General features: G+C 63.5%; 83 protein-coding genes and 2 tRNA genes. 33 read left to right on the forward strand and 52 right to left on the reverse strand.

Going from position 1 to position 89,263, the window contains the following annotated elements; genetic code table 11:
- From HWE17_RS16285 to hisC, 5 genes are all read right to left on the reverse strand, one after another.
- A partial coding sequence (locus HWE17_RS16285) for a D-amino acid dehydrogenase (protein WP_176389461.1) occupies nucleotides 1-1,270 on the reverse strand: 1,270 nt, incomplete at its 3' end.
- A 16-nt stretch (nucleotides 1,271-1,286) separates the two neighbouring features.
- On the reverse strand, nucleotides 1,287-2,351 hold the full coding sequence (locus HWE17_RS16290; RefSeq protein ID WP_081922749.1) for a YeiH family protein: 1,065 nt from the start codon (nucleotides 2,349-2,351) through the stop codon (nucleotides 1,287-1,289).
- Between the two features lie 205 nt (nucleotides 2,352-2,556).
- Nucleotides 2,557-3,426, reverse strand: coding sequence for an NAD(P)-dependent oxidoreductase (locus HWE17_RS16295; protein ID WP_176389462.1), 870 nt, complete (start codon nucleotides 3,424-3,426; stop codon nucleotides 2,557-2,559).
- Nucleotides 3,427-3,489: 63 nt separating this feature from the next.
- Complete coding sequence (locus tag HWE17_RS16300; RefSeq protein ID WP_176389463.1) at nucleotides 3,490-3,927, reverse strand: GNAT family N-acetyltransferase; 438 nt, start codon at nucleotides 3,925-3,927, stop codon at nucleotides 3,490-3,492.
- Nucleotides 3,928-3,931: 4 nt separating this feature from the next.
- On the reverse strand, nucleotides 3,932-4,987 hold the full coding sequence (gene hisC / locus HWE17_RS16305; RefSeq protein WP_176389464.1) for a histidinol-phosphate transaminase: 1,056 nt from the start codon (nucleotides 4,985-4,987) through the stop codon (nucleotides 3,932-3,934).
- 191 nt (nucleotides 4,988-5,178) lie between these two features.
- Between hisC and HWE17_RS16310 the strand changes: the two genes are divergently transcribed.
- Nucleotides 5,179-5,355 carry a hypothetical protein gene (locus HWE17_RS16310; protein ID WP_161784216.1) on the forward strand — a complete coding sequence of 59 codons (177 nt, stop codon included), beginning with the start codon at nucleotides 5,179-5,181 and terminating at the stop codon, nucleotides 5,353-5,355.
- A gap of 164 nt (nucleotides 5,356-5,519) precedes the next feature.
- Here HWE17_RS16310 and HWE17_RS16315 read toward each other — a convergent pair.
- The 5 genes from HWE17_RS16315 to HWE17_RS16335 all read right to left on the reverse strand — a co-directional run bounded on the left by HWE17_RS16315 (nucleotide 5,520) and on the right by HWE17_RS16335 (nucleotide 9,452).
- Nucleotides 5,520-5,609, reverse strand: a tRNA-Ser gene (locus HWE17_RS16315).
- A 337-nt stretch (nucleotides 5,610-5,946) separates the two neighbouring features.
- Nucleotides 5,947-6,036, reverse strand: a tRNA-Ser gene (locus HWE17_RS16320).
- 77 nt (nucleotides 6,037-6,113) lie between these two features.
- Nucleotides 6,114-7,403 (reverse strand): serine--tRNA ligase, encoded by a 1,290-nt coding sequence (gene serS, locus HWE17_RS16325; protein ID WP_176389465.1) that lies wholly within the window; start codon nucleotides 7,401-7,403, stop codon nucleotides 6,114-6,116.
- Nucleotides 7,404-7,550: 147 nt separating this feature from the next.
- Complete coding sequence (locus tag HWE17_RS16330; RefSeq protein WP_176389466.1) at nucleotides 7,551-7,754, reverse strand: hypothetical protein; 204 nt, start codon at nucleotides 7,752-7,754, stop codon at nucleotides 7,551-7,553.
- 276 nt (nucleotides 7,755-8,030) lie between these two features.
- Nucleotides 8,031-9,452 carry a PLP-dependent aminotransferase family protein gene (locus HWE17_RS16335; RefSeq protein ID WP_035828921.1) on the reverse strand — a complete coding sequence of 474 codons (1,422 nt, stop codon included), beginning with the start codon at nucleotides 9,450-9,452 and terminating at the stop codon, nucleotides 8,031-8,033.
- Nucleotides 9,453-9,632: 180 nt separating this feature from the next.
- Here HWE17_RS16335 and HWE17_RS16340 point away from each other — a divergent pair, with 180 nt between their 5' ends.
- Complete coding sequence (locus HWE17_RS16340) at nucleotides 9,633-9,923, forward strand: DUF2917 domain-containing protein (protein WP_176389467.1); 291 nt, start codon at nucleotides 9,633-9,635, stop codon at nucleotides 9,921-9,923.
- Nucleotides 9,920-10,657, forward strand: a complete 738-nt coding sequence (locus HWE17_RS16345; protein ID WP_176389468.1) for an NAD(P)-dependent oxidoreductase — start codon at nucleotides 9,920-9,922, stop codon at nucleotides 10,655-10,657. The genes HWE17_RS16340 and HWE17_RS16345 overlap by 4 nt, the downstream gene beginning before the upstream one ends.
- A gap of 2 nt (nucleotides 10,658-10,659) precedes the next feature.
- Here HWE17_RS16345 and HWE17_RS16350 read toward each other — a convergent pair whose 3' ends face one another.
- The 3 genes from HWE17_RS16350 to HWE17_RS16360 all read right to left on the reverse strand — a co-directional run bounded on the left by HWE17_RS16350 (nucleotide 10,660) and on the right by HWE17_RS16360 (nucleotide 15,061).
- The gene (locus tag HWE17_RS16350) at nucleotides 10,660-11,967 is read right to left on the reverse strand and encodes a replication-associated recombination protein A (protein ID WP_070304040.1); all 1,308 of its coding nucleotides are present in this window, start codon (nucleotides 11,965-11,967) and stop codon (nucleotides 10,660-10,662) included.
- Nucleotides 11,968-12,040: 73 nt separating this feature from the next.
- Nucleotides 12,041-12,670: an outer membrane lipoprotein chaperone LolA gene (gene lolA / locus HWE17_RS16355; RefSeq protein ID WP_255206278.1), complete on the reverse strand. Its 630-nt coding sequence runs from the start codon at nucleotides 12,668-12,670 to the stop codon at nucleotides 12,041-12,043.
- Between the two features lie 30 nt (nucleotides 12,671-12,700).
- Complete coding sequence (locus tag HWE17_RS16360; protein WP_176389470.1) at nucleotides 12,701-15,061, reverse strand: DNA translocase FtsK; 2,361 nt, start codon at nucleotides 15,059-15,061, stop codon at nucleotides 12,701-12,703.
- A gap of 215 nt (nucleotides 15,062-15,276) precedes the next feature.
- On the opposite strand from HWE17_RS16360, the gene trxB reads away from it, so the two are divergent.
- The 3 genes from trxB (at nucleotide 15,277) to HWE17_RS16375 (ending at nucleotide 17,677) form a co-directional block, all read left to right on the forward strand.
- Nucleotides 15,277-16,230: a thioredoxin-disulfide reductase gene (trxB, locus tag HWE17_RS16365; protein ID WP_034786153.1), complete on the forward strand. Its 954-nt coding sequence runs from the start codon at nucleotides 15,277-15,279 to the stop codon at nucleotides 16,228-16,230.
- A gap of 7 nt (nucleotides 16,231-16,237) precedes the next feature.
- A complete protein-coding gene (locus tag HWE17_RS16370; RefSeq protein ID WP_176389471.1) occupies nucleotides 16,238-16,912 on the forward strand; it encodes a Smr/MutS family protein in 675 nt (224 codons plus the stop codon).
- Between the two features lie 135 nt (nucleotides 16,913-17,047).
- Nucleotides 17,048-17,677 carry a trimeric intracellular cation channel family protein gene (locus HWE17_RS16375; RefSeq protein WP_099393029.1) on the forward strand — a complete coding sequence of 210 codons (630 nt, stop codon included), beginning with the start codon at nucleotides 17,048-17,050 and terminating at the stop codon, nucleotides 17,675-17,677.
- Nucleotides 17,678-17,818: 141 nt separating this feature from the next.
- On the opposite strand, the gene HWE17_RS16380 is transcribed toward HWE17_RS16375, so the two are convergent.
- Nucleotides 17,819-18,157 (reverse strand): P-II family nitrogen regulator, encoded by a 339-nt coding sequence (locus tag HWE17_RS16380; protein WP_034758685.1) that lies wholly within the window; start codon nucleotides 18,155-18,157, stop codon nucleotides 17,819-17,821.
- 173 nt (nucleotides 18,158-18,330) lie between these two features.
- Nucleotides 18,331-19,947, reverse strand: coding sequence for an NAD+ synthase (locus tag HWE17_RS16385; protein WP_176389472.1), 1,617 nt, complete (start codon nucleotides 19,945-19,947; stop codon nucleotides 18,331-18,333).
- 91 nt (nucleotides 19,948-20,038) lie between these two features.
- Here HWE17_RS16385 and HWE17_RS16390 point away from each other — a divergent pair, with 91 nt between their 5' ends.
- Nucleotides 20,039-21,172 carry a GNAT family N-acetyltransferase gene (locus HWE17_RS16390; protein WP_176389509.1) on the forward strand — a complete coding sequence of 378 codons (1,134 nt, stop codon included), beginning with the start codon at nucleotides 20,039-20,041 and terminating at the stop codon, nucleotides 21,170-21,172.
- 53 nt (nucleotides 21,173-21,225) lie between these two features.
- On the opposite strand, the gene ppa is transcribed toward HWE17_RS16390, so the two are convergent.
- Nucleotides 21,226-21,768, reverse strand: coding sequence for an inorganic diphosphatase (gene ppa / locus HWE17_RS16395; protein WP_035826464.1), 543 nt, complete (start codon nucleotides 21,766-21,768; stop codon nucleotides 21,226-21,228).
- 217 nt (nucleotides 21,769-21,985) lie between these two features.
- Between ppa and HWE17_RS16400 the strand changes: the two genes are divergently transcribed.
- Nucleotides 21,986-22,960: an aromatic ring-hydroxylating dioxygenase subunit alpha gene (locus HWE17_RS16400; protein WP_176389473.1), complete on the forward strand. Its 975-nt coding sequence runs from the start codon at nucleotides 21,986-21,988 to the stop codon at nucleotides 22,958-22,960.
- A 478-nt stretch (nucleotides 22,961-23,438) separates the two neighbouring features.
- Nucleotides 23,439-25,868: a membrane-bound PQQ-dependent dehydrogenase, glucose/quinate/shikimate family gene (locus HWE17_RS16405; RefSeq protein WP_176389474.1), complete on the forward strand. Its 2,430-nt coding sequence runs from the start codon at nucleotides 23,439-23,441 to the stop codon at nucleotides 25,866-25,868.
- A gap of 65 nt (nucleotides 25,869-25,933) precedes the next feature.
- On the opposite strand, the gene HWE17_RS16410 is transcribed toward HWE17_RS16405, so the two are convergent.
- From HWE17_RS16410 to hemC, 4 genes are read right to left on the reverse strand one after another with little or no spacing between them, the layout of a single operon-like run.
- Nucleotides 25,934-27,130 carry a heme biosynthesis protein HemY gene (locus tag HWE17_RS16410; RefSeq protein WP_081922746.1) on the reverse strand — a complete coding sequence of 399 codons (1,197 nt, stop codon included), beginning with the start codon at nucleotides 27,128-27,130 and terminating at the stop codon, nucleotides 25,934-25,936.
- 4 nt (nucleotides 27,131-27,134) lie between these two features.
- Entirely contained in the window at nucleotides 27,135-28,283 is a 1,149-nt protein-coding gene (locus HWE17_RS16415) for a uroporphyrinogen-III C-methyltransferase (protein ID WP_035826462.1), read from the reverse strand.
- Complete coding sequence (locus HWE17_RS16420; protein ID WP_176389475.1) at nucleotides 28,280-29,062, reverse strand: uroporphyrinogen-III synthase; 783 nt, start codon at nucleotides 29,060-29,062, stop codon at nucleotides 28,280-28,282. Before HWE17_RS16420 ends, HWE17_RS16415 begins: the two co-directional genes overlap by 4 nt.
- Complete coding sequence (hemC, locus tag HWE17_RS16425; RefSeq protein WP_176389476.1) at nucleotides 29,055-30,059, reverse strand: hydroxymethylbilane synthase; 1,005 nt, start codon at nucleotides 30,057-30,059, stop codon at nucleotides 29,055-29,057. The genes HWE17_RS16420 and hemC overlap by 8 nt, the downstream gene beginning before the upstream one ends.
- A 243-nt stretch (nucleotides 30,060-30,302) precedes the next feature.
- Here hemC and ppc point away from each other — a divergent pair, with 243 nt between their 5' ends.
- The 3 genes from ppc to HWE17_RS16440 all read left to right on the forward strand — a co-directional run bounded on the left by ppc (nucleotide 30,303) and on the right by HWE17_RS16440 (nucleotide 36,297).
- Nucleotides 30,303-33,143: a phosphoenolpyruvate carboxylase gene (ppc, locus tag HWE17_RS16430; protein ID WP_176389477.1), complete on the forward strand. Its 2,841-nt coding sequence runs from the start codon at nucleotides 30,303-30,305 to the stop codon at nucleotides 33,141-33,143.
- A 175-nt stretch (nucleotides 33,144-33,318) separates the two neighbouring features.
- Complete coding sequence (locus HWE17_RS16435; RefSeq protein ID WP_176389478.1) at nucleotides 33,319-35,115, forward strand: PAS domain S-box protein; 1,797 nt, start codon at nucleotides 33,319-33,321, stop codon at nucleotides 35,113-35,115.
- Between the two features lie 54 nt (nucleotides 35,116-35,169).
- On the forward strand, nucleotides 35,170-36,297 hold the full coding sequence (locus tag HWE17_RS16440) for an HAF repeat-containing protein (protein ID WP_176389479.1): 1,128 nt from the start codon (nucleotides 35,170-35,172) through the stop codon (nucleotides 36,295-36,297).
- A 65-nt stretch (nucleotides 36,298-36,362) separates the two neighbouring features.
- On the opposite strand, the gene rpoD is transcribed toward HWE17_RS16440, so the two are convergent.
- A complete protein-coding gene (gene rpoD / locus HWE17_RS16445; RefSeq protein WP_176389480.1) occupies nucleotides 36,363-38,921 on the reverse strand; it encodes an RNA polymerase sigma factor RpoD in 2,559 nt (852 codons plus the stop codon).
- A 568-nt stretch (nucleotides 38,922-39,489) separates the two neighbouring features.
- On the opposite strand from rpoD, the gene HWE17_RS16450 reads away from it, so the two are divergent.
- Genes HWE17_RS16450 through HWE17_RS16460 form a run of 3 tightly spaced genes read left to right on the forward strand, consistent with a single transcriptional unit; the run spans nucleotide 39,490 to nucleotide 41,104 of the window.
- Nucleotides 39,490-39,999 (forward strand): ProQ/FINO family protein, encoded by a 510-nt coding sequence (locus HWE17_RS16450; protein WP_034758713.1) that lies wholly within the window; start codon nucleotides 39,490-39,492, stop codon nucleotides 39,997-39,999.
- Between the two features lie 9 nt (nucleotides 40,000-40,008).
- A complete protein-coding gene (locus HWE17_RS16455) occupies nucleotides 40,009-40,659 on the forward strand; it encodes a 3'-5' exonuclease (protein WP_176389481.1) in 651 nt (216 codons plus the stop codon).
- 16 nt (nucleotides 40,660-40,675) lie between these two features.
- Nucleotides 40,676-41,104, forward strand: coding sequence for an SMI1/KNR4 family protein (locus HWE17_RS16460; protein WP_051959505.1), 429 nt, complete (start codon nucleotides 40,676-40,678; stop codon nucleotides 41,102-41,104).
- A gap of 6 nt (nucleotides 41,105-41,110) precedes the next feature.
- Here HWE17_RS16460 and HWE17_RS16465 read toward each other — a convergent pair whose 3' ends face one another.
- On the reverse strand, nucleotides 41,111-42,529 hold the full coding sequence (locus HWE17_RS16465) for a PLP-dependent aminotransferase family protein (protein ID WP_176389482.1): 1,419 nt from the start codon (nucleotides 42,527-42,529) through the stop codon (nucleotides 41,111-41,113).
- Between the two features lie 152 nt (nucleotides 42,530-42,681).
- Between HWE17_RS16465 and HWE17_RS16470 the strand changes: the two genes are divergently transcribed.
- The 4 genes from HWE17_RS16470 (at nucleotide 42,682) to HWE17_RS16485 (ending at nucleotide 45,413) form a co-directional block, all read left to right on the forward strand.
- Nucleotides 42,682-43,383, forward strand: coding sequence for a c-type cytochrome (locus HWE17_RS16470; RefSeq protein ID WP_255206276.1), 702 nt, complete (start codon nucleotides 42,682-42,684; stop codon nucleotides 43,381-43,383).
- Nucleotides 43,380-44,654 (forward strand): cytochrome c, encoded by a 1,275-nt coding sequence (locus HWE17_RS16475; protein ID WP_176389484.1) that lies wholly within the window; start codon nucleotides 43,380-43,382, stop codon nucleotides 44,652-44,654. The genes HWE17_RS16470 and HWE17_RS16475 overlap by 4 nt, the downstream gene beginning before the upstream one ends.
- A gap of 64 nt (nucleotides 44,655-44,718) precedes the next feature.
- Nucleotides 44,719-45,000 (forward strand): type II toxin-antitoxin system HigB family toxin, encoded by a 282-nt coding sequence (locus HWE17_RS16480; RefSeq protein WP_176389485.1) that lies wholly within the window; start codon nucleotides 44,719-44,721, stop codon nucleotides 44,998-45,000.
- The gene (locus tag HWE17_RS16485; RefSeq protein ID WP_099402639.1) at nucleotides 44,988-45,413 is read left to right on the forward strand and encodes a type II toxin-antitoxin system HigA family antitoxin; all 426 of its coding nucleotides are present in this window, start codon (nucleotides 44,988-44,990) and stop codon (nucleotides 45,411-45,413) included. Before HWE17_RS16480 ends, HWE17_RS16485 begins: the two co-directional genes overlap by 13 nt.
- 46 nt (nucleotides 45,414-45,459) lie before the next feature.
- Here the strand turns inward: HWE17_RS16485 and HWE17_RS16490 are convergent, their stop codons facing one another.
- Complete coding sequence (locus HWE17_RS16490) at nucleotides 45,460-46,095, reverse strand: SAM-dependent methyltransferase (RefSeq protein ID WP_176389486.1); 636 nt, start codon at nucleotides 46,093-46,095, stop codon at nucleotides 45,460-45,462.
- A 188-nt stretch (nucleotides 46,096-46,283) separates the two neighbouring features.
- Between HWE17_RS16490 and HWE17_RS16495 the strand changes: the two genes are divergently transcribed.
- Nucleotides 46,284-47,078: a head GIN domain-containing protein gene (locus tag HWE17_RS16495; protein WP_176389487.1), complete on the forward strand. Its 795-nt coding sequence runs from the start codon at nucleotides 46,284-46,286 to the stop codon at nucleotides 47,076-47,078.
- 59 nt (nucleotides 47,079-47,137) lie between these two features.
- On the opposite strand, the gene HWE17_RS16500 is transcribed toward HWE17_RS16495, so the two are convergent.
- Nucleotides 47,138-47,680, reverse strand: coding sequence for a YaeQ family protein (locus HWE17_RS16500; protein ID WP_176389488.1), 543 nt, complete (start codon nucleotides 47,678-47,680; stop codon nucleotides 47,138-47,140).
- Nucleotides 47,681-47,719: 39 nt separating this feature from the next.
- Complete coding sequence (purU, locus tag HWE17_RS16505) at nucleotides 47,720-48,601, reverse strand: formyltetrahydrofolate deformylase (protein ID WP_034786194.1); 882 nt, start codon at nucleotides 48,599-48,601, stop codon at nucleotides 47,720-47,722.
- A gap of 345 nt (nucleotides 48,602-48,946) precedes the next feature.
- Between purU and HWE17_RS16510 the strand changes: the two genes are divergently transcribed.
- The 3 genes from HWE17_RS16510 (at nucleotide 48,947) to HWE17_RS16520 (ending at nucleotide 50,496) form a co-directional block, all read left to right on the forward strand.
- Nucleotides 48,947-49,444, forward strand: a complete 498-nt coding sequence (locus HWE17_RS16510; RefSeq protein WP_176389489.1) for a phasin family protein — start codon at nucleotides 48,947-48,949, stop codon at nucleotides 49,442-49,444.
- Between the two features lie 47 nt (nucleotides 49,445-49,491).
- Complete coding sequence (locus tag HWE17_RS16515) at nucleotides 49,492-49,872, forward strand: KGG domain-containing protein (protein ID WP_035826421.1); 381 nt, start codon at nucleotides 49,492-49,494, stop codon at nucleotides 49,870-49,872.
- 111 nt (nucleotides 49,873-49,983) lie between these two features.
- Entirely contained in the window at nucleotides 49,984-50,496 is a 513-nt protein-coding gene (locus tag HWE17_RS16520) for a YgjP-like metallopeptidase domain-containing protein (protein ID WP_099402635.1), read from the forward strand.
- 111 nt (nucleotides 50,497-50,607) lie between these two features.
- Here the strand turns inward: HWE17_RS16520 and HWE17_RS28685 are convergent, their stop codons facing one another.
- The 12 genes from HWE17_RS28685 to HWE17_RS16580 all read right to left on the reverse strand — a co-directional run bounded on the left by HWE17_RS28685 (nucleotide 50,608) and on the right by HWE17_RS16580 (nucleotide 64,560).
- Complete coding sequence (locus tag HWE17_RS28685) at nucleotides 50,608-51,201, reverse strand: PEP-CTERM sorting domain-containing protein (RefSeq protein ID WP_255206279.1); 594 nt, start codon at nucleotides 51,199-51,201, stop codon at nucleotides 50,608-50,610.
- A 312-nt stretch (nucleotides 51,202-51,513) separates the two neighbouring features.
- Nucleotides 51,514-52,059: a TIGR00730 family Rossman fold protein gene (locus HWE17_RS16530; RefSeq protein WP_176389510.1), complete on the reverse strand. Its 546-nt coding sequence runs from the start codon at nucleotides 52,057-52,059 to the stop codon at nucleotides 51,514-51,516.
- 11 nt (nucleotides 52,060-52,070) lie between these two features.
- Entirely contained in the window at nucleotides 52,071-52,844 is a 774-nt protein-coding gene (locus HWE17_RS16535; RefSeq protein ID WP_176389490.1) for a hypothetical protein, read from the reverse strand.
- Between the two features lie 41 nt (nucleotides 52,845-52,885).
- On the reverse strand, nucleotides 52,886-53,557 hold the full coding sequence (locus HWE17_RS16540) for a TetR/AcrR family transcriptional regulator (protein WP_034758777.1): 672 nt from the start codon (nucleotides 53,555-53,557) through the stop codon (nucleotides 52,886-52,888).
- Nucleotides 53,558-53,695: 138 nt separating this feature from the next.
- Entirely contained in the window at nucleotides 53,696-54,301 is a 606-nt protein-coding gene (locus tag HWE17_RS16545; RefSeq protein WP_176389491.1) for a phasin family protein, read from the reverse strand.
- A gap of 150 nt (nucleotides 54,302-54,451) precedes the next feature.
- On the reverse strand, nucleotides 54,452-58,090 hold the full coding sequence (locus HWE17_RS16550; RefSeq protein WP_176389492.1) for an EAL domain-containing protein: 3,639 nt from the start codon (nucleotides 58,088-58,090) through the stop codon (nucleotides 54,452-54,454).
- Nucleotides 58,091-58,419: 329 nt separating this feature from the next.
- On the reverse strand, nucleotides 58,420-59,349 hold the full coding sequence (locus HWE17_RS16555; protein WP_176389493.1) for a triacylglycerol lipase: 930 nt from the start codon (nucleotides 59,347-59,349) through the stop codon (nucleotides 58,420-58,422).
- Nucleotides 59,346-60,980 (reverse strand): GMC family oxidoreductase, encoded by a 1,635-nt coding sequence (locus HWE17_RS16560; RefSeq protein WP_176389494.1) that lies wholly within the window; start codon nucleotides 60,978-60,980, stop codon nucleotides 59,346-59,348. Before HWE17_RS16560 ends, HWE17_RS16555 begins: the two co-directional genes overlap by 4 nt.
- 7 nt (nucleotides 60,981-60,987) lie before the next feature.
- The gene (locus HWE17_RS16565; protein WP_176389495.1) at nucleotides 60,988-61,515 is read right to left on the reverse strand and encodes a hypothetical protein; all 528 of its coding nucleotides are present in this window, start codon (nucleotides 61,513-61,515) and stop codon (nucleotides 60,988-60,990) included.
- Between the two features lie 72 nt (nucleotides 61,516-61,587).
- Nucleotides 61,588-62,793, reverse strand: coding sequence for an MFS transporter (locus HWE17_RS16570; protein ID WP_255206277.1), 1,206 nt, complete (start codon nucleotides 62,791-62,793; stop codon nucleotides 61,588-61,590).
- A gap of 103 nt (nucleotides 62,794-62,896) precedes the next feature.
- Nucleotides 62,897-63,799, reverse strand: coding sequence for a LysR substrate-binding domain-containing protein (locus tag HWE17_RS16575; RefSeq protein WP_176389496.1), 903 nt, complete (start codon nucleotides 63,797-63,799; stop codon nucleotides 62,897-62,899).
- The gene (locus HWE17_RS16580) at nucleotides 63,796-64,560 is read right to left on the reverse strand and encodes an RNA methyltransferase (RefSeq protein WP_035826392.1); all 765 of its coding nucleotides are present in this window, start codon (nucleotides 64,558-64,560) and stop codon (nucleotides 63,796-63,798) included. The genes HWE17_RS16575 and HWE17_RS16580 overlap by 4 nt, the downstream gene beginning before the upstream one ends.
- A 195-nt stretch (nucleotides 64,561-64,755) precedes the next feature.
- On the opposite strand from HWE17_RS16580, the gene HWE17_RS16585 reads away from it, so the two are divergent.
- A complete protein-coding gene (locus HWE17_RS16585) occupies nucleotides 64,756-65,538 on the forward strand; it encodes an inositol monophosphatase family protein (protein ID WP_035826389.1) in 783 nt (260 codons plus the stop codon).
- 76 nt (nucleotides 65,539-65,614) lie between these two features.
- On the opposite strand, the gene HWE17_RS16590 is transcribed toward HWE17_RS16585, so the two are convergent.
- From HWE17_RS16590 to HWE17_RS16635, 10 genes are all read right to left on the reverse strand, one after another.
- Complete coding sequence (locus tag HWE17_RS16590) at nucleotides 65,615-66,544, reverse strand: type II secretion system F family protein (RefSeq protein ID WP_176389512.1); 930 nt, start codon at nucleotides 66,542-66,544, stop codon at nucleotides 65,615-65,617.
- A 27-nt stretch (nucleotides 66,545-66,571) separates the two neighbouring features.
- Nucleotides 66,572-67,540 (reverse strand): type II secretion system F family protein, encoded by a 969-nt coding sequence (locus HWE17_RS16595; protein ID WP_176389497.1) that lies wholly within the window; start codon nucleotides 67,538-67,540, stop codon nucleotides 66,572-66,574.
- 5 nt (nucleotides 67,541-67,545) lie between these two features.
- A complete protein-coding gene (locus HWE17_RS16600; RefSeq protein ID WP_099402623.1) occupies nucleotides 67,546-68,892 on the reverse strand; it encodes a CpaF family protein in 1,347 nt (448 codons plus the stop codon).
- 49 nt (nucleotides 68,893-68,941) lie between these two features.
- A complete protein-coding gene (locus HWE17_RS16605) occupies nucleotides 68,942-70,102 on the reverse strand; it encodes an AAA family ATPase (protein WP_176389499.1) in 1,161 nt (386 codons plus the stop codon).
- Nucleotides 70,103-70,139: 37 nt separating this feature from the next.
- The gene (locus HWE17_RS16610) at nucleotides 70,140-70,412 is read right to left on the reverse strand and encodes a pilus assembly protein (RefSeq protein WP_176389500.1); all 273 of its coding nucleotides are present in this window, start codon (nucleotides 70,410-70,412) and stop codon (nucleotides 70,140-70,142) included.
- Nucleotides 70,413-70,421: 9 nt separating this feature from the next.
- On the reverse strand, nucleotides 70,422-71,927 hold the full coding sequence (locus tag HWE17_RS16615) for a type II and III secretion system protein family protein (RefSeq protein ID WP_176389501.1): 1,506 nt from the start codon (nucleotides 71,925-71,927) through the stop codon (nucleotides 70,422-70,424).
- Nucleotides 71,928-71,958: 31 nt separating this feature from the next.
- Entirely contained in the window at nucleotides 71,959-72,792 is an 834-nt protein-coding gene (gene cpaB / locus HWE17_RS16620) for a Flp pilus assembly protein CpaB (RefSeq protein WP_176389502.1), read from the reverse strand.
- Nucleotides 72,793-72,834: 42 nt separating this feature from the next.
- Nucleotides 72,835-73,395, reverse strand: a complete 561-nt coding sequence (locus HWE17_RS16625) for a prepilin peptidase (RefSeq protein ID WP_099402620.1) — start codon at nucleotides 73,393-73,395, stop codon at nucleotides 72,835-72,837.
- Nucleotides 73,396-73,510: 115 nt separating this feature from the next.
- A complete protein-coding gene (locus tag HWE17_RS16630; RefSeq protein WP_071650303.1) occupies nucleotides 73,511-73,684 on the reverse strand; it encodes a Flp family type IVb pilin in 174 nt (57 codons plus the stop codon).
- A gap of 204 nt (nucleotides 73,685-73,888) precedes the next feature.
- On the reverse strand, nucleotides 73,889-74,578 hold the full coding sequence (locus HWE17_RS16635; RefSeq protein WP_099402619.1) for a response regulator transcription factor: 690 nt from the start codon (nucleotides 74,576-74,578) through the stop codon (nucleotides 73,889-73,891).
- 559 nt (nucleotides 74,579-75,137) lie between these two features.
- Here HWE17_RS16635 and HWE17_RS16640 point away from each other — a divergent pair.
- Genes HWE17_RS16640 through HWE17_RS16650 form a run of 3 tightly spaced genes read left to right on the forward strand, consistent with a single transcriptional unit; the run spans nucleotide 75,138 to nucleotide 77,592 of the window.
- Entirely contained in the window at nucleotides 75,138-75,626 is a 489-nt protein-coding gene (locus tag HWE17_RS16640; protein ID WP_099402618.1) for a TadE/TadG family type IV pilus assembly protein, read from the forward strand.
- Nucleotides 75,626-76,228, forward strand: a complete 603-nt coding sequence (locus HWE17_RS16645; RefSeq protein ID WP_176389503.1) for a TadE/TadG family type IV pilus assembly protein — start codon at nucleotides 75,626-75,628, stop codon at nucleotides 76,226-76,228. The genes HWE17_RS16640 and HWE17_RS16645 overlap by 1 nt, the downstream gene beginning before the upstream one ends.
- Nucleotides 76,228-77,592, forward strand: coding sequence for a VWA domain-containing protein (locus HWE17_RS16650; RefSeq protein WP_176389504.1), 1,365 nt, complete (start codon nucleotides 76,228-76,230; stop codon nucleotides 77,590-77,592). The genes HWE17_RS16645 and HWE17_RS16650 overlap by 1 nt, the downstream gene beginning before the upstream one ends.
- Nucleotides 77,593-77,605: 13 nt before the next feature.
- On the opposite strand, the gene HWE17_RS16655 is transcribed toward HWE17_RS16650, so the two are convergent.
- Together HWE17_RS16655 and HWE17_RS16660 are read right to left on the reverse strand one after the other, a co-directional pair.
- On the reverse strand, nucleotides 77,606-79,456 hold the full coding sequence (locus HWE17_RS16655) for an amidohydrolase (protein ID WP_176389505.1): 1,851 nt from the start codon (nucleotides 79,454-79,456) through the stop codon (nucleotides 77,606-77,608).
- Nucleotides 79,457-79,523: 67 nt separating this feature from the next.
- Nucleotides 79,524-80,177 carry a hydrolase gene (locus tag HWE17_RS16660; protein ID WP_035826352.1) on the reverse strand — a complete coding sequence of 218 codons (654 nt, stop codon included), beginning with the start codon at nucleotides 80,175-80,177 and terminating at the stop codon, nucleotides 79,524-79,526.
- 218 nt (nucleotides 80,178-80,395) lie between these two features.
- Here HWE17_RS16660 and HWE17_RS16665 point away from each other — a divergent pair, with 218 nt between their 5' ends.
- Nucleotides 80,396-80,650 carry a hypothetical protein gene (locus tag HWE17_RS16665; protein ID WP_099402614.1) on the forward strand — a complete coding sequence of 85 codons (255 nt, stop codon included), beginning with the start codon at nucleotides 80,396-80,398 and terminating at the stop codon, nucleotides 80,648-80,650.
- Between the two features lie 7 nt (nucleotides 80,651-80,657).
- On the opposite strand, the gene HWE17_RS16670 is transcribed toward HWE17_RS16665, so the two are convergent.
- The 3 genes from HWE17_RS16670 to HWE17_RS16680 form a co-directional block, all read right to left on the reverse strand.
- Nucleotides 80,658-82,796: a TonB-dependent siderophore receptor gene (locus HWE17_RS16670; RefSeq protein ID WP_035826349.1), complete on the reverse strand. Its 2,139-nt coding sequence runs from the start codon at nucleotides 82,794-82,796 to the stop codon at nucleotides 80,658-80,660.
- A gap of 74 nt (nucleotides 82,797-82,870) precedes the next feature.
- On the reverse strand, nucleotides 82,871-84,298 hold the full coding sequence (locus tag HWE17_RS16675) for a M23/M56 family metallopeptidase (RefSeq protein ID WP_176389506.1): 1,428 nt from the start codon (nucleotides 84,296-84,298) through the stop codon (nucleotides 82,871-82,873).
- A 3-nt stretch (nucleotides 84,299-84,301) separates the two neighbouring features.
- Nucleotides 84,302-84,679 carry a BlaI/MecI/CopY family transcriptional regulator gene (locus HWE17_RS16680; RefSeq protein WP_035826344.1) on the reverse strand — a complete coding sequence of 126 codons (378 nt, stop codon included), beginning with the start codon at nucleotides 84,677-84,679 and terminating at the stop codon, nucleotides 84,302-84,304.
- A 415-nt stretch (nucleotides 84,680-85,094) separates the two neighbouring features.
- On the opposite strand from HWE17_RS16680, the gene HWE17_RS16685 reads away from it, so the two are divergent.
- The 5 genes from HWE17_RS16685 (at nucleotide 85,095) to HWE17_RS16705 (ending at nucleotide 89,259) form a co-directional block, all read left to right on the forward strand.
- Complete coding sequence (locus tag HWE17_RS16685; RefSeq protein ID WP_035826342.1) at nucleotides 85,095-86,465, forward strand: DEAD/DEAH box helicase; 1,371 nt, start codon at nucleotides 85,095-85,097, stop codon at nucleotides 86,463-86,465.
- 131 nt (nucleotides 86,466-86,596) lie between these two features.
- Entirely contained in the window at nucleotides 86,597-87,397 is an 801-nt protein-coding gene (gene otnI, locus HWE17_RS16690; protein WP_035826339.1) for a 2-oxo-tetronate isomerase, read from the forward strand.
- 88 nt (nucleotides 87,398-87,485) lie between these two features.
- Nucleotides 87,486-88,304: a hypothetical protein gene (locus HWE17_RS16695; protein ID WP_176389507.1), complete on the forward strand. Its 819-nt coding sequence runs from the start codon at nucleotides 87,486-87,488 to the stop codon at nucleotides 88,302-88,304.
- On the forward strand, nucleotides 88,289-88,759 hold the full coding sequence (locus HWE17_RS16700; protein WP_176389508.1) for a hypothetical protein: 471 nt from the start codon (nucleotides 88,289-88,291) through the stop codon (nucleotides 88,757-88,759). Before HWE17_RS16695 ends, HWE17_RS16700 begins: the two co-directional genes overlap by 16 nt.
- Before the next feature lie 80 nt (nucleotides 88,760-88,839).
- Entirely contained in the window at nucleotides 88,840-89,259 is a 420-nt protein-coding gene (locus HWE17_RS16705) for a VOC family protein (RefSeq protein WP_035826338.1), read from the forward strand.
- Nucleotides 89,260-89,263: the final 4 nt, after the last annotated feature.

The following is an 89,263-nucleotide window of genomic DNA, read 5'->3' on the forward strand; positions in this document are numbered from 1 at the left end:
GCCTTTTCCCTTGGGTTTCCCCGCAAAACGCAAAATCAACTTCCGGCCGCCGTCCCGACACGAGGTCGGCAATCGCCCTGCCCGCGCCACAGCCCATGGTCCATCCCAGGGTGCCGTGGCCCGTGTTGAGGAAGAGCTGGCGGTAGCGCGTGGCGCCGATGTAGGGCACGTTCGAGGGTGTCAGGGGGCGCAAGCCGGCCCAGTAGACGGGGTCGCTGTAATCACAGGCATCAGGGAACAGCGCTTGCACTCTGCGCGTGATCGCGGCGCAGCGCACGGGGTTCAGTTCGCGCGTGTAGCCGTTCAGCTCGCACGTGCCGGCCACGCGCAGGCGCTCGCCCAAGCGTGAAAACACCAGCTTGTGGCCGTCGTCCGTCAGCGAGACAGTCGGCGCGCTGGCGGGGTCGCGTATCGGATAGGTAGCGGAATACCCTTTGCCCGGATACAGCATCAGCCGGATGCCCAGCGGCTGCAGCAGCGGTGCGGAAAAGCTACCCATGGCCACCACCACGGCGTCCGCGTATTCCAGGCGATGGCGGCCCTGCGCATCGATGCATTCCACGCCCGTGATGCGTGCGCCATCCGCCAGCAGCCGCGTCACCGTCGTGCCGTACTGAAAATCCACGCCGGCCTTGGCGGCGCGGGCGGCCAGCGCCGTGGTAAACAAATGCACGTCGCCCGACTCGTCGCTGGCCGTGAAGTCGCCGCCGACGATGTGCTGGCGCGCATGGGCCAGGGCTGGCTCGATGCGGATGACTTCATCGGCGCTGACGGTGTTGCGCGGGCAGCCCAGTTCGCGCAAGAGCGCGGCGCCCGACTGCGATTTATCGAACTCCTGCTGGTCCGTATAGAAATGCAATATCCCCCGCTCGAGGTGGTCATACGCGATGCCCGTTTCGCGCCGGAGGGCTTGCAGACTCTGGCGGCTGTACTCGGCCAGCGCGACGATCTGGCGCATATTGCGCGACACACGCGATGGCAGGCATTCGCGCAGATAATGCAGCGCCCACTGCCATTGCAGCGTATCGAGGCGGGGACGGAACAGCAACGGCGCATCGTCCTTGCCCAGCCAGCGCACGACCTTGCGCAGGGTGGCGGGATTGGCCCACGGCTCCGCGTGCGAAACGGAAATCTGTCCGCCGTTGCCAAAGCTGGTTTCCTGCGCGGCGCCCGCCTGGCGCTCGAGCACGCGCACGTCGTGGCCCGCCTGGCGCAAATACCAGGCCGATGCCGTGCCGACCACGCCGGCGCCGAGGACAAGGATCTTCATGGCGGGCCCGGCTCGCTTAGCGCGTCAGCAGGACGGCGATGGCGACAAAGGCGGCGATCCACACGGTTTCCATCACCAGCATGATCACGGGGCGCCAGCCCAGCGAGGCCAGCGACTGGAACGATGTTTTCACGCCCAGGGCGGCAATGGCGATGACGAGGCAGGCGCGCGAGGCATTGTTGATCCAGCCATTCACTTCCTGCGGAATCAGGCCCAGGCTGTTGGTAATGACGAGCCAGACAAAGCCGATCAGGAAGAAGGGCACGAGCGGCGGCGCGTCGACTTCGCTCTTGCCGTCCTTGCGCTTGAACATGATCGACAGACCCAGCACGACAGGCACGAGGCAGGCGACGCGCGTCAGTTTCACGAAGGTGGCCACGTCGCCCGTATGGTTGCTGACCAGGTAGCCGGCGCCCACCACTTGCGCCACATCATGAATCGTGCCGCCGATGAACACACCCGCTTCCGTCGGATCAAAGCCCAGCAGCTTGACCAGCAGCGGGTAGACGATCATGGCCAGGGTCGACAGCGACGTCACGCCCACCACCGTCAAGAGGGTGAATTTTTCGTTTTCCTTGGTTTGTGGCAGCACGGCGGAGATGGCCAGCGCGGCCGACGCGCCGCAGATGGCCACGGAGCCGCCCGACAGAATGCCTTCCGTGATGGGACGTTTCAGCCACCTGGCCAGCAGGTAGCCGAAGCCCAAGGTCGCCACCAGGCCGCCGACGACGATCAATAACGGCGTCACACCGACCGAGGCGATCTGATTGAAGGTAATACGCGCGCCCAGCAGGGCCACGCCCGTGCGCAGCAGCACCTTGCTGCAAAACTCGATGCCGGGCTTGCAGGTGGGATCGGACGCGAGGAAGTGGAAGGCCAGGCCGAAGAACAGCGCGTACAGCAGTTGCGGGCCGCCGTAATTGCTGGAAATAAAGGTGGCCGACAGGGCAATCACCAGCGCGATGGCCACGCCGGGCCAGCTGCGCAGCACGGCGCGGGGGCGCCAGATGGCAACGGCGGAAGACAGGTAGGGAATGTTCTTGTCGACAACGCGTGTTATCGCTGAGGAGTTGGTTTTCATGCGGGTCCGCTCATAATGTTTTAAAAATTGGGACATTTCATCTCGTTTTTTAATAATACACGATGAGCTAGCGAAGTCCATGCTTTTCCATGAAAATCGAAACCAGATGTTCCGGAAACTGTCGTTTTTTACTTTTCACTCCCGTAAACGACGAGCGGCGCGACCCTTTGCAGGGACGCGCCGCTCGCTACTGACGAGTTAAACTTTACTTTTTGTTCAAGCGGGTAATCAGGCTGGACGTATCAAAACGGTTGCCGCCCGCCTGCTGCACTTCGCCATAGAACTGGTCCGTCAAGGTCGTCACGGGCAAGTCGCTGCCGTTGCGCTGGGCTTCGGCGAGGCAGATGCCGAGGTCCTTGCGCATCAGGTCGACGGCGAAACCGAAGTCGAACTTGCGCTCGATCATGGTCTTGCCCCGGTTTTCCAGCTGCCACGATTGCGCCGCGCCCTTCGAGATCACGTCGACCACCAGGGCCGCGTCGAGGCCAGCGTTTTCCGCAAAGGCGATGCCTTCGCTCAAGGCTTGCACGAGGCCCGCGATGCAGATCTGGTTGACCATTTTTGTGAGCTGGCCGGAACCGGAGGCGCCCATGTAGGTGACGGCACGCGAGAACAGGGCGATGACGGGCTCGGCGCGCGCATACGCTTCCGCATCGCCACCCACCATCACGGTCAGCTTGCCGTTTTCCGCGCCCGCCTGGCCGCCGGACACGGGCGCGTCGAGGAAGAACACGCCCTTCTCTTTTGCCGCAGCATGGATGGTGCGCGCCGCTTCGGCCGAGGCCGTCGTATGGTCGATCAGGATGCTGCCCGGCGCCATGGCGGACAGCAAGCCGCCCTCTTCCAGGATGACCTGGTACAGATCATTATCGTTGCCAATGCAGGTGAAGACGAACTCGGCGCCGGCAGCGGCGGCGGCCGGCGTGGCGGCGCTGCTGCCCTTGTGCCGCTCGAGCCAGGCGGCCGCGCGGGCCGGGTTGCGGTTGTACACGGTGACGTCGTGTCCGCCCGCCGCCAGGTGACCTGCCATGGGGAAACCCATGACGCCCAAACCGATGAATGCCACTTTTGCCATATTGTCCGTCCTGTCGATGAATGAATCCGATTATTGTTGCACAAACAGTCGCCGCCGGCAGCATCAAGGTTTGGGGGCGCGCCGATAATACAGGTCGAACTCTTCCTCGCCATCGGGCACGAAGCCGTGACGCACATAGAAACGGTTCGCCTCGCTGCCGCGCAAGGCGCCCACGCGCACGCTCTTGCCAGCCGCATCGGCCTCGGCAAACACGCGCGCCAGCACGGCCGCGCCCAGGCCTTGCCGCTGGCATTCTGGCGCCAGGTAGAGGTGGTCGAGCAGTAAATGCTCCGCTTGCGGGCGCAACACATAGAAGCCGGCCAGCGCACCGCCATGGCGCAGCTGCCAGGTGCAGTCGGGGTCGAACGTGGCCAGGAAGCGCTGGCGCGCCCGCTGCGGATCATAGCGGCCGATGCGCTCCAGGCTTTCGCGCATGGCAGCCACGCGCAGGCTGGCCAGCGCCTCGCCATCGGCCAGGCTGGCAGGAACGAAGGTCAGCATGGCGTCACAGCACTTCGCGCAACGCCGCCATCAGGGCGGCACACTCGGCCGGGTTGCCGATGCTGATGCGCAAATACTGGCTGATGCGGGGAGCATTGAAGTGGCGCACGATCACAGAACGGGCGCGCAAGCCGGCCGCCAGTTGCGCCGCGTCATGCTGCGGGTGGCGGGCAAAGACAAAGTTGGCCACCGACGGCAGCACCTCGAAGCCCAGCGCCGCCAGGTCCGCCGTCAGCTGTTCGCGGCTGGCAATGACGGCCTGGCGCGTCTGCTGGAAATACGCTTCGTCGTGCAGCGAGGCCACGGCGCCAGCCAGCGCCAGCCGGTCCAGCGGATACGAATTGAAACTGTTCTTCACTCTTTCCAACGCCTCGACCAAGTCCGGATGTCCGAAGGCGCAGCCGACGCGCAAACCGGCCAGCGAGCGCGATTTCGAGAACGTCTGCACCACCAGCAAGTTTGGATAACGGTCGACCAGGGCCACGGCGCTTTCTCCGCCGAAATCCACATACGCTTCATCGACCACCACCACGGCGTCGGGATGGGCGCGCAGCAGGGTTTCCACGCCGGCCAGCGGCAAGTCGACGCCAGTCGGCGCATTGGGATTGGGGAAGATGATGGCGCCGCACGGCCCTTGGTAGTCTTGCGGGCGGATGCGCATGGCCTCGTCGAGCGCTACCGTGCGGTAATCGATGCCGTACAGCTTGCAATACACGGGATAGAAGCTGTAGCTGATGTCCGGGAACAGCAGCGGCGCATCGTGCTTGAGCAAGGCCATGAAAGCCAGCGCCAGCACTTCGTCGGAACCGTTGCCGACGAACACTTGCGCGCTGTTCAGGCCGTGGTAGTCGGCCAGGGTTTGCTTCAGCTCGCTGGCGGAAGGGTCCGGGTAGAGGCGCAGGCTGTCGTTGGCGGCGTCGCGCAGCGCGGCCAGCACTTGGGGCGATGGGCCGTAGGGGTTTTCGTTGGTGTTGAGTTTGACCAGGTTGGGCAGTTTCGGTTGCTCGCCCGGGATGTAGGGGGTCAGCTCGCTGACGATGTTGCTCCAGAATCGGCTCATTGCTTTTATTGGTGGGGTCGGGATGGGAGGGGGTAGATTACCATAGGCTGAGCGGGGTCAAGGTGGGCGGCAGCGGCGAGGGCAGATATGCAACAGCGCAATAGCCGGACCGTGCACGATACCCTCGGGACACGGTTTGACAGCGCTGAAAAAAGCGCGGAGCATGGAGTGGGCAACGAGGAGATGCGGTCATGAGCGGACGGGGCGACACACAGGAGCGGGATACGGCGGATATGAAAATGGAGCATGCCGATTACGCGACAAAAAGCGATGTGGCTGCGGCCAGATCAGCCATGATTTTATGGTGCGTGGGGACGATGATTGCCATGTCGGTCGTGGCATTTGCGGTGGCGAGGCTGGCGCACTAGCTTGTTTCGTTAGTGGCGGCGCTGACGTTCAATGCCTGAGTGGAGGAAAAAACGCCTTGCGCTGCGCGCTTTGGGCGGTTTTTCTACCTGGACTTTGAGCTGGTGGCTTGCATATGTGGTGGGTATAAAAAAAGCTCCCTTGCGGGAGCTTCTTCTATGTATTCTGGCGGAGAGGGTGGGATTCGAACCCACGGTACGATTTAACGTACGCTTGATTTCGAGTCAAGTACATTCGACCACTCTGCCACCTCTCCGTTTACTGCGGTCTATTCATTCAAACTGGCGTGCCGGTTTGAACGAGGCGCTATTTTAGCATGGGTGTTGTTGGGTTGGGTAGGGGTTTGTTGCTGATCCTGCTTTGGAAAAGCAAAAACCATTTGGGCGATTCGGAGAGGCTCGCGCGCGTGGCGTGGATTCCCGTCTTTGAATTTGCTGCCTTGGCGCACGCGTAAACCATATGGACGATTCGGGGAGCCTCGCGCGCGTACGCGCTCGTCTTCGAATCCCACGCGTACGCCCCGCAGGGGGCGTACTCCTTTCCGCCGCCACAAATAAAAAAAGCTCCCTTGCGGGAGCTTTCTCTATTTGTTCTGGCGGAGAGGGTGGGATTCGAACCCACGGTACGATTTAACGTACGCTTGATTTCGAGTCAAGTACATTCGACCACTCTGCCACCTCTCCATTTGCTGCGGTCTTTCCCCGCATTGCTGCGAGAAGGCAAGATTATAGCAGCCCGCAGCGAAAAGAAAAGGACTATTTTAAGCCGTCAAATGCGTCAGGCCGCCCATGTACGGGCGCAGCACTGGAGGTATCTCGACGCTGCCGTCTGCTTGCTGGTAGTTTTCCAGCACGGCGACCAAGGTACGGCCCACTGCCAGGCCGGAGCCGTTCAGGGTGTGCGCCAGTTCCGGCTTGCCGGCGGCGTTGCGGAAACGCGCCTGCATGCGGCGGGACTGGAAGGCTTCGCAGTTCGACAGGGACGAGATTTCGCGGTAAGTATTTTGCGCCGGCAGCCACACTTCCAGGTCGAAGGTCTTGGTGGCGCCGAAACCCATGTCGCCCGTGCACAGCGACATCACGCGGTATGGCAGGCCCAGGCGTTGCAGGATGGCTTCCGCATGCCCGACCATCTCGTCCAGCACCTGGTACGAGGTGTCCGGATGCACCACTTGCACCATTTCGACTTTATCGAACTGGTGCTGGCGGATCATGCCGCGCGTGTCGCGGCCATAGCTGCCCGCTTCCGAACGGAAGCATGGTGTGTGGGCCGTCATTTTCAGGGGCAATTGATCGAGCGCCAGGATTTCATCGCGCGCGATGTTGGTCAGCGACACTTCCGAGGTAGGGATCAGGTAGAAGGTCTCGCCCTCGCCTTCCGCGCCGCCTTTTTTCACCGAGAACAGATCAGCTTCGAATTTCGGCAGCTGGCCAGTGCCGCGCAGCGAATCGGCGTTGACCATGTACGGCGTATAGCATTCCGTGTAGCCGTGCTCGTCCACGTGGGTGTTGAGCATGAATTGCGCCAGCGCGCGGTGCAGACGGGCAATGCCGCCCTTCATGACGGAGAAGCGCGAACCGGTCAGCTTGGTGGCCACTTCGAAGTCGAGGCCCAGCGGGGCGCCCACGTCGACGTGGTCCTTGACTTCAAAGTCGAACGTGCGTGGCGTGCCGACCTTGCGCACTTCCACATTGCCCGACTCGTCCGTACCCAGGGGCGACGATTCATGCGGCAGGTTCGGCACGGCCATGATGAAATCGCTCAGCTTGGCTTGCACCACGCTCAGGGCCGTTTCATCGGCTTTCAGTTCATCGCCCAGGCCGGCCACTTGCGCCATCACGGCCGAGGTGTCTTCCCCCTTGCCTTTCAGCATGCCGATTTGCTTGGACAGCGCATTGCGCTTGCCCTGCAGCTCTTCGGTGCGCGTCTGGATCGCCTTGCGTTCGGCTTCGAGGGCGGTAAAACCTGCCACGTCGAGCTGGAATTTGCGCGTCGCCAGGCGTTCTGCGACGGTGGCGATGTCTTTACGGAGAAGTTGGATATCTATCATGGGTGGATGGCGGTGCCGATGTATCGAAAGCACTCATTGTACCAAGACCCGTTCAGTTCTTTATGAGTTTTGCACATGGCTGGCCATCGTCATGGCGGCATGGCTGGGCACTCGCGCCCGCTTTGCGGCTGCTGCTTAGTTTAGTGCTTAGATAAAGGCGGCTTTTTCGGCAGCGGTCAGGCGGCGGGCGCTGACGGTAACGACGGGCATCGTGCTGTCGGCAGCCTGGGCGATCACGGTGCTGCTGGCGCTCACTTCCACGGTATTCGCGCCGGCGGTGGCGAAGCTGGCGCCGATGGCGATGATGGCGGCGGCGACAAAGGTAAATTCCATGTTTTTCAGTGCGTTCATGATGTGACTCCTGGTTAGTTTGTTTCGTTGACTGCTGCTGGTATGGTGGTACTTTAGCCAATGGCCACGAACAACGCCACCGGCTTGCGACCAGCAGCGAAAAACAGGGAGCGAACGGTGAAAAACGGGGACTGAAGGGAAAACAAGGGAATGAACAACGCCTGACAAAACCGTAGCGAGCGGCAGTGATTTGTGGCTAAGAAGCGCAACCGTGCTAGAGCACGGTGAGCATCGCAGGCCGCAAAGCGCGCCGCGCAGTAGGTTTTGACAGGCGTTCTACAAGGCGTCCTTGACCAGACGCCCTAACCGGCTGATAGCCTGTTCGATGCGCGGCGTCCATGCATTGCCGCAATTGAGACGCAGATAATTGCCAAACTTGCCCGAGGCCGAGAACAGCTGGCCCGGCATGTATGCCACGCCGTCGGCGATGGCCGGGCCATGCAGGGCCAGCGCATCGACTTGCGGCGGCATCTGCACCCACAGCACGAAACCGCCCTGCGGCTCGGACAGCATGCAGTCCGCCGGAAAGCTGGCCGCCACGGCGTCGGACATGCGGGCGATGCGCTGCACCAGGGTGCGCCGCATCTTGCGCAGTTGCTGGTCATAGCTGCTGCCTTCCAGAAAGTCGGCCAGCACGGCCTGGAAGAAATGGCTGGTGGCGCCGCTCGACACGGTTTTCAGCAAGGCCACTTCCTGCGCGAAACGCCCGGCCAGCACGTAACCGACGCGCGACGCAGGGGTAATCGCCTTGGAAAACGAGGAGCACAGCAACACATTGCCGCTCGTATCGTAGGCTTTCACGGGCCACGGCCGCTGCGGGGCAAAGCACAGGTCGCCATAGACATCGTCTTCCACCAGCGGAATATTGAATTCCGACAGCAGCCCCGCCAGCCGCTTCTTGTTTTCTTCCGGCATGACGCAACCCAAAGGATTATTTGCGTTCGGCACGAACAGGCAGGCCTGCACGAGGCCGGCGCGCAAGGCCAGCTCCAGCGCGTCGAGCGACGGCCCCGTCTTCGGGTCAGTGGGAATTTCCAGCGCCTTCATGCCCAGGCTTTCGATCATCTGCAGCAGCACGAAATACGTGGCCGACTCGATGGCGATGGTGTCGCCCGGCCTGGCGACGGCGCGCAAACACAGACTGATCGCTTCCGTGCAGGAATTCGTCACGACGATCTCGTGCGGATCGAGCTTGCCCCAGTCCAGCGCGCGGCGCGTCACCTGGCGCAAGAAATTGCCTTCGCTGACGTCGTAGCAGCTGACCTTGCTCAATAAAGCGGGCTCACGCCGCGCCACGGCGCTGATGGTGCGCTGCATGCGCTTGATCGGCAGGATCTCGTCGGGCGGCCAGGCCGTGCCCAGCTGCACGATATTCGCCGTCTCGTTGTCCTTCAGCACGCGCATCAACAGATTGTTGATGCCGACAAAGGCCGGCTCCTTCAAGTGCTGCGCGTCCGCGCTGCACGGGCGGCGCGGCGCGCGGTGGCGCACGAAATAGCCGGACTGGGGCCGCGCATCGACTTGCCCCCGGTCTTCCATCAGGCGCAAGGCTTGCATCACGGTGCTGATGGAGATGCGCTTTTGCTGCGCCAGGTGGCGGATCGACGGCAGGCGGTCGCCGGGCGCGAACACGCGCGAGTCGATCAGCGCGCCCAGCTCGTTGGCCAGGTGCTCGTACAGATTCAAATGCGCGCTCATGTTCATCCCTTCAGTATGCGGCTGCCGCGCGGCGCAGGCACAGATACAGTTGCCGAGTTTTTTGACAAGCACAGTGTACGGCAAGGGGTACTGTATGCATCACAATTTCGTTTTCCTGCATCTGTCATGGTTCGTCGCAAGGGCATAAGCTGTTCCTGTCAGCACAACAGGAGCGATGCCATGCATACCGACCATGAATTACGCAGCGAACAGCCCTTGCGTCTGGAAAAGGCGCACGCCAGTGTCATCGAATGCCTGTCCGGCACGGCGTGGATCACGGCCTACGCCCAGTTCGAGGATTGCGTGCTGCGCAGCGGCGAACGCTATACGATACCAAATGACGGCCTGGTGCTCGTCGAAGCCGTGGGCAGCGGACACATCCGCGTGCATGGCACAGCCGCACCCCGGCCCGCCCTGCTGCGCTGGCTGAACCTGGCACTGCCTCACACACTGAATACAAGGAATACATGAGCCAAGAACCACTGCGCGTCCTCGTCACGGGCGCCGCCGGCGTTATCGGCACCGCTTTCTGGAAGCGCCGGCACGGGGAATTCTCCCTGCGCCTGGCCGACCTGCACACAGGCAAGCTGGCCGAAGCGCCCTGCCCATCCATCGAGCTCGACGTCAGCGACTACAGCGCCTGCCTGGCCGCCTGTGCCAATATCGATGTGGTGCTGCACCTGGCCGGCGTGCCGCACGCCAGCGCCGATTTCGATGCACAATTGCTGCAGCCGAATATCGTCGGCACGCACAACATCTTCCGCGCGGCGCAGGCGCAAGGCGTGAAAAGAGTGGTGTTTGCCAGCAGCGCGCAAGCCATCGAAGGCTATCCGCTGGACGTGCAAGTGCAGGAAAACATGCCGGCCCGGCCCGCAAATATGTATGGCGCCAGCAAGGCCTTCGGTGAAGGCGTCGCTTCCGCCTTCGCCCACCAGCATGGCATGACGGCGATCGCCGTGCGCATCGCCAACGTGGCCAACTTTGCGCCAGGCCAGGAGCACAGCGCACGCGACATCGCCGCCTTCATCAGCGAGCGCGACGTGGTGCAGTTGCTGGCCCGCTGCATCGTGGCGGATGTGCCGGCCGGCTACCATGTCGTGCATGGCGTGTCGGACAACCGCTACAAGCGGCTAGCCATCGAAGCGACGCGCCGGCTGGTCGGCTACGCGCCGCAGGATGACGGTTTTAGCTTGCTGGGACTGTAGCCTCAGCCCTTCCCTGCTTTCCTGTCCAGCTCGCGCAGCCAGGCCAATTTATCGGCAATTTTACTTTCCAGGCCGCGCGGCACGGGCTGGTACCAGCCCGGTTCGGCCATGCCGTCCGGGAAGTAGGTTTCGCCAGCCGCATACGCATCGGGCTCGTCGTGCGCGTAGCGGTAGGCGTGACCGTAGCCCAGTTCCTTCATCAGCTTCGTCGGCGCATTGCGCAAATGCACGGGCACTTCCTTGGATTTATCCTTCTTGACAAACGCCATGGCCGTATTGAAGGCGTTATAGCCGGCATTGCTTTTCGCGGCAATCGCCAGGTAGATGACGGCCTGGCCCAGCGCCAGCTCGCCTTCGGGCGAACCGAGCCGCTCATATGTTTCCGCTGCGTCATTGACCATGGTCAATGCACGCGGGTCGGCCAGGCCGATGTCTTCCCAGGCCATGCGCACGATGCGCCGCGACAGATAGCGCGGGTCGGCGCCGCCGTCGATCATGCGGCAAAACCAGTACAGGGCCGCATCGGGATTCGATCCCCGCACGGATTTATGCAGCGCGGAAATCTGGTCATAGAAATTGTCGCCGCCCTTGTCGAAGCGGCGCGAATTCAAGGTGAGCGCATTGTCGACGAAGGCCGCGTCGATTTTGGTCGTGCCCGTCGAGCTGGCGGCCGTCTCGGCCTGTTCCAGCAAATTCAGGAAGCGGCGCGCATCGCCGTCCGCGTAGCCGATCAGGGTATCGGCGGCCGCCTCGTCAAAGGTCAGGTGCGTCAGGGCCGTGGATTGCGCCTTGGCCAGCAACTGCTTCATCTCGTCTTCGTTGAGCGACTTTAATACATACACTTGCGCGCGCGACAGCAGCGCCGAGTTCACTTCGAAACTGGGGTTTTCCGTCGTCGCGCCGATGAAGGTCACCAGGCCCGATTCGACGAAGGGCAGCAAGGCGTCCTGCTGCGATTTATTAAACCTGTGGATCTCGTCGACAAATAATAAAGTGTGCTTGCCGAACTGGTCCAGGCTGTGGCGCGCCTGGTCCATGGCTGCGCGGATATCTTTTACACCCGCAAACACGGCGGACAAGGCGATGAATTCGCTGTCGAACGCGTTCGCCATCAGGCGCGCCAGAGTCGTCTTGCCCACGCCGGGCGGCCCCCACAAGATCATCGAGTGTGCCTTGCCCGCCTCGAACGCGAGGCGCAGCGGCTTGCCCACGCCCAGCAGATGCGTTTGGCCGATGACTTCGTTCAGGGTGGCTGGCCGCAAGGCTTCGGCCAGCGGCTGGCGTGGTGCGGTGGAAAAGAGATCCGCCATAATGAGTTACCTAATAAGAATGCAAAAGCCCCGCATCGCTGCGAGGCCGGCTCATACGCAAGGCGCGACAGTCTTAATTATTAATGACGTCAGCGCCCTTGGGCATGACAAATTTAAAGTGATTAGCCGAAAGCGCCGGATTTTTCTGGAAATTCTTGAACGCCAGCACCGACGTCTGACCGAACGAATCGCGCAATTCCATCGCTTCCGGCACGCCGTTGCGCAGGCCGATGGTGATTTCATCAAACGTTGTGTCCTTGGCTTTCGGCGTCGCTTTCAGCCATTCCAGGCCATCGCGCATGCCCGCTTCAGCCAGGGTGAAATTCTTTTCCAGGTCGTTGCTGCCGAACAAGATGGCCGCTGGCGAGGAACCGAGCGCGTCGCCCAGTTTCTTGACCGTTACCTGGCTCAAGTCCTTGTCATAGATATACAGCTTGTCGCCATCGGCTTGCAGCAGCTGCTCGTACGGTTTCAGATACGTCCAGATGAACTTGCCTGGACGGGCAAACTCGAACGTGCCACTGGCCGGTGTCGACACTTTCGACTTGCCGCTGGCGTCTGCCTTCTTGACCTGGCGCTGCACGAACTCGCCCTTGGCCGACTTGGTGCCAGCCGCAAAGCTCTTGAACTGTTCCAGTGCGCTGGCCGAGGCACTGGCCGCGAACAGCAGGCCGCAGGCAACGCTGGCCGCGCCGATCATCATTTTTGCTGCGAAAGTATTGCTTTTCATTCTTTACCCTTGTTCGGCACTTGCCGCCGGCACCAGGATTTCCCGGTTGCCATTGGATTGCATGGTTGATACCACCCCGCTCTGCTCCATCTGCTCGAGCAGACGGGCGGCGCGGTTGTAGCCGATGCGCAAATGGCGCTGCACCAGCGAAATCGAGGCGCGGCGGTTTTTCAGCACCACCGCCACCGCCTGGTCGTACAGGGCATCGGCCTCGCCGCCGCCCTCGCCCGGCGCGCCGCCTTCGGCGCCGTCGCCTTCCAGGGTGCCGCCTTCGAGGATGCCCTCGATGTAATTCGGTTCGCCCTGCAGCTTCAGATGGCTGACAACGCGGTGGACTTCTTCATCGGACACAAACGCGCCGTGCACGCGCATCGGCAAACCGGTGCCGGGCGGCATGTACAGCATGTCGCCCATGCCCAGCAGGGTTTCCGCGCCCATCTGGTCGAGAATGGTGCGCGAGTCGATCTTCGACGATACCTGGAAAGCGATACGCGTCGGGATGTTCGCCTTGATCAAGCCCGTGATCACGTCTACAGATGGGCGCTGCGTGGCCAGAATCAAGTGCAAGCCGGCGGCGCGCGCCTTTTGCGCGATACGCGCGATCAATTCCTCGACTTTTTTGCCCACTACCATCATCAAATCGGCCAGTTCGTCGATGATGATGACGATGGTCGGCAGTTTTTCCAGCGGCTCCGGCGAGTCCGGTGTCAGGCTGAACGGATTCGGGATGTGTTCTTCGCGCTTTTTCGCGTCGGCAATCTTCGCGTTGTAGCCGGCCAGGTTACGCACGCCCATCTTGCTCATCAGCTTGTAGCGGCGTTCCATCTCGTTCACGGCCCAGTTCAGCGCATGGCCGGCCTGGCGCATGTCGGTCACAACGGGCGCCAGCAAGTGCGGAATGCCTTCATAGACGGACATTTCCAGCATCTTCGGATCGATCAGGATCAAACGCACATCGAGCGGGTCGGATTTGTACAGCAGCGACAGAATCGTCGCATTGATGCCGACTGATTTACCGGAACCGGTGGTACCGGCCACCAGCAAGTGGGGCATCTTGGCCAGATCCGCCACGACGGGCTTGCCGGCGATATCCTTGCCCAGCGCAATCGTCAGGCTCGATACGCCATCGTTGTAGACCTTGGAGCCAAGGATTTCCGTCAGGCGCACGATCTGGCGCTTGCTATTCGGCAATTCCAGCGCCATGTAATTCTTGCCGGGAATGGTTTCCACTACACGGATGGAAGTAAGCGACAGCGAACGGGCCAGATCGCGCGCCAGGCCGACGATCTGGCTGCCCTTGACGCCCGTGGCCGGCTCGATTTCATAGCGCGTCACCACAGGGCCGGGGTAAGCGGCCACTACCTTGGCATCCACGCCAAAGTCGGACAATTTCTTTTCGATCAGGCGGCTCGTGAATTCCAGGGTTTCCACGGAAACCGTTTCCACCACGGGTGGCGCTTCATCGAGCAAGGACAGCGGCGGCAGCTTGCCGTCGCCGGGGGTTTCAAACAGATGCGCCTGGCGTTCCTTCTCCACGCGCTCCGATTTCACCACGGTCACCACCTGCGGCTCGATCTTCACGGGCGGCGCGGCCACATGTTTCTCCACGTGCTTGGCCCGTTCGATGACCACCACCTCGTCGCGGCGCACGGCAGCCACTTCGCCCTGGCGGCGGTCTTCGCGGTCCTGGTAGCGCAGCACGAACCAGTTGAAGGCATCTTCGATGGCGCCGCCAATGCGTTCGGCCACTTGCAGCCACGATACGTGGAAGAACAGGGAAAAGCCCAGGCCGAACAGCAGCAACAGCAGCAAGGTCGCGCCAGTGAAACCAAAGGCCACGTGGGCCGAGTGCCCCACCAGCTGGCCCAGCACGCCACCGGGATCGCGCGGCAGCTGCACGTGCAGGCTCTTCGCCATGCGCAGGTATTCCAGGCCCATGCTGCCGATCAGCATGATGGAGAAGCCGACGATGCGGATCAGCATCTCGACGTGGTGCTCGCGCTCCACCTCTTCCTCTTCCAGCAGGAAGCGGCGGCTCAAGCGCCGGTAGCCATGCCACACCGTGCGCAGCAGCCACACGCACCACCACCAGGCGGAAAAGCCGAAGATATACAGCAACAGATCGGAGAAGGTCGCACCGAGCTTGCCGCCCAGGTTGGCGACCTTGTCGACGTTGGTGGCATGCGACCAGCCCGGGTCGAGCTTGTTGAAGCTGGCCAGTATCAGCACGAAATACAGGGCAAACGCGGCCAGCGCGAACCAGCGCGCCTCGGACAGCAGCCGCACCAGCCGGTTGGGCAGGGGCCGGCGTTCGACCGGTTTTCGGGTGTAGCTATTTTGATTGGCCTGGGCTGGTTTAGTCATTCTGGGAAGCGCTGCAAGGTGAAAAATGTTTCTGAAAGGGAATTTCCCATAATAAGGAAGTATTCTAAGCCATATATGCCCCGGACGGCCCCACGATTCGTCGCTACAGGCGGCTTGGTCTATAATCGTGGATTGTTTGCGCAAGCGCAATACGCCCTTGTTCTTCGCGCGTATGCCCCCAATTCGGATAGACCCCACTCATAGAGAAGCCTCCCATGACCACTACCAAACACGCCCGCGTTTTGATCCTCGGCTCCGGCCCAGCCGGCTACAGCGCCGCCGTCTACGCCGCCCGCGCCAACCTGAACCCGATGCTGGTCACCGGCGTGGAACAAGGCGGTCAATTGATGACCACCACCGACGTGGAAAACTGGCCAGGCGATCCAATGGGCGTGCAAGGTCCGGACCTGATGCAGCGCTTGCTGCAACACGCCGAGCGTTTCAATACGGAAATCGTGTTTGACCACATCCATACCACCTTCCTGAATGAAAAACCGATCCGCCTCAAGGGCGACAGCCACGAATACACGTGCGACACCTTGATCATCGCCACGGGCGCGTCCGCGCAATACCTGGGCCTGCCATCGGAAGCGGAATTCATGGGCAAGGGCGTGTCCGCCTGCGCCACCTGCGATGGCTTCTTCTACCGCAACCAGGAAGTGGCCGTTGTCGGCGGCGGCAACACGGCCGTCGAAGAAGCGCTGTACCTGTCGAACATCGCCAATAAAGTCACGCTGATCCACCGCCGCGACAAGTTCCGCGCGGAAGCGATCCTGATCGACCGCCTGAACGCCAAGGTTGCCGAGGGCAAGATTGTGTTGAAATATAACCACACTCTGGATGAAGTGACGGGCAACGAAGGCGGCGTGACGGGTCTGAACATCAAGTCCACCATCGATGGCAAGGTTGAAGCGCTCTCCGTGCACGGCGTGTTCATCGCCATCGGCCACAAGCCGAACACGGGCATCTTCGAAGGCCAGCTGGAAATGCACAACGGCTACATCAAGACCAAAACGGGCCTGGAAGGCATGGCCACCGCCACCAGCGCACCGGGCGTGTTTGCCGCCGGCGACGTGCAAGACCATATCTACCGCCAGGCCATCACCAGCGCCGGCACGGGTTGCATGGCAGCACTGGACGCCCAGCGCTACCTGGAAGGCCAGGAGTAAGCGTCGCATGGCGTCGATGAAAGACTTTGCCGACCTGAAAGCGGTCAGCAAGCAGCTCAAGGAGCAGGCGGATGCGCGCGCGCAAGCCGCGGCTGAGCGCGCGCAGCAGGTCAAGGTGCAGGCCGTGGAGAGCAATCTGTTCAAGGCCAGCATCGGCGGCGTCAAGCGCCTGCCCGAGTCGGACCGCTACGTGCCCAGCTTGCCCAAGGCGGGCGCCATGGCGGCCCAGCAGCCGGCGCGCAAGTTGTCTCCGGAAGAGGACGATGCGGCCGTGCTGCGCGAATCGCTGTCGGACTTGTTCGAGGTCGACCATTACCTGGAAAACGATCCGGCCCTGAACTACGCCCGCCCCGGCGTGGGACCGGACGTGGTCAAGAAGATGCGCAAGGGCCACTGGCCCATCCAGGATGAGCTGGACTTGCACGGCTTGCGCCGCGACGAGGCACGCGACGGCATCGGCGCCTTTTTGAACCAGGCGACGCGGCGCAAGCTGCGCTGCGTGCGCGTGATCCACGGCAAGGGTTTCGGCTCGAAAGGCCAGGAACCGGTCTTGAAATCGATGGTACACAGCTGGCTCGTGCAAAAGGATGAAGTCATCGCCTTTTGCCAGGCGCGCCGCTCCGAAGGGGGCGATGGCGCGCTGGTCGTATTGCTTTCTTCCGCCCTGCAGCCCATCCGCTGAGCACAGCAGCAAGAAATTACAATTCAGTAACAAGTTAGCCCTCGCACACGGCCCCGTTTGTCACCATTCGGGGCCGTGTCATGTTAACCTGTAACAATTATTTCCTGCTTAGCGTCTCGTGCACGCGCTCCACCCATGATGCCACCCCAATTGCCGCCTGGCTCGCTGATCAAGATCATTGAGGTCATCGCCATCCTGGTGGGCGCGTTTTCCGGCTTCATCGAAGCGCGCCGCAAGCGCATGGACCTGGTCGGCGTGTTCGTCGTGGCCTTCATCACGGCGTTTGGCGGCGGCACCTTGCGTGACATCCTGCTCGACAAGCGGCCCCTGTTCTGGGTTTCGCACCAGGAATACGCGATTCTCATCTTCGTGCTGGCCCTGACGGCCGCGCCCTTGATCCAGCATTTGCGCCAGATCGTCTCGGAACGCCTGATCATCGTGGCCGACGCCATCGGCCTGGGCATGTTCGCCATCGCGGGCGTAGCCGAAGCGACGCGCGCCGGCATGCCGCTCTTCATCGCGTCGATGATGGGAGTGATTACGGGGATTTTTGGCGGCGTGATGCGCGACATCGTCTGCAACGAAGTGCCGATGGTGTTTCGCGACGGCAAACCGTACGCCATCTGCGCGTTTTTCGGCTGCTGGGCTTATCTGCTGCAAATGCACTTCGGCGCCGAGCACGACTTCGCGCTGTGGACCAGCGCCAGCGGCATCACGATTCTGCGCCTGATCTGCTGGAAATTCGACATGCGGCTGGGGCGTTGATACGCCAAGCGGCAACGTTGTTGGCGAGGCATGTCGGCTTACGCGCTGGCGCGCTAAGCCGACCTACGGCCAGATAAGCGATACATCGCGTAGGTCGGATCAGGCTCAAAGAGCCGTAATCCGAAGATTGTTGACCCAGACTTACACCGCGTCAGGGCCGGTTTCGCCCGTGCGGATGCGGATCACCTGCTCCACATCGCGCACGAAGATCTTGCCGTCGCCGATCTTTCCCGTGCGGGCCGCCTTGATGATGGCGTCGACCACCAGTTCCGACACGCTGTCGTCCACCACCACTTCCACTTTGACCTTCGGCAAGAAGTCGACCACGTACTCGGCGCCACGGTACAGCTCGGTATGGCCCTTCTGGCGGCCAAAGCCCTTCACTTCCGTCACGGTCAAGCCCGTCACGTTCACATCGGCCAGGGCCTCGCGTACTTCGTCGAGCTTGAATGGTTTGATGATGGCGGTAATCTGTTTCATGGCTTTCTCCTTATTGGTAATCGTCAGTTCTTCATTAGCTGGCTTAACGGGACCCCGCAAAACCGTAGCGAGCAAGTTCAATACCGGGTTGAGTAGCGGAGCCGTACTTTAGTACGGTGAGCAACGGATGCCCGGTAGTGAGCTGCGCAGTAGGTTTGGCGGGGTTCCCCACGTTATTCGTAAAACTTCGACGTAATGGGGTAGCGCCAGTCGCGGCCGAAGCCACGGTGCGTGACGCGGATGCCCACCGGCGACTGGCGCCGCTTGTATTCATTGATCTTGATCAGGCGCGTGATTTTCGCCACGTCGGCCGGCGGGTAGCCTGCCTCGATAATGTCGGCGATCGGCCGGTTTTCTTCCATATACATCTGCATGATGCCATCGAGTATTTCATACGCTGGCAAGGAATCCTGGTCCAGCTGGTCGGCGCGCAATTCGGCCGACGGTCCGCGCGTCAGGATGCGCTCGGGGATCACGCTTGAGATGCTGTTGCGGTACGCACACAAACGGTACACGAGCGTCTTGGCAATATCCTTGATCACGGCAAAGCCGCCCGCCATATCGCCGTACAGGGTGCAATAACCGACCGCCATCTCGCTCTTGTTGCCCGTCGTCAAGACGATGCTGCCATGCTTGTTCGACAGGGCCATCAGCAAGGTGCCGCGGATGCGCGCCTGGATGTTCTCTTCCGTCGCGTCTTCCGCCAGTCCGGCGAACTCGTCAGCCAGGGTGGCGCGGAAAGCGTCGAAGGTTTGCTTGATCGGAATTTCATCGTAGCGCACATCGAGGCGTTTTACCATGTCGCGCGAATCGATCCACGAGATATCTGCCGTAAATTGCGACGGCATCATCACGGCGCGCACCTTGTCGGCGCCCAGCGCATCGACGGCGATGGCCAGGGTCAGGGCGGAATCGACGCCGCCCGACATGCCGATCAGCACGCCAGGGAAGCCGTTCTTGACTATATAGTCGCGCACGCCCAGCACCAGCGCCTGGTACACCTGCGCTTCGGTGGTCAACGGCGCGGCCAGCGGCTGCGGCACGGGCGTGGCGCCGTCGAAGTCGACCAGTTGCAAGTCTTCCTCGAAATGGCGCAGCTGGGCGCAAATCGTGCCGGCCGCGTCCATGACAAACGAGTCGCCATCGAAAATCAGTTCATCCTGGCCGCCGACCAGGTTGGCGTAGATCAGGGCCATGCCTTGCGCGCTGACATTCTTGCGCATGGTTTCATAGCGCAGATGCTGCTTGTTCATGTGGTACGGCGAGCCGTTCGGCACCAGCAGCACTTGCGCGCCGGCCGCGCGGGCGCGCATCGGTGCGTGCTCGAACCACGTGTCTTCGCAGATATTGATGCCGAAGCGCACACCCTTCACGCCAAAGACGAAAGCCTGGTCCGACGACGTGAAATAACGCTTTTCATCGAATACGGTCGTGTTCGGCAAGTCGTGCTTGCGGTAGGTGCCCAGCACTTCGCCATTCAGCAGCACGGAGGCGGCATTGTGGCGCACGCCCTTCTCGTCTTGCAGGGGCAAGCCCACCACCACGTGCAAATCGGTGAACTGGGCCAGGTCGGCAGCCAGTCCCGCAAACGCTTCCTGCGTTTTTGCGTAGAATGCATTGCGCAGCAATAAGTCCTCGGGTGGATAGCCGACCAGCGACAGTTCCGGCGTGAGCACGATATCGGCGCCCGCCTCGAACGCGCGACGGGAAAGGTCGAAGATCTTGGCACGGTTGCCGGCCAGATCGCCGACCGTACTATTCATTTGAGCAATTGCGACTTTGACTGTCATGATGATGATGGATATTTTCGTTCTATTAAACAAGACAGGGGCGCGCAGGCCGGTGGCGGCGCCCCGAGAGTAATGAATGCACACTACAACAATGAATTATCGCACGGCTATCGTCACTACCCTGGCTGAAATTGGCGAAGCGGCATGGTCTGAACTGCTGGCAAGCCAGGCGGAGGCCACTCCCTTCCTTTCCTACGCCTTTTTGCACGCGCTGCACGAGTCCGGCTGCGCCAGCGCGGACACGGGCTGGCAGCCGAATTACCTGGTGCTGTGGCAAGGCGATGTGCTGGCCGCCGCCCTGCCCCTGTACCTCAAAATGCACTCGTATGGCGAATACGTGTTCGACTGGGCCTGGGCCGACGCGTATCGGCAGCATGGCCTGGAATATTACCCGAAACTATTGTCCGCCATTCCCTTTACGCCCGTGAGCGGCACACGCCTGCTGGCCCGCGATGGCCAGGCGCGCGCCGCCCTGCTGGCCTTCCTTCAGGCGCAGCAGCAAGCGGCCGACGTGTCGTCCTGCCACATCCTGTTCCCGCCGGAAAGCGAGGCGCGCCAGCTGGAGCAAGCTGGCTACCTGATGCGTAGTGGCGTGCAGTTTCACTGGCTCAATCCCGGCTACACGGATTTCGAGCAATTCCTCGCCACCCTGGAACACAAGAAGCGCAAGAATATCCGCGCCGAGCGGCGCAAGGTGATTGACGCGGGCGTCACCCTGCGCCAGGTGCGCGGGACGGAGGCAACGGATGCGGACTGGCAGCTGTTCCACCGCTGCTACAGCAATACCTACGCGGAACACCGCTCGTCGCCGTACTTAAGCCTGGATTTCTTCCGGCGCATCGGTGCCAGCATGCCTGAAAACATCTTGTTGGTGATCGCCGAGCGCGAAGGGCGGGCCATTGCCGCCTCGCTGGTGATCCACACGGCGGACACTTTATATGGCCGCTACTGGGGCGCGCTCGAGCACGTGCCCTGCCTGCATTTCGAGACGGCGTATTACCAGCCGCTGGAGTTTTGCATCGCCAACGGCATCGCCACCTTCGAAGGGGGCGCGCAAGGTGAGCACAAGATGGCGCGCGGCTTCCTGCCGCAAAAGACCTGGTCCGCCCACTGGCTGGCGCACCCGGCCTTCGCCGACGCCGTGCAGCGCTTCCTCGAGCGCGAACGGGGCGGCATCGACGCCTATCTCGATGAATTGAACGAGCACAGCCCGTTTCGCGCATAAAAAAACGCTCCCGGCCATGACTGGCGGGGAGCGTTTTATTTTACTGCGTGTTCTTAGGCTTTGGCGGCATCGGCCTTGAACGCGGCGACGCCGTTCAGGATTTCTTCCTTGGCGATTTCCGGACCATACCAGCCGTCGATCTTGACCCATTTGCCTTTTTCCAGATCTTTGTAGTGCTCAAAGAAATGCTGGATCTGGCGCAAGCGCAGTTCGTTCAAGTCTTCCGGCTTTTGCCAGTGGCTGTAGATCGACAGGACCTTGTCGACTGGCACGGCCAGCACTTTCGCGTCTTCGCCCGACTCGTCGGTCATTTTCAGCACGCCGATAGGACGGCAGCGCACGACCACGCCCGGGATCAGCGGGAACGGGGTGATGACCAGCACGTCAACCGGGTCGCCGTCCGGCGACAGGGTGTTTGGCACGTAGCCGTAGTTGCACGGGTAATGCATGGCGGTACCCATGAAGCGATCGACGAAGATCGCGCCGCTTTCCTTGTCGACTTCGTACTTGATCGGATCGGCATTCATCGGGATTTCGATGACGACGTTGAAATCGTTCGGCAGGTCGCGGCCGGAAGAGACGTTATTCAAACTCATGGGATTCCTCATTAGCGGGTGGTGTTTTAACCGCGTAATTATAGCGAAGTACAGGCCGCTTGTGCGATGCAGCAGCGGCCCGCCGGCGTTTTGCGCGTCAACGCCGCAACAGTGACGCGGCGACACGGGCCGCCAGCTTGCACGCCGTTTGGAGGAATGCTTCAAGAAAAGCGTCTTTCGCTTGCACACCTGGCGGCCCCTGCCGGACAATCGCGCCATGAATCTGCCCCAAGACCAGTGGTACCCCGTCCTCGATAGCGCCGAACTCAAACGTACACCCCTGGGCGCCGAGCGCCTGGGCCGGCGCCTGGTGTTCTGGCGCACGGCCGATGGCGCGCCGCACGCGCACGTGGACCGCTGCCCGCACCTGGGCACAGCCCTGAGCGCGGGCAGCATCGCCGGCGACAGGCTGGTGTGCCCCTTCCACGGCTTCGCCTTCGACGCCGCCGGCCAGTGCGCGCACATTCCAGCCAACGGCTGCGCGCGCAAGGTACCCAAGGCGATGGCCGTGGACGGCTTTCCCCTGGCTGAAGCGCACGGTTTCATCTGGCTGTGGCTGGGACAGCCCCTGGAAAGCTACCCGCCCCTGCCGTTCTTCGCGCAATTGCAGCAAGGCTGGAAGTACCGCACCGAGATCGTCGACTGGCCCGTGCACTACACGCGCGCCATCGAAAACCAGCTCGACGTCGCCCACCTGGCGTTCGTGCATCGCAGCACCATCGGCCGGGGCGGACGCAGCTTTGTCGACGGCCCGTATGTGGAAGCGGGAGCGCAAGGCATCCGCGTCTGGACCAGCAATGCGCTGGATCAGAAGCAGGAGCATCGCAGCCAGGCCGAACTGGCTCAGGCGGCGCAAGGCCGCGAACCCAGCCTGCAACTGCTGTTTCCCGGCACCTGGCTGCTCAACATCACGCCCGGCATGAAGAACTTCATCGCCTTCGTGCCGATTAACGAGCACAGCGTGCGCTACTACCTGCGCTTCTACCACCGCGTGCGCGTGCCTGGCCTGTCGTGGCTGTTTGGCAGGCTGATGGGTTGGAGCAACCGTTTCGTGCTGAACCAGGACCGCCGCGTGGTCGTCACGCAAACGCCGGCCAACAGCCTCGACGCCACCGGCGACCGTTTTATCGAAGCCGACCGCGCCATCATCGCGTATCGAAAACACCTCTCGCGTTTGCTGCAAACAAAATAAGCACGGCATTCCATGCGACGCCCGCTCAATAGAGGAAACATAATATCCGCCAGGCTGATAATAATAAGTACAAATACGTAGACGGCACCCGGCGCATTCCAGCCCATCCCGATTCATATTCTCTTTTAATATCACCATACCATAAACATGGTTATTATTTTTTCTATTGCATTTTTTATAGCCATTAGTGGCAACATTATCTGTTTACACTCTTCCAATATGCGCACGCACCTGCGAATCATCCATCCACACCGCCCCATACGCCGCATGCCAACATAATATTTGCGCTTATTTGAACAAATTATTTTTTGAAAATGGCAATGCCGTGAAAAATGGCGCTACCAGAAGACAATAGTAAATTCTGATAAAATATTACATTCTGGTGTTTCCAAAACTTCGCATACTCTGCAAACAAAGCCTTCGCTAGATTCTATATGGCGCATCCACGCGCCACCGATAAATCCTTGCAAAAAGGAATATGATGATTCCCTCTTTCCGGTCCGGGCCTTTATTAAAGGTCACCGGCGTTATTTTCATTCTGTTTGGCCTCGCCCTGCTGGGCGGCGGCATCTGGCTGGCATCGCTTGGCGGCTCCTGGTACTACTTGCTGGCCGGCATAGGCATGCTGATCGCAGGCGTGCTCGTCTTCAAAGGCAAGCGCAGCGCGCAGCCGTTCATGGCCTTCCTGCTGCTCGCCACCCTGATCTGGTCCCTCATTGAAGTGAAGTTCGACTGGTGGCAATTGCTGCCGCGCCTGGACATCTGGTTTGCCGCCGCCGTCTGGCTGCTGCTGCCCTTCGTCAACCGCCGCCTGGCGCCAGCCGCCGCGGCGAAACAAGGGCAAGCGGGCAAGACGGCGCTCTCCGCCGCCGTGGCCCTGACCGTCATCGCCGGCGTCATCGCCCTGTTCCAGGACTACCATGACCTGCATGGCGAGGTGCCAGCCGAAAACATGGCCGCCACCGCCACCGGCGACCTGGCGCCCGGCGTCGAGCACAACGACTGGTCCGCCTATGGCCGCTCCGGCTATGGCGACCGCTATGCCCCGGCCGCGCAAATCACCCCGGCAAATATTTCCGGCTTGAAAGAAGCCTGGACCTATCATACGGGCGACTTCAAGGGTCCGAACGACCCGGGCGAGATCGCCAACGAAGTCACGCCGCTGAAGGTCAATGACATGCTGTACCTGTGCACGCCGCACAACATCGTCATCGCCCTGAACCCGGACACGGGCAAGGAAATCTGGCGCCACGATCCGAAGATCAACCGCGATGCGGCCAGCTACCAGCACATGATCTGCCGCGGCGTGGCCTACTGGGACGTGAACGCGGGCCGCGCGAAGAACAATCCAGCCCCCGAAGCTGCCAGCATGGAATGCCCGCGCCGCATACTGGCGCCCACCATGGATGGCACCATGATCGCCGTCAATGCCGATACAGGCGAGTCGTGCAAGAGTTTTGGCAACAATGGCGTCGTTAACCTGTACAAGAACATGGCCATGATCAAGCGCGGTTTCCTGATGCCGACCTCGCCGCCAGCCGTGTCGCAGAAAATGGCCGTGATCGCCGCCAGCGTGACGGACAACCATTCGACGGAAGAGCCGTCTGGCGTGATCCGCGGCTACGACCCTGTCACGGGCAAGCTGATGTGGAACTGGGACCCGGCCACGCCGGAAGATACGCAGCCTTTCCCTGAAGGCAAGAACTACACCAACAACTCGCCCAATTCCTGGGGCGTGGCCAGCATCGATGAAAAGCTGGGCATGGTCTACATTCCGATGGGCAATGAAACCCCCGACACCTGGGGCGGCAACCGCAACAAGAACGGCGAGAAATTCAACAGCGCCATCGTCGCGCTGGACCTGGCGACGGGTAAAGTGCGCTGGGTCTACCAGACCGTGCACCACGATATCTGGGACATGGATATCGGCGGCCAGCCATCGCTGGTCGACATCGACACGCCGAAAGGCAAAGTGCCATCCGTGGTGGCCACAACAAAACGGGGTGACATCTATGTGATCGACCGCCGCGACGGCAGCCTGGTCGTGCCGGCGCCGGAAAAACCCGTGCCAACGAGCAATCCTGCCGCTGGCGACACCCTGTCGCCCACGCAGCCGTTCTCGGCCCTGACCTTCTTGCCTGAACGCAATATCAGCGAAGCGGACATGTGGGGCACGACGCCATTCGACCAGCTCGCTTGCCGCATCATCTTCAAGGAACGCCGCTATGAAGGCCCGTTCACGCCGCAAACGGCCGGCAAGGGCGCCGTCATCTCTCCTGGCCCGCTGGGCATCTTCGAATGGGGTGGCGCGGCCATCGATCCCGTGCGCCAGTTGTTGATCGTCAACCCTGACTACATGGGCTTCCTGGAAAAACTCGTGCCGCGCGCAGAAACGACGGCCAAGGGCGGCACGGGCGGCGAAATGGGCTTGCAACCGCAGACGGGCGTCCCGTTCGCCGTGGAAATCAAGGCCTTTTTGTCGCCGCTGGGCTTCCCATGCCAGGCACCGCCGTGGGGCTATGTGGCCGCCGTCGACCTGCGCACCATGAAAAAAGTGTGGATGCACAAGAACGGCACCACGCGCGACAGCGGTCCCGTGCCGATTCCATTGCCACTGGGCGTGCCCAGTCTGGGCGGCATGGTGACCACCGGCGGTGGCGTGACCTTCCTCAGCAGCACGCTCGACTACTACATCCGCGGCTACGACGTCAGCAACGGTAAAGTCATCTGGAAAGCCCGCTTGCCAGCCGGCGGCCAGGCTACGCCGATGAGCTATGTGTCGAACAAGTCGGGACGCCAGTTCGTCGTCGTCATGGCCGGCGGCCACGGTTCGCTGGGCACGAAGATGAGCGACACCCTGGTCGCGTATGCCTTGCCGGAAGGCACTGCCGCAGTACCGAAGAAGTAAAGTAGCAGCGCAAAAAAAGCCGTTCAGTCTGCACTGAACGGCTTTTTTACGTCTGAAGAAACAGCTTACAGGATGGTCGCCAGTGCGCACTGCCGGTAATGGGCGGCAGCCTGTTCCGTCTGCTGCAAGGCGTCGTGCATCTGCGCCAGCTTCAGGTGGGCGTCGCGCACCATTTGCGGCTCGTTCGCGTCGGACAAAGCCTGCTCCAGATGGCGCTGGGCCTTGCCCCACAATTTTTGCTTGAGGCACAAGGTACCGAGGGTCAGCGCCAGTTCCGCGTCCAGCGGACGCTGTTTCATCCATTGCTCGCAATGCTCGATCTGCAGCAGCAGGGCCGGCGTGCCGCTTGGCGCCGCCGCTTCGCGGTAGGCGCGCACGACGCGCTCGTCCCAGTCGGCGGCCAGCGACTCTTCGCACACGAGGCGCGCTTCATCGTGCAGGCCGCGCGCATTCAGGGCCGTGGCGGCACGGCAGGCGATGTACGGCTTGACCCGGTCCGCGCTCGGCACGGTCGACCACACGCGCATCAGCGATTCGGCGTCATGCGACGGGTCGGACAGCAAATGCTCGTAGGCCAATTCGCGCAGGCGCGACGACAGGGCCGGATGCAGGGCGCGGTGCTTGTCGAGCGAACGCACGAGGCGCAGCACTTCCGGCCAGTTCTTTGCCTGCTGCTCGGCTTTCAACGACCATTGCAGCGCGTGGATGTGGCGCGTGCCGCTGGCATTGAGTTCGCGCACGGCGGCCAGGGCCGCTTCCGGCTGGTGGTCGTCGACCAGCAATTCCGTCACCGTCATCAAACGGGCCGTCTTCAGGCTGGCATCGCCTTCGACGCGGGATAACCAGCTGTCGCGGCGTTCGGACTGGCGCATGCGGTGCGCGGCGCGCGCGCCGATCAGCGCGGCCAGGCCGGCGTTTTCTTCCAGTTCGGCGGCGCGCAAGGCGGCCTTCTCGGCATGGCCGAAACGGCCTTCGAACAGGGCTTTCAAGGCTTCGCGCAAGCCCTTGTTGCCGTCGCGCTCACGCTTGCGCTGGCGGTAGGCCGCCACTTGCGCCGGCATGCGCACGGTGGCGCGCACGGCGCGCACCAGCAGGTACAGCAGCACGAACAGCACGACCTGCAGCAGCAGGAAGAAGTTCAGCGACAAGTCGATGCGGTACGGCGGATAGAACAGCACCACGTTGCCGGGATTGAAACGGGCCGTCACGGCGATACCGATCGCCGCGGCCATCAGGGCGAGTAACCAGAGAAATAGACGCATGGGCTCAGGACTTCGCTTTGTAGTTGCGCACAGCCGTCAGGCTGTCGGACAAGGTTGGCATTTCGATGGCCAGGTTGCTGCCCTGCACCTGGCGCAGCAGGGCTTGCGCCGTCTGCGTGCTCTTGGCGCGGGTGTCGAAATACTTGGCCAGCGCATCCTGCGCAGCGATCAAGTCGTTGCGGAAAGCCGTTTCATTGCGCGACAACAAGGCCATGCGGGCATTGAGCAGGCGCAGCTTGACGTTTTCACGCAAGAAATACGACTGCGTCGGCGACAGCATCAGCGCTTCCGGCGTATCGACACGGCGGATGCGGATCAATTGACGCACGTCGGCCCACATGTCGCCGCTCCAGGTATTGAAGCCGTCGCGCACTTTTTGCAGCAGCGGTTCCGGCGCCGGCGGTCCCACCAGCTTGCCGGCGGCGTCGCGCACAGGCTTGGCCTTGCCGGTTTTTTCCGGCGCGGCCGGCAAGGCCGGCGTTTCGTCGGACAGCATCGGCAGGGAATCGACCTGGGCGATCACGGCGTCGAGGCGCAGGGCCACGCCCGTCGAATCGACGCTGGGCAGGGCCTTGAGTTTTTCCATGTCGCGCCCAATGGCGCGGCGGATGGTGATGAATTGCGGCTTGTCGGAACGCGACAGGCTGCGGTCCGCGTTTTGCAGGGCGATCAGTGCGCCGGGCACGTTGCCGGCCAGTTGCAACTGCTGGCTGGCCGTCGACAGCACTTGCTCGATTTCTGTCAGCGCCCACTCGTCGCGGTTTTTCGACAAGTCGTTATACAGTTGTTCCAGGGCCAGCTGCTGGCTTTGCGTTTCGCTCTGGCGGTTTTCCAGCGCACCCACCTTGATTTCCAGCTCTTTCGTGCCTTCTTGCACGTTGCGCGCCAGCACGCCCGTTTCGGCGTTGCTGACGTCGCCCTTTTGCAGGCGCTTGGCCACTTCTTCGCGCAGGTTGCGGATCTGCTTGCTGGTCGACCAGCTTTGCGCAGCCAGCAGCACGGCCAGCACGATGACGGCGATGCTCATGGGCTTTTGCAGCTGTTCCAGCAGGGTCGGCGCGCGGCCGGCAGGTTGGTCGGCCGCCTGCGGCGCCGTCTTCACGGCGCTGCCAGGCGTTGCATTCGGTTCGGAGAGTGTAGGCATTTCGTTCATGGTCGTGATTGTAACGCGGCGAGCACTCCTGCGTCGCCTGATCCTGTCAGGGTGACACGGGCGAAACCCAGGGCCGCCGCCGTTTGTGCAATGCGGGCGTGCGGCACGATCAGATGCTGCTGTTGCATTTTCACAACAGCCGTCTTTTCAGCATCCATTTGGCCCAGCAGCGCCAGCAAACCGCGCAGCGCTTCCGAGCTGGTGATGATCCAGTCATTATTATGCTGCAACAGATTTTCCAGGGTCGCCCGCAAGGCCGGCGTCAGCGTCGGCACCTTGCGGCGGTACGCCGTGATGAACGCGACGTCGGCGCCGGCCGCGCGCAAGCCGTCGGCCAGGTAATCGCGTCCGCCATCGCCGCGCACGATCAACACGCGCTTGCCGCGCAGGGCCGGCAAGTCCAGCGCCAGCAATAAATGTTCGGAATCGCTGCGCGCCGTGTCCAGCGGACTCGTGATGCTGGCATTCGCATCCGTGACGCCATGCGCCGCCAGGGCCATCTTGCTACCCTCGCCCACCACGGCCAGCGGCAAGCCAGCCGGCCAGACGGGCAAATGCGCAAAGACGCAGTCGATGGCGTTGGGCGAGACGAAGGCCACCAGGTCGTAATCGGCCAGGCGCGCCAGCACGGCTTGCAGCTGCGCGCATTCGTCCGCACCGTCAAGCGCGTGGATTTCCAGCAGCGGCAGCAGCTGCACGGGCAAGCCCAGCGCCGCGATCCTGGCGGCCAGCGGCCCCGCTTGTTGCGCGGGCCGCGTGATCACCACGGTGTCAGGCATGCGGCGCCAGGCCTTCATGGTTGTCGGGCGTGACGGCACACGAGGCGAGGATGCCGGCGGCGTCTTGCCCGCGCAGCAGTTCGGCCACCTGCTCGCCCAGCTGTTCCGGCGCGCTGGCCGGGCCTTCGAGCTCGGCGCTGGCCATGCGCGCGCCGTCCGGCGTGGCGACCATGGCGCGCAAACGCATCTGTTCGCCTTCGACGGTGGCGAACGCGGCCAGCGGAATCTGACAGCTGCCGCCGAAAATCTTCGATACCTTGCGCTCGGCCGTGACGGCTTGCGCCGTGTCCGCGTGGTTCAGCGGCGCCAGCAGGCGCACCAGGTCGGCGCCGTCAGCACGGCCGCTGCGGATTTCGATCGCCATGGCGCCCTGGCCTGCCGCCGGCAGGCTGTCTTCCGGCGCCAGCACGGCGCGGATGCGCGACGCCAGGCCCAGGCGTTTCAGGCCGGCGGCGGCCAGGATGATGGCCGCGTAATCGCCACGGTCCAGCTTGCCCAAACGCGTATCGAGGTTGCCGCGCAGGGGCAGTATCGTCAGGTGCGGATAGCGCGCGGCGATCAGCGACTGGCGGCGCAGGCTGCTGGTGCCGACGACGGCGCCGTGCGGCAGCTCGGCCAGGCTGGCGTAGTCGTTCGACACGAACGCGTCGCGCGGGTCTTCACGCTCGAGGATGGCGGCCAGGGCAAAGCCTTGCGGCAACTCCATCGGCACGTCTTTGAGCGAATGCACGGCCAGGTCGGCGCGGCCTTCTTCCATCGCCACTTCCAGCTCCTTGACGAACAGGCCCTTGCCGCCTACCTTGGACAAGGCGCGGTCCAGAATCTGGTCGCCGCGTGTGGTCATGCCGAGAATTTCAACGCTACACTGCGGATACAGGGCGGCCAGACGCGCACGCACGTGTTCAGCTTGCCACATGGCAAGACGGCTCTCGCGCGTGGCGATCACCAGGCGGGCAGGAATATTCAATTCGTTCGGGGTCAATTCGGATGCTTTCAAAACAAGTTCTTTCGCTGTGGCTGTCGTTGTCATTATCGTTGCCAATTCGCCCGTCCGATATCAATTTGTATCGGAATGGCGCCCGGCGTCGCTATAATCGTTATCCCTTGGCCTAAACGGCCAAGTCAGGCTAGCGTCCATGTTGAAGACCACAAATTTTATCATGCGCCCCCTCCCCTCTGCGGCCAAACGCCCGGTGCGATCCACATTCCCTTGCTTTTACACTTACTTTGGTTCTTTATTATGCTCAATGACGCAGTAGCACCAGAAATAGTTCCAGCAGCCGGCTCCGACAAGGACGCGCCGCTGAAAGAAGACATCCGCCTGCTGGGCCGCCTGCTGGGCGACGTGCTGCGCGAACAAGAGGGCGACGCCGTCTTTAATGTGGTGGAAACCATACGCCAGACGTCCGTGCGCTTCCGCCGCGAAGCGGACGCGGGCGCCGCGCTAGAACTCGACGCCATGCTCAAGGAACTGAGCCGCGAACAGACGATTTCCGTCGTGCGCGCCTTTTCCTACTTTTCGCACCTGGCCAACATCGCGGAAGACCAGCACCACATCCGCCGCCGCCGCGCCCACCTGCTGGCAGGATCCAGCGCGCAAAAGGGCAGCGTCAGCTTCGCGCTGAAGAAACTGCGCATGGCCGGCGTGCCGCGCAAGACCGTCGACACCTTTTTCCAGGATGCCCTGATCGCGCCCGTGCTGACGGCCCACCCGACGGAAGTGCAGCGCAAGAGCATCCTCGACGCCGAGCACGACATCGCCCGCCTGCTGGCCGAGCGCGACCTGCCGCAGACGCCGAAAGAACGCCACGCCAACATGCAGCTGCTGCGCTCGCGCGTCGCCACGCTGTGGCAGACGCGCATGCTGCGCTACTCGAAGCTGACGGTGGCCGACGAAATCGAAAACGCCCTGTCCTACTACCGCATCACCTTTTTGCGCGAACTGCCGGGCCTGTACGACGACATCGAGGACGACATCGCGGCCGAGTACCCGAACGGCAATGGCACCATCGAACCGATCAACGCCGCCTACGTGCAGATGGGCAGCTGGATCGGCGGCGACCGCGACGGCAACCCGAACGTCAACGCGGGCACCATGCAGCACGCGCTGGCGCGCCACGCCACCACCATCCTCGACTTTTACCTCGACGAAGCGCACGCGCTGGGTGCGGAATTGTCCGTCTCGACCCTGATGGTGGGCGTGAGCGCCGAACTGCAGGCGCTGGCCGACCAGTCGCCGGACGCTTCGCCGCACCGCAGCGACGAGCCGTACCGCCGCGCCCTGATCGGCATCTATGCGCGCCTGGCCGCCACGGCCCGCGCGCTGGGCGCCACCAACATCCTGCGCAAGGAAGTGGGCGCGGCCGCCGCCTATCCGGACGCGGCCGCCTTTGTGGCCGACCTGCGCACCATCGTCGCCTCGCTCGAATCGCACCACGGCGCCGCCCTCGTGCGCCCGCGCCTGGCCACCCTGGCGCGCGCGGCCGACATCTTCGGTTTTCATCTTGCCTCGCTCGACATGCGCCAGACTTCCGACGTGCACGAAAGAGTGCTGGCCGACCTGTTCGCGCAAAGCGGCGTGGCCGCCGATTACACGGCCCTGTCCGAGGAAGACAAGCAGGCGCTGCTGCTGAATGAACTGGCCCAGCCGCGCCTGCTGTACTCGCCCTACATCAGCTATGCCGCGGAAACGGATTCCGAGCTGGCGATTTTGCGCGCGGCGCGCGACATCCGCCAGCGCTACGGCGCACGGGCGATTCGCAACTACATCATTTCGCACACGGAAACCGTGTCCGACTTGCTGGAAGTGTTGCTGCTGCAAAAGGAAACAGGCTTGCTGCGCACCGACTGGCAAACTGGCGACAGCAGCTGCGAGCTGATGGTCATTCCCCTGTTCGAGACGATACCCGACCTGCAGCGCGCGGCCGGCATCATGAGCCAGGTCATGGCCTTACCCTTGGTCAAGCAATTGATCGCCAAGCAGGGACAGCTGCAGGAAGTCATGCTCGGCTATTCCGATTCGAACAAGGATGGCGGCTTCCTCACGTCAAACTGGGAACTGTACAAGGCGGAACTGGCGCTGGTGTCCGACTTCCAGAAGGCCGGCGTCAAGCTGCGCCTGTTCCATGGCCGCGGCGGCACGGTAGGCCGTGGCGGCGGACCCAGCTACGAAGCCATCCTGGCCCAGCCGCCGGGCACCGTCAACGGCCAGATCCGCCTGACGGAACAGGGCGAGATCATCGCCTCGAAGTTTTCCAATGCGGAAATCGGCCGGCGCAACCTGGAATTGCTGGTCGCCGCCACCCTGGAAGCGAGCCTGGCGCCGCAGGAAGCCAATCCGGCCCGCAACGGCCAGCTGGCGCAGTTCGAAGCCGTGATGGCGGAGCTGTCGGACCTCGCCTATCACGCCTACCGCCACCTCGTGTATGAAACGCCGGGTTTTACGGAGTATTTCTTCTCGGCTACGCCGATTGCGGAAATTGCCGAACTGAACCTCGGTTCGCGCCCCGCCTCGCGCAAGGCCAACCAGCGTATCGAAGACTTGCGCGCCATTCCCTGGGGCTTTTCCTGGGGCCAGTGCCGCTTGCTGCTGCCGGGCTGGTTCGGTTTCGGCAGCGCCATCGAAGCGTGGATCAAGCAAGCCGACGGCGCCGCGCAGGATGACAAGATCGCCACCCTGCGCGCCATGTACGCCGAATGGCCGTTCTTTGCCACCCTGCTGTCGAACATGGACATGGTGCTGGCCAAGACGGACCTGGCGATCGCCTCGCGCTATGCGGAACTGGTGGCGGACCAAGGCTTGCGCGAACGCATCTACAAGCGCATCACGGATGAGCATGGCAACACCTTGCGCTGCCTGGAGCTGATCACCGGCAATACCGAGCGCCTGGCGGGCAATCCGCTGCTGGCCCGCTCGATCCAGAACCGCTTCGCCTACCTCGACCCGCTGAACCACTTGCAGGTGGAATTGATCAAGCGCAACCGCGCCCTGTCCAGCGCCAGCAAAGTCGACGAACGGGTGCACCGCGGCATCCAGCTGTCGATCAATGGCGTGGCGGCCGGCCTGCGCAACACGGGCTGATCGCGTCACTTTGCCATCGGCAAACAGGGCCGGCGCCGCAAGGGCCGGCCCTTTTGCTTGCCCAATGGAAAAATATTCTCAAGAAAACAACAATTGGTATTACACTAGCGGTTGATACTCCCCCTCTTCGGCGCCAGGCGCACCGCAGCGGCCAACCATGACGCCAGGAACGCGGATGAGCAAATGGTCGATTGAAACGCTGAGTTCGGCATGCGCCGCCCTCATCCTGATCATGCTGGGCTGGCTGGCGGGCGCGGCCTGGCAGCAGCTCGACTTCTGGGAACACATCTGGCTGTCGCTGCTGCTGACGGGCGCCGCCGGCACAGCCATGTGGCTGATGCGCAGGCTGCGCAACCACCTGGCCAGCACGCGCCAGCAGCTCGACGCCAGCGCCATGCGCTACCGCGACCTGAGCGAGACGGCGCAGGACGGCATGTGGCAAACGGATGCGCAGGGCACGATCTTGCATCTCAACCAGCGCCTGTGCGACATGCTGGGCATCCCGGCGGAAAAGCTGCTGGGCCACAAGATGAGCGAATTCCATGACGAGGCGACCTTGCTGCGCCTGTGTCCGCTGCGCCAGACAGCCACGGATAGTTGCATGGGGGAATTGCAGTACCGTCACAGCGACGGCTCGGAACGCTGGGCCATGATCAGCGGGCGCTGCCTGTACGACCCGCAAGGCAGCCTGACGGGCGCCCTCGTGCTGGCCAGCGACATCACGGAACACAAGCGGGCCGAACACGCCTTGACCGTCGCCCATGCGGAACTCGAAAGCCGCGTGGCCCTGCGCACGGCCCAGCTGCTCGATGTCAATCTGCAGCTCTCTGCGGAAATCGCCATGCGCGCGCAAACGGAAGCGGCCCTGGCGCGCAGCGAAGAGCGGCTGCAGGACATCATTTCCATGATGCCCCTGTCGCTGTTCCTGAAAGATGCCGATTCGCGCATGCTGCTGATGAACCAGGCTTGCGAGCAGCAATGGGGCGTGCGATTCCAGGATATCGCCGAAGGACGCGACGTGCAGCACTTTCCCTCGGACCAGACGCAGGGATTCCACGCGGCGGACCAGGAAGCGTTTGCCAGCCGCAGGGTCGTCATCCGCGAAGAGCTGGTATGGAATGCGCGGCTGCAGGAAAACCGCCTGCTGCAGACGCATAAAAAGCCCATCTTCGACGCGCAAGGCCGGCCGCAGATGATCATCGCCTTGGGCATCGACATCACGGAAAGCAAGCGCAACGAGGAAAACCTGCAGCGCACCCTGGCCCAGCTGCGCGAACTGAGCGACCACCAGCAAACCATCAAGGAAGAGGAAAGGCGCCGCATCGCGCTCGACATCCATGACGACCTGGGCCAGAACCTGATGGTGCTGCGCATCGACGTGTCGCTGCTGCACGCGCGCACGGCCAGCACCCACCCGCGCCTGCACCGCCACGCCCAGCGCGTGCTCGACACCATCGACGCCACCATCCGTTCGGTGCGCACCATCATCAATGACTTGCATCCCAGCACCCTGGAGCTGGGACTGGGTCCGGCGGCGGAATGGCTGATACGTCAGATGGAAAGCCGCGGCGCCATCCGCTACCGGCTCAAGCTCGACAGCGAGGCGCCCGACCTGGGCCTGGACCAGCGCCAGACGTCGGCCATCTTCCGCGTGCTGCAGGAATCGCTGTCGAACATCGTGCGCCACGCCCAGGCCAGCGAAGTGGAAGTGGCGCTGGCGCAGGATACGGACGCCATCGTGCTGCGCATCAGCGACAACGGCATCGGCATGCAGCCGGACGACCACGGCAAGAAAGCCGCCTTCGGCCTGAAAAGCATACGCGAACGCGTCCACGCCCTGGGCGGCGAGCTGCGCATCGATAGCCAGGCGGGCCAGGGCACGGCGCTGGCCATCCGCTTGCCACAGGCCAGGAAAAGCGCGCCAGCCGGGCATGACGAAATACAAAAATTAGCAAAAACAGTAGCTAATTAAGTATGCATTTGCAGCATAAAAAAGTATAGTAAGTTTTTTCTTGAGGAAACTATCATGCTGCCACGGTTCTCCTGCTTCCCCGCCCCACTGCTCGGCCTGTGCCTGCTGGCCGCCGTCTCCACCGCCAGCGCCACCATCTATGCCGAACGGGGCTTTGGTGAAAAGGATGGCAATGGCAGTATCGCGTCCGACCTGAACCCGGCAGGACTGGTGGCCGGCATCATCATGGAAGAGGAAGGACGGCGCCGCGCCGTGACCTATCAGTATGGCCGCCTCCGCGAACTGGGCACCCTGGGTGGCAATGAAGGTTTCACCAAAGCCATCAATACCCATGGCGTGGTGGTGGGCTCGGCGCAGACGGCCAGCGGCGCCTGGCATGCCTTCCGCTTTGAAGCAGCAGGCGGCATGCGCGACCTGGGCACCCTGGGCGGCAACAGCAGCTATGCCACGGCCATCACGCGCGACGGCATGATCGCCGGCTATGCCGATACCAGCGCCGGCGATTTCCACGCCTTTGTGACGAAAGCCGACCTCAGCCTGCAAGACCTGGGCACCCTGGGCGGCGCCAGCAGCTATGCCAGCGGCCTGAACACACATGGCGTGGTGGTGGGCACGGCCCAGCGCGGCGACGGCTACCGCCGCGCCTTCGTCTACCGCCCCGGCACGGGCATGCAGGAAATCGGCACCCTGCCCGGCGGACGCATCAGTTCAGCCACCGCCATCAATGATGCAGGCCTGATCGTGGGCGCCTCGGAAACGGAGAAACGGCGCTGGCACGCGTTTGCCTGGGACGGCAAGCGCATGCTCGACCTGGGCGCCATGATCGGCCAGGGCGACAGCTACGCCACGGCGGTCAACGCGGCCGGCCACGTCGTCGGCAGCGTCAACATCAATGGCTTTGAACCGATGACCTTTGTCTACAAGGAAGGCGTGATGACGGTGCGCCGCCGCGACGACGGCCTGTACCTGACCAACAAGATCACGGACGCCGGGCTGGTGGTCGGCGCCGTCTACACGGGACATAAATTCCAGGCCTTCGCCGTGCCGTCGCAAGCGGCGCCCGCACCGCAGCGCAGCAATCCATTGGACTGGCTGTTCCTCACCTTCATCCTCGGCGCCAGCGGCGTGGCACTGTACCAGCTACGCGCCGGCCTGCGAGGCCAGCGCACGTATTTCATGTAAGCCAACGCTAGGGATGGACGAAAAAAAAGAGGCTTGCGCCTCTTTTTTGTTTGCTTGCCCTACGCTTAGTTTTGCGTCAGGAAGGTTTTCAGCTTGTCCGAGCGCGAAGGCTGGCGCAGCTTGCTCATGGCTTTCGCTTCGATCTGGCGGATGCGCTCGCGCGTCACGTCGAACTGCTTGCCCACTTCTTCCAGGGTGTGGTCGTTCGACATTTCCACGCCGTAACGCATGCGCAGCACTTTCGCTTCGCGCGGCGTCAGGGAATCGAGTACTTCCTTGATCACGTTGCGCATCGATGCGTGCAGCGCGGCGTCCAGCGGCGCCAAGGTCGTGTTGTCTTCGATGAAGTCGCCCAGTTGCGAATCGCCATCTTCGCCCATCGGCGTTTCCATGGAAATCGGCTCTTTCGCGATCTTCATAATTTCGCGCACCTTGTTTTCCGGCATTTCCATCTTGACGGCCAGGGTCGCCAGATCCGGCTCGCTGCCCGTTTCCTGCATGATCTGGCGCGAGATGCGGTTCATCTTGTTGATCGTTTCGATCATGTGCACCGGCACGCGGATGGTGCGGGCCATGTCGGCGATCGAACGCGTGATGGCCTGGCGGATCCACCAGGTGGCGTAGGTCGAGAACTTGTAGCCGCGGCGGTATTCGAATTTGTCGACGGCCTTCAGCAAGCCGATGTTGCCTTCCTGGATCAGATCGAGGAATTGCAAGCCGCGGTTGATGTATTTCTTGGCGATCGAAATGACCAGGCGCAAGTTGGCGACCGTCATTTCGCGTTTTGCGTGACGCGCGCGCTTTTCGCCAGCAGCCATCTGCTTGTTGATCTTGCGCAAGTCAGCCAGCGGCAGGGCCACGCGCGCCTGCAGGTCAATCATCTTCTTTTGCAGTTCCTTGACGGCAGGCACGTTGCGGCTGAGGATGGCGCTGTACGGATACTTGCAATCGACTTCGCGGTCAACCCATTCCAGATCGCATTCATTGCCCGGGAACACCTTGATGAAGTGGGCGCGCGGCATGCCGCATTTGTTCACGCACAGTTCCAGCACGGCGCGCTCGATGTGGCGCACTTCTTCCATCTGGCCGCGCAGGGTGTCGCACAGCTTTTCCACCACCTTGGCCGTGAAGCGGATGCCCAGCAGTTCCTGCGAAATGGCTTCCTGCGCCTTGATGTAGGCTTTCGAGTTGTAGCCCTCGGGCGCCTTGCGCATCTTGTCGTACTGCGTCGAAATGACGTTGAATTTCTCCAATGCATTCTTTTTCAGCTGCGCCAATTGCTCGCTGGAAAAACCGGCCGCGCCGCCATTGGCGTCGCCGTCTTCCTCTTCGGCTTCTTCTTCCTCTTCCTCGTCGTCACCGCTGGCGGCGGCAGGCGCGGCGGCAGCGGCTGGCGCGGGGGCATTGCTTTCGTTTAAGTCGACAAAGCCGTCGACCACTTCATCGACCTTGATTTCATCGCGCGCGATTTTTTGCGACAGTGCAACGATTTCGCCGATGGTGGTCGGGCAGGCGGAAATGGCCTGAATCATGTCTTTCAGGCCGCCTTCGATGCGCTTGGCGATCTCGATCTCGCCTTCGCGCGTCAGCAGCGCCACGGCGCCCATTTCACGCATGTACATGCGCACGGGGTCGGTGGTGCGGCCGAAGTCGGAGTCGACGGTCGACAGGGCGGTCGCCGCAGCCGCTTCCACTTCATCGTCGCTGGTGACGGTGGCGACGTTGTCAGTCAACAACAGGCTTTCCGCGTCAGGGGCGCGCTCGTAGACGGCGATGCCCATGTCGTTGAAGGTGGCGATGATGCCTTCGATGGCTTCCGGATCGATGATGTTTTCCGGCAATTGGTCATTGATCTCGGCATAGGTGAGGAAACCGCGTTCCTTGCCCATGTTGATCAGGCCCGTGATCTGCTTGCGGCGGCGTTCCAGGTCCGCTGCCGAGGCTTCCGGATCGCCCAGCGCGTCCGCCAGGCCGCCCTTGGCCTTGCGGTCGCGCGCTTTCGACACGGCCTTCAGTTCGGCGCGTTCGACGGCGTTGAGTGCCGCCACTTCATCGTTTTCCGGCGTGAATTCGCTAGGCTTGCGGCCACGGCGGCCTGGAACCTTGACGGTTGGCAGGAAGTAATTCGACGTGTCGATGGCAGCCAGGGCATCGGCGTCCGTGGTCTTGCTGACCACTTGCGCGCCGGTGATGATGGTCACGGGCGCCGCTTCAGGCTTGGCGCGCACGACTTTCGAACGGGCTGCCGTCACCACTTTGTTCGTGGCGGCGCTTTCGCTGACCTTGCGCGGCGCGACCGGAGCCTTGGCGCCGGGGGCGATCTTCACGCTAGGCGTTTTCGCCGGTGCCGCTTCAGCGGCCTCGGTCACGTCGGCAACAGCCTCGGCGGCCGGGGCGCTGACGGCCGCTTCCGCAGCCGTTTCGGCCGCTGGCACGGCAGCCAGGCGCGAGCGGCTTTTCTTCACCACGGTGACGACGGTCGGCGCCGTCGTGACGGTGGCTTCCGGATTCGCTTGCGCATTATCGATGAAGTAAGATAAAGTCGTTTTGGGTACGGCAAGTGGCGCCGCGGCTGGGCGTGGCGCCTTGGCGGACAACGTTAAAGTTTTTGGCGTATTCTTCATGAGATATCTCTTAATGCGAGACCAGATGGTGTCGGCGCGAAGTGAATGATTCCACCTAAGCCTGCGAAACCGGACTCGATGGAGCGTATTGTTGCGGCTGCCGTGTTAACGGCAGCGGCGCCTGTCTATCGGGACGTTCAAAGCCCGCGCATCCGTCATGGGGAGCGGCGGGCCGAAGCCGGGTCAGATAAATAAGCGATGTACATTGCGGAATGAAAAAAAGCCCGTACCAGAACGGGCTTGAATCTATTGTTGTTCAGTGAAGACACAGCGGAGAGCAAGATTATGCACGACGGCCAGTTATCTGGATAATTGATAAACAAAATATCTGATATCAAAAATACTAATAATTGGGGGCCTGCACCGCACTGCTCCTATCCCCTGCACACCTGAGCCAGACCTTTAAAAACAGGGTCCAGTCATCAGCGCAAGCGGACATTATACACATTTCCCGCATTTCGCGCTGTGCCGGCTGTCGCGCGCAGCCGCTTATTGCAGGTCAAGTTGCCAAAAAAGACAATGCACTTGCCTGTGGCGCGTGCTATGCTCCCCTTTTATAGCCCAACCAATGATGTCGATGACCAGCTCCACGCCAGACCAGCAAGCCACCACTCCTGACACGCCAGTCGATGCAGCCCCAGCGGCGGCACCGGCCGCAGCGACCACGCCGGCGCCAGCCGGCCTGACCGCGCGCGCCCTGCTGAAGCAGTTCCAGGAGCAATTCCCGCCATTCCGCGATTGCCTGCCCTTGTCGATCGGTATCGACAAGCAGATCCTGGCGCGCCTGCCGGACCTGGACCGCAAGCTGATGCGCACGGCTCTGGGCATCCACACGGGTTCGCTGCGCTACCTGCGCGTGATGGAAAAAGCCAAGGTACGCTACGACCTCGACGGCACGGCTGGCGCGGAAGTGACGCAAACCCACCGCGACCACGCCACGCAAGTATTGCAGCAGCGCTTCAAGAAGGAAGCCGAGCGCAAGAAAGCCGAACGCGACGCGGCCGCCGCCGAAGAAGCGAACCGTCTGCGCCTGGAAAAACTGAATCAGCTGACCGCGAAATTCTCGCGCAAAGGCTGATCCGGTTTCATGGACACAGCTGCCGCACCGCCACTGCCCCCGTATCAAGGCATCGCCCTCGACCACGTCAAGCTGGTACGCACCAGCGATGATGCACAGGCGGCCATGGCCGCCCTGCTGGCAGCGGACGCCATCGGCTTCGATACGGAATCGAAGCCGACGTTCGTCAAAGGCGAGTCCTCCACGGGACCGCATTTGATCCAGCTGGCCACCGACGACATCGCCTACCTGTTCCAGGTGGGCAGCACGCCGGCGCCGGCCTTGGCGGAACTCAAAGCCATCCTCGAATCGACCACCACCCTGAAAGTGGGTTTTGGCCTGTCCGACGACGTCAAGCGCCTGCGCAACAAGCTGGGCATCGCCCCGGCCCAGGTGCTCGACCTGTCCGTCGCCCTGCGCGGCGGCCAGCGCAACGATCTGGGCGCGAAAACGGCCGTGGCCAAGTTCTTCGGCCTGCACCTGCAGAAATCGAAAAAGATCTCCACCACCAACTGGGCCACCTCGCGCCTGACGGAAAAGCAGATTCTGTACGCGGCCGACGATGCGCAAGTAGCCCTGCGCGTGTACCGCCGCTGGATCGCCGACGGCGGCAAGGTCGCGCCGCAAAAAGCCCCGCGCCCGGCCGCCGCGCCACCGGCGGCGCCCGCCTCCCCGTCCTGATTCCACCGTCCATCGCATGCGCAAGAAAAACAGCACCGGTACCAGCGCCGCCGCCATCGCCGCAGCCGGGCAGGCACTGGGCCGCCCGTTGCCGCCATCGCACGCGGCATGGCTGCTGGACAACAATGGCCGCGCACTGGGGGCCCTGACCTTGTTTCCCGTCTACGACGCGGACAATCCGCGCAAGACCTGGGAATCGATAGACCGCCACTACCGCGAAGGCTGGCAAGCGTGGCTGGACAACTTCGCCGGCAGCGGCATTGATCACGCCAGCCTGCTGCCCTTTGCGCAATTCGGCACGGGCGACTACTATTGTTTCGACTATGCCCAGCCTGGGCCATCGGGCGAGCCGGTGGTCGTGCTGTGGTCGCACGAAACGGGAACCACCAGCACGGTGGCGCCCGACTTTAGCGCCTTTCTCGCCCTGCCCGGCCGTCCCGGCTGACTTCCCCTACGGCGCCAATTGCTGCGCCGCCAGCCGCCCCAGCGCGGCGATGGCCGCCTCCAGCTGCGCGCTCCACGGGTGGCCGTAATTGAGGCGGATGCAGTGGCGAAACGCGCGCGTGGCGGAAAAGATGGGGCCGGGCGCGATGCTGATGCCGGCCGCCAGCGCGCTGCGGTGCAAGGCCAGCGCATCGATACCGGCAGGCATCTCCACCCAGACGAAATAACCGCCCTGCGGCCGCGTCACCCGCGTGCCGGGCGGAAAATGCACGGCAATGGCTTGCAGCATGGTGTTTTGCTGCGCCGCCAGGGTCAGCCGCAGCTGGCGCAAATGCCGGTCATAGCCGCCTTGCGCCAGGTAATCGGCCAGCGCCATCTGCAGCGGTATCGGCGCCGACAGGCTGGTGGTCAGCTTCAGGCGCTCGACCTGGCGCGTGTAGCGGCCCGCCACGGCCCAGCCCAGGCGAAAACCGGGCGCCAGGGTCTTGGAAAACGAACTGCAATGCATGACCAGGCCCGCACCGTCGTGGCTTTTCGTCAGGCCCGGACGCTGCTTGCCAAAGTACAGCTCGCCATACACGTCATCCTCGATCAGCGGCACGCCATGGCGCGCCAGCAATTCGACTAGTGCGCGCTTCTTTTCCGGCGACATCAGGCTGCCCAGGGGATTCTGGAAATTCGTCATCAGCCAGCACGCCTTGGGCTGGTGTCGCTGCAGCAATTCTTCCAGTGCCGCCAGATCGACGCCGTCGCGCGGGCTGGTGGCGATCTCGACTGCCTTGAGTTCCAGCCGCTGCAGCGCCTGCAGGCACGCATAGAAGCTGGGCGACTCGATCAGGACCGTGTCGCCGGGCCGCGTGACGGCTTGCAGGCACAGGTTCAGCGCTTCCAGCGCGCCATTCGTGATGACGATGTCGTCGCTGGAAACGGGCACGCCGTCGAGTTGGTAGCGCAGGGCGATCTGGCGGCGCAGCTCCGCATTGCCCAAGGATAAATCCGTGACGGTGCTCCACGGGTCGAGGCGGCGCATGCTGGCCGACACGGCGCGCGCCAGTTTTTCCATCGGGAACAGGTGCGGACTGGGAAACGCAGAGCCGAACGGCACGATATCGCGCACCCCCACGGCGCCCAGCACCTCGAACACGAGGTCGCTGACGTCGACGGTGGTGCTGGCGTCGAGCGGATGGGAACTATCCGGCTCGGGGGCCAGCGCGGCGCGCTGCGGCGCCACGTAATAGCCGGAGCGGGGACGCGAGACGATCATGCCGCGTGCTTCGAGCAAATAATAGGCCTGGAACACCGTCGACGGACTGACGCCCCTGCGCGCATGCTGCTGGCGCACGGAAGGCAACTTATCACCAGGCAGCAACAGCTGCGTGCTGATCATGGCGGCCACTTCTTCCGCCAATTCCTCATATCGTTTCAACCCTGCTCCTCAAACTGATCCGTAGTTTTATTGCACAACTGATCCTGTCACAGTGACAGCACCCGTTATATGCTAGGGTAACAACATCCGGGCAGCAACACCGGCACGCGACACAGACCGACGAGACAGGTGATCTTTCCATGCGACTTTCCATGCTACTGCATTCTCCCCTCGCGCTGGTGCTGGCCATCGCCGCGCCCACTGCCATCTCCGCCAGCCACGACAGCCTGGAGCAGCGCATCAAGGCGTGCACGTCTTGCCATGCGCAGCAGGAAAAGCACGATGCCTTCTTTCCCCGCATCGCCGGCAAACCTGCAGGCTACCTGTACAACCAGCTGCTGAACTTTCGCGAGGGAAGGCGCCAGTATCCGATGATGAACTATATGGTGGAACACTTGCCTGACGATTATCTGCGCGAAATCGCCGACTATTTTGCGGCGCAGCACCCGGCCCCGCCGCCGGCTCAACCCAGCAGCGCCGGCACGACGGCCCTGGCGCGTGGCAAGCAACTGGTGCTGCACGGCGACGCCGGCAAAAAGATTCCCGCCTGTATCGCCTGCCATGGCCAGCAACTGGCCGGCGTGGCGCCCGCCATCCCCGGCTTGCTGGGCTTGCCCCGCGACTATATCAACGCCCAGCTGGGCGCCTGGAAAAACGGCGTCCGCCGCGCCCACTCTCCCGACTGCATGGCGCAAGTGGCGCAGCGCCTATCGGATGCGGACGTGGGCGCCGTCTCGGCCTGGCTGGGCACGCAAGTGGCCAGCGCCGACGCGCGTCCCGCCAGCAGCATCGCCCTGCCCTTGCCGCTGCATTGCGGCGGCGTACCGGGCTCCAGCGCGCAGGTGGCGCCATGAAAAAATGGATGATCGCGGCGGGCTTGCTGCTGATTGCCGGCGGCAGCGCCATATTCCTGCTGTATCCAGCCGACGACCTGGGACCGCCACCCGTGGCCAGCACCCTGAGCCAGGATCAGCTGGTCGCGCGCGGCGCCTATCTGGCCAAGGCGGGCGACTGCATGGCCTGCCACACGACGCGCGGCGGCGTGCCCTACGCAGGTGGCCGGGCCTTGCAGACGCCGTTTGGCAAGGTGCTCTCGCCCAACATCACGGCCGACAAGGAAACGGGCATCGGCAGCTGGACGGCCGACGATTTCTGGCGCGCCATCCACAACGGCAAGTCGAAGGATGGCCGGCTGCTGTATCCAGCCTTTCCGTACACCAGCTACACCAAGGTGCGGCGCGAAGACAGCGACGCGCTGTACGCGTATTTCCAGAGCGTGCCGCCGCACAGGCAGGCGAACGCGCCGCATGCGCTGCGCTTCCCCTACAACCAGCAGATCGCGCTGGCCGCCTGGCGTGCCCTGTATTTCAAGCCGGGCGTGTACCAGCCGCTCACAAACAAAAGCATGGAATGGAACCGCGGCGCCTACCTGGTGCAGGGTCTGGGCCACTGCAGCGCCTGCCATAGCAGCCGCACCACCCTGGGCGGCAGCGACGACGGCCTGTCCGGCGGCCTGATCCCCGTGCTGGGCTGGTACGCGCCGTCGCTGACGTCGGACGCCGAAGCGGGCCTGGGCGACTGGAACACGGCGCATATCGTGGAATTGCTGCAAACGGGCGTCTCGCCGCGCGCCACCGTCTTCGGCCCCATGGCGGAAGTCGTGCGGCAAAGCCTGCAGCACATGAGCACGGCCGACGTGCAGGCAATGGCTGTCTACCTGAAAAGCCTGCCCGGCCCCGCGCAAGCGGTGAAAAAGGCGCCGCGCGGCACGTCGGAGCAAGCCAGGCAGCAAATGGCGCTGGGCGCAAAACTGTATGAGGCGCAATGCGCGAGCTGCCACCAGGCCGACGGCAAGGGCGTGCCGCCCGGCTACCCGCCGCTGGCCGGCAACCGCGCGCTGACGACGGAGTCGGCCGTGAACGCCATCCGCCTCGTGCTCAACGGCGGTTTCGCGCCCGGCACCCGCGGCAACCCGCGCCCCTACGGCATGCCGCCGTTCGGCCCCGTCATGGATGACGCGGAAGTGGCGGCCGTGGTGACCTATCTGCGCGCGTCGTGGGGCAATGATGCGCCGGCCGTGTCGGCGCTGGAAGTGAATAAATACCGTAGCGTGCCGCTGGAGTAAGATCGTTTGACGATTATCTCAAATTGAGATAATCTGTAAATCATGGCATTACTTCGGCATGCATATGCGCATCGTCGCCAACAAAGCTTTGATGGATTTCGCCAGCAGGCATCCGCTGGCGAGCGAACCCATGCAGGTATGGCGCAAAATCATCGAATCGCGGTCATTTGCCAATTTTGCTGTGATGAAGTCGACATTTAACGCCACCGATCATGTTGGCGATTACTATGTTTTTAATATTGGCGGTAACAAGTACCGGATCATCGCCGCGATTCACTTCAATCGCCAGTTGCTGTTCATCCGGGAAGTGCTGACGCATAAGGAGTACGACGCATGGAAACCTTGATGCATCGTGAAATGATTACAAAAATCACTGTCCACTATCAAGCCTTGTCCAAACTGGTTCCTCTGCAGGCGATTCCTGATGCGGCCGCTTATGAACAAGCTGTCAGCGTATTGCATCAACTATTGGATGCCGGGGCGGCCGATGAAACGCACCCTTTGGCCGGGCTGGTTGACAGTGTCGGCCGCCTGATAGCCGATTACGACCAGGAACATTTTCCACCGCCCCCCGTCTCGCCTGCGGCCACGCTTCGCCTGTTGATGGAACAACAGGCGCTGACACAATCCGACCTGCCGGAAGTGGGAACCCAAGGCGTCGTGTCTGAAGTGCTCAACGGCAAGCGGGATCTCAATGTGCGGCAAATCAAGGCTCTGGCGCAACGTTTCGACGTCCCCACCAGTGTTTTTATTGCATGAGCTCGTAAAAAAACCGGCGCCGGTTTTTCATTTCAAACAGCCGCTTTCAGCGGAACTTGCTTTTGTGCCCCGTCTTCAAATCCAGCGCATAACGCACGCCATTGTCCGTCAGCATGACTTCATCGGGCGGCTCCTCGCCGGCCAGCGCGCCGTCGATCAGGGGCAAGCCTTCGCCCTTGCGCATCAGGTCGTCGCAGCGCTCGTACACATTGGCGCAGCCGGTGGAGGCCATCAGCGATTGCACGATGGCCACTTTCCATGCGTCGGCGCCGCCGGCGTTGAATTCGCAGATCAGATAGCCTTGCACGCCGCCGAACAGCTGCACCACCAGGCCCGGCAAGCCCTCGTCTTCGCCCTTGATCAGGGTCAGCAGCTGGTTTTCGCCCGCCTTCTTGATGGCTGGCAGTTTTTTCTCGATGGCGGCCTTGACTCTGCGCTTGATCAGCGCGTGGTCGACCGGTTCGTCTTCCTTGAAGCTCCAGATGCGCGCGCGGATCTGCGACTTCGAATTGTAGGCGGCGCGGGCGATGAATTGCTTCGACGAGCTTTGCACGATGGCCGTCGAGCCGGGCTTCATTTTTTCCTGCGGCTTGCCTTCGACTTTTTCAATCGCGGACGCGTAAATCCACGATTGGCCCAGCAAGCTCTTTTCCTTGCCCTGTTTGATGGTGATGATCAGCATGTAATTCCAGTAGTGTGAGCGGCGCGTGCCGCTCGTCGTATGTCCAATACCGGCATGATACCTCATGCCATCCTGTCGCATCCTTCTGCATTCCATGCCACCGCTGGCGCAGTCTGTCGCAGGACGGTACGCGGGCGCACCCGGCTGGCATACCATGCAAGTATACCAATTCAAAACAGGGAGCAAGAATGACACAGCCACTTTTCCACCGCCGCCACCGCCGCCACGCCAGCGCCGCGATCGCCCTGCTGCTGGCCGCCTGCGCGCTGGCCATCCCGGCCGCGCCGGCGCTGGCGTCGCCGCTCGACTGGATTTCCGGCAACAGCATCCAGGGCAGCGGCAAGCTGCAAAAGCAGACGCGCGACGTCGGCAATTTTCATGCCGTGGCGCTGAACGTGCCGGGCACGGTTGAGCTGCGCATCGGCAACACGGACAGCGTCACCGTCGAAGCGGACGACAATATCCTGCCGCTGATCGAGACGGCCGTGGAAAACGGCACCCTGCGCATCCGGCCCGCCAAGCGCAACGCCAACTTCCGCCAGAGCAGCCTGACCATCGTCATCCAGGCGCGCCAGGTGGAGCGCGTCAGCGTGGGCGGCTCGGGCAGCATCACGGCAACGGGCTTGCGCGCCGAGAAGCTGCGCTTCGACGTGGGCGGTTCCGGCTCCATCCATGCGCGCGACCTCGACAGCCGCCAGGTCTCCATCGCCATCGGCGGCAGCGGCAGCTTCAAGGCCAGCGGCAAGACGGAGCAGCTGACGGCCTCGATCGGCGGCTCGGGCAATATCGAAGCGGGCCGCCTGGCCGCGCGCGAAGTGCAGGTGAGCATCGGCGGCTCGGGCGAAGCCACCGTGTGGGCCAAGGACGACCTGGCCATCAGCATCGGCGGTTCTGGCGAAGTGAGCTACTACGGCGATCCGCGCATCAGCCGCAGCATGCAGCGCTCCAGCAGCATCCGCCGCCTGGGCAGCGCGCCGAATTAAGCGCCCGCAATGACAAAAGCCCGGAGCGATCCGGGCTTTTTGCGTTTCCAACAGTCAAATCAGCGGGCCGGCTTGACCGGTTCGCGGTCGATCAGAATCGTGTTGACGCTGTCCGTCAGCCAGATCTGGCCATCCTGGATCGTGCACTGCAGTTGCATGTTGCGCTGCGCCAGCTTGCTCATGTCCTGCGCCGCTTCCGATGGCAGGTTGATCACGGTCAGGTTCTTCGCCCGTTCCAGTTTGTTGGCGATCTGTTTCCACCAGATGTGGCTCGTTGCGCCATAGCTGTAGACGATCACCTGCTCCGAACGCCCGCACGCCTTCAGGATGCGCTTTTCGTCGGGCTGGCCCACTTCGATCCACAGCTGGATGGCGCCCGTCAGGTCTTTCTGCCACAGGTCGGGCTCTTCCGTATCGAACAGGCCCTTGGTGAAGGTCAGCGCCTCGTCGGCGTGGATGGCGAACGCCAGCAGGCGCACCATCATGCGCTCGTCCGTCTCGGACGGATGGCGCGCCAGGGTCAGCGCGTGATCCTGGTAGTAATTGCGGTCCATGTCGGCGATCTGCAGATCGGCTTTGAAAATTGTTGCTTTGAGGGCCATCGTGTTTCTGTCTCGGTAAAGTGAAGAGTGAAGTCGGTATCAGCGGAAGACCACGGTCTTGTCGCCATTTTTCAGGATGCGGTGCTCGACGAACCATTTCACGGCGCGCGCCAGCACCACGCACTCGACGTCGCGGCCGATGGCCGTCAGGGTTTCCGCATCCATCGCATGGTCGACGCGCTCGACGTCCTGCTCGATGATCGGGCCTTCGTCCAGGTCGCCCGTGACGAAGTGGGCCGTCGCGCCGATCAGCTTGACGCCGCGGTGATGCGCCTGCGCGTACGGCTTGGCGCCCTTGAAACTGGGCAGGAAGGAATGGTGGATATTGATGGCGCGGCCATCGAGCGCCTGGCACAGGCCCGGCGACAGGATTTGCATGTAGCGCGCCAGCACCACCAGGTCGATCTTGTGCGTGTCCATCAAGTCGATGATCTTCGCTTCCTGCGCCAGCTTGGCCGCTTCCGGCGCGCCGGCCGCCAGCGGCAAGTGGTGGAAGGGAATGTTGTAGCTGGCCGCCAGCTGGTAGAACTCCATGTGGTTCGACACGATGGCGGGAATTTCCACGTTCAGCAAGCCGCTCTTGTAGCGGAACAGCAAATCGTTCAGGCAATGGCCGATCTTCGACACCATCAGCATCACGCGCGGCTTGACGCGCGCATCGTGCAACTGGCCATGGAAGGGACCATTCAACTGCATGGCTTGCGACAGGTCGGCGAAGTCGCTGCGCAACTGGGCGTCGCTGACGGCGCCGTCTTCCAGCGCGAAATGCACGCGCATGAAGAACAGCTGGGATTCCTGGTCGCCGAACTGGGCGGAATCGAGGATGTTGCAGCCGCGTTCGGCCAGGAAGCCGGACACGCGGTGCACGATGCCGCGCTGGTCCAGGCAGGACAGGGTCAGGATGTATTCGGGATGCGTCATGGTCGCGGAAATAGGTCAAAAAGTAAGGCGATGCTCGGCTCAGCCACGCGCGCCGGCCATCGGCTGCGCTGCCGCGAGCCGGCTATTGTCGCACGGCCGGGCCTGTAAACCTGCATTTTCCACACAGCCATCGTGGCGGACGCGACGCGCCATCTCATTAGCGTTCGTTTGATCTGGCGCAAAACCATCGCATTTTTCAAGCAGCCAGGGGCCATTCGCGCCTTAAACGACCACCTGGCGTGGAACCTGGCGCGCCATCCGGCGTCTATCTCTTTGCTCGTTTCAACATACGCCGCACCCGGTGCACCGGGTGTTTTTCGGACCAGATTTTCATTGAGGTAGAACATGTTCCCTAACAGTATTAGCCCCGCGCTGAAGTCCCACCTGGAAGCCCAGCTCAATTTCGCCACCGACCTGTCACGCAAGATGTTCGACACGGCGCAGAAAATGAGCGAGCTGCATGTGCGGCTGGCGCAAGACCTGTTCCAGGAATGGAGCGACACCAATCAGCAACTGCTGTGCGCACGTGACACGGGCGAGTTCCTGTCGACAGCGGCCCAGCTGCAACCAGGCGGCGTGAGGCTGCGCCAGTACCAGCAGCAGCTCGGCAATCTGGTCGCCAATGCCAATGTCGAGATGAACCGCACTGCGGAAACGCATATCCCCGAAGCGAGCCGCACGGCCGTCGCCTTCGCGGACGAAGTGGTGCGCAAAACCGCCGAGGAAACGGAAAAAGCTACGCAGCGCCAGCGTGAAATGATCGAAAAAATGCACGCCGCGGGCCACCGCAATGGCGCCGGCCAGAGCCGCGACACCAGCAGGCAATCCGATCAGGCGCATTGAACACCTGAATTGACCACTAGACCCCACTCGACAGCAAGGAGAGCGACATGGCTAACAATCAAGGTAATGAACAGGGCAAAGGCACTGGCAGCAGCCAGAAAGCCGGCGAATCAGGCAGCGGCAAAGGCACGAGCAAGCGCGGCTTTGCCGCCATGAACGAGGAGCAGCAACGCGAAATCGCCAGCAAGGGCGGCCAGGCAGCCCATCAAAAGGGCACGGCCCATGAATTCGACTCGGAAGAAGCACGCCGGGCCGGGCAGAAAGGGGGCGAAGCCGTCAGCCGCAACCGCGAACACATGGCGGAAATCGGCCGCAAGGGCGGCGAAAGCCGGCAATCGGCCCAGCGCGCCAATGAAAGCCGCAGCACGGCGGCACGCAGCGGCAGTACGGGCCGGCAGGGCAACAAGGACGAGGACGACAAGGGCTGATCCGGGGCTGCTCTGGCGGCCCCATGCAAGGGCTGGGGCAGCGCGTGGCGCGGCGGTATGGTACATTCTCGCCTTACCGACACCTCCGCGCCACGCCCCGCCCTTCCCCGCATGCAGCCATCCCTGAAATACCTGAGCGCCTATTCCGAACAAACGCAAGCGCAAGTGCAGCAACTGATCGCGCAAGACAAGCTGGGCGACGTCCTGTTGAAACGCTATCCGAGCGCGCACGATGTACGCAACGACAAGGCTTTATACCAGTATGTGCAAGACTTGAAGAATGAATTCCTGCGCAATGCCGAGCCCATCAACAAGGTGGCGTTCGACAGCAAGATCCATGTGATCCAGCACGCGCTGGGCTTGCATACCTCGATCTCGCGCGTGCAGGGTGGCAAGCTCAAGGCCAAGCATGAAATCCGCGTGGCCACCATGTTCAAGGAAGTGCCGCTGGAATTCCTGCGCATGATCGCCGTGCACGAACTGGCGCACGTGAAGGAAAAGCAGCACGACAAGGCGTTCTACAAGCTGTGCACGTATATGGAACCGCAATACCACCAGTACGAATTCGACGTGCGCCTGTACCTGACCCAGCTCGACCTGTCAGGCCAGCGCCTGTGGTCCTGAAGTCCTGGCCATAACGGGCCGTTCCTGAAGTCCACGAAACAATGCCGCCCAGGGTATCCACTGGGCGGCATTGTTCGGTATGCGCCGGCGAGGCCGGCAGCAAGTTCAGACTCAGGCGGCGTTCTTGCGGCGGCGCAGGAAGGCCAGCAGGCCCAGTCCGCCCAGCATCATGCCGTAGGTGGCAGGTTCCGGCACGGCGCTCACGCTGGCGGCGATATTGTCGACCTGGAAGGTGTGCAAGGCGCCTTCCTTCCACGATGCCGACAGCAGGTTGTTAAAACCCGTAAACGTGTAATCGCTGAAGGTATGGCTGCCATCGAGGCTGAAGGTCTGGCTCACCGTGCCGCCGCCCACCTGATGGCCGACGAAGGTCACGTCGTAGGCGCCAGGCAAGCTCACGAAGTCAGCCAGACTGATCGAGCTTAGCGAGAAGGCTGCGCCATCGGTACGGCTCAAGGTGGTCGTCGACAGGAGCGTGGCGCCCAGGCCGGCCGAGCCAGCGTAGGCGAAGTTGCTCTGGTGCGCAGAACTCAACAGGCCCAGGAAGCTGCTGTCGAAATCATAACCGCCTTCGGAGTAGGAGTTGAAGACGGAACCGAAAATGCCGGGATGTTCCAGCGCATCGAAGCCGATGGTCGTGGTTTGTGCGTGGGCGCCGCCAGCGGCGAGAATGGCGGCAACAGCGGTCGCGCGCAGGAAGGTCATGGATTTCAAAATAGCATCCTTTCAAGATGATGAAGTAGCGAGGTTGTGGCAACTTGCAATACTTAGGCGTCGTCGCGGGAAACGGGAGGTGCCTCGCCGGGTGTCCGACATGCCTGTCTTTTGAACAAGTGCAGTAGAACACATTCATATACAAAAAGCATCTTCATTTTCAAAAAAACATGCCTGCATAGAAATATTATGGCTATATTTATATTAATTAAGTTGTTGAGCTTGATCAATTTTCCCGTACAGAAATAAAAAAGCCATGCACTTCACAGTGCATGGCTGCGGGTAAGGTTCCGTAAGGAATCTTTACGGCGCACAATCTTTCAGGCGCTGCACCAAGGTCGCAGGGTCGGCATCGGCATTCAGGAAGGCCGCGTGCTGCGGGCGAATAAAACCCTGCTCCTTGCCGTTTTGCACGAAAGCGATCAAGCCGTCATAAAAACGGTCGACATTGAGCAAGCCGATGGGCTTGGCGTGCAAGCCCAGCTGGGCCCATGTGAGCATCTCGAACAGTTCTTCCAGGGTGCCATAGCCGCCTGGCATGGCGATGAAGGCGTCGGACAGGCTGGCCATCATCGCCTTGCGCTCATGCATGTCCTTCACGATGAACTGGCGCGTCAAGCCCGTATGGCCCACTTCGCGCTCGACCAGCTGGGTGGGGATCACGCCCGTCACCTCGCCGCCCAGGCGCAGCACTTCATCGGCGATCACGCCCATCAAACCCACCTTGCCGCCGCCATACACGAGCGAGATATTTTCCGCCACCAGCACGCGCGCCAGTTCGCGCGCCGCCACGGCATAGTCCGGCGAGACGCCCGCATTGGCGCCGCAGTACACACATAAAGCCTTGATCACAGTAATCCCTACCCTTTCAATTCATCGATCGCCGCCTCGACCTCGAGGCGTTCCTTGGCGTCCAGTGCCTCGCACTCGGCCGCCTTTTCATACAGTGCCAGCGCTTCCGCCAGCTTTTTCTTTCCGTCGAGCATGTTCAAGGCGCGCGCGTATTCGCTGTGCGCCAGCGCCGAATATGGCGTCAGGGCCAGCGCCGTCTTGAAGTGCTGATAGCCGTCTTCCTTGTTGGCGCCGTAAGTCAGGCCGCCGATCATGGCGCCGACCTTGTCGATAATTTCCGTATGATAAATCCCAAACGCGATATGCGCTTCCGCATGCATGGGCGCTACAGTCATCGTGCGGTCCAGGCTGTTGCGCACGCGCGCCCCCATGCCCTGTGCCAGGGCCCTGACGACGGACGTGCCCAGCGCATAGCGGCCCAGGCTGTAGGCATGCCAGTAATAGCCGGCCGGATTGCCCGGCTGCTCGCTCTGCTGGCGCTCGCAGCGCTCGGCGACCTCCTCGTACATGTCGAGTTTGCGGCTGTCGTCCACTTCCAGGTGCGTGGCGTAGATGCAGGTCGCCTTGTGCGCCACCGCATAGCCGGGCACGCCGACGGCCAGGCCCAGCTTCACGGCGCGCTCGAAGTCGCCCGCATGGAAGGCCAGCCAGGCTTGCACCAGCGCAGGGTGGGTGGGAAACGGTTCCACGTCGCCCGCATGCAGGCGCGCCCAGGCCGCTTCCAGGGTTTGCGGCGTGTAGACATATGCTTCGTCCGGATAAGGAAATTGTTTCCAAGCCATATATCTCTCCTGTAATGGACGACGGGGCGCCAGCAGCCGCGTCAGTCGTTCTTGAGTTTGGTCACATACTCTTCCGACAGTTTGCGAAACAGCAAATGCGTTTCATTGCGCAAATACGGCCCGATCAGGGACAGTACCTGGTAGCAGCCGCGCGCCAGCGCATCGGACATCGATTGCTGCTCGCTGTACTTGCGCGGATTGCGCACATACTCGTACGACAGCCAGTAGGTGGCAACGACCACCATATTCGTCGCCATCGCGGCCACTTCCATATCCGACGCTTCCAGCGACTGTTCGCTGCGCAAGTCTTCGCACAGCTGCGTGGCCACCTTGATCTTGTGCGCCAGGATCAGTTTGAAGTGCAATTCCAGCTTGCGGTTGCGCGACAACAAATCGTTGAGGTCGCGATAGAAAAAGCGGTAGCGCCAGATCAGTTCGAACATCAGGTGCAAATACAGCCAGACATCCTCGATATTCGAACGGCGCCCGTCGGGCACGGTCAGGATGCGTTCGATTTCCGCCTCGAACTGAACGAAAATCGAGTTGACGATGTCGTCCTTGTTACGGAAGTGGTAATACAGGTTGCCGGGCGAAATGTTCATCTCTTCCGCAATCACGGTCGTCGTGATATTCGGCTCACCAAACTCATTGAACAGGCGCAGCGACAACTCCAGGATGCGTTCGCGGGTACGGCGTGGTGCTTTTTGTAGCATGGCGGGCAATCTCTCTGTGTTCTGCCTCAAGCATACCACCTAAGATAGCTGTAATGAAACACTCCGCCCCCAGGCGCCGGCGAAAAGCACGGGCAAGAAAAAGCCTGCTCGCGCAGGCTGGAGGGATGCGGCGCCGGCTCAGGCGGCCGGCGCTTTTTTCTTCGCCGCCGGTTTGCTCACCGGCTTGCTCGTTGGCCTGGCTGCGGCGCGCAGCGCGGTCCTGGCCGCCGGCTTGGCCGGGGCCTTGGCGACGGCCGCTTTGGGCGCGGTTTTCGGCACGGTTTTTGATGCGGCTTTCGGCGCCGCCTTCACGGCGGGCCTGGCCGCAGCCTTCGGCCTGGGCGCCGACGCGGCCTTGGCCGACAGCGCCGCCACTTGCTGGCTCAAGGCATCGATCTGCGCGTGCAGCGCGGCAAGATCCTGTTGCGTGGGCACGCCGATGGCGGCCAGGGCGCGCGCGACGCGCTCTTCAAACACCTGTTCCAGCTTGTCCCAGGAGCCGCTGGCCTGCTTGCCCACGCCATCGGCCAGCTTGCCGACGCTGTCGCTGACGTCGGCCACCTTGTCTTCGGCGCGCTTCTGGAATTCCGTGCCTTCTTTCACCAGCCGGGAAAACACGCGCCCCCCTTCTTCCTGCGCCTTGGCGAAAGCGCCGAGGCCCGCTTGCCAGATCTGCTGCGCGGACGAGCGCACGGCGTTCGCCAATTCCGCGTCTTCCGCCAGTTCCTTCAATTTCTTCACCATCGCCAGCTCCCGTCATGTGAAAGGCCATGCCACGCATGGATGCGTTTTATTCTAGAGAGCAAAACTAGAGACGGGAGTCTAATTCGATGGAAAACGGCTGCGCAAGGTGCGCCAGCGCACGCGGCGGCCACTTGCCAGTACCGCAAGCACCTACGCCGCCGCTTTCACCTGGCCGTGTAGCAGCTTGTGCAGGCGGAAGCCTTCGCGGATATTCTCGCGCAGCACGGCGCCTTTCCACGGTTTCGTGTAGAAGCGGTCGACGGCGCCGCGGTTGATGGCCGCCATGATGGGCGTCAGGTCGGCAAAGGCGGACAGCATGATGCGGAAGGTGTCGGGGCACAGGTGCTTGACCCGCTCCATGAATTCGGTGCCGCTCATGAGCGGCATGCACTGGTCGCACAGGATCACCTGCACCTTGTGGCGCGCCAGGATGTCGAAGCCCTCGGCGGCCGTCTGCGCCGTCAGGATGCGGTAGCCGTCCTGCGCCAGGAAGTCGCTGAGCACGTCGAGCATGAAGACGTCGTCGTCGACGATCAGCAAGGTTTGCTGTTCTTCGCTGCCCGCATCCTCGGGCGCCTGCAGCAGCTGGCCTTTCATCAGCATCTGCTCGAATTCCTCGTGCGGCACGGGGCGGCTGAAATAATAGCCCTGCATCTCGTCGCAGCCGTGGCGCCGCAGATAGGCCAGCTGGGCATCGTTTTCCACGCCTTCGGCGATCACTTCCAGCTTCATGCTGTGCGCCATGCTGATGATGGCCAGCACGATGGCCGCGTCGTCCGGGTTGCTCGTCACTTCGCGCACGAAGGCGATGTCGATCTTCAGCTTGTCGATGGGGAAGCGCTTCAGGTAAGCCAGGCTGGAATAGCCGGTGCCGAAATCGTCGATGGAAATCTGGATGCCCAGCGCCTTCAGGTTGCGCAGCACGGCGATGGTTTCCTCGGCGTTCGACATGAGCGAGCTTTCCGTCAGCTCCAGCTCCAGCAGTTCGGGCGCGATATCGTATTTGCGGATCGCCTTGAGCACCTCCTCTTCCAGGCCGCCGACGAAAAACTGGATGCCCGACACGTTGACCGACAGGTGCACGGGCCCGATGCTGCTGGCGCCCCACTCGCTGATCTTGCGGCACGCTTCGTCGAGCACCCAGTTACCGACGCGCACGATGAGACCCGTTTCTTCCAGCAGGGGGATGAACAGGGCCGGCGAGACCATGCCGTGGCCGGGGCGGCGCCAGCGTATCAGCGCCTCGGCGCCGCTGATGCGCCCCGAGATGATGTTCACCTTGGGCTGGAAGAACAGCACGAATTCCTCGTTGTCGATGGCGCGCCGCAGGGCATTTTCCATGTCCAGCCGCGCCATCGACTGCGCATTCATTTCCGCCGTGAAGAAGCGGAAGGCGTCGCGGCCCGCTTCCTTGGCGCGGTACATGGCCGTGTCGGCATATTGGATCAGGGTGTCCGCATCGACGCCGTCGTCCGGGTACACGGAAATGCCGATGCTGACGGTCACCGTCACTTCGTGGCCCTGCAAATCGAAGGGCTTGCGCATCGCTTCGCGGATCTTGTCGACCACGCCCACCGCATGCTGGGCGCCGTCGGGCAGCACCAGGATGGTGGCAAATTCATCGCCGCCGAAGCGGCCAATGGTGTCGCGCACGCGCAGGCAATCGACGAGGCGGCTGGAAAACTGACGCAGCAGGTCGTCGCCGATGGTGTGGCCCAGCGTATCGTTGATATTCTTGAAGCGGTCGATATCCATGAACAGCACGGCCACGGCCCATTGGTGCTCGGCCGCCTGCGACAGCGAATGGGTCAGCGAGGCGTAGAACTGGCTGCGGTTCGGCAAACCCGTCAAGGTGTCGAAATGGGCCAGCTTCATCAGGCGCTGCTCGGCATCCTTGCGCTCGGTGATGTCGCGCGCCACGGCCACCAGGATCCAGCTCTGGCCCGAGCGCAGGGTGCGCCGCTGCACTTCCACCGACAGGGGCGAGCCGTCCTTGCGCTGCAGCTGCAATTCCGCCATCGGCCCGCCCTGGTCGCCGGCCAGCAGCTTGTTGTACAGCTCTTCCAGCTGGGATTCTCCCTCGTGCGCGCGGCCCGGCCCCACGCGCAGGAAATCCTCGCGCTCGAAACCGAGCATGCGGCAAGCCGTCTGGTTGACGTCGACGAAGCACATGCCGGCGCGGTCGACGAGGAAAATCGCGTCGGCCGTGGCATCCATCGCCAGACGGAAGCGGCGCAAGTCTTCATCGAGGCGGATGCGCGCCGCCATGTCCAGGGTCAGCTGCTCGTGGTGGCGCTTGATTTCGTCGTACAGCAGCAGGTTGTCATAGGCGACGGCGATCTGCGCCGCCACCGTGGCGGCGACCCGCTCGTCGACTTCGGAAAATTCATTCGCCCCCAGCTTGTCGACCAGGTACAGCCAGCCGTGGCTGCGCTCGCGCGAAGCGATGGCCACGCCCAGGAAGGAATGCACGGGCGGGTGCGTGTCGGGCAGGCCCAGCGCGCCGGGATCACCCTTCAAGCCATTGACCCGGTAGGGCTGGCGCTGTTCCAGCAAGCGGTTCAAAATGCCCGTGCGCGGCGCGCTGGCGATGCGCTCGAGGTTTTTCTCGGCGCCGCACGAGGAAAAATAGCTGAGTTTTTCGGCGCCCTCTTCCAGCACGCCGATGCAGGCGTACCTGGAGACGCAGATATTCTGCGCCACCTTGCAACCCGCCTCGATCAGGGCGCGCGGATCGCGTTCGGCGCCCAGTTCGATGCCCAGCTCGATCAGGGCCGTCAGGCGCAGGCTCACCGCCTGCAGGCTCGACAGCGAGCGCGACAGGCGCTCCGTCATGACACCCAGGTCTTCGGGGATGGCGGCCTGGCCTTCGCGCTGGGTGGCCAGCTGCGAGATCTGCTGGCTGCTCGATTCCAGTTCGTCGAGGTAGCCGCTGACCTGGTGCTCGATGCCGGCCAGCTTGCCTGTGGCGGGAGGGGCCGCACCGCCGCTGGCCTGCGGCGCCGCCGGCACCTGGGCCGCCGCCGGCATCAGCCCCAGCGCCTCGTTGACGGTGCGCACGATGACCTCGGGGTCGGACGGCTTGGGCAGCACCCAGCGCACGCCGCAAGCCTGCGCCAGCAGGATCGCTTCCTGCTCGCGGTAGGTGGCCGTATAAAAGATGATGGGCACGTCGGTCAGCGCGGGATCGGCATGCACGCGCGTGACGAATTCGTAGCCGTCCATGTTCGGCATGAGGATGTCGGAAATGATCAGGTCCGGCCGCTCGGTACGCAATATTTCCAGCGCATCGGCGCCATTCGCCGCCTCCAGCAGGCGGTGGCCGCCGTAGCCCAGCAGGGCGGTCAGAAACTCGCGGTTCAGCACATGATCATCAACGATCAGGATGGTGGCTATGTCGTTTTTAACTGGCGTCGACGGCGCCCCCGGTAAAAAAGACTCCAGCTCCGCGACGAACAGGTCGGGCTCGATCGGCTTGCCGATGTAGCCATTGAAGCCCGCTTCGAGCAGGCGTTCGCGGTCGCCCACCATGGCCAGCGCCGTCACGGCCAGGGCCGGGATGGTGCGCAGCTGCGGGTCTTTCTTCAGCTCCGCCACCACGCCATAGCCATCGAGCTTGGGCAAATGCACGTCGCAAATGATCAAGTCCGGCAGTTCGCTGCGCGCCATGCGCACGCCCTCTTCGCCGTCATAGGCGGCCAGCGGCGTGTACCCGAAGGCACGCAGCAAATACACCATCAATTCCATATTGGTGGCGTTATCTTCGATAATCAGGATACGTGCGGACAATTAGCGCCCCCAATAAAAACTGCATGGACTCATTTTCTGCCTGCGTTCAACTTTCCGTTTGCGCGATCTACATAACAATCCTACAACATCTTGCCATACATCCAGAAAAATATCTGTCCGCAGGATGCCGGCGGAACGGCGCAAGCGGCCCCAGCAAAAAAATTTCGCCGGCTGTCTTCTGACGTTAGCTTAATACAGTACGCCAGTGGAAAACAGCATTTTCTGCCCCGTGCGTTGTTAAACAGGGGCAACAGCAGAGTCAAAACAGACAGTCTTGCCATGCAGACAAAACACAACAGGACTCAGGCAAAATGGGGAGTAGATGGGGGTTAGGCGACTTCGTTCTTGATAGTGATTTCTTCCAGCAGCTGGCGCAGCACGCGCGCATCGCTGGCCAGCGCCACGTGGCCGATGCCGCCGAAGGCGAGATTGCGCGCACCGGGCAGCTGTGCGGACGCTTGCGGCGCGACGATATTGTCGTGATGCGAATACATCGACGTGATCAGCGCGCGCGTCTCTGCCGTCTCGCTGGCGGCCAGTTGCGCCAGCCAGCCGCTCGGCGCGCCATCGATACGGCTCATCTGCCGCGCATTCGTCCCCGCCGCCAGGTTGGCCAGCGCCGTGCCGTGGTGCGGCGTGCCGATGGTGATGATGCGGGCCACGCGGGCCGCGCCATGCCGGCGCAGCCAGGCGCGCGCCACCAGGCCACCCATGCTGTGGGCGACAAGAATCACGCGGTCGCTGCCCGTACGGGCGCACAGCTCGGTGATGGCTTGCTCGACCTGCGGCACGAACGCCTCGATGTCGCCGTTAATCGGTTCCAGATCGATCGCCTTGTACACGATACCGGCCCGTGCCAGTTGCCCGCTCAGCTTTGTCCAGTAGCCGCGGTTGCACACATAGCCGTGCACCAGCAGCACCGGCATGCCCTGGCCGGGGATGCTGCCGGCCGCATGCAGGCGCGGACGCAGCATGCCCCACGACGACGTCCACAGGGTGGCGCGCAGTTCGCCGAAAAACAGGCGCGCGGCGCCCATGGCGCCCAGCTGGTATTCAGGCGGCACGGGGCTGCCCAGGCGCCGGCTTTCCCAAAAGTTGCGCGCGACGACCAGCGCGCGCACGGCCAGCAGCATGGCGCCCGCCAGCAGCACGGCCAGCAGCGGCGACGCGACGCCCCACGCATGCATGGCCAGGTAAGCCACGCACAGCACGGCCAGTACTTGCAGCAGCATCAGCCACTTGAGGATACGCGCGATCATGCGGCAGTTGGCACGGGCACGGGGGCCGGCTTGCCCGTCAGCGCTTGCGCCAGGCCGCTGGCCAGGCGCGCGGCCAGCGCGTAAATCGTCAGCTGCGGATTGGCGCCTATCGAGGTGGGAAACAGCGAACCGTCGTGCACGGACAGGTTGCGCACGCCATGGTAGCGCCCGTCGGACCCCGTCACGCCCAGCCGTGCATCGTCCGACATGGTGCAGCCGCCCATCACGTGGGCCGACACCACGCGCGCCAGCAGCGCCTGCATCGGCAATGCGCCGATGGCCTGTTTCGCCTGCGCCCAGCTGGTGTAGTGGCGGGCCAGCTCGTGTACGGGATACACGCTGTTCGCGCCGGCGGCGAACTGGATTTCCGCCATCGACAGCAGCGCGCGCCGCGCGCCATCCCAGATGAAGGGCGTGAGCGGATAGTCGAGCACGGGCGCGCCGAAACTGTCGATGGACACGCTGCCACCCGCCGCATCGTGGTGAAAGCCGTCGCGCAGCAGGGCCAGCAAGCCGTGCGCATGGGGAAATTCGCGCATCGTGCGCGCATGTTCATCGCCGAAGCCGCCCATGGTGGTGGCCATCAGCAGCGGGTGCAAAGGCGGCGCTTCAAGCTTGTAGCCGATGGGGCCATCGATGGGCGCCGTGTGCAGGAAATGGTCGGAATAAATCGTCTGCGGCGCGCCCGCGTAAGCATCGACGCGCTGGGGGAACAGGCCGGCCGAAATCACCGTCGGATGCAAAAAGGTACGCCGGCCCAGCAAGCCGTGCGGGTCGGGCGCCTGCGAGCGCAGCAGCAGCGCCGGCGAATTGATGGCGCCGCCGGCCAGCACAAAGTGCTTGGCGCGCAGCGTCAGGCGCACGCCCGTCGGCACTTGCCCGGCCGCGTCGAGCGCCGTCACCTGCAGGCTGTCGACGCGCTCGCCCTTGAAGCTGAAACGCTCGGCGCGTGCATGCACGAGCAGGCCCGCGCCCAGCGCCAGCGCCGAGGGAATCGTCGTCACCAGCATCGACTGCTTGGCGTTCGTCGGGCAGCCCATGCCGCAGTAGCCGAGGTTCCAGCAGCCGTTCACATTGCGCCGGATGGCGGCCGTGGGGATGCCCAGCGCCGTGGCGCCACGGCGCAATAAATCGTTGTTTTCATTCGGCGGCACGGCCCAGTCGCTCACGTGCAGGCGTTTTTCCATCATGGCGAACCACGGCGCCATGGCGTCCACGCCATAGCCGGCCAAGCCAAAATGCTTGCGCCAGTATTCCAGCGTGCCGGGCGGCGTGCGAAAGCTCGAGGTCCAGTTGACGGTGGTCGAACCACCGACCGTGCGCCCCTGCAGGATATTGATCGCCTTGTCGCGCGTCTTGCGGGCGGCCGATTCCTGGTACAGCGCGGGATAAGCCTGCGCTTCGCGCATCTTGAAGTCTTGCGACGACTTCAGGCCGCCCTCCTCGACGATCAGCACTTTCAAGCCGGCCAGCGCGAGGATTTCCGCCGTCACGCCGCCGCCGGCGCCGCTGCCGATGACGACGACGTCGGCCTCGAAGCTGCGGTCGGTACCCAGGGTGCTGGCGTCGGTGACGTTCCAGCCGGCGGCCACGCCGATGGCGATGGGGTCAGGAATGGGAGATGTGCTCATGGATGCCTTATGCGCTCAGTTCGGGCAGCGGTCCCGGATAGCCGATGGCGGCCCAGTGGGCGGCATCGGCATACCAGGCGCCGAGGATCAGGTCGTGCAGGGCCAGGTAGGCCGTCTGCAGTGTCGCCAGGCGGTGCGTGCGCCACGACTGCAGAAAGGCGGCCACCTGGGCGGGATCCGCGTCAAGCCAGCCGCCATGCACACCGGCGACGAAGCGCCGCGCGGGTGCCAGCGCCAGCAAGCCAAACAGGTCCTGCACCTCCTGCTGCGCCGCCAGCGGCAAGCCACGGATGGCCGTGTCCACGCCGGTGATGGCGCCATCGAGCGCAGTGGTACGTGCAGATGCTTCCTGCGGCAGCGCGCTGCCCAGCATGGCCGGCACGATGGCCGCCAGCGCCGCGCGCGCCCCGCCATCAAGCATGAAGCGGCCAGGCGGCGCCGGTCCGCGCACGAGACGGTAGGCGGCGCCGCCGGCGGCCAGCACCCCGGCGCCGAGCAAGCCCAGTTTCAGAAACGATCTGCGTTGCATCCCCATGTCTCCCCTTGTTTTGTACGGCCTTTTGCAGGCCAGTGTACGCCAAAGGCAGTAGGCGCTTGAACGCAAAAACTAGAGCACAGAGTCTAGTTTGCGCGACTGAAACCACAGCAGCAGCATGGCCAGCAGCGCCGCCAGCGCGCCGCCGATGGCGATGCTGGGCAAGCCAAAGGCGACGATCAGCGCACCGCCGAGCGCTCCTCCAACGGCCGTACCCGCATTGAAGGCGGCGATATTCAAGCCCGCCGCCACGGCGTCGCTGCCCGGGCAATGCCGCTGCGCCAGGCGTAGCAGCCGCATGGTCGACAGGGTCACGAGGGCAAAGAAGAGCAAGCCCAAAGTGCCGCACAGGGCCAGCATGGCCAGAGGCTGGGCGCGCAACATATAAAAGCCCAGCAAATTGAGCGCCAGCGCGGCCAGGGCCAGCACGGTGGAACGCAGCGCATGGGGACGATCGGCGCACCAGCCGCCCAGCAGGTTGCCGCCGATGGCGCACGCGCCAAAGGACAGCATGGCGGCGCCCAGCCAGGCCGCATCGAGTCCGCCCAGTTGCAGCAGGAAGGGCGACACATACGTGAAAAAACTGAAGGTCGCCACGCTGACCAGCGCCGCCACGCCGGCCGCCATCAGCAGGGGTGGCTGCAAGATGGCGCGCAGGCTGGCCAGCGCCGATACGGCGCCAAGCTGCTGGCGCGCGGCCGGCATGGCGCAGCGCAGGCCGGCGCCGCCGCATAGGGCCAGCACGCCGATGGCGGCAAATACCCAGCGCCACGACGAGACGGCGCCCAGCCACGTCCCCAGCGGCACGCCGCCGGCCAGCGCCAGGGTCAGGCCCAGCCAGACGATGGAGAGCGCCCTGCCTGCGCGCGACGGGTCGACCAGGCTGGTGGCCGCATGCGAGGCGACGGCCATGAACACGCCATGCGCGAGGCCGACGGCAAAGCGCACACCGAGCAGCGCGCCCAGTGCCGGCGCGGCCGCCATGGCCACGCTGCCAACGGCCAGCACGAGCATGGTGGCCACCAGCACCTGGCGCGTGGGCCGGCGCGCCAGCATGGCCGTCAGGATCGGCGCACCGATGGCCGCCCCCAGCGCATACGCGGCGATGGCGCCGCCGGCCGCCGCCACGCTGGCGTGCAAGTCGCGCGCCATGGGAGACAGCAGGCCGGCGGCGATGAATTCAGATAAACCAAAGGCGAAGCTGCACAGGGAGAGCAGATAAATGGAGAATGGCAGCGTGGCGGACGGCAGCACTGTGCGCGAGGACATGGTGGACATGGCAGTTCCTGACAATCAAAAACGCCATGCTGGCCCCTGGGCCATCATCTGTAAAATATCTTATTTATATTGAAACGAGACGCTTAACGTCTCAATTCAAGTCTCAATGGGCGGAAAAGAGCCGCAATTGCGCCAGCAGCCGCTCGCGCACGGGCGATGGGCGCTGCGGGTCCCACGCCATGTACAGGTCAAGCTGGCGCAGCGCTTCGGGCGCGCTGCTTGCCAGCGGCAGCATGACGACGCCGGCAGGCCTGGATGCCGCCAGGCTGGCCGGCAGCAGGGCCACGCCGAAGCCGGCCGCCACCAGTCCCAGCACCGTTTGCAAGCGGCGCGCCTGCTGCGCCACGTGCGGCACAAAACCCGCGTGCAGGCACAGGCTGGCCAGCTGGTCGTGGAAACCCTGGCCCAGCTCGCGCGGCGAGGCGACGAAATCGTCACCGGCCAGCTCCGCCAGGTCCACCCGCGTCAGCCCCGCGCAGCGGTGGTTCAAGGGCAGCGCGATCACGATGTCTTCGCCGGACAGGCGCTCGAAGCGCAAGAGCGGCGTGCTGCGGCCCGGTGCGCGCAGCAGGGCGATATCGACCTCGTTCTTTTCCAGCCACTCGACCTGCTGCTGCGTCGACGCTTCGCGCAAGGTGAATTGCACGGCGGGCGAGGCGGCGCGGAAAGCGCGCAAGGCATCGAGCACGTGGGCATACGGTGTGATGTGGATGAAACTCAGGCGCAAGTGCCCCTCGACGCCCTGCGCCACGCGGCGCGCAGCGGCCACGCCCTCTTCCAGGCTGGCCAGCACCTGGCGCGCCGTGGCCAGAAACGTGCTGCCGGCGGGCGTCAAGGCAACCTTGCGGTTCGTGCGCTCGAATACAGGGTAGCCGAGCAAGTCTTCCAGCCGCAGTATCGCCTGCGACAGCGGCGGCTGCGCCATGTGCAGCCGTTCGGCCGCGCGGCGAAAGTTCAGTTCCTCGGCGACGGCGATGAACTGGCGCAGCAGCCGGGTCTCTATCATGGGCCTTTTTTGGCTACCGCCAGGATATGCCGCGCGATGCCGCGCAGGATGTTGACTTCTTCCGTTTCCAGCCCCGTGCGCGAAAACAGGCGTTTCAGGCGCGGCATCAGTTTTTTCGGATTGTCGGCGTCGAGGAAATCGATGGCGACCAAGGCCTGCTCCAGATGCGCATACATGCCGTCGACCTGCGCCAGGCTGGCCGCGTCGCCATGGAAACCGACGGGACTGGCGGCTTGACCATCGCCGAGGGCCGCCACGCGGCATTCATAGGCCACCACTTGCGCCGCCTGCGACAGGTTCAGCGAGGAATACTCGGGATTGGCGGGAATGTTGATCAGCACATTGCACTGCTCGACGATCTCGTTGGGCAAGCCGAAGCGCTCGTTGCCGAAGATGACGGCCGCGTGCAGCTCTTCGCTGGCCGCCAGCTGGGCCGCGATGGCGCGCGGGGCCGTGACGGGCGGCGAAAATTCGCGCAATCTGGCCGAGACAGCCGCCGCGTAATTGCAGCCTTCGAGCGCTTCGGCGATCGAACCGACGATGCGAGCGCCCGACAAAATATCCTGCGCGCCGCTGGCGAAGGCCACCGCTTCCGCATCCGTCAAGGCATCGGGAAAACGGGGGTTGACCAGCACCAGATCGGAAAAACCCATCGTTTTCATGGCGCGCGCGACGCCGCCAATGTTGCCAGGACGACTAGTTTCGACAAGAATAAATCGCAGGCGTTTGAAAAGAGACGTGTTGATTTCGGGCAGATTCATTTAAAATAGCGCTATTGCGCGGTATCGATACAGGAAATTTCGGGAAACGGAGTCACAAAACGCTGACGCCAGGCCGGGATTTTAACCACTTCGGCACCGCTCCGCTCTTTAATTCATTCTTGCACTCTATCGTACCGGCGCCGAAAGGCGACGCTGGGCGGTCGCGTGCTTTTAACGGAAGCTCACATGCACCCAATGCTCAACACGGCGATCAAAGCCGCCCGCCGCGGCGCCGCCGTCATCAATCGCGCCTCTTTTGACCTCGACCGCGTCGTCGTCACGGAAAAACAACATAACGATTTCGTCACCGACGTCGATCAGGCGGCCGAACAAGCCATCATCGAGGTGCTGTCCAAAGCCTACCCGGACCACGCGTTCCTGGCTGAGGAATCGGGAGCTTCCGCCAACTCGCACGACGAGAATGAATATCAGTGGATCATCGACCCGATCGATGGCACCACCAACTTTATCCACGGCTTCCCGCAATACTGCATCTCGATCGCTCTCGCGCATCGCGGCGTCGTCACGCAAGCCGTCATCTACGATCCGGTCCGCAACGACCTGTTCACGGCCACTAAAGGCGCCGGCGCCTACCTGAACGAAAAACGCATCCGCGTCACCAAGCTGGACCGCATCTCGAACGCCCTGCTGGGCACCGGCTACGTGGCCGGCAGCGCCCGCGCGCTGGACGAATACCTGAAGATGTACGCGATCATGGGCGAACGCAGCCAGGGCGTGCGCCGCGCCGGTTCGGCCGCGCTGGACCTGGCCTACGTCGCTTGCGGCCGCCTGGATGGCTTCTACGAAAAAGGCTTGAAGCCTTGGGATATCGCCGCCGGCGCCCTGATGATCACGGAATCGGGCGGCATCGTCGGTGAGTTCAGCGGCGAATCGGACTACCTGTACAAGGGCGACGTCATCGCCGCCAGCCCGAAGATCTTTGGCCAGATGATCACCCTGCTGACGCCATTCGCCTGATTGCCAGAAGCACTCTGATGTAAAGAAGCTACCGGAGGAAACTCCGGCAGCTTTTTTTTCGCCTCTCAGCGATCTTTCAATTGCCGCGCATGGCCGGCAGCAGCACGCGGTAAATCTGCAGGAACGCCGGCCCCATCAGCACGACCATCAGCGACGGAAAGATGAAAAAGATCAGCGGAAACAGCAGCTTGAGGGCGATCCTGGCCGCCGTTTCTTCGGCGCGCTGACGCCGCTTGGTGCGCAGCTGGTCGGATTGCACGCGCAGCGACGCGGCGATGCTCGTGCCGAAGCGCTCGGCCTGGATCAGCAAGGTCACCAGCGCGTCCACGTCCTCCACGCCCGTGCGCAGGGCCAGGTTGCGCAAGGCCTTGTCCTTGGCGCTGCCGGCGCGCAGCTCCAGCGTCACCAGTTGCAGCTCTTCGGCCAGGACGGCGCTTTTCAGGCCGATTTCCTGCGCCACGCGCGCCAGCGCCGCATCCATCGCCAGCCCCGCCTCGACGCACACCGTCATCAGGTCCAGCACATCGGGAAAGGTTTCGAACACTTCGCGCTGACGCTGTTTCAGGCAGTGCGACAGCCAGACATTGGGCAGGTAATAGCCGAGGGCGGCCGCCGCGACCAGCCACAACGGCATATTGTGCCCGCCCTGGCGCAGCAGAAAATACAACAGCAGCGGCAAGCCCACGAACAGGCCCGTCTTGGCCGCATAAAACAGGGCCGGCGCGGCCTGGCTGCGCCAGCCGGCATGCACGAAGCGGCTGCGGATGGGCGAACGTTCCCAGCCCTCGTCCGGCAGCGACAGCCTGGCCAGCGGGCGCGTCAGGCTGACGGCGTGCGCCACCCAGCGCCGCCTGGCATGGCGCTCGCGGTCGCCGGCGGCCGCATCGCCGAGCGCCTGCAGCCGCTCCTGCACGGCGCTGCCGGCGAACAGGCGCAGCACCAGCACGGCCAGCGCGAAAACAATCAGGAACAGCAGGCCCAGCAAAGCCAACTGCGCCGCACTCATGCCGCTCATCGTGTCTTTTCTTTCATGTCACACCCGGATATGGATAATTTTTCGGATGCCGAGCACGCCAACCATCAGCAAGCCCAGCGCCACGCCGACCATCTTGCGCCCGCCCGCATCCGTGTACAGCACGGCAATGAACTGCGGATTCATCACGTGCATCATCAGCGCCGCGCCAAACGGCAGCAAGCCCAGCACCCAGGCCGACATGCGCCCTTCGGCCGACAGCACGCGCACCTGGCCCAGCAGTTTCAATCGGTCGCGGATGATCGCGCTGATGCTGCCCAGCAATTCAGTCAGGTTGCCGCCCGTCTCGCGCTGGATCAGCACGGCGATGACGAAATAGCGCAAGTCCGTGCTGGGCACGCGCGCGGCCAGGTTGCCCAGCGCATCGGCCATCGCCACGCCAAAACTGACTTCGTCGAACACGGCGCGAAACTCGTCGGCCAGCGGCCCCGTCATCTCCTCGCCGACCATTTTCAGCGCGGTGGGAAAGGCATGGCCGGCGCGCATGGCGCGGCCCATCAGGTCGAGCGCGTCCGGCAACTGCTGCTCGATGCGCACCAGCCGCCGGCTCCTGGCCCGGCGCGCCAGCAGATACGGCAGCGCGGCGCCGCCCGCGCCCAGGCCCAGACGCACATACCATGGCAGCGGCAGCGCGCTGGCCAGCAGCAGGCCAACCGTCGCGCCCAGTGCGCAATAGCCGAGAAAGCCGGCCACCAGCCAGCGCATGCCCGCCTGCAGCAGCAGTTGCTCGACGCGCCGCGCGCCGGGCAAGCCTTCCAGCACGCCTTGCAGGAAGGGATAGACGCTCAGCGGGCGCTGCTTGGTGATCGACAGCGCCTGTTCGCCATCGCTGGCCGTATACATGGACTGCAAGCGCCGCGCCACCCGCGCCGCGCCCGGCCCCCGCGCCGCTTGCCACGCCAGCCAGGCGCCCGCCACCAGCAGCAGGACGGCAAGGAAGAGGAACACATAGACAAGGTAGGAAAGCATGGCGGTCAGCGCCCCGCCGCCGTGGGCTCGAACAGGGCGGCCGAGACGCCGATGCCAAAGCTGTTCAGGCGTTCGAGGAAACGCGGGCGGATGCCGCTGGCCGAGAAATGCCCGACCACCGCGCCGCCCTCTGCCACGCCCGTCTGCCTGAAGCTGAAGATTTCCTGCATCGTGATGACCTCTCCTTCCATGCCCGTGATTTCCTGGATCGACGTGACCTTGCGCTTGCCGTCGATCAGGCGCGACACTTGCACCACCACCGACACGGCCGAGCTGATCTGTTGCCGGATGGCCTTGCTGGGCAAATTCGCCGCCGCCATGCTGATCATGTTTTCCAGCCGCGTGATGGCGTCGCGTGGCGTATTGGCGTGGATGGTGGCCATCGAGCCTTCGTGGCCCGTGTTCATCGCACCCAGCATGTCGAGCGCCTCGGCGCCGCGCACCTCGCCCAGGATGATGCGGTCCGGACGCATGCGCAGGGCATTGCGCACCAGCGCGCGCTGCGATACTTCCCCCTTGCCTTCTATATTCGCGGGCCGCGTTTCCAGGCGCACCACGTGCGGCTGCTGCAATTGCAGCTCGGCCGCGTCTTCCACCGTGACGATGCGTTCCGTATGGCCGATGAAGCCGGAAATCACGTTGAGCATGGTCGTCTTGCCGCTGCCCGTACCGCCGGAAATGAGGATGTTCATCTTCGCCTTGCCCAGGCCCTGCAGCACCTCGGCCATCTCGGCCGTCATGCTGCGGTAGGCGACCAGGTCGGCCAGGCGCAGCGGATCGACGGAGAAACGCCGGATCGACATCACGGGGCCGTCGATGGCCAGCGGCGGGATGATGGCGTTGACGCGCGAACCGTCGGGCAGGCGCGCATCGACCATGGGACTCGATTCGTCGATGCGGCGGCCCACGCGCGAGACGATCTTGTCGATGATTTTCATCAGGTGGGCGTCATCGTCGAAGCAGATGTCGGTCAGCTCCAGCCGGCCGCCACGTTCCACATACACCTGCTTGTGGCCGTTGACGAGGATGTCCGACACGCTGGCGTCCGAGAGCAGGGTTTCGAGCGGCCCGAAGCCCAGCATCTCGTGCTGGATGTCGCGCGTGAGGCTCCGGCGCTCGGCGTCGTTGATGACCACCGCCTCTTCGTCCAGCAGGCGCTCGACCAGGCCGCGCAATTCTTCGCGGATGCGCTCCTGCGACAGGCGCTGCATGCTTTCCAGGTCGACTCTTTCGAGCAGCAGTCCATGGATGCGCAGCTTGAGGTCGCGGTAGCCGTGGTTGTCGATGGCGGCCGCGCGTTGCGGCGCGAGCGCGGCGATCTTGGCGCTGCCGAGCCGTTCGCGGATGGACAAGGCGGCGGTGGGGGAACTAGCCATGAAATGCTCCTGTTTAAAAGGTGAATCAGGCGCGCCGCAGAACACGGCCCAGCCAGCCCTGGCGCGCCGTGCTGGCCGCGCCACCGGCCAGGCTGGCGGCGAACTCCTGCAGCGAGCGGGTGATCGGGCTGGCCTTGTCGAGCTGCAAAATCGGCATGCCCTGGTTGACCGAGGCGGCCGCCGAAGCGTAGTGATTCGGCACCGTGCGGTAGACGGCCGTGCCATACGCCGCTTCCAGGTCGCGCAGGCGGATTTCGCCGCCCTTGTCGTGGCGGTTGACGATGATGTGCACCTTTTCCTTCGCGTATTCGAGCGAGCGGAACATGCCCAGCAGGCGCTTGCCGTCGCGGATGTACGGCAAGGTCGCCTGCAGCACGGGAAAGATCATGTCGGCATGGTCGAGCGCGCGCACGCTGACGGCGTCGAGGTTGCGGCCCACGTCGAGCACGATGAAATCGTACTGGCGCCTGGCTTGCCGGATGATGGCGTCGATGTGCTCGGGCGCCACTTCGCTGGCGTGGGCCGGATCCTCGGGCGCGGCCAGCACGCTGTAGTTGGGCAGGATGTGCAGCATGCTCGACCCGAGGAACGAGGAGTCGAGCCGGTGGATGTCGCGCGTGACGTCGGACAGGGTGGCCAGCGGCTTGTTCTCGGAAACGAAGAGCGAGGCGTCGCCAAAATGCAGGTTCATGTCGATCAGCGCAACGCGCTGCTGGCCGCCGGCGGCCAGCGCATAACCGAGGTTGCTGGCAATGAAGGTGGCGCCGCTGCCGCCCTTGCAGGAAATGAAGGCGAGCACCTTGCCGTTGCCATGCTCGCGCCGCTCCAGCTTTTCCTCGATGCGTTCGAGCGCAGCATGCAGGCTGGCCGGCGCGGCGGGAAACGGCAGCACGTCGCGCACGCCCGCGCGCATGGCCTGCAGCAGGAATTCGGGCGCCTGCTGGTGGCACAGCACGATGAAGGCCATGCGCGGATGCAGGTTGCTGAGGCGCTCGATGGCGGCCAGGTCGGCGCCGTCGTTCGATGGGCGGTCGAAGATCAGCACGTCGGGCAGCGACTGCGCCGCCAGCAGCGGTTCGAGCGAGTCGCCGCCGGCGCTGATCTCGTCGAGCCGGTTGCGGCTGCGCAGCAACCGTCCCAGTTCGGACAGGGTTTTTTCATCCCTGGAATGGATGGCGATTTTCACGATATGCCTTGCTGATTCTGTGGTGACGGTGCCAGGTTCACGGACGCGTCCCGACACCGATGGTAAAGGCGGCCCCCTGCGGCGCGGGCGCGGCAAAGCTTTTCTGGTACGCCGCGTAGGCGGCCTGAGCGGCCTTGCCGTCGATGCCGGCCACGGGGTCGCGGTTCGCGCCCGCCTGCGGCGGCAGCACTTGCCGCGCGCGCAGCTGCGCGACGCTGTGGCCGAACTGGCGATCCAGGTTCGGCGTGGCGGCGCAGCCGCTGGCGGCCAGCGCGGCCAGCAGCACGGGAAAGTAAAAAGAATGCTGCATGATGTGCTCCTATTGAGTGTCCGGACCGGGCGCCGGTGTCTGCGCGGCCGCTTCCTGGCGTGGCCGTGGCGCGGCGGCGCCTTCCATTTTTCCCTGCAAGAAGAACTCGCCGCGGCTCGGCGCCACGTAGGCGTCGGTCGGCAACACGATATCGGCGCCATCGGCGGTATCGAGCGGCTTGACCAGGTGCGGCGTGATGATGAATACCAGCTCGGTACGGTCGGTCTGGAAATCGCTGCTGCGGAACAGCGCGCCCAGCACGGGAATCTCGCCCAGGAAGGGCAAGGCCTTGATGTTGGTCGTCACATTGTTCTTGATCAAGCCGCCAACGGCAAAACTCTGGCCATCGAACAGCTGCACCGTGGTGGTGGTGCGCCGCGTGGTAAAGGCCGGCAGCACCGCATTGGCGGCGGCGCCCCCGCCCGTGGTGATGCCGATGCCTTCGCGGTTCAGCTCCGACACTTCCGGCGCCACCTTCAGGTTGATGCGTCCGCCTTCCAGCACGGTGGGCGTGAACTTGACGGCGATGCCGAATTCCTTTTCTTCCAGCGTGATCTTGTTGGTCGTGCTGTCTTGCGCGACCGGTATGAAAATCTTGCCGCCCGCCAGGAAACTGGCTTCCTGGCCACTGATGGCCATGATGTTCGGCTCGGCCAGCACCTTCACCAGGCCGTCGCGCTTTTGCGCATCAAGCGTCAGCCCGTTGCCATTCTTGCCGTTGACGGCGCCCAGCTGGCTGGGGTTGCCGCTGAGCAGGTTCGACAGCAGGCCGTAGCTCCAGTTGCCGCGCGTGCCGCTGAGGCCCACGCTGGCGCCGAGCTGGTCGACGAGCGTCTTCGACACTTCGGCGATCTTCACTTCCAGCATCACCTGTTGCGGCGCCGCGATCGTCAGCATATTGATGACCTTGACGCCGCCGCCCGCGCTGGCGGCGGCGTCGGCCGGCGCGGAAGGTGCAGCCGCCTCGCCCACGCCGCGCTGCGCATAGGCTTGCGCCATCTCGAGGATCTGGCTGGCCTTGACGCCGTCGCTCACCTGCCCCGACAGCACGATGCTGCCGCCGGCCGCGCCAACTTTCACGGCGCGCTCGCCAGGAAAGACATAGGCCAGCTGTGCCTGCAAGCCTTCGACGTCGATCTCGACTTCAATATCGACGATCACGGGGCGCTGCTGCCGGTCCCACAGGATCAGGTTGGTGCTGCCCGGGGCCAGGCCCCAGACGAACAGCTGGCTGGACGAGCCCAGCATCCTGGCGCCGGCCACCCTCGCATCGTTGACGGCGATCTGCGACACCGGCAAGCTCAGCTTGCGCAAGGTGGACTTGCCCACGGCGATGCGCACGGGCTCGCCCAGGCGGGCGATATCGGCGCCCAGCGACATGGCCGGCGCCGCCACCGGCGACATGACGGCTTGCCTGGCCGGCGCCGCCGCGATGGCGATGGCTGGCCAGGCCAGTGCTGCCGCCAGGGCCAGGCGCATGCCCGCACTCGTGGCGTGCTTACGAAATGTGTTCATCGATCATCCTTGCTCGCTTGCCTGCTGATTTTTAAAATTGCTGGACGCTCGTATCCATGCCCTTGATGACGGTGATGCTGTCGCGCGCGGCGGCGCGTGCCGGGGCCGGTTGGCGCCGCGCCGCGCGCACCGGCGCGGCCGCCGGTGCCGGCGCCTTCAGTTCCAGCAGCGACTCCTTGGTGGCGCCGCCCGTGTTGACGGGTTCGGGATCGACCTGGTTGCGCAGCACCAGCGACAGGCTGCCCACGCTGCGCGCCAGATCCAGCTTTTCCACCTGCTCCGGCGTCAGCTCCAGGGTCACGGCGTTGACCACCTTGGGTTTGTTGTCGTCGCGGCCCGACTCCTGCGCCACGGCCAGCACGAGTATGCGTTCAAGCACGATCTTGGAAATGGCCAACGGCTCGCCGCCCGCCTGCCTGGCGCGGTCATCCTGCGTATGCACGAGAATGTCGACGAAATTGCCCGGCAGGGCGAAGCCGGCCACGCCCACCACGTCATTGACGCGCACGGTCATGGCGCGCTTGCCGGCCGCCACGATGGCCGACAGGCCGCCCGTGGCGCCGGGCGGCGCGAGTTTGCTTTCCAGCACAGGCTCGCCCTTGCTGACGGCGCTGCGCGTGATGCGCCCGTCGAGCGGGCCGGCCTCGCCGAACGCTCCGGGCGGCATGGCGCCGGTCGGCCAGTCCATGCCGCGCAGCATGGCCGGCGTCACCTTCGCACCCACGCCGATATCGACCAGCGCGACCATCACCGTCTGGCTGGCTGGCGCGCCCTGCCCTGACATCCAGCGCGCGGCCGCCAGCACGGCGCCCCCCGCCATCAGCAACGCCAGCAGCAGCACGATCGCAACGCGGCTATTTCTCATTGTTTTTCCTCTTGGTAAAACTGGGGTTTCCGGACGGACGCGTCATGCCTGGCCGCCGGCCGCCAGGGCCAGCCAGATGGCGGTGCCGGCGGCAATGGCGATCGCATACGGCAAGTTGCCGCCCGGCGCGGCGGGCGCGTCAAGCTGCGGCGCCTCGCCCGCCGCGGCGCGCAGCCAGCCTTGCAGCAGCAATTGACGGGCATTGCCCAGCGACTGGCGCAGCGTGCCCTGGTACAAGGCCACGGCCAGCGCCAGCACGCCGCCGGCGAGCAGGCTGCACAGCACGGCAAACACGGTGGCGCGGGGACCTAGAAACGCTCCCACCATCGCCATCAGCTTGACGTCGCCCGCGCCCAGCGCCTTCAGCGCATGCATGGGCAACAGCAAGCCCAGGCCGACGGCCAGGCCGCCCAGCGCCAGCCACGGTCCGGCCGGCGTTACCCCGGGCAAGGCCAGGCTGTTGAGCAGCACGCCCAGCACGGCGCCGGCAAACACCAGCCGGTTGGGAATGCGCCGGCGGCGCACGTCATGCCAGACAGCCGCGGCAAGCAGCCCCCACAGGGCTATGGCGGGGCTGAACGTCCAGAAAGAATGAGGGTCCATCGTGTACCTGATGCAAGCCGAGCGCATGACAGCATGCGCATCGTTGGGCGGGAAGTCGGCAGGCCGGTGCGCATGGGCAGCCGGCCTGTCGGGTGCAGCGCGGTGGGCAGGCGTTTTAAATCGCCGCGCCCGTCAGCTTGGTGCCGATCGCCTTGAAGGCGCCATCGAGGCCGGTGGTGAAATAGCCGACGGCCGTGACCAGCGCCGCAGCCACCAATGCCGCGATCAGCGCATATTCGATGGCAGTCACGCCATCTTCTTCGGCGATAAAGTTTTTAATGAAATTCATATTATTCCCTTTCAGGTCAAGTTTTAAACATGATAAAAACTGAAAATACAGTCTGAAAATAAAAACATTATCCTTGTTTTTATTTGCCAATTTCTGATGCGTGTATTTTATATAAACAAACATAAAATCGAATCAGAGAAAAGTCATTTTGTGCGCAGTACAAAACATCTTAATTTTTTGTCTATAATCAGGACATATGTACTGTCATTCCGCATGGATGGGCTCGGCCAGCCGGTTGCGGGTGGCGTACACATATAATTCCAGGCGGTTAGTGACGTCGAGCTTGCTGTAGATCGATGTCAAATGATTACGCAAGGTTTGCTCCGAGATAAAAGCGCGCTGGGCGATCGCGCGGTTCAGCGCGCCATTTCCTTCCACCATCATGGCAACGATCTTGCGCTCCTTCAGCGTCAGCCTGGCGATCCGCTGCTCTTCCGGATCGGGCGCCGCTTCCGGCTTGTTCAGCACGCCCAGCATGCTGTCGAGCAGCGCCGGATCCAGGCACAACTCGCCCTGATGCAGGCGGGCGATGGCGTCGACCATTTGCTTGACGGGCGTTTCCTTGCCCACCACCGCGCGCGCGCCGCTGCGCACGGCGCGCCCGCAGGCGGCCTGGTCCTGCGTGCCGCTGAACAGCATTGCGCGCGACACGCCATTGCCGAGCAGCTGCGGCAGGTAATCGATGGCGCAGGCGCCGCCGCAGCCCAGGTCGGCGTCCAGCACGATGACGTCGGGGCACAGGGTCCGCGCCAGCAGCAGCGCGCTGTCGATCTCGGTGGAACTGGCCACCACCTGCATCGCCGGCTGGGCGCTGGCGAACAACTGCTCCAGGCCCCACAGCCAGGTCTTGTGGTCCGACACCAGCATGACGCGGATGACATTGTTTGTTGACATGCTTTACCTCTTTACTTGAAGCCCACTCCCCTCGGGGAATGTTGTTGATCCGAATCGGGTTGCCTGCCTCGTCCGCGCGCGCCTTCTGCTGCCGCGCGCAGGGGGAAAAAGTCATGGGGGCACGAAGGAAGAGGCCTTGGTCCGGCATGCGCACACGCGGTGCGTGACCCAGGCCAGCGGACGCCGCATGGCGGGCGTGTGCCGATGGAGGAGCAGCGTGGCCAGGGCGGACGCACCGCGAGTGCGCCATCGCAGCTGCCACCGCTGCTGTTGCTTACATTGCAGCATTTTGTTGCATCACCTTGCAAAACAAGTCCTTGCCTGCACGCAGGACAATCCTGACACCAGGCCTGTTTTCCTACCCGCGCATATTACTCCCGGCCCTGTGGGGACGGGGCCGGCACAATTGAAATAAGGCAGTTAATTACGATTATCTTGACCTGTAATAATTTAAATGGCGGACACGCCATTGAAAATCGATATAAAATAATCGCCAGTCAAATGGCGCAATGCCATCCGCCCGACATTCGTCATCGCGGAACTTAACCGGATTATTCCCATGCGTTTAAAACAGGCCGATTCCCGCATATTCCGCAAGCACGACGGACAAGGCGGCACCACGCTGCTTGAATTGGCCCTGATCACACCGGTCTTTCTTATGCTGATAATCGGCATCATCGAATTGAGCATGGCCTATTTTGCCAATATGACCATGCAGCACGCGGTGCGCGAAGGCGCGCGCTATGCCGTCACGGGGGCCAAGGACCTCGACCCCGACAGCGCCAACCAGCAGCGTTACCAGGCCGTGATGCAAAAAATACGCGACAGCTCCATGGGCATGTATGACAAGGTCAGCCCCGTGATCTCCGTCAACGGCAGCGATGCGGTCGGCGCCGCCATGTTCGGCCAGGCCGGCGATATCGTCGTCATTACCGTCGATTGCCGCTGGGCGTTTGCCACGCCTTTGATCCGTGCCCTGTTCCGCGATGGCCAGGCGCATTTCGTCGTGGCGGCCACCATGCGCAATGAAAGCTTTGGCGGCCTGTGATGCGCGGCTACTTTCCTGCGCGCGCCGCGCGCGGCATCGCCGCCGTGGAATTTGCCATCGTGCTGCCGCTGCTGGCGCTGCTGCTGTTCATGGTGGTCGATCTGTCGCGCGCCATCCAGGCCAAGACCATCCTGCTCAACATCAGCCGCGAAGGCGCCAACCTGGCCTCGCGCTCCACCTCCGACCTGAGCGGATCTAGCCAGGCCATCATGAATGCGCTGGCGGCCAGCACGCCGCCGCTGGACATGAACCAGCGCGGCATGATCTATATCACCAAGATCATGGGCTACACGGCCAAGAGCGGCATGCGCAACATCGTGCTGGAACAGTACCGCTGGGATGCGGGCGCGAAGGCCAGCGGCTACCTGCCCGCCAGCCAGGTGTGGCAATGCGGCAGCTGGAGCAATGGCGCGTGCACGGGCATCGCCAAGGACGAGTCCGCCCCCACGGTGGCGTTGATGCGGGACCAGCTGTCCGACGGCGAACTGATCTACGCCGTGGAAACTTTCTACAATTTCGACATGCTGTTCGGCAGCTTGAAAATTGGCAACAGCACGACGCCCGTTCTGGGCCCCAACCTCACTTCGATGACGGTATTCTGATGCGCATTCCACACAAGCGGCAAGGCGGGCAAGTGCTGATCATGGTGGCGCTATCGGCCGTCGTCTTGATCGCCTCGGTGGGCCTGGCCGTCGATTCGGCCCTCGGCTACTTCGTCAAGGCCAAGCTCAACGCGGCCGTCGATTCGGCCAGCCTGGCGGCGGCGCGCGGCGTCACGGCGGGCAGCTCGGAAGAGGAACAGCGGACCAATGCGCGCCAGTCGGCCAAGGAATTTTTTGACATCAATTATCCGGACCAGTTCCTGCTGTCGACGCCGACCCTCAACCCCGTCGGCGTCACGTTCGACAAGGGCATCGTCACCATCGACGTCTCTGCCACCGCCTCGCTGCCCGTCTCGCTGATGGGCGTACTCGGCTTCAAGACCTTGAACGTGGCCGCCACCGCGCAAACCATCCGCAAGGATCTGGACATGGTGCTGGTGATGGATACCTCGGGCTCGCTGGCTAGCAATGCCGACGCCGTGCGGGCGGCGGGCAAGTCCTTCCTGAATAAATTCAATTCCACCGTGGACCGCGTCGGCTTGCTGCATTTTGCCAGCGGCGCGCAGCTCGATCTGCCGATCAAGACAAGCGATCGCGGCTTCGATCGCACGCAGGCTGGCAATGCCATCAATGGCTACAAGTTCGGAGGCGGCACGAATTACTCGGAAGGCATGTGGAATGCTCAGGATCAGCTCAATAGCATCAGCCAGAACAATCGCTCCAGCCTGCGCGTCATCGTGTTCTTTTCCGATGGATCTCCGTCCGCCTTTTCCTCTTACTTTTTCCCCGCTACCACGGGCAATTGCACGAAAGCGGGAGCGCTGGCCGTGTACGACGATTTACCATCGAGCGGTTTTGCGACAGATGGACTGTACCGTATCAATGCAAGCAGCGCCAAGCTCGCGCCCGAGACCTATTGCACCAGAAACCTGATCAGTGAATTGCCGACCTGGTATAACGCGCACAATCTCCCCGCCCAGGCCGACGATCCGACGGCACGCGAATTCCCCATCGTGACCACTACGCCGCGTGCGGTGAGCAAAGATATGTCCACCAGAAAACTCCAGTGGATCAATATGCACCGTGCATCGCGCAACCTGGCAGAGGCGATGGCCAGCAAGGCACGCCTGGAAAATACCTACATATTTACTCTGGGCATGGGTGCCGCGCTGAAGGCCAAGGCCGGGCCGGACAATGAAATCGGCGAGGACTTGCTGCGCTGCATGGCCAATACGGCGGATGCACCAAACCGTTGCCGCAAGCCGACCGAACCCGTGGGCCTGTACTGCTATGCGGCCACCGAGAGCGAGCTGAGTCCCTGTTTCACGCGGCTCGCCTCGGCCATCCTGCGCATTTCCAAATAAGGCGCGCCACCGGCTAGAAGGCGAAACAGCTGCAGCCGAGCGTGCCCCAGAAGCCGGAAAAGTCACTGATCGGCACGGCCGATTTGCGCGCCCGGTCGTGGGCGTGCGCATGCACGCCGCAGGCGCCCGCGCACTGGTGCGGCATGGCGGCTTGCGCCTGCTTCGCCACGGGCCGGTAATGGCCGGGCACCGCGCGCACGGGCGACCACTCGGGCAGCACGGGAATCAAAGGCGGCGCCAGTGCCGAAAATGGCCCCTGGCCGTAGACGACCTTGCCGCCGACGATGGTCAGCACGGATTCGATCGACTTGATCGCTTCTTCCGGCACCGTGAAATAATCGGCCGACAACACGGACAGGTCGGCCAGCATGCCCTCCCGGATGCGCCCCTTCTTGCCTTGTTCACTCGAGAACCAGGCGCTGCCCGCCGTCCACAGTTCCAGCGCCGTGTCGCGCGACAGTCTGCCCGCCGCATCCGTCAGGGCCAGGCCGCCCACGGTGCGCCCCGACACCAGCCAGTACAGCGCCGTCCACGGGTTGTAGCTGGCGACCCGCGTGGCGTCGGTGCCGCCGCCGACGGGCACGCCCGCGTCGAGCATGCGCTGCACGGGTGGCGTGGCCTTGGCGGCATCCGCGCCATAACGCTCGACGAAATACTCGCCCTGGAAGGCCATGCGGTGCTGGATGGCCAGGCCACCACCGAGCGCCCTGACGCGGTCGATGTTTTTCGGGCTGATGGTTTCCGCGTGGTCGAACAGCCAGTGCAGGCCGGCGAACGGGGTGTCGCGGTTGACCTTTTCAAACACGTCGAGCATGCGGCTGATCGATTCGTCATAGGTGGCGTGCAGGCGGAACGGCCAGCGTTGCTCGACCAGGTGGCGCACGACCTTTTCCAGCTCATCTTCCATGCCGGCCGCCAGCTCGGGGCGCGGCTCGAGGAAATCCTCGAAGTCGGCGGCGGAAAAGACCAGCATTTCGCCGGCGCCATTGTGGCGGTAAAAATCCGTGCCGTCGCCGGGTTTCACCATGCCGGTCCACTTCTGGAAGTCCTGCAATTCCGCGCCCTTGTTTTGCGTGAACAGGTTGTAGGCGATGCGGATGGTCAGTTGCTCTTTTTGCGCCAGTTCGTCGACGACGGCGTAATCCTCGGGATAATTCTGGAAGCCGCCGCCCGCATCGATGGCGCTGGTGATGCCGAGGCGGTTCAATTCGCGCATGAACTGGCGCGTGGAGTTCACTTGCAGCTCGCGCGGCAGGCTCGGGCCTTTCGCCAGGGTCGCATACAGGATCATGGCGTTCGGGCGGGCGATCAGCAGGCCGGTCGGATTGCCGGCCGCATCGCGCACGATTTCGCCGCCGGGCGGATTCGGCGTGTTCTTGTCGTAGCCGACGGCGCGTAGGGCGGCGCGGTTGAGCAGGGCGCGGTCGTACAGGTGCAGGATGAAGACGGGCGTGTCGGGCGCGGCCGCATTGATTTCATCGAGGGTCGGCATGCGCTTTTCCGCGAACTGGAATTCCGTCCAGCCGCCCACCACGCGCACCCATTGCGGATTCGGCGTGCGCAAGGCTTGCTCCTTGAGCATGCGCAAGGCGTCGGCCAGCGAAGGCACGCCTTCCCAGCGCAATTCCAGGTTGTAGTTCAAGCCGCCGCGGATCAGGTGCAGGTGCGAATCGTTCAGGCCGGGAATCACCGTACGGCCATCGAGGTCAATCACCTGCGTGGCGGGGCCGCGGTGGCGCATCGCGTCTTCCACGTCGCCGACGGCGAGGAATTTGCCATCGGCGATGGCGACGGCGGACGCCAGCGGCTGCGTCCTGTCGACCGTATGGAAACGGCCGTTGAGCATGATCGTGTGTGCGTGCATGGGAACTCCCCAATCAAATGAAAACACGGCCCCGCCGGCGGGCGGCGGAGCCAAAATCAGCGAAAAATCAATGGCCTTCGCTGGCGTTGAACATGGATTTGGCGTAGATCAAGCCCAGGCCATAGCCGCCGCCATGCGCCACGGCCGTCGCCACCGTTTCATTGTAGGTCTCGCCGCGGGCCCAGTCGCGCTGCAGTTCCAGCAAGTATTGCACGGACGTCAGCGGCTGCGCGCCCGCCTGTATCATGCGCTGCATGGCCATCGCATGCGCTTCGTCGGAGACGTCGCCGCTGGCGTCGGCGATCACGTAGACGTCAAAACCTTGCTCCAGCGCCGACAGCGCAGGGCCGACGATGCACACGGACGTCCACAGGCCGGCCAGCACGATCTTGCCCTTGCCGTAGCCATTCACCTTGTCGGCGATGCGCGCATCTTCCCAGGTGTTCATGCTGGTGCGGTCGATCGGCGCCTGATCCGGGAAGACGGACTGGATCTCGTCGAAGATCGGGCCGGAGAATGATTTCGCCGCCACCGTCGTCAAAATCGTCGGCACCTTGAATTCCGCTGCCGCCTTGGCCACCAGGGCCGCGTTGTTACGCAGCAGGGCCAGGTCAATGGAACGGGTTGCGAAGGCCATTTGCGACTGGTGGTCGATCATGATCAGGGTATGATCGTTCGGGGTCAGCAGTTTTTGTGCGGCTTGGGCGGTGGCGATAGGCATGATGTTTTCCTTAGTGAAAATAATTGAATATAAAAAAGAGAGGTCGTTATACGGTGCTTCCGCTCCTGCCCTTGCGTCACCCTGTGTGTGCCGGGCCAGTGCTATGCAGTATGGACGAGATGGTTTGAAAACAAAAACGGAAAGAATGCCAAGCTATGTGCAATTTTTTCGATAATGAAAAATGACCGCAACAGCAAGCGACACATCAAGGAGAACACATGGGATTTGAATTCAGGATCACGGCCAGCCTGACGCAGGAACAGCGCCAGCACCTTGCACAGCTGCCAGAGTTGGTGGCTCCGGCGCCGCGCCCGCCCGGCGGCGCCATGCCTGACACCGAGGCCAGGCTGACGGATGCCGGCCTGTATGTGTGCCAGCACCTGCGCCCGGACCCGTGGCACGGCATGGAGACCGTGCGCGCCTGGCTCGATGCGCAGGGCGTACGTTATGCCGTCGACGAGATCGACGACTGAATAAAACCTACAAGGCGCCTTCGAGCATGACGCGCAGGGTGCGGTAGCTGCCCGTATCGACCGTGCGCAGCAGGCTGCCGCCGCCATCCGCATACAGGCTGCGCGTGCGCTCACGCTGGCGCAGCAGATTGGCGCCCGAGACGCGCAGGCGCAGCTGGTCGCTGAAGGTCCACAACGCGTACAGATCCAGTTCGCGCCGGGCGCCCTGCCAGGCCAGCAGCTGGCTTGACTCGCGCGTCCGTCCGCCGCCCTGGTAATGCAGATTGCCGCCCAGGGTCAAGGGCTTGCCGGCCAGCCGGTAATCGGCGCCCAGGTTGGCGCTCCACGGCAGTTGGCCATCGAGGCGGTTGTCCGGGCCGGCGACGGCGTCCAGCGTCGACCAGTTGCGCGCCACGTTCGCCCGCAGGTCCAGCGCGGGGGCGCCTGCCCACAGCGCCGACAGCGGCAGCTTCGCTTCCAGTTCGATGCTGCGCACCTGCGCCCTGCCCTGATTGACGGGCGTGGCCACCCAGCGCCCCTGGTCCTGATACAGCCGGTCCAGCATCACATCGCTGATGCGCCGCAGCGAGGCGCTGGCGCCCAGCATGGCGCCTTGCCCAAGATAGTATTCATAGGCCGCATCCAGACCCCACGCCAGCTCCGGGCGCAGCGCCGGGTTGCCCTGGTTGTCGGGGTTCACGGGACTATTGCCGTTGTCGTTGAGATAAGGGCGCGGGATCAGCTGGAAAATCTGCGGCGCCTTGTAGGTGCGGGTGACGGCCAGGCGCACCTGATCCTTGCCGGCCAGCTTCCACAGGCTTTGCAGCACGGGACTCCATACCTGCGCGCGCACGTCGACGCGGCGCTGCGCGCCACCATTGGCGCTGGCCGTGCGCAAGGTTTCCCAGCGCAGCCCCAGATACAGCGACCAGCGCGCGGAGATATCCCATTCATCCTGCGCGAACAGGGCCAGGCGCCGCACCGTGGCCGCATAGTCTTCGTCCGGCAGCACGGGTGGCCCGCCCGGCGACAGCTGGCGTTCGCGGCGGAACTCCGTGCGCCGCCGGCTGCCCGCATCCCAGCCCGCCGCCAGCGCATGTCCCTGGCCCAGAGCCCGGCGATAGGTGCCGCTGGTCTGCACGCCCACATCATCGAGGCCCGCATCGACCCGGCGCACATTCGCCGGCCCGGGTGTGGCGCTGACGCCCTGGAACAGATAGTCGCTGCCACGGTGATTGGCATCGAGGCCCAGTTTCATGTCGAGGCTATCCCCTGTTCCGAACTTGCGCAGCCAGTGCAGATCGCTGCGCACGGTGCCGCTGTCCTGAGTGAACGCGGCGTCGTTGTCCGGATAGTCGGTATGGCTGCCCAGGTAAGCCGTTTCCACGACCTGGCGGCGGCTGGCCAGGCGGCGCAAGCTGACCAGGCTTTGCCAGGCCAGGCTGTCTTCGCCCGCCAGCGCCCATTGCAAACGGGGCGCCAGCTCGAACGTATCGCTGGTCACGCGCTCGGTCAGCGGCATATGGCGCACCACCGTGGGCCTGCCTTCGCCATCAAATGCGCGGTTCCATTCGTCGAGCAAGCCCCGGCGCCCCGTGTGCGCGAGCGTGCCGGCCAGCGCATACGACAGGCGGCCGTCCTTGTCCGCCCACTGCACGGTGGCGCTGCCGGCGGGCATGCCGTGGCTGCCGGACGCCCCCAGCTTGAAGGTGCGTTCGCGCCGCTTGCCCGATTTTTTCAGCACGATATTGATGGAACCGGCGATCGCCTGGGCGGAAAATTGCGCCGTGGCGGCACGCATGATTTCCACGCGCTCGACCAGTTCCGGGTCCAGCGAGTCGAGCGAAAAACCGGGCGGCACGGGCACGCCGTCGAGCATGATCAAGGTGTAACCCTGGCCCAGTCCGCGCAGCTGGATTTGCCCGCCAGCCGTGCCCGAAGCCGTGCCGCCGATGGTAATGCCGGGCAGGCGTTTCAGGGCGTCGGACAGGGCACGGTCGCCCTGGCGTATCAATTCCTCGTGGCCGACGACGATGGCGGCGACGGTGTCGTTGCGGCGCTGCTCCACCTTGCCCGCAGTGACCGTCACGGAAGGCAGGACGTCTTCGGCACGCACGTGCGCCGTCAAGGGCAGCGCAAGGCTGCACAATACAATACTCAATCGCATGGGAAATCCTGAAAGGTCTGTGGTGGTGTCGGCTGGCGCGTTCCCGCGCTCAGCCGCCCCGTGGCCAGCTCACGCTAATGGCCGAATTGTTCCTTGCGCATGCGCAGGGCGCGCGCGGTGGCGTTGGCATCGAGGCCGGCCAGCCACTGTCGCGGATCCTGCAAGCGCCCGTCGCGGGTGACCTCGAAATGCAAATGCGGCCCCGTCGCCAGACCGGTGGCGCCCACGGTGCCGATGGCCTGCCCTGCCGTGACGGCCATGCCGGTCGTCAGCGTGACCCGGTCGAGATGGGCATACAGCGACGCGACGCCAGCGCCATGGTCGATGCGCACGGCCTTGCCGAGGCGCGCATCTTCGCTGACGCTGGCGATGCCGTCGGCCGCCGCATGCACGGGCGTGCCGCGCCTGGCGCCCAGATCGATGCCGCGATGGCCTTGCGGTGTCAACTCGCGCACGACGCCAAAGAAGCCGGTCACGCGCATGCTGTCCAGGGGATTGCGCAAGAGAGCTGGCGCCGTCGCCGGCGCAGCGAGCATGCTTGCCGGCGCGGCTGCCACGGCCCACGCCAGTGCCGGCTGCAGCGCCAGGCTGGCCGCGCCGATCGCGCACAGCAGCAGCGCCGTCAGCACCCGCAGGGCCGTGGATGGGCGCGCCTGCCCGTCACGCATGCGCAGCAGGCGCTCGGCCATGCCGCCGCCGCCAAAGGCCAGCCCCGGCAGCGGCTGGGCCTGCAGGCCCAGTTGCCTGACCAGGGCCGCCGCATATTGCTGGCGCTGGCGCGGGGGCCGGCCAGCCAGTACCTGGCGGTCGCAACCGAGCTCTTGCGCCCAAGCCAGCTGGCCGGCCAGCCAGCGCGCGGCCGGATTGAACCACAGCAGCGCCTGCAGCATATTGGCCAGCAGCAGGAGCACGGGGTCGCGCCGGCGTGCATGGGTCAGCTCATGGGCGATCACCAGTTGCTGCTGTTCCGGCGTAAATTGCGCCAGGTGCGCCGGCAACAGCAGACGCGGCCGCCACACGCCCACCAGCATCGGCGAGATCGGCGCCGCCACTTCCAGCACGTCCATGCCGTGCAGGCGGCGGCGCTGCGCCAGTTGCAGCAAGCTGCGCAACATGGCGTGGCCACGCTGCCAGCGCCAGGCTGCGCAAGCGACGCCCAGCAGGTAGATCAGACCCCAGGCGGATGGCACCAGGGCCAGCCAGGAAGCAGTGGGTGGCAGCCCGGCAGCTGGCCCAGCCATGGCCAGCTGCACGTCGGGCGCGGCGCCGGCCAGCGAAACGGGCACGCTCAGTTCGGGCACCACGCTCAGTTGCCGCGTGTCAGGCAGCAGCGGCAGCACGAACACGGCGGCCAGCACCAGTTGCGCGACTAGCCACACGCTGCGCTGCGCCGCCAGCGCGGGCCAGCGCCGTTGCGCCAGGCTCAGCAATGCCCACAGCAGCGGACCGGTCACGAGACAGGCGACGCTGGCCTGCAACAGTGTGAGGGAAAACAGCAGCATCGCTTAGTCCTTTCCCTCGAGCGGCCAGTCCTGCAGCAATTGCTCCAGCGCCGCCAGCTCCTGCTGGTCCACGAGTTTGCTGCCCGTAAACATACTGACCGGCAAGGGACTGTCGATTTCCATCACGCGCCGGCCAAAGTCGTGGGCGAACGCGGCCAGCGTGGCCACCTTGTCCACGTTCGCTTCATACACGAGCACGCCATGCACGCTGCGCTGCAGCAGCATGCCCTTGTCCAGCATGCGTTCGAGCGTCTTGCGCGTGGATGAAAACGACCATCCCAGCTCGTCTTCCACCCTGGCGTGCAATTCGCGCGCGGATAGCGGGTGGTCTTTCCACAAGGCTTTCAATAACGACAGTTCGGTGACGGAGGGCGTGCTCATGGTGCATCCTTTTAGTGACTATTGACGCAATTATGCGACAAGAGTCACACGCACGCAAGCGCTATGTGCGACAACTGTCGCATGCGCTAAAACGCCTCCCGCGCGTCTTGCGCTCGGGCACGCCATGTCCAGGCGGCGGCGAAAGGCCGCCTTGCCCGTGATCACATCGCCACTGCCCCGTTTACCTATCGTATGGCTCAGGCTTTCCAGGACGGCAGCGCGCCTTGGCCTGACTTTTCTTTACTTGCGGCATTGCAAAGCTGAAACAAAACAGGCGCGTTTTTGCCATGCTGTTATACTTCGCGTGTGCGGCACATATGACCAGTCCCCTTGCCGCTGTCTTTCGACCCCTAATCTGATTGCCTGCGACTGGCGCCTCACGATGGCGACAGGCCGATCTCACAATAAAGTTACCATGTCCTTTTCCTCCCTCGGATTGTCCGACGCTATCGTACGTGCCGTTACCGAACACGGCTACACCGTGCCGACCCCGATTCAGTCGCAGGCGATTCCCGCCGTGCTGGCTGGCGGCGACTTGCTGGCCGGTGCACAAACCGGTACCGGCAAGACGGCCGGCTTCACCCTGCCCGTGCTGCACCGCCTGTCGACGGACGCCAATGGCGCATCCATCACCAGCAACACCTCGACGCGCCCGATCCGCGCCCTGATCCTGGCCCCGACGCGCGAACTCGCCGCGCAGGTCGAGGAAAGCGTGCGCGCCTACAGCAAATACACCAAATTGAACTCGACCGTGATCTTCGGCGGCGTCGGCATCAACCCGCAAATCAAGCAATTGAAGCATGGCGTCGACATCCTCGTCGCCACGCCGGGCCGCTTGCTGGACCACATGGGCCAGGGCACGGTCGACCTGTCGAAAGTGGAAATCCTGATTCTCGACGAAGCCGACCGCATGCTCGACATGGGCTTCATCCGCGACATCAAGAAAGTGCTGGCCGTGCTGCCGCCAAAACGCCAGAACCTGCTGTTTTCGGCCACGTTCTCGGAAGAGATCAAGGCCCTGGCCGACGGCTTGCTGAACAAGCCAGCCATGATCGAAGTGGCGCGCCGCAATTCGACCGTGGAAGTGATCAAGCAAAAGATCCATCCGGTCGACCGCGACAAGAAGCACCCGATGCTGTCCTACCTGATCAAGTCGAACAACTGGACGCAAGTGCTGGTGTTTACACGCACCAAGCATGGCGCGAATAAACTGGTCGAGCAGCTGGGCGCGGACGGCATCGGCGCCCTGGCCATCCACGGCAACAAGAGCCAGTCGGCACGCACGCGCGCGCTGTCCGAGTTCAAGGATGGCACCTTGCAAGTGCTGGTCGCCACCGACATCGCCGCGCGCGGTATCGATATCGACCAGTTGCCACACGTCGTCAACTACGACTTGCCGAACATTCCGGAAGACTATGTGCACCGTATCGGCCGCACGGGCCGTGCCGGCGCCAAGGGCGAAGCCGTGTCGCTGGTCTGCGTGGATGAGCACGAAATGTTGAAAGACATCGAAAAGCTGATCAAGCAAACCCTGCCGCGCGAAGTCATCGAAGGCTTCGAGCCCGACCTGAACGCCCGCGCCCAGCCTGTGCAATTGCGCAGCGGCACCGGCGGTCACCGCAACAACAGCCGCGCGCCAGCTGGCGCCGTGGTGCGCGTGAAAACCGGCGGCAGCGGCGCCAAGCCACGCAGCGCCGGCCCAGCGGGCGGCGGTGGCGGCGGCAACCGTTCGGGTAATGCGCCGCGTTCGGCGGCAAACCATCGCTCCGGCGGCCGCGGCCGCTAATACCCACGGGTAAGCGTATCGCAGCAATAAAAACCGTTCCAGGACTTGTTTCTGGAACGGTTTTTTTATGCACGCCACCGATTGCCGAATTGGGCTAGGATAGTGTCCATCCTATTGACCTGCGTGCCGCCATGCCGAACTTCGCTGCCAATCTCAGCATGATGTTTACCGAACTGCCCTTCCTCGACCGCTTTGCCGCCGCCAGGGAAGCGGGTTTCGATGCCGTCGAATTTCTGTTTCCCTATGCCGTCGAGGCGCGGCAGATCGCCATGCGGCTGGAACGCCACCATCTGCAGCTGGCCGTCTTCAACTTCCCGCCCGGCGACTGGGAACACGGCGAGCGGGGCATTTCCTGCGATCCGCGCCGCGGCGAGGAATTCCGCAACAACGTGCAACTGGCGCTCAATTACGCGCTGGCGCTCGGGGCGAAACAGCTGCACTGCATGTCCGGCATCGTGCCGCCCGGCATGAGCCTGGAGCGGGCGCGGCAAAGCCTGATCGGCAACCTGCAATTTGCGGCCGACGCCTGCCGTCCGCATGGCATCAACGTGCTGATCGAGCCGATCAACCGCTACGACATGCCCGGTTACTTTCTGAACCATAGCCAGCAGGCGGCCGACATCATCGCCGACTGCCAGCGCAACAATATCTTCCTGCAATACGACATTTATCACATGCAGCGCATGGAGGGCGAACTGAGCAACACCATCCGCGCCCTGCTGCCGCTGATCCGCCACATCCAGATCGCCGATACGCCGGGTCGCCATGAACCGGGCACGGGCGAGATCAACTACCGCCATCTGTTCAAACTGCTCGACCAGGTCGGCTACGCAGGCTGGGTCGGCTGCGAATACCGTCCCGCCAGCGACACCGTGGCCGGACTGGGCTGGCGCGAACAATTGACAGGCACAGCGGGCACAATCGGCGCCTGATCGCAGCGCGCTTGCGCCGGCACAAGGCGGGCGGCGCAAGCCGGCACGACAATACCTTTCCATACAGTATTTCCTGTCGAGAGGTCACGTGCCCGCCCTGCCCGCCCGCCATTGCCGCGCCCTTGGCCTGAACCTCTGCCAGCACCTTTGCCTGGCGATTCTGCTGTGCGGCTGCGCCACCGCGCGCCCCGAGCTGGCGCAGGTGCGCGCGCTGGCCGCCGGCACCGATGCCTTGACCGCCTTCGGCGAACTGTCGCAGCGCCACGTCGACAGCTACCAGCGCGCCCGCCCCTATCTGTCGCCGGCCGAAGACGCGCGCGAACGCCTGCTCGATGCGCAGCGCCGTACCGCGCAGGCGGACGTGGCACGCCTGGCGCAGGCCGTGCGCCTGTACCTGCAGGCGCTGGGCCGGCTGGCCGATGCCGATGCATATGACGTGCGGCCGGAACTGGCCGCCGCCGGCGCCGCCATCCGCGCCTGGCCCGGCAGCGGCATCGACGACCGCCATGTGAGCGCCTACACCTTGCTGCTGCAGCAATTGTCGCGCCTGGGCGGCGCGGCCAGCCAGCGGGCGCAGCTGGCGCAAGTGCTGCACGACGGCGATGCGCCGCTGCAAGCCCTGCTGGCCGCGCTCGACAGCTTGCTGGCGCTGTATGACAAAAGCGGCGATAACGAGCGCGACATGGTGCTCGGCTTGCTCGATGTGGAAATCGCGTATGCGGACACGCCGCCGCAGCGCCTGCTGGCCGTGCTGGCGAAAAACATGCAGCAAAACAAAACCGAGGAATACCGCCTGCTTGGCTTGCGCCATACCCTGGCGCGCCGGCAACTGGCGGCACTGGGGCGCGAACACGCGCAGCTGGCCGCCGCCCTCACCACCACGGAGGCAAGATGGACGGATCGGTAGGCACAAGCCGCAGCGAACGGCGCGAAGCGGCTCTCAGCAGCGCCATGCGCGTCGAGCAACTGGCCGACAGCCTGTCGCAGGCGGCCGTCACCCTGCACGGCGCCGTCATGCGCGCCATCCGCAGGCGCGCCAGCCAGGGAGAAAATGGCATCAGCCACAGCCAGGCGCAAGCCGTCTTCGCCCTGGAAGTGGCCTTGCGCCAGCAAGCCAACCAGCTGTACGCCGATGCCGCCGGGCACACGGTGGCCGGCCTGGACACGGCGCAGCGCCAGCTCAGCGGCCTGCTCGACACGGTGCGCCTGCGCATCGCCCGCAACGACGACGTGCGGCACTGGATCAGCCTGGCGACGAGCTTGTTGCACTTGGGCAGCGCCGTGCTTGCCGGCAACCCCGAACGCATCCTGGGTACCCTGGGCAAGGTGCGTGAGCGGCTGCAAGAGATGGCGCCGGACTGATTGAAATCGGCCGGCGAGCGCCTATACTGGGACGTCCCCGCCAGGCAATCGTGCCTGCGGGACGACCAGAGGAGACCAACATGCGTATCGAACCGTATTTGCAATTCGATGGAAACTGCGCGCAAGCGCTGGAATACTACCGCCAGCACCTGCATGGCACCGACCTGTGCCTGATGCCGTATCGCGGCACGCCGATGCAGGAGCAAGTCAAGGAAGACTGGTATGACAAGATCATGCACGGCTCGGTGCAGCTGGGACCGACCATGCTGATGGGCTCGGACGGCGGCTGCAGCGAAGATGGCGCCAAGGGCATGCACGGCAGCTCGATCTGCCTGACCGTCGATACGCCGGAAGAGGCGGAACGGGTCTTCGACGCGCTGGCGCGTGACGGCAACATCCAGATGCCCCTGGAGGAAACGTTCTGGGCCAAGCGCTTCGGCATGCTGAAAGACCAGTTCGGCGTCGCCTGGATGGTCAACTGCCTCAAAGAACCAGCATAGAATG

Source organism: Janthinobacterium sp. BJB401, from assembly GCF_013372745.1.
In the GTDB taxonomy this organism is placed as follows: Bacteria; Pseudomonadota; Gammaproteobacteria; order Burkholderiales; family Burkholderiaceae_D; genus Janthinobacterium; species Janthinobacterium rivuli.

Bases quoted from the DNA above. Each gene is read 5' to 3' on its own strand.
- HWE17_RS16310 (WP_161784216.1), top strand. From the start codon at position 5,179: ATGAGCGGACGGGGCGACACACAGGAGCGGGATACGGCGGATATGAAA.
- HWE17_RS16450 (WP_034758713.1), top strand. From the start codon at position 39,490: ATGATGTCGATGACCAGCTCCACGCCAGACCAGCAAGCCACCACTCCT.
- HWE17_RS16650 (WP_176389504.1), top strand. From the start codon at position 76,228: ATGCGCATTCCACACAAGCGGCAAGGCGGGCAAGTGCTGATCATGGTG.
- HWE17_RS16380 (WP_034758685.1), bottom strand. From the start codon at position 18,157: ATGAAACAGATTACCGCCATCATCAAACCATTCAAGCTCGACGAAGTA.
- HWE17_RS16375 (WP_099393029.1), top strand. From the start codon at position 17,048: ATGATGCCACCCCAATTGCCGCCTGGCTCGCTGATCAAGATCATTGAG.
- HWE17_RS16500 (WP_176389488.1), bottom strand. From the start codon at position 47,680: ATGGCCCTCAAAGCAACAATTTTCAAAGCCGATCTGCAGATCGCCGAC.
- HWE17_RS16555 (WP_176389493.1), bottom strand. From the start codon at position 59,349: ATGATCGCGCGTATCCTCAAGTGGCTGATGCTGCTGCAAGTACTGGCC.
- HWE17_RS16680 (WP_035826344.1), bottom strand. From the start codon at position 84,679: ATGAGCACGCCCTCCGTCACCGAACTGTCGTTATTGAAAGCCTTGTGG.
- HWE17_RS16655 (WP_176389505.1), bottom strand. From the start codon at position 79,456: ATGCACGCACACACGATCATGCTCAACGGCCGTTTCCATACGGTCGAC.
- HWE17_RS16540 (WP_034758777.1), bottom strand. From the start codon at position 53,557: ATGCTACAAAAAGCACCACGCCGTACCCGCGAACGCATCCTGGAGTTG.
- HWE17_RS16400 (WP_176389473.1), top strand. From the start codon at position 21,986: ATGAATCTGCCCCAAGACCAGTGGTACCCCGTCCTCGATAGCGCCGAA.
- HWE17_RS16685 (WP_035826342.1), top strand. From the start codon at position 85,095: ATGTCCTTTTCCTCCCTCGGATTGTCCGACGCTATCGTACGTGCCGTT.
- HWE17_RS16535 (WP_176389490.1), bottom strand. From the start codon at position 52,844: ATGGCTTGGAAACAATTTCCTTATCCGGACGAAGCATATGTCTACACG.
- HWE17_RS16660 (WP_035826352.1), bottom strand. From the start codon at position 80,177: ATGCCTATCGCCACCGCCCAAGCCGCACAAAAACTGCTGACCCCGAAC.
- HWE17_RS16370 (WP_176389471.1), top strand. From the start codon at position 16,238: ATGGCGTCGATGAAAGACTTTGCCGACCTGAAAGCGGTCAGCAAGCAG.
- HWE17_RS16300 (WP_176389463.1), bottom strand. From the start codon at position 3,927: ATGCTGACCTTCGTTCCTGCCAGCCTGGCCGATGGCGAGGCGCTGGCC.
- HWE17_RS16295 (WP_176389462.1), bottom strand. From the start codon at position 3,426: ATGGCAAAAGTGGCATTCATCGGTTTGGGCGTCATGGGTTTCCCCATG.
- HWE17_RS16520 (WP_099402635.1), top strand. From the start codon at position 49,984: ATGCAGCCATCCCTGAAATACCTGAGCGCCTATTCCGAACAAACGCAA.
- HWE17_RS16435 (WP_176389478.1), top strand. From the start codon at position 33,319: ATGAGCAAATGGTCGATTGAAACGCTGAGTTCGGCATGCGCCGCCCTC.
- HWE17_RS16560 (WP_176389494.1), bottom strand. From the start codon at position 60,980: ATGAGCACATCTCCCATTCCTGACCCCATCGCCATCGGCGTGGCCGCC.
- hisC (WP_176389464.1), bottom strand. From the start codon at position 4,987: ATGAGCCGATTCTGGAGCAACATCGTCAGCGAGCTGACCCCCTACATC.
- HWE17_RS16565 (WP_176389495.1), bottom strand. From the start codon at position 61,515: ATGGGGATGCAACGCAGATCGTTTCTGAAACTGGGCTTGCTCGGCGCC.
- HWE17_RS16460 (WP_051959505.1), top strand. From the start codon at position 40,676: ATGCGCAAGAAAAACAGCACCGGTACCAGCGCCGCCGCCATCGCCGCA.
- HWE17_RS16570 (WP_255206277.1), bottom strand. From the start codon at position 62,793: ATGTCCACCATGTCCTCGCGCACAGTGCTGCCGTCCGCCACGCTGCCA.
- ppa (WP_035826464.1), bottom strand. From the start codon at position 21,768: ATGAGTTTGAATAACGTCTCTTCCGGCCGCGACCTGCCGAACGATTTC.
- HWE17_RS16340 (WP_176389467.1), top strand. From the start codon at position 9,633: ATGCATACCGACCATGAATTACGCAGCGAACAGCCCTTGCGTCTGGAA.
- HWE17_RS16495 (WP_176389487.1), top strand. From the start codon at position 46,284: ATGACACAGCCACTTTTCCACCGCCGCCACCGCCGCCACGCCAGCGCC.
- ppc (WP_176389477.1), top strand. From the start codon at position 30,303: ATGCTCAATGACGCAGTAGCACCAGAAATAGTTCCAGCAGCCGGCTCC.
- trxB (WP_034786153.1), top strand. From the start codon at position 15,277: ATGACCACTACCAAACACGCCCGCGTTTTGATCCTCGGCTCCGGCCCA.
- HWE17_RS16475 (WP_176389484.1), top strand. From the start codon at position 43,380: ATGAAAAAATGGATGATCGCGGCGGGCTTGCTGCTGATTGCCGGCGGC.
- HWE17_RS16335 (WP_035828921.1), bottom strand. From the start codon at position 9,452: ATGAGCGCGCATTTGAATCTGTACGAGCACCTGGCCAACGAGCTGGGC.
- HWE17_RS16670 (WP_035826349.1), bottom strand. From the start codon at position 82,796: ATGCGATTGAGTATTGTATTGTGCAGCCTTGCGCTGCCCTTGACGGCG.
- serS (WP_176389465.1), bottom strand. From the start codon at position 7,403: ATGATAGATATCCAACTTCTCCGTAAAGACATCGCCACCGTCGCAGAA.
- HWE17_RS16585 (WP_035826389.1), top strand. From the start codon at position 64,756: ATGCTCAACACGGCGATCAAAGCCGCCCGCCGCGGCGCCGCCGTCATC.
- HWE17_RS16510 (WP_176389489.1), top strand. From the start codon at position 48,947: ATGTTCCCTAACAGTATTAGCCCCGCGCTGAAGTCCCACCTGGAAGCC.
- HWE17_RS16455 (WP_176389481.1), top strand. From the start codon at position 40,009: ATGGACACAGCTGCCGCACCGCCACTGCCCCCGTATCAAGGCATCGCC.
- HWE17_RS16590 (WP_176389512.1), bottom strand. From the start codon at position 66,544: ATGAGTGCGGCGCAGTTGGCTTTGCTGGGCCTGCTGTTCCTGATTGTT.
- rpoD (WP_176389480.1), bottom strand. From the start codon at position 38,921: ATGAAGAATACGCCAAAAACTTTAACGTTGTCCGCCAAGGCGCCACGC.
- HWE17_RS16480 (WP_176389485.1), top strand. From the start codon at position 44,719: ATGCGCATCGTCGCCAACAAAGCTTTGATGGATTTCGCCAGCAGGCAT.
- HWE17_RS16595 (WP_176389497.1), bottom strand. From the start codon at position 67,540: ATGCTTTCCTACCTTGTCTATGTGTTCCTCTTCCTTGCCGTCCTGCTG.
- HWE17_RS16440 (WP_176389479.1), top strand. From the start codon at position 35,170: ATGCTGCCACGGTTCTCCTGCTTCCCCGCCCCACTGCTCGGCCTGTGC.
- HWE17_RS16415 (WP_035826462.1), bottom strand. From the start codon at position 28,283: ATGAACGAAATGCCTACACTCTCCGAACCGAATGCAACGCCTGGCAGC.
- HWE17_RS16490 (WP_176389486.1), bottom strand. From the start codon at position 46,095: ATGCTGATCATCACCATCAAACAGGGCAAGGAAAAGAGCTTGCTGGGC.
- HWE17_RS16575 (WP_176389496.1), bottom strand. From the start codon at position 63,799: ATGATAGAGACCCGGCTGCTGCGCCAGTTCATCGCCGTCGCCGAGGAA.
- cpaB (WP_176389502.1), bottom strand. From the start codon at position 72,792: ATGAGAAATAGCCGCGTTGCGATCGTGCTGCTGCTGGCGTTGCTGATG.
- HWE17_RS16345 (WP_176389468.1), top strand. From the start codon at position 9,920: ATGAGCCAAGAACCACTGCGCGTCCTCGTCACGGGCGCCGCCGGCGTT.
- HWE17_RS16410 (WP_081922746.1), bottom strand. From the start codon at position 27,130: ATGCGTCTATTTCTCTGGTTACTCGCCCTGATGGCCGCGGCGATCGGT.
- HWE17_RS16420 (WP_176389475.1), bottom strand. From the start codon at position 29,062: ATGCCTGACACCGTGGTGATCACGCGGCCCGCGCAACAAGCGGGGCCG.
- HWE17_RS16405 (WP_176389474.1), top strand. From the start codon at position 23,439: ATGATGATTCCCTCTTTCCGGTCCGGGCCTTTATTAAAGGTCACCGGC.
- HWE17_RS16385 (WP_176389472.1), bottom strand. From the start codon at position 19,947: ATGACAGTCAAAGTCGCAATTGCTCAAATGAATAGTACGGTCGGCGAT.
- HWE17_RS16545 (WP_176389491.1), bottom strand. From the start codon at position 54,301: ATGGTGAAGAAATTGAAGGAACTGGCGGAAGACGCGGAATTGGCGAAC.
- HWE17_RS16515 (WP_035826421.1), top strand. From the start codon at position 49,492: ATGGCTAACAATCAAGGTAATGAACAGGGCAAAGGCACTGGCAGCAGC.
- HWE17_RS16615 (WP_176389501.1), bottom strand. From the start codon at position 71,927: ATGAACACATTTCGTAAGCACGCCACGAGTGCGGGCATGCGCCTGGCC.
- HWE17_RS16700 (WP_176389508.1), top strand. From the start codon at position 88,289: ATGGACGGATCGGTAGGCACAAGCCGCAGCGAACGGCGCGAAGCGGCT.
- HWE17_RS16580 (WP_035826392.1), bottom strand. From the start codon at position 64,560: ATGAATCTGCCCGAAATCAACACGTCTCTTTTCAAACGCCTGCGATTT.
- HWE17_RS16390 (WP_176389509.1), top strand. From the start codon at position 20,039: ATGAATTATCGCACGGCTATCGTCACTACCCTGGCTGAAATTGGCGAA.
- HWE17_RS16470 (WP_255206276.1), top strand. From the start codon at position 42,682: ATGCTACTGCATTCTCCCCTCGCGCTGGTGCTGGCCATCGCCGCGCCC.
- lolA (WP_255206278.1), bottom strand. From the start codon at position 12,670: ATGATGATCGGCGCGGCCAGCGTTGCCTGCGGCCTGCTGTTCGCGGCC.
- HWE17_RS16675 (WP_176389506.1), bottom strand. From the start codon at position 84,298: ATGCTGCTGTTTTCCCTCACACTGTTGCAGGCCAGCGTCGCCTGTCTC.
- HWE17_RS16645 (WP_176389503.1), top strand. From the start codon at position 75,626: ATGCGCGGCTACTTTCCTGCGCGCGCCGCGCGCGGCATCGCCGCCGTG.
- HWE17_RS28685 (WP_255206279.1), bottom strand. From the start codon at position 51,201: ATGACCTTCCTGCGCGCGACCGCTGTTGCCGCCATTCTCGCCGCTGGC.
- HWE17_RS16330 (WP_176389466.1), bottom strand. From the start codon at position 7,754: ATGAACGCACTGAAAAACATGGAATTTACCTTTGTCGCCGCCGCCATC.
- HWE17_RS16630 (WP_071650303.1), bottom strand. From the start codon at position 73,684: ATGAATTTCATTAAAAACTTTATCGCCGAAGAAGATGGCGTGACTGCC.
- HWE17_RS16290 (WP_081922749.1), bottom strand. From the start codon at position 2,351: ATGAAAACCAACTCCTCAGCGATAACACGCGTTGTCGACAAGAACATT.
- HWE17_RS16610 (WP_176389500.1), bottom strand. From the start codon at position 70,412: ATGCAGCATTCTTTTTACTTTCCCGTGCTGCTGGCCGCGCTGGCCGCC.
- HWE17_RS16665 (WP_099402614.1), top strand. From the start codon at position 80,396: ATGGGATTTGAATTCAGGATCACGGCCAGCCTGACGCAGGAACAGCGC.
- otnI (WP_035826339.1), top strand. From the start codon at position 86,597: ATGCCGAACTTCGCTGCCAATCTCAGCATGATGTTTACCGAACTGCCC.
- HWE17_RS16635 (WP_099402619.1), bottom strand. From the start codon at position 74,578: ATGTCAACAAACAATGTCATCCGCGTCATGCTGGTGTCGGACCACAAG.
- HWE17_RS16350 (WP_070304040.1), bottom strand. From the start codon at position 11,967: ATGGCGGATCTCTTTTCCACCGCACCACGCCAGCCGCTGGCCGAAGCC.
- HWE17_RS16360 (WP_176389470.1), bottom strand. From the start codon at position 15,061: ATGACTAAACCAGCCCAGGCCAATCAAAATAGCTACACCCGAAAACCG.
- purU (WP_034786194.1), bottom strand. From the start codon at position 48,601: ATGACGCATCCCGAATACATCCTGACCCTGTCCTGCCTGGACCAGCGC.
- HWE17_RS16705 (WP_035826338.1), top strand. From the start codon at position 88,840: ATGCGTATCGAACCGTATTTGCAATTCGATGGAAACTGCGCGCAAGCG.
- HWE17_RS16485 (WP_099402639.1), top strand. From the start codon at position 44,988: ATGGAAACCTTGATGCATCGTGAAATGATTACAAAAATCACTGTCCAC.
- HWE17_RS16640 (WP_099402618.1), top strand. From the start codon at position 75,138: ATGCGTTTAAAACAGGCCGATTCCCGCATATTCCGCAAGCACGACGGA.
- HWE17_RS16625 (WP_099402620.1), bottom strand. From the start codon at position 73,395: ATGGACCCTCATTCTTTCTGGACGTTCAGCCCCGCCATAGCCCTGTGG.